Genomic DNA, 115343 nt, shown 5'->3' with positions numbered 1-115343 from the left:
TTGGCGAATATCTGGCTTATCAGTTTCCTTAAAACTAATGAAGTAGGTGCTAGCTGGTTTGCCATTTTTCCCCTGATAGGTCGGAGTGGTTATTCTTTTTCTTACCCACAAAATAAGGTAAAATATTAGGACTAGTATAGCAATGGCCAATAAACTATTCAAAATATTATTCCACATAAACATCACCTTTCTCTGACTACTTTCAGAAGCCTTTTCACATGGATTTTAGCCTTAGATTCAACAACGAGACTAACAGACTATAAGTTTTCTCCATTTGAAGCAATGACTTTCTTGTACCAATCAAAGGACAGTTTCGGCGAACGAGCGTAAGTTCCCGTACCATCATCATGCTTATCAACATAAATGAAACCATAGCGTTTACGCATTTCACCTGTTCCAGCAGAGACAAGATCAATACAGCCCCAAGGCGTGTAGCCCATGAGGTCAACACCATCTTCATCGACAGCCTTGATCATCTCCTTGATATGGGCTGTCAGATAGTCAATGCGGTAGTCATCATGCACCATACCATCTTCTGCCACTTGGTCGATAGCGCCAAAGCCATTTTCTACGATAAAGAGCGGTAGGTGATACATATCAGTAAACCAGTTGAGCGCATAGCGCAGCCCTTCTGGGTCAATTTGCCAATCCCATTCAGAGGCTTTGACATAGTTATTTTTGACCAAGTCTTCTGTTTCCAGATAGTCGTAGTGCGGATTGTTTGGCCGGTGGCTGTCAATAGCAAAGGACATGTAGTAGCTAAAGCCGATATAGTCTACTGTACCAGCCAGCAAGTCAGCCTTATCTTCTTCTGTCACATCAACTTCAATGCCTTTACGTTGCCAGTATTTAATAATGTGTTCTGGATAATAGCCATGCACGTGGACATCTGTGAAATAATAGCGTTTCTGCATAGCTTTTTGCGCCATCAGCACGTCAGATGGTTTACAAGTCGCCGGATAGATTGGGCACATGGCAATCATACAGCCGATTTGCAAATCGGGATTAATCTCGTGACCAATTTTGACCGCACGCGCAGATGCTACCAATTCATAGTGGGCAGCCTTGTACATGATGGCCTCACGGTCATCACCCTCTTTATAGACAATTCCTGAATTGGTAAAGGGTGCAAAGTCCTCTTGATAGTTGGCTTGATTATTGATTTCATTGAAGGTCATCCAGTATTTGACCTTGTCTTTGTAACGACGAAAACAAACTTCTGCAAAGCGGACAAAGAAATCAATAACCTTGCGATTAGTAAAACCACCGTATTCAGTAACAAGATGATAAGGCAATTCAAAGTGAGATAGGGTTACGACTGGTTCGATACCGTATTTGAGACATTCATCAAAAAGGTTATCGTAAAACTGCAGGCCTGCTTCATTGGGTTCAGTCTCATCTCCCTTAGGAAAGATGCGGGTCCAGGCGATGGACGTCCGGAAACACTTGAAACCCATCTCCGCAAAAAGTTTGATGTCTTCCTTGTAATGATGATAAAAGTCAATTGCTTCATGGTTAGGATAATATTTTCCCGGCAGGACTCCGTCTGTGATTTCCCGCGCCACACCATGCCGGCCTGCTGTCATGACATCAGCAACGGAAATCCCTTTACCGCCTTCCTGCCAGCCGCCTTCCAGTTGATGGGCCGCTACCGCACCGCCCCAGAGAAAATTTTCAGGTAATTTAGACATAACATTCTCCTTTTCTTATGATACTTGTCTGCCCTATTTTTAGAGCAAATATATATTCTTATATCACCTAGATTATAAGAGAAAAAATTTCAAATAGCCATACAGTTTTTTTCCGTAATTATGCGGAAAACACTTTTATTAAAAATCCTAAAAATTAAACTAAGGCAGTTAACTTTTAAAGTGTTGCTTATTTAGGATCTCAGTTCTGAAAAGTATTATTACTAATTTTTGGATTGCGCATTGAGCCACGAGAAAACATTGTCGTAAATTTGTCCATCTACTTCTGCTTTATTTCTTCCTCCGAAAGTTGAATTGCTCGGTTCAAAGCCAGATATTTCTTGGCCATTTCGGATAGTCTCTGGATCTTGCACACCTGTTACTTGATTATTGAAGTAATAAATCCATGACCAGTGACCAAGATAGTCTACACCTTTGATATCTGTTCCAGAAACTGATTCATAGTAAGAGAACCATTTATTGGTGGCTCCAGCGCCAATCAAGGCTTTATAGATGGGGAGAGAGTAGGTTTGAGGGTTGACAGTCGTATCATTAGCTGCATGGATAAACCAAATTGGAATATCTTTAATAGCATTTACTTTTTCTCTATCAAACCAAAGTTCCTCTCTTTGCACTGGAACCTCTTGTCCTGTTTGCTTATCCTTAACCTTCTTGTAGGTACCGTCTTCATTGCGCTCAAGATCATAGTAAGAGTAAGCTGTGGCACTTGGTACCAAGGCTGCAAAATAATCAGGATAATGGATAGCCATATTCATGGTCATATAACCGCCATTTGAACAACCTGAAAGATAAATGCGATTAGGATCGATATCGGGGTTTGACTTAACATACGCTTTAATAGTATCCATCAGTATTTCTGTATAGCGAGAAACACCCGCACCAGAACCGTTTGTGCCATCGCCTTCATCCATCCAATACGTAGGGGACTGAACCGCAAGAACATAGGCTCCTTTCTGCTTACCAGCGGAGAACTGCCTTTGAATATCATCACCTATCAAGGCCGTAACTTCATTACCAAGCAATTCAATACTGGTATCTGTCCCACCTTCTCCTTGACCGTTTAACCAAATAATCAAGGGATTTTTATCTTGACCTTTTAGCTTTTCAGGCTGATAAGCGGCATAATGTAAGGTAGACTTTTCTTTTTTATTTGTAAAAGAATTTTTATAAGTGCCTGTAAATTTATCTTTAACATTAAACTTATCAATTTCGGGTATTACACGATTTTTTATGGCATCAGCATTCTTAGAAAGGATACTGTCACCAATTTTGAGACCTTTAACAATGACATTATAGTGAGAAGCCCACTCATTCATAAAGGTCTCTGTGTTATAGTGAAATGGGCTAGCGACAGCGGAGAACGTTTTATCTGAGTAGTCAACATGGAGATCCAATGTAATATATTTACTCTTCTTAGTAGTCTCCTTACCCAACTTGTCAGATAAGTATACATTATCTACAGTTCGATCAACCTTAGCAGTCTGCACGGTGACCTTAGCACCATCCACTGATTTAACAGGAGTATTCAATTCAATGATTACTTTTCGCACTGCCGGCCCAAATTCATACCCTTGAATACCAATAGATAGTTTTTTAATACTTGGTTTAGTGGTATTGCTGATCGCTGAGCATCCGACAATAACCAACCCTAAGATAGTAATAATAGCTAGTTTTAAAGACCTGCGCATCTTGCACCTCCTTAATTAAATATCCTATAGTTATTATAAGAAGGACTATGTCAAATGACCATTTAGACTTTTTCCGTATCAGTAAGGAAAGCGATTTCGTTTTAATTAAACAAGCCTGCTGCAATACCAAACAATCAGTCAGATAAGACGCACAATTTCCTCAAAATTAGACACCTTTTTCGGATTTGTCCAATAATAAATCAAATTTTTTTACAGGCCAGCTCTCTAGGGACTATAATAGGACCAAAATTAAAATTGGAGGTTTTGGTCTCATGATGGATAACTTAATTGTTAAGCAACTCATAAAAAATTCATTTGATATTCCGCTGCAAGTTACCTACCCTAATGGTAAAACTGAGGTCTATAATGGTGAACATCCACGGGTCAAAATTAAATTTAATAAGAAAATCTCAGTGGCTAATCTTACCCAGAACGCTTCAATCGTTTTAGGAGAAGCTGTCATGGACGGCGATATTGAAATTGAGGGTTCTATTCAGGAATTGATTGTGTCAGCCTATCGTGCTTCTGATAGTTTTTTGAAAAATAGTAAATTTGCCCGTTTCTTACCCAAGCAATCTCATACTAAAAGTGATAGTAAATCTGATGTCCAAAGTCATTATGACATTGGGAATGACTTTTATCGTCTGTGGCTTGATAAAACAGCGACCTATTCTTGTGCTTACTTCCAACATGAAGATGATAGTTTGGAAGAAGCTCAGATCAATAAAATCCACCACATTATTAAGAAACTGAATCCGCAGCCTGGAAAAACATTATTGGATATTGGCTGTGGCTGGGGTACCCTCATGTTAACAGCCTGTGAAGAATACGGCTTGAAGGTCGCAGGCATCACACTTAGTGAAGAACAAGCTAACTATGTCAATCAGCGCATCAAGGAAAAGGGCCTAGAGGATCGAGCAAAAGTCATCCTTAAAGACTACCGCGACATCAAAGAGGGACCTTATGATTATATTACTAGCGTCGGCATGTTTGAACATGTCGGTAAAGAGAATTTAGGCCAGTATTTTGACACCATTTCTCGTTACCTTACAGAGGACGGTTTGGCACTGATTCATGGGATTACTGGCCAAGCTGGAGGAAACCATGGCAATGGCTATAATGGCTGGATTAACAAGTATATCTTTCCCGGTGGTTACATTCCTCGGCTAACTGAAAATTTGGAGCATATTTCTGATGCTGGACTTCAAGTAGCAGATATTGAATTCCTGCGTCGTCACTATCAAAAGACTCTTGAGAGGTGGACAGAGAACTTCCACAAGGCTCTGCCAGAGGTGCGGAAACTCCACGACGAGCGGTTCATCAGAATGTGGGATTTATATTTACAGGCTTGTGCCGGTTCCTTCCAAGCAGGAAATATTGATGTTGTTCAATACCTTCTATCAAAAGGAGAAACCAAGTCTACCATGCCTATGACTAGGGACTATATGTATAAATAAGCAGACAAAAAGCTGAGTCTAAGAGTTTTCCTAGACCCAGCTTTTTAATTTTAGCGCTTTTCAGACAATAATGCTTGCTTGGTTCGTGGTAATATGAAAACGAGATAACCGACAATGCCCTTTCGGCGGACTTGGTAAGGAGATTACTAGACTGAGAAAAAGTTCTGCTCCTTCGAGCTTTATCCGTTAAGTACCGGGAGGGGTGGAGCTTTTTATCTTTTATAGGTAGTCCTTATCATCTTTGCCAAGGTAGAACAATAAATTTGATAGCTAACTATACTGATTTTTATTCCACTCCCTTTTAGACATTTGTTATTTTTGTAACTGATAACTTTGCCATATACATCTTAATAACTGAACACGTCTAGGCTCTTGCGGGAAAGGATAAAATATGACTAGAAGTCCTATACTTCTTCGCCTATTTTGCCATCGAGACGTTTAACGGCTTTGTACTTTAGTTTAATTGAGCCTAGGCTAAAACCAGACGTCTTTTTTAACGCCCTTAGCACCTTAATTTAACTCTGCAATTTGATAAAGTTCAACCTCGGCAGCTGTTTCGGAGCCGAACATGCTAATCATAATTTTAGCCTTATTATTTTCGATTTCAATGACTCGGCCTTCCTGTCCCATGAAAGCTCCATCAATAATCTGTACCACATCGCCGACCTTGATATTGGTATCGATAACATCAACTGTTTGTCCCATAGATAACAGAATAGCTCGAATTTCTTCTTCTAGGAGAGGCGTTGGTTTTGAACGGTTTCCGTGAGAACCGACGAAACCAGTAACATTGGGAGTATTACGCACGACAAACCAAGCGTCATCCGTCATAACCATTTCCACAAGGACATAGCCCGGGAAACGATTCTCCTCGACTTCTTTGACCTTACCGTTTTTTTCAACGTTAACAGTTTGGGTCGGAATTTCAACACGCAGGATATTCTCCGTCATGTTGTAAGTCTGCGCTCGCTGCAAGAGATTTTCTTTAACCTTATTTTCATAACCTGAATAAGTTTGCAGGACAAACCAGCCCTTATCAAATGAATCTAGCATAATAATTTCCTTTCATAATAAAAAAGCCTTGGTAGGCCTTAATGTCCTCCTTATTATAACACAAGTTAGGATAGCCGGAAAACTTTTTCATAGGATTTTTAAAATCTCTTAAAACATGGTATACTAATGCTATCGAACTCTTTTAGGAGAATATTTTTAAGGAGACCATTTTTATGATGAATGAAAAAGAATGGGCTGAATTTTTTGAATTAGTAAACGGAAGAAAACCAGAAGCAGCTGACTATGTAAAGGCAGAAGCAGCTGGTGAGTATATTCCGGATCAGCCTAAACAGGCAGGGCAAACAGTTGATACACCTGCTGAACAGCCAACACAAATAGAGCCTGAAGGCAGTGAGCTCCAGCCAGAATCGAGTCAAGTCCAAGAAAACCAGCAACAGGAACAGCCGCCTCAACTGACTGATCAAGCACCCGTAAATAATATGACGGTTTCACAAAATAGCAATCCAGCTGTACTCAATTCTCTTGGACAACCAGTCATGCCTGCACCACAAAAGCCTAAACAGTTCCCTAACCTCTTTTATAAGGAGGGTCAAAAAGGCTGGCCAATTTGGCTTAACATCAGTATTATGGTAATTATTGCTATACTTTTGCTTACCTTGGGAATTCTAGGATTCCGAGGCCAGGAAAAGGCAGCACAAAAGAATATCGAAGGGGACTGGGAATTAGTTGAAACAGCTTACTACGATGATGGTGGTTGGGATACTTTTTCGCAGAATTCTAGGATCGTTGATAGTAAGTATAAAGAAGATACTAAAGGATTAAAGATTAATACCTTTTTGTCCAGCAAAAATGGTAACTTAGTATCCTATAACTATATAACATTCCCGCCAGCGCTACAGGATGAGTTACCAGATGATGTGTATGCCACTGCCTCTTTGGCTGACCCAGCTTTGACTTTAAATGTTAAAACCAAGGAGCATCGCATTGAGACTCGTATTGAGGATAGTAAATTCTATAACTATTATCTGGCTGATCCAGATGAACCACTCCAACTCGATGATTGGAAAGCAAAATATTTTATCAATGACAATCAACTAACCATTGTTTATTTTGAACATGGTGAACCTTACTTTAAGGAAACCTACAAATCCATGACTAAGCAAGAAGCTAAGAAAGCTAAAAACAAGGCTAAAAATGGATATGAAGCCTATCACGACCTTTTAGATGAGTACTACGGTGATGATGAGGAATACAGTGATGACAGTGACTATCGCGGCGGGGGCGAATTCCAAGCCGGATAATCCCCCCCTTCTATTATGTGTTTAAACAACGAAGATAATTTGCTTTCTCCTCGCTGATCTTCGAGGCCCTATAATTCTTGACGAGGAATTATAGGGCCTTTTTGGTGTTCAGCTTAAAACGGGGACTTAGCTTTTACCGCTATCTCCCCCTTCCAAAAGTTCCAGAGGATCTTTCGAGCTTGAAAATCGTGTGGATAGGATTCATCTTCCCTTTTTAGTTGAACCTGGTGACGATTATTACGATTTAGAAGGTAATTTTTGCCAACAGTTGGAATAAAACAACCACTGTGTCATATATAATCCAAACTTGAGATATCTTTGTTCTGACCACTTTTGCTAGTTTTTGAGTATACAAAAAGGCATCTGCAAAGCAGACACCTACAGGGAGATTCACACTATATATATCTTAGAAGGGTAGAGTCACCTGAGTAAGAAGATAGGACATTCCCCAGCGAAGAACAAAATCAAAAGCGTAGATAATTGCAGTGAAGAAAGCCGTATACTCCAAAATTGCGAAAAAGTCAATCCAGCGTTGTTTAGGAGTTGGCCAATTTGTTTGTTCTAAGATTTGAAAAATTCCAGCTAAAAATTTCACGATAATTCCCTCTCTTTTGCTAAACTGTTAGCGTGTTTCTTTGTGCAAGGTGTATTTTTGACAGTGTTTGCAATATTTATTGACCTCTAAGCGTGTCGGTTTAGGGTTACTGCTTATGCTGATTGAATAATTGCGCGAACCACATTCCGAACAGGCTAGGCTTGCTTTTTTCTGCGCCATAAGTCCTCCGTTTTAATCCCACCTATTGTAGCATGAATTAGGATTTCAATCAAGTTAATAAGTTTATCTGAGCCTAAACTATCTGATCAACTGCAGCTTAGATAAAATCAGCGACTAAATCAACAAAGAGGCTGAAACAAAAAGTCCAGCCCTTTTGAATGTATATAAAAGCATCAGACAACATAAGGGGAACAAGATCTGTTCTTACTCCTACACAGTTGGTACTTTGGCACCCACGACGTACTGTGGAGGTCCTTAACTGGAAACAACTTAGCTCTCGGGTATCCACCTTAAAATAAGAAAACAAACGCTTCGAATGATTGATTGCTTATAGATCATTTTATGTGTTATATAATTTACGAATGCTAGCTAGACTCTGGCAGATGCCTGATTCATTCCCGATTTTGCAGGCGATAGCACTAACATCATAGTGGTCTCCCTACTCTCTCGTTAATGTATCTCCATTGCGAAAAAAGATAAGATCATTTATTGGAGCCAGCCTTTGAAGGTATTCCAAGCATCCTTAGCTTTATCTACAATACCAGAATCATCGACGGCCTGACCAACCTTGTCTTTGGCATCTTCGGCCGCATCACCAATTTGATCAATAATCCCTTTAGATTCATCCGCATTGGCGCTGCTATCTTCATTATTAGCATCGTAGGTTAGATCCTGACCATCCGATAAATAGGCATTCTCTTGAGAAAATTCTGTCCCCTTGGTGTAGGGTAGAATGTAACTCGATACTTGGCTAAAGACATTGTCAGAAGTTCCATATTCATCAACAATATAATGATTTTCGTCCGTATGCTCAAAGCCCATCCACTGAGCAATGACCACATCAGGTGTATAACCGATAACCCATTCATCACTGATCAAGTTTTCGTCAAAGTTGGTTTCAGTAGTCCCTGTTTTCCCAGCCATAGTATAGCCATAGGCATTAGCACTGACAGCTGTCCCGTTGGAAAAAGTCCCCAGCATCATACTAGTCATCTTGTTGCTGACAGACTTACTAATAACGCGAGATGAAGCTTTCTTATACTCGACGACGGGCTTACCTGAGGCCGTCTCAATCTTAGTGATAAAGTGGGCTTCATTCATAACCCCACCATTAGCAAAAGTGGAGTATGCTTGAGCCATTTCTAATGGGTTAGTTGTGACACTGCCACCAAGGGCAACACCTAGGTTTTTAGGCACATTATCCATATTGAGACCAAATTTTTTACCATAATCAAAAGCCGTGCTGACTCCCATTTCGTTCAGCAGATGAACAGCTGGAATATTATAGGAATTGGCCAATGCCTGATACATAGGAACACTTTCCGTCTCAATACCGCCGTAGTTAGAAGGAGCATAACCATTATAATCCTGAACAGTATTAGGAAGCTCCTCATCAATATCATAACCTTCGGCTACAGCTGGTGAATATACAACCAGAGGCTTAATCGTTGATCCTGGACTGCGCGATGACTGAGTAGCATAGTTATAGGATCTAAAGGTGGGATCATCCGTCGAGCCGAGACGTCCAACTAGACTGCGGACACCGCCGGTCGATGGGTCGATAGCTACACTGGCAGACTGAGCTGTTGAGCCATCATAAGGTGAGGTAGGAAAATTGGCCGTTTGAGCATAGACTGTTTGCATTCCATCTTGATAGTTGGTATCCAATTCAGTGTAGATCTTATAGCCATTATTAAGAATATCTTTCTCCGATATCCCGTATTTATCAATAGCTTCGTTGACTACAGCATCAAAATAAGAGGGATAATTATACTCCTCAGCCTTGCCCGCATAGGTATCACTAAGGCGGCTGGATATATCAACGCCCCTATATGATTTTGCATCAGCTTGTGTCAAATAGCCAGCATTAACCATGTTTTGCAGGACAGTATCGCGTCGGTTGGTAGCATTATCAGCTGAATAAAGCGGATTATAAATCTCTGGGCCTTTCAACATTCCCGCCAAAGTTGCCGCTTCATCAACAGTCAAATCAGCAGCACTGGTTCCAAAATATTTCTGACTGGCATCCTCAACTCCCCATACACCATTGCCAAAGTAGGCATTGTTGAGATACATAGTTAAAATTTGGTTTTTGGAATATTTCTTATTGAGCTCTACTGCTAGGAAAAATTCCTTAGCCTTCCGCGTAACAGTCTGTTCCTGAGTCAGGTAAGCATTCTTGGCTAACTGCTGGGTAATTGTTGAGCCTCCTCCGAATTTTCCGGCAGTTAGAACAGCTAAGAAAAAGCGCTTATAATTAATACCGTGATTCTTATAGAAACTGCGATCCTCGGTTGCAATGACAGCTTTTTCTAAATCATCAGAGATAGCATCTAATTCAACATAGGTTCCCTTATTCCCCATCAGGTTACCAGCTTGCTGACCTTCTTTATCATAAATAACCGTTGAAGATTTCAAAGCATCCTGTAAGTCAGATACATTAGTTGTTTTGGCTAGATAAAAAAGATAGGCCGCTGTAAAAAGAACAAAGATACTAGCTCCAATGGCCAAAATCTTGTTAATCTGGTAGCGACGCCAAAAACGGCGAATCCAAGATTGTTTATCTGGGATGATGACCTTGAGAAAAGCGAGTTTAGGATATTTTTCAATCAGCCTGTCTAGGTGACTCTGATGGTGGCCTTGACTGCGATGGTACTCGCTTTCATGAACAGGTACTGACTCCAAGCGCTGGGTCATGCTCATTTCATCACCAGCTTGACTGTCAGACGGCTTCCTTGAAGGTTTTTCTTTATTCTTGTTTCTATTCAGCAGCTTCGTTTTCAATTGACGAGCCTGCTGTTTGATTATCTCTAAAAACTTCATAGCCCTATTATAGCAAGTTTCCTTCAAAAACCTAGAGAGAAAATGCGATTTGTGCTAAAATCAAAAGCATGAAATTCCGAATTACTCTACCGCCCTCTTTCCCCCAGACAACAGTCAAAGGATTGCTGGAGGAACACTGGTTAGTTCCCCGCAAAATACGTCACTTTCTACGGACGAAGAAGCATCTGTTTGTCAATGGAAATAGCATCAACTGGCAGAGCCCTGTTCAAGCTGGAGATTATATTGATGTGATTTTTGACCAAGACGACTACCCTAAAAAAGAAATTCCCCTAGGTCAAAAAGAGCTAGTCGACTGCTGCTATCAAGATGAACATCTGATTATCGTTAATAAACCCGAAGGAATGAAAACCCACGGCAATGCCCCTGATGAGGTGGCCTTACTCAACCATGTGTCTGCCTACGCTGGGCAAACCTGCTATGTCGTCCATCGCTTGGATAAGGAAACTAGCGGCTTGGTGCTTTTTGCTAAAAATCCTTTTGTACTACCCATTCTTAATCGATTATTAGAAGATAAAAAGATTAGTCGTCATTACTGGGCTTTGGTTCAGGGGGGATTTAGGCAAAAGAAAGTCACTTATACTGATAAGATTGGACGAGATCGACATGACCGCAGAAAGCGTATCGTTAGTCCCCAGACAGGCCAAGGGGCTATTACTCATGTCACTAAACTCAAGAGCTTTCCCAATCAGACTCTTGTTGACTGTCGGCTAGAAACTGGACGAACCCATCAAATTCGTGTCCATCTAGCCTATCACGATCATCCCCTCATTGGTGATCCACTTTATCATAGGCATCCCAAGGGGCGACTGATGCTTCACGCTTACCAGCTCAGTTTTACCCATCCCTTTACAGCAGAAATTCTGACGTTTAAAGCCAAATCAGCAAGCTTTGAACAAGGACTACACGATAGAATGAAGTAGTATCATGCTCCTTTCAAATTTCCCTAGAGAGTTTATAGTTAAAACTGTAAGAGGCTGCAAAGCCGCCGTATAGGAGAGTTAAAGCTCCTTGATTACTTGGATTCTTTTAATTTGGTAGCCTCTCCATTATTGATTATCCCTTGTAAGCTCTAATGGAAACTTCGATAGGCTAGCAGCCTGAATTATCGGAATTGGTAATGATTTTATTACTTTATTATCATAATATACATCCTATGCTAGGATATTTTGTTCCAGCACATATTTTTCATAAGATCTCTTTACAAATTTAGGAAAACAGTATATAATCATTGTATCGATAAACTAATACAAAGGAAATTACCATGAAACGAAGTGAATTAAAATCTCGAGCTAAACAAAAGCTTTCTGGCAATTGGAAATGGGCTATCGGGGTCGTTGCTATCGTTTGGCTTATTCAGATTTTTCTTCAAACGGATAGCATCCATGATATCCTAACCACAAAGGAATTGATGACTCACCATAATGGTCTTATTACTGGTATACATGTCACTTTTTATGCTTCACCTTTGGTACAAACCGGCGGCCTATTCCTTGGCTTGATTGCTGCCAGTACTATTCTAGGCTTTCTTCATTTGATTGATAATCGTAAGGACGAAAATATTCTTGCCAGCGTCTTCGCAGGATTTACAGAAGGTCGTATTTGGTCCTTTATTCTGACTTGGATTCTTCAATATATCTTCATACTACTTTGGACTTTGCTCCTCATTATCCCTGGCATCATCAAAGCTTACTCTTATGCTATGTCTATCTATATCGTTGATGATCTTAAACGACAAGGAAAAAAACTAACAGCTACCGAAGCCATCACCAGATCCAAGCATTTGATGAAGGGACACAAATGGGAACTTTTCGTCCTTGATCTCAGTTTTCTTGGTTGGTGGCTCTTAGCAACCCTAACCCTTGGAATCGGCTATCTCTGGCTCTACCCTTACATCCTAGCGACACATGCTGAGTTCTACCGGACTCTCATTGGTCAAAATCCAGCTGCTCTAACGGATTAAAAGCTACTCCCATATTGAAAAGAAAAAACGGAAGGTTCAGATGAGCCTTCCATTTTTATAAGTTAGTGAGGAATATAATTCATTCATCATAGCAAGCCAGCCTAATCTTTCAGCCAATTATGATAGCTAGAAAGCCTTTAACGTTACAGTACAAAAAAGAGACAGCTGATAACACTGTCTCTTTAGAGTTAGCAAGAAGAGTCTGGGACAAAAATCCAGATCCATTAGCATTATCCTAGATTTACCAGATCGACGCAGTGGTTGGGAGTAAGACTTGTTGGTATAGCCAACAAGTCTTACTCCCACACAGTTCATTAGGTGCTTTATCTTCAATGAACCGCTGCTGATTGGCGGTCCTTATCTTGGGGCGCTTCCCTATCTTTAGGCGACTCCTTAAACAGTCCACTGGACTGTTTAACTACCACCTAAGTGATAGCTCCAACAGTCTGGGGATAGACTGCCAAAGCCTGCCACCTAAAAACAGGAAAGTGGCAGAGCCCTGAGCCTTAAAATAAGAGAGCGAGGAAAATCAAAATCGTGATTTTACCTCGATTTACTGATTGAGTCCCACTCTCTTAACCAGCCAGCTCCTTTGCTACTTAGATAGGTTGTCTCTATTACATCATGCCACCCATCATACCTGGATCCATAGCTGGTGCTGCCGGTGCTGATGACTCTTCTGGGTGATCAGCGACAACAGCTTCAGTTGTTAGAATGAGGCTAGCAACAGAAGCTGCATTTTGCAGGGCCGAACGGCTAACTTTGACAGGATCGATGATTCCTGCTTCAACCATATCTACCCAGCTTCCATCGGCTGCATTAAAGCCTGTACCAACAGCGCTAGCTTTAAGTTTTTCGATGATAACGGAACCTTCATAGCCAGCGTTACGGGCAATTTGACGAACGGGTTCTTCAAGCGCACGCAGAACAATGTTACGGCCAGTTGCTTCATCCCCCTTCACATCAAGAGAGGCAACTTTTTCAATGACATTAACAAGGGCTGTACCACCACCGGCAACGATACCTTCTTCAACAGCAGCGCGAGTTGCATTAAGGGCATCTTCAATGCGGAGTTTCATTTCTTTTAATTCGGTTTCAGTCGCAGCACCAACCTTGATAACTGCAACACCACCAGATAATTTTGCCAACCGTTCTTGCAACTTTTCACGATCAAAGTCTGATGTTGTTGTTTCTAATTGTGATTTGATCAAGTTGACACGCTCTGTAATGGCAGAGGCTTCGCCAGCTCCTTCAACAATCACTGTTGAATCTTTGTCAATAGTGATTTTAGCAGCCTGACCAAGAGAAGCGATGCTGGCATCCTTGAGTTCCAGACCGAGGTCTTCGGTAATGACAGTACCACCAGTCAAAACAGCAATATCTTCCAACATAGCCTTGCGGCGATCACCAAAACCTGGTGCTTTAACCGCAACAACATTAAAGGTTCCGCGAATCTTATTTAGAACCAATGTAGGTAAAGCTTCTCCATCAACATCGTCTGCGATAATCAAGAGCGGGCGGCTGGTTTTAAGTACTTCTTCTAAAAGAGGAAGAACATCTTGGATATTTGAAATTTTCTTATCGGTAATCAAGATATAAGGATTATCCAGATCAGCAACCATCTTTTCATTATCGGTTACCATGTATTGAGAAAGGTAACCGCGATCAAATTGCATCCCTTCAACAACGTCCAATTCAGTTTCCATACCACGGGACTCTTCAATGGTGATGACACCGTCATTGCCAACTTTTTCCATAGCTTCTGAAATGTATTCACCAACTTTTTCAGAACGTGAAGATACAGCAGCAACTTGCGCAATAGCTTCTTTACCAGAAACTGGTTGAGCGATAGCTTTTAAGCCTTCAACAGCTGTTGCAACAGCTCTTTCGATACCGCGACGGATACCGATTGGGTTAGCTCCTGCTGTTACATTTTTAAGCCCTTCGCGAACGATGGCTTGGGTTAAAACAGTGGCTGTAGTTGTTCCGTCACCTGCAATATCATTAGTTTTTGAAGCAACTTCTGAAACTAATTTGGCCCCCATGTTTTCAAAATGGTCTTCTAGTTCGATTTCCTTAGCAATAGTTACACCGTCATTCGTAATCAAGGGTGAACCAAAGGATTTTTCCAAAACAACATTACGACCTTTAGGGCCAAGCGTTACCTTAACAGTATCTGCCAGCGCATCAACCCCGCGCACCATAGCAGAACGGGCATCGGCTGAAAATTTAATATCTTTTGCCATAATAGTTACTTTCCTACTTTCTAAAGTTTCTATTTATAAAATTATTACAGACATGGGGCAGCTAGCCGATTAGGCTAATACAGCTAAAATATCTGCTTCACGAATGATTGAGACCTTGTCATCACCGTCTTTGACGTCAAGACCAGCTCCATTTTCAACGAGTACTTTATCACCCGCAGAAACGCTTGGAGCAACGAGTTCTCCTGTCAAGGTGCGACTACCCTGACCAACGGCTACAACAGTCGCTGTTTTAGTGGCTTCATGAGAGCCGCCTGCTAAAACAAAACCACTTGCTGTCGTTTCTTCTACTTCTTCAAATTTTACAACAATACGATCACCTAATGGCTTCAACATAATAAACCTCCAATATTTTTTAGCACTCTAATATCTTGAGTGCTAATTACACTTATCATTGTATCATTTGGTCAAAAATAGTCAAGAAAAAACTCTGTCTTCCGACAAAGTTTTTGTTTTATTTTGCTTTTGCCCGAGTCATCTTTTCTTCAAAGTCATCGATAACTTTTTGGACATTAAGGCGCCCCTTGTAAATACCGTAGCCAAAGAGCAGCATTCCTAATACTCCCAAGATAATCAGGACAATACCGATAATACGAACGACGAGATATGCTGAAAGCAGATAAACTAAGATGATACCAATGCTAGCGATGAGAAACATCAGCGTAAACCAACGTCCTAGATTTTCAATCATATGCTTTTGGTAGGCAATCTCCTTCTCATAACCGGTGATAAATTCTTTTTCTGTCAGCATAAGCGCTCCATTTTTTGATTTAGTATTTTAATCCTGGATCGAAGAAGCCTGTCAGGACACCAACAAGAGCAAGAACTACTAAGAGCAGCATAACTTTAATTGGCGACATATTTTTCTTAGCCATCAACCACCAGCAGAAAACGGTAATTAAAGCTGTTAACAAGCCTGGATAAACACCATCCAACTGGTCTTGCAACACTAAGAAAGCTTTTCCAGAAGAATTCTTCAATTCAAAGGCTGTTTTAATAGGAACCCAAGTTGCAGCTACAGCACCGACAACCATACCACCAACAATAGCTACGGCTTTACGGATAGCTTGTCCTTGGGGGCCAACCAAAACTTCAACTGCCTTATCCCCAAGTTCATAACCCTTGAAGTAGGCAAAACGCATACCAAAGTAGGCTAAGAGATTCCAAACCACAATATAGAATATCGCACCGACCGGCGAACCGCCAGTTGACAAGCCAAGGGCAATCCCTAAGATAATTGGAATCAAAGTACCGACAACAAGGGAATCACCGATACCAGCAACGGGTCCCATCAAACCAGCACGTAGACCATTGATAGTTTCATCATCAACACCATCTGAACCATTCGCACGAGCTTCTTCCAAGCCAGCTGTTACCCCAACAATAAGGGAACCAAGTTGTGGTTCTGTATTGAAGAAGGCCGTATAGGTCTGCATAGAACGCGCTTTATCATCTTCATTATCGTAAAGCTCTTCAACGATTGGCAGCATAGAGGTTAGGTAACCAAAGGTCTGCATATGCTCTTGTGAGAAGCAGGTTAAGTTCCCATAATACCAATGATGGAAGGATTTAGTTAGTGTTTTCTTTGAAATTTTCTTTTGAGCCATCTTAGATATCCTCCTCATCGTCATCAAATTCTAGATTATCTGCACCAGCTACTGCTGTAGCCTTAGCGTTTTTAGCCATTTCTAGTTCATAGAACAAGACCGCAAAGATAAGGGAAATGACTGCACATGATACCAAGTTCAATCCCAATGATGCTGCAAGGGTAAATCCAACAAAGAATGGGATAAAGTCAACTGCCTTATCAACAATTTGTTTCAAAAGAATAGCAATCCCTACACATGGGAGCAAGGAACCTACCGTAAAGAGGGTCTTCATCGGAATACCGTCCAGTGGCAGTGCTTCTTTCAACGCCGTAACTGCGCTTGCTCCTAGTTTACACATAATTAGCGTCGGAATGAATGAAAAGATGATATGGGAGACCCAAGGAAGGCCCCAGTCTACTGCGTACAGTTTTTTATAATCTCTCTTTTCAACAGCTCTCCAGCCGATGTGCTGCCATACCAGGTTCATAGTAGCTGTTCCGTAGAAAAGCACGGTACCAATAGTACCTACCAAGGTTCCCATTGATTTTGCAAGATTAGCTGCATCAGCTGAATTAGCTGACAGTCCTTGTGAGTGAATAGCAACCATCGCCAAAGGAATACCAATATAAGATACCGCACGAACATCAGCTGATACAGTACCACCAGGTGTTACCAAGGCGATGTAAACAAGCTGCATAGCAACCCCACAAACGATACCTGTTTTAAGGTCTCCAAGAATCAGGCCACAGACCAGACCTCCGACTAAGGGACGACCTAAAGTGTAGTTACCAATGGTGGTACCACCTAGGCCAGGCATGGAAGACAAACAGGCAAACAAGCCAAGAATGGCTGCTTGTAACCAAGAAATTGTCATAATATTTCTCCTTTATTTAAGATACTAAGAGCGTCAGCGAGCAAAGGCAAAATAGCAGGTTCGACGAAGAGTCGCAAGACTCTAGGAGAAGCTGTCTTTTTGACACAGATCGCAGCTCGTGTTCAATTAGCAAGATACAAAGGGCATGAAGAAATCCGTATAAAAATAGGAAACGGACGCTGTGTCGTAAGGACACAAGGACGTTTATCTTTTTTACTAGGATTTTAGCCCGTGTTCAGTTAACAAGATACTAAGACGTTACGAGAAAACTGGCGACAATCGCCTTTCTCTTTATCACCAGACAAAACTGCTTATAGGCAGTTTCTACAAAGTTAGTAAGGTAGATAGGTAAGCCATCATAACGATTGCCGTAGTTTACCCAGTGTTTTAAAACCTAGACAAGCCTTCTACGTTAATAACCAAATTGTGATTTAAAGTCTGACCAGTAGCCGATAGAAACATCTGGTAGGAGCTGGAATTTCACCTTGTAACCAGCTTTCTCAATCTCTTCAATAGCATCGGCCTCTTCTTGAGTGATTGACTGGTTGTTACCAAGTTTGGCAGCACCGGGGCGATCATTAGCTGGACCGACAATAATTTCTTTAATATCATCTGGTACAAAGCCTTGATCCACCAAAATTTCCTTCATATCGATAGGATTCTTAGCGATAAGGAAGTAGCGGCTGTCAGAATCTGTTACTTTTTTAGATTTTTGCGCAAAAGCTTCTTTGGTCCAAACAAAAGTTTTCTTATCCGATGCTCCCTTGTAAGCTTGGATTAATACCTTATTATTGGCAGCTGCGTCATTTACCGCAATCAACCCATCGCATGGGTACTCTTTTGCCCAACGTGTTACAGTTTGACCGTGAATCATACGGTCATCGATACGAACAAATGAAATTGACATGTTCTTCTCTCCTCTTAAAATAAATTTAGCCTAAGGCTAGTTATAATTACAATAAAATGGTTAGCAAAATTGCTAAATATAGCATTTTTACCAGCTAGAAAGACTTGAAGTTGACCATCAAGCACTACTAACTAAATGTCATCATCGTCGTCAGCATCATCATCACCAGATACTTGGAATTGCTGAAGAGCTGTTGAAGCTTCCGATAGAATATTTTCTGCCAGAGCTTCCCCTTCCAGCATATCCTTCATGACAACAGCTGTTAGAGCGGCTGTTAAGTTCATTCCGCCAATGACCAGCGCTGTATCCAATTTTCCTTTTTCGGCCAAAACATTTAGGAATGTTGTCAGGGGACTACCGCCGACAATATCCGCTAGGACAACAAACTCATCCTGCTCATTTGTCTGAGCTTCCAAGCCTTCCTTGATTTGACTAGCAAAGTCATCAACTGACTTACCATTCTGCAGACCAAAAGCTAGAACTTGATCAATCTTATCGCCAGCAAACATGGCCAACGAGGTTTTCAATCCCTCGGCCAAGCCACCGTGACTGACTAACACCAGATACTTCATAAGACCCTCCTTTTATTGTCTTTATTTTACAAAAATTGGAAACGCTTTTACATTGTTGTTTGTCATATCATACGATTAACACTTGTCACTCGTGAAATGACATTTGTCACTTAAAAAGAAAAAGTGTTGGGAAGACAAGATTCTAAGGCGCTTGTCTTCCCAACACTTTTATTTGTAGTTTACTTACGCTGCTAATAGGCCGCAGTCCCTCATTGAGCGAGCGTTTTTAATTGGTTTTAATTATTGGAGATTAGTCTAGTTTTTGCCTACTGGTTCAGCTTATCCTGAATTGCCTGTAAATCATCGTCCAAGCTGTCCTCCGATATGGACTGAGCTATGAGGTAATCAGCCTTGTCTAATATCTCCTGGGTGGTTAAAGAGCGAGGTTCAACACGCGAGTGTGAGAGCATAGCTGTCAAATTGTCGGTAGTAAGAGCGTTACCACCGAGGCTATCCTGATTAAAAAGCTTAGTCATAGAACTGCTTGTTACCACGGATTTCTTCACAGAGGCTCCAGGAGAATTCTTCATTAGTTGGCTCTGATGTTCATTCTCAACCAAAAGTTTCATAAATTCCCAAGCTAGACTTTTATGACCGCTCTTAGATGAAATTCCAAAAAGGGAAGTCTGGAGTTGATTAGGAATTACTCTGGAGGATTTTACGGGCATGCGAACACAGGTCCACTCAAAAGAGGAATATTTGGCAACATGATAAGGGTAAGGTTTATAGGTCCGATATTCCGCCAGAGTCATGGGCATAAAGGCTACATTCCCCTTATCAAAATCTTTTGAGGTCAATTTGGTTGTTCCAGATAGCTTATCCAGCTTAGTATAATAGTCTAGTGCCGATTTGATTTGGGGATTGTTGATGGAGACTTTTTGTGAGTTGTCAGCGGCGAAAATAGACAGCCCGTAGGCTGATACTGCATCCCGCCAACTGTATTCGGTCACTCCAAATTGGTCAAGATTACCATCCCCATCACTATCCTTAGTCAACCTTTTACACAGCTGATAAAACTCTTCCAAGTCCCAACCTTCTTCAGGAATCCTGACACCCGCCTGCTTGAGTAAATCCTTGTTAATACAAAGCATCATGACATTATTTTCATAGGGCAGACCATAGCTTTTACCTCGGTATTGGCCAGCTTTGAGACTGGATTGATAAAAATCATTGGTATTGAGCTTCTTAAAATAGGGGCTGAGATTGAGAAGAGTCTGGTTTTGAGCTAAAGAACTAAAACTGCCGTCAGGAACCATAAAAATATCAGGTGTCTGTCCTAGAACAATCTTGTCTGACAGCCAGTCAGCATAATCATCCTTATCAATACCGCTTTCATAAGTCACCTCAACATTAGGGTGCTCCTTTTCAAACCTAGCAATAACATGATCCATCAAGCGAGTCCCTTCATCACTGGGGACATTCCAACTGCTATCTGTATAGAGTCCCAACTCCAAGTGAACAGTATGAAAACGGCTCCAGTAAATCAGGCTGACCACCCCTAAAAGGAGGGAAAGCAGCAGCAACATCTGCCAGTGAAGCTTCTTCCACTTATGTTTTACCATATATCTAATCCTCAAAATTTCTGGTTGTCACACCTGTTTGAACAGCCCAAATAGCCAGCTGGGTTCGGTCACGCAGGGAAAGTTTGGAGAGGATATTAGATAGATAGTTGCGAATAGTCCCTTCTGACAGATAAAGTTTTGTCGCAATTTCTTTATTGGACAAGCCAAACCCAACTTGCTGGATAATTCGCCATTCAGCTTTAGATAAATCAGCTACCTGATCATCTTCTACCTGAATACTCAAATTTGATTGGGCCATCTGCGAGAACAGCTTAAACACCTTAGTTGCAATATCTGGATTGAGCATAGATTTGCCATCGTAGACAGTAATAATTGCTTTATAAAGCTCCTGTGTTGATACTCCCTTTAAGAGGTAGCCCGAAGCACCAAACTTAAGTGCACTAAAAATAAAATCATCATCATCAAAGGTCGTCAAGATAATAATTTTAACATCTGGATACAGTTCTTTTACCCGCTGAGTACACATAACACCGTCCATTTTAGGCATGCGAATATCCATTAAGATAACATCAGGACGCTCGGAGGCAATAGCTTCTAAAACTTCAAAGCCATTGCTAGCCGTTCCAACGACATCTATATCTTCGTGGGCTGACAGAATAATTTGAAGGGAGTCGCGGATCAGCTCCTGATCATCTGCAATCATCACCTTAATCATGAATTTGTCCTTTCATTCTCGGTATAGTAATATGAGTTAAAAAGCCTTGGCTGCCATCATAAGAGATACGGCCGCCAACCATGCTGAGCCGTTCCCGCATCTGCATAAGACCATAGCCCATATTGATATGCTCGCATCCTTGGCCATCATCGTGAATGACGATACGGTAAGAGGTATCATCCTGATAACATCGAATAGTGACTATGCTGGCATGACCGTGGCGCAAAGAATTGGTGACCGACTCCTGAATAGCTCGAAAGATAATGTCCTCGGTTGTGACATCTAAGTCAACATCTCCCCAGTCGTAGACAAAATCAATCTGCAAGGAGGATAAACTTTGGTACTCCAGCAACATATTTTTGAGTGCTTCTTTCAGTGTATGACCTTCCAAAGCCCCCGGTCGAAGTTTATTAAGAGAGCGACGGACATCCTGAATACTATTGCGCACGACTAGAGACATCTTATCGACTTGTTCCTTAGCCTTATCAGGGTTCAAATCAATCAGCACCGAGACAGCGTCCATTCCCGACGAAATTCCTGTCAAAGCATGACCTAAGGTATCATGGATTTCGCGTGAAATCCGCTTGCGTTCACGATCTTCGGTAATTTTTTCCGTTAGATCTGCGTAGGCATTCAGATCCTCATTAATTTTAGCAATTTCCTGCAGTTTTTCCTGCATTTCCTGACGTTCCTTGGCACTAATAACAATGTAAAAAATAAAAGAACCGAAAAAAGCAACAAGATTAAAGGAATAGAGAAGGTTTTTGACTAGCTTAAAACCAAATTGTGTCTGTTCCGAATAAAATTCTAAGTAGGTGTCCAAAGAAGGAATCTTGATAATACTGGATAAGACATCTGGATCAGAGATGAGAAGCATAAGCGAACTCATAAACAGCACTGCTGCCCAGCTGCGCTTGCGCTGCAAAACAGTATAGTCTAAGCTAAAAAAGATATCTAAAAACACTAGCAGAAAAATACCATTATAAGAATATTGGAGAGTCTTGAAAACTGCTAGCATCACTAAAAACTCTAGCAGAATCAATCCAGCTGCTAAATTGAAATTAGCCTGCCCTTGGCGCTCTCTGAAATAGATAACCCCCACTAAGCACAGGTAGAGACCTAGAGAAAGAAAGAAGACGATACTAGGAGGTTGAGGCACTATTTCTAAGTTTTCTAACAAGGATTGGCTCAAATTGTGGGCTACAATGTATTTACTCGTCAAAAGGTAGGTCATACCAATGTTCCAAATTGCAAAAAAATTGAGTACAACAAGACTGTAGCGCGCTAATGTTATGACACGTTGACTCGTCATTATTCCCACCCCGTCAAATTATAATCAGCTATGTTGTCTTTATCCACCAGCTTTACAGGAATGGTAATCCTTTTTTTGACCTCATGTCCCTCTAAAAGCTGATAAACAGCGTCAATACTCTTATCAGCCATCTGGGTTGGAAATTGGGCTACACTGACTAAATGGCTGTCTCCTCTAGCAATCAGAGATTTAACATCGGGAGAGCCATCAACACTGTAGATCATTTTGGACTGAGAAAGTTTGAGGTTCTCCTGAGCAGCCAGTGCACCGATAGCACTGCGATCGTTGATCGCCATGATCGTGTCAATTTGAGGATTCTCCGTTAAGGCCTTGGCAGTCAGAGGCATAGCTAGCTCCGTCTGACCTTGAGCATTGGCATCTCCGACAATATGGTAATCCTTGCGGCCTGATATAGTGTCCTTAAAGCCCTGAAGCCTTTCATCTGCTGAATAGGTCCCCTCATGAGCCAGGAGGTAAATATTAGCCGATGACTGACTGACCATTAAGCGTTTGCCTAGTATGACACCGGCTTGATAGTTATCTGATACCACAGTGGTATCAGCCAAATCATCAGCTAGCTGACTGTCGACTACCACTACTTTAATACCCGAGCGTTTGGCTTGTTTTACAGCCGATAACAGTTGCTTATCATTACCATTAACAGGATTGATGATAAGCGCATCGACATCTTGTTGGACAAATTTTCTCACCTGTTCAGCCTGCTTATCGCTGCTTAATACAGGATTTCTAAGGAGCAGGACATCACCCTTTTCATCGGTTACTTTTTTTATCTGCGAATTGAGATAGCTGTAAAAACTGTTGTTCATGGTCATAAAGGTGACCCCAATCCTTTTTTGCCCCTGAACAGCTGGCTGGTACTGATAGTAGGCATAGGAAATAGCTATAATAATACAGGCTAACAGAAAGTTTCCCATAACAAACTTGCGTTTTTTCAAACCATCACCTACAGTATTTCTTCTCTTAAAACTTTAGCAATACCATCATGGTTATGATCCAATGTCACTCTGCCTATACGTTTTTGCAAAGGCTCAGGAGCATTCCCCATAACAACCCCTTGACCCACTGTCTCTAGCATTTCCAAATCATTATAATTGTCACCAAAGGCCATCGTTTCAGCTTTAGGGACTTGATAGTAGGCACAAAGAGCCGTGATTGCCTGCCCCTTATCAATACCAGCTGCCATAACTTCAATCAAATGGGGCAGAGATTTGGCAATCGATAAGCTGGGATAGGAGTTTTTAAGTTCTTGTAACACAGCATCGGTTTTTTCTGGCGGGCACATGACCAAGACCTTATGAGCTTCCTGAATATGGGTAAGTTCAGAAAGCTGGCTTGCTTGCGATTTAAGCCCGACCACAACTTCTTCGTTTTCGACTAAATCGTGTGCTTGATAAGAGGAGAACCAATCCTGATAAGAATAAATATTCCAAGCTAAGTCCTTAGCTATATTTTCAATCGTTTGAGCAATAGCAATCGCCTCTGCCATAGGAAGAGATTTGGACGCAATAGTCCTACCATCTTCAGTCTGAAGTAAAGCTCCATTGTAAGCGATCAAGGGGCTATTAACCCCAATTGCTGCCATAATAGGGCGAATAGCTTCTGGCATACGGGCCGATACTGGTACAAAATAAAGCCCCTTAGCAACACAAGCTCTGATAGCTTCCTGTGTAGCCGGCGTTACAGCATGATATTGGTTAAGTAACGTTCCATCAATATCACTGAAGATAATTTTCATGAGCTGACCTCCCATTTTGTTTTTTATCCGTTTGCATTCTTAATATCATTCCTATTATAACATTTTCTTGTTTGAGATTCTTCCTTACCAAGGCAAAAAAGGCCTGAAGCAGGAGTTTTACTTCAGACCCTGGAGTTATATGGATGTGAAAGTTGCTTGATACTCTTTGAGTATTAGGATAAGGATACGTCAGACCTAAAAGGGAAGCTCTTCTTCCTCAAGGATAAGATCCGCTAAGTCACTAGCCGTATTATTTTCACGTACGGCACGCTGAGCCCGACTTTCTAGGAGCTGGAAAGACTGGGCTAGAACCTCAGTTACATAGCGAGTTTGACCATCTTTATCGTAACGGCGTGTGCGTATCTCACCATCAAGAGACAGCAAACTGCCCTTGTTGGCGTAGGAAACCAGCGTTTCAGCTAGTTTTCCCCATAAGACGATATTGATAAAATCCGCCTGACGCTCACCGTCTTGCGACTTGAAACGTCGGTTAACAGCCAAAGTCACATGGGTAACTGATTTATCCGAGGATGTTTTAATCATCTCGGGGGCAGCAACTAAGCGGCCGATAAGAATGACTTTATTATACATCATTTCACCTCCTCACCTTATTTATTCGTAAAAGAGATGAAAAAATAATAAAAACCGAAAAAAATTTAAATACTTTTGTACATTACTCTTAATCTATATTTCCCTGATTTTCAATATCAGAAATCATATCCAACCTCACTTGATGACGTCCTCCTTCATACTCTGCCGTGAGCCATTCATCCACAATCATCTTTGCTACTTCTAATCCGACTACGCGGGAGCCAAAAGCCAAGACGTTTGTATCATTATGCTGGCGGGACAATTTAGCTGAATAAGGCTCGCTGCAAATGACACAGCGAATGCCTTTGATCTTGTTTGCCGAAATACCAATGCCAACACCAGTACCACAAATTAGGATTCCCTTATCGATCTTATTGGAAGCTACGGCTTCAGCCACAGCTTTCCCAGATTCAGGATAATGAAATCGCTCTGTACTGTCTGTCCCATAGTTGACAACTTCATAGCCGTACTTATCCTCAATATAAGCCTTAAGAGCCTGTTTATATCCTACAGCGACATGATCATTTCCAATACCAATTTTCATAACTTGTGTAATTCCTTTACTATCTCTGCGTAAGGTTTTTCCTTGCCAAATAAGGCGCTGGTGCCTAAGATGAACCCGTCGGCTCCAAGGGCACTTAATTCTTCGATAATAGCTGGACTACAAGCACCATCAATCATAATCTTATAATGGTAGTCCGACTTTAAATCAACCAGCCTTTTTATCTTTTTCTTAGTAAAATCAATAAATTTCTGGCCTGCAAATCCTGGATTAACTGTCATAACCAGCAGGTAGTCAACTAATTCTAGCATTTCACCGACTGTTTCAACACTTGTATCGGGATTTAGCGCTAGGCCAGTTAATTTTCCACTATCCTTGATATGGCTGAGTGTTTTCACTACGTAACGTTCACTTTCTGGGTGAATATAGATCAAATCTACACCTGCATCAATAAACCAATCCACTTTATTTCCAGGATTTTCAATCATTAAGTGACAGTCAATTAATTTATCGGTGTATTTTCTAATGGCTTTAATATCATTAATTCCCATGGTTATATTAGGAACAAATTCACCGTCCATAATATCACAGTGGTAGATATCCACATCAGCACGATTCAGATTTTCAACTTCTTTTTGTAAATGGCCAAAATCTGCACACATCATGCTGGGACACAATAATTTCGTCATAGCATCCTCCTCCATAAGACATTTAAGCGGTTAAACGATACGACAAAAATTAAGAAAATCGCTACAGATACAGCACAATCTCTAAAAACTTTATATCCGAAGGCAGTCTGCATTTATAAAACACAGGTTCTTGCACTCAAAGAAGATCCTATCAGACTAGGCAAGGTAATAACTTAAAGAGATCAAGCGATCCAAAAAGAAACCACTTTGGGTTACCGCCTAGGCTTCAAGTATCCCACTAACTAAAGGCAGCCGCTATAGGCAGTCTGCCTTGCTTCTTTACTAGCTCGCCCGCTAAAAATAAACAATGGCGATTTGTCTCCTGAGGTCTCAATTCTAGCATTTGATTTTCCAGAAGAAACAGATACAGAACCTTACTTATTATTAATTAATAACATTAATCAGCTGCTATCATAGAGGTAACCTTTCCAAGACTATCATCCCAGCGATCTGATATGACCGTGACATCCTTTAGATCAAAAGCCTTGACATTGGATAAATTATGAAATTTAGTGCTATCACACAGGAGATAAACTTCATCGGAATGTTCCCGTACTATCTTCTTTTTAGTTGCTTCGACAAGTGTCGGAGTTGTTACCCCAAATTTTTCATCAACACCATTAACCCCTAAAAAAGATTTACCGAAATAGATACTCCTCAGGTTCGTTTCAGTTAATGCACCACTTACTGAGGAGTTTATCGGATTAAATTGGCCTCCTAAGATAATGACTTCCGCTACAACACTGTCAGCAAGTGCGAATAAATCAGTATTGGTCGTGTAGATTGTAATCCTCTTATTTAGAATTTTTCTAAACAATACTGAGCATGTCGAGCCAGAATCGAGATAGATAACATCGCCATCGTGAATTCGTTTAGCCGCTAGGTTAGCGATTTTATCTTTTTTATCACCATGAAGCGTATTGCGCATTGTGATTGGAATCTCTCCCACAGTTGACATTAATTTAATAGCACCGCCTGATAAATATTCAATTTTATTGTTCTTTTCAAGCTCTTTTAAATCGCGCCGCAGTGTTGAGGAAGAAACGTGTGGAAATACGGATTGAATCTCATCAAATTTGACTAATTCAGTATCCTTTAACAAGCTTAATATTTTTTGTTGTCTTTCGTATGGAATCATCTTATTATCTACCTTTATTTTGGTAATAATGATACCATATTCAGAAAATTATTTCATGCAGTCGTCTAAGCTAGCTGGTCATCTCTACTTGTGAAAACAAAACCAAGAACGGCACCAACAAGAACAGAAATCCCTAGACCGATAACACCATTAATAACATTGGCATTGCTTTCGATAAATGCAGGGAAGGTTGTTACACTGCCGAACACAAAAGCGTTGGTAACAACTTTAGTCAAACCTAGATAAGCTCCGCCAGCTGCACCTGCAATAATTTGTGCCAAAAACAGTTTTTTGTTTTTTACAAGCATGCCAAATAGGGTAGGCTCAATAATTGCTGATAATGCAATGGTAATGACGCCTGTCATCGCAAAATTTTTAAGGTTTTTATTTCTTGCCTTGAGCCAAACTCCAAAGGCCGTTCCAATAACAGCAAAGTTACAGGCAAAGGTCAGAGGACAGATATAATCATAGCCGTTTTGAGAAATATTATTAATCATAATAGGGTTGACTGCCCAATGGATACCAAAGCTGACCAAGACGCTCCAGCCACCGCCAACAAGGATACCTGTCAGTACACCACTGCGTTCAATTAACCAATTAACAACATTAGCAATTCCTTCACCACTGTATACGCCAATCGGACCAATAACAATAACGGTTAAGGGCACCATAATAGCTAGAGACACCAAAGGAATCAGAACAAGCTTAAGTGTTTCTGGAATATGCTTGTCTAACCACTTATAGAGGTAAGAGTAAGCCCAAATCGCAAGTATAATAGGAACAACCGTTGAGTTGTAATTCATCAAGACAACTGGAATTCCAAAAAAACTCGTCGTAGCACCATTACCTGTCTTTCCTAGCAAGGATAAAAAATCCGGATGTAATAAAGCAGCTCCAATTAAGGCTGAAATGTAGGGACTGGCTCCGAAACGTCGTGCAGAAGAAAAGGCGAGCAAGACAGGAAGAAAGTAGAAGACTGCCATAGAGGCAGCAAACAAAATGCTGTAGGTACCGCTTTTATCACTAATCCAGCCCAATTGGACACTTAAAATAAGCAGGCCGCGTAAAATTCCTGATCCAGCTAAAGCCGGCAGTAAGGGTGCAAAAATTCCTGATATAGCAGAAAAAATCTTACTGATAATACTGCCACCTTGACCTGATGATTCTTCCAAAGAATTCTCTGTATTGCCTTTTACGAGTATCTCAAATTCGTCATAAACATGTGGTACTTCTGTACCAATCAATATCTGATACTGCCCAGCCTTATTGACAACATCCACAACACCATCTACAGCTTTAACAGCAGCATCATCTGCCTTGGATGGGTCTTTCAAGTTTAGGCGTAACCGTGTAGCACAGTGGGTCATATTAGAGATATTTTCTGGTCCGCCAATATTCTCTAGAATCCCTTTTGCAGTTGCTTTGTAATCCGCCATAGTAATCACCTCCCTAGTCTTTGGTTCCTTTTAAGAACGTTAACATTAATTTATTAGCTGCAATAGCATCATTTTTATCGATAATATTTTGGATATGGTCCATTCCGACTGTGTCAATTAACTGATCCATATAGGTAATCATAGCCACATTTCTTTCTGCCTCTTCTACTGCAGGTTCAATAACTGGGAAAGTATCAAAATAGACGACTCCCTGATAATCATGCTTTTTCAGGTAGTACAAAAGTTCCAAGGTTTTAAAGGGTGATGCTGTTCCAATCATCAGGCCGTCATCAGCAACACCATAGCCATCATTTGCATGGATACCATACAGCTGCCCCCGACTGCCAAAAATATCTGCGGCAAAAGCTGGATTTTCATGTTTCATAAGCATATGGCAGTAATCCAGAGTAACACCGATATTCTCACGATTCACTTCGCTTAGCAGCATTCCCGTTATTCCCATGCTGTCGACAAAAGCGTAAGCTCTTTCTTCATAGGGTTTATATTCAATGCTAATTTTCAAATCTGGAGCATAATCACAAATTTCTTGATAAGCCTTTACTAACTGATTCCAAACCTTGTGATAGTTGATTTGAAAGCTGTAGTCGAACCCATCAAACCCCAACCAAATAGTGATAACCTCTCCGCCTATTGCTCGGCAATAATCGGCTGCATCCTTACACAACTGGCGTGCCTTAGCTGCAACAGTAGGATCTGCGTTGCCTAGTTCACCATTAATAAAATCACCTCGAAACCTAAGCGCCAGTCCATTCAAAATAAGGTTATGCTTGTCTAAAAGTTTCTTCATTTCTTCAGACGAAATCCCCTTAGTATGCTCTGGATAATTGAGATCAACATAACCTAGACCAGCAGTTTCAAAGTCTGAAAAAGTTTTTTCCAAATTATAACCATCAATTCTCAGATAGGAATTAATCCTTGTCGCTAATTTCATATCTTTCCTCCTATTTATTAATTTCGCCTATATTTTAGCACTAAAAGAAAGCGATTTCAACATATTTTTTCATATTTTTTTATTTAGTGTCATATTTTTTTATTTATTGTCGCTAATTGAGTCATATTTTTTCTATTTAATATGTCAAATTAAAAATCTGAAAATACAAAGACCTTTAAGAAGTTCAGAGCTAAGATACTTTTTATTTTGAACATACAAATAGAGTCTGGAACAAAAGTCCAGACTCGTTAGCATTATCCTAGATTTACCAGATCGACGCAGTGGTTGGGAGTAAGACTAGTTGACTATGCCAAGAAGTCTTACCCCTGCACAGTTCATTAGGTGCTTTAGCACCAATGAACCACTGCTGATTGGTGGTCCCCCCTGTCTTTAGGCACCCCCTTAAACAGTCCACTGGACTGTTTAACGACCACGCAAGTGAAAACTCCAACAGTTTAGGGAACTGTTGGAGTGGAGGATATCCAATTCTATGAACGTTAGTTCATCTTATCTCCAACTTCCAAAGATCCCCCCGGACCAGTAGAGTTTGGCAGTCTGGGGATAGGCTGCCACCTAAAAACAAGAAAGTGGCAAAGGCCTGAGTCTTAAAATAAGAGAGCGAGGAAAATCAAAATCGTGATTTTACAACGATTTACTGATTGAGTCCCACTCCCTGAATTAAGATATAGATTACTACAATTGATTGACATTAAGCCTAGACAAAAAGACCTCGAGCTGTTTTTATATTCCAGCAATTGAGATCTCCTTTTTCAATCTAATATTTGACCTTACCCTTTCCAATGTTTCATCGGATCAAAACGCTCACCGATAGAAGCATTCTCATCCAATTCAATAATTCCACGCTTTTGCGGAGCGTTTGGCAAGGCTAATTCCCGCGGAGCGCACATCATGCCGTAGCTCTCAACACCACGGAGCTTGCCTGAGAAGATAAGGCTACCGCTTGGCATCATGGCGCCTGGAAGGGCTACGATCGTTTTAAGACCGACCGCTGCATTGGGGGCACCCGCTACGATTTGAACAGTTTGGTCAGACGCAATCTGTACTTGGCAGATGTTAAGATGGTCACTGTCCGGATGAGCTTCCATTTCCTTGATTTGCCCTACAACAAAAACTGGGCTAAGAGTCACTTCGAGAGCTGCCGTGAAGCCTTCTTTTTTCAACTCATTGTTTAAGACTTCTACATCAGTAGCTGATGGAAAAACTTGACCATTTGCATCAAGTTGAATGAGGCTAGAAGCTTCAAAAATATTCCAGGCTAGGGTCTTATTAGTTGCCGTCTCAAAGACACGCGCCACCTTTCCCTTGCGCTCAACCTCACGTTTAACATCCTTAGTGTCTTGCAAGATCACCATCAAAACATCGCCGACTTGTTCTTTATTATAGGCATAAATCATATTTCTTCTTTTCCCTCACTTGAAACTGGCTAAAAACTGATTGATTTCCTCTTTGGTTTTTCTGAGTTTATTGACTAGGCGTCCGATTTCCTGACCATTTTCAATGACAATCAAACTAGGAATCCCAAAGATTTCCCACTTTTGGGCTAGAGGCATAAAGGCATCGCGGTCTACTTGAACAAAGGTGACATGGGGATTATCGGCTTCTAGCTCATCCAAAAAAGGATAGAGAAACTGGCAATCGGGGCACCAATCCGCTGTGAATAAGAAGACAAAACGGCCGTCTTGTTCTAAATAAGCAGCTAATTCTTCGTAAGTTTCTGGTTTAAGCATTTTCTTGATCCTCGCTGTAGGAAATATGGCCGTCATCATAGATAAAATCAAGGACGCGGCCATCTTCAAAGACCAGACCGCCCGATAAACTGGCACCTTGTGTCTCATAATCCTTGATATAGAGAACCTGAATGTCCCCCATTTTACTAAAATAAGCGCGGATTTCAGCTACAATGCGGGCCTGCTTACGGTCAGCCATCTTTTGTTGCAGACCATAGCCCAGAGCTGTCAATCCAGCTAGACCTGCCAGACCCGTTGTTAGCAGTAATTTCTTATGTTTCATGCCTTTCATTTTATCATAAATAAGGGCCTTTGGCGACAGGCAGAATCGGACAAGGACAGCCATCCAACTAGCTTTATGCTAAAATAAGACTAAGAAAGTGAGGACGCAATGACAGACTTATTTACAAAAATTCAAGAAGTAACAAATCTTAAAGGTTTGGCTGGCCATGAAGGTCAAGTGAGAGACTACCTGCGTCAGGCTATCGAACCTCATGTTGATAGAATTGAAACTGACGGGCTTGGAGGACTTTTTGGGATTAAAGAAAGTACAAGCTCTGATGCTCCGCGAGTCATGGTGGCTGCCCACATGGACGAAGTCGGCTTTATGGTCAGTGACATTAAGGAAGACGGTACCCTGAGGGCTGTTGCCATAGGAGGATGGAATCCACTGGTCCTCTCCTCGCAGCGTTTTACTTTAATCACGCGCTCGGGTCAGAACCTGCCTATTATTTCGGGATCCCTTCCGCCACATTTCTTGCGAGGACAAAATGGTCAGGCCAGCCTGCCAGCAGTTGCTGATATTATCTTTGATGGGGGCTTTAGTGATAAAAGTGAGGTTTACAGCTTCGGCATTACTCCTGGTGACATTATTGTGCCAGACAGTCAAGCAATCCTGACAGCCAATCGGAAAAACGTCATCAGCAAGGCTTGGGATAATCGCTATGGAATTCTCATGGTGACTGAGCTCTTAGACAGTCTGAAAGCAAGCCAGCTGGACAATACCCTGATTGCTGGCGCCAATGTTCAAGAGGAAGTTGGCCTGCGCGGAGCCCATGTTTCAACGACCCAGTTTGACCCTGAACTCTTTTTTGCCGTTGATTGCTCACCTGCAGGCGATGTTTATGGTGATCAGGGTAAAATCGGCGATGGTACCTTGATTCGTTTTTATGACCCCGGACATATCATGCTGCGAAACATGCGTGACTTTCTCTTAACGACTGCCGAGGAGGCTGGTATTAAGTACCAGTACTATGCAGCCAAAGGCGGCACTGATGCTGGAGCTGCCCACCTGCAAAATAGCGGAGTGCCTTCAACTACCATTGGTGTTTGTGCCCGCTATATTCACTCCCACCAAACTCTCTACAATATAGACGATTTTTGCCAAGCACAGGCTTTCTTGCAAGCTATTATCAAAAAGTTGGATCGCTCAACAGTTGATCTGATCAAAAACTATTAAAGAAAGGGACTTTGCTAACGCATCTGGTGTTGGTCTACGGGCTGCGATTGGATTTATCGGCCTTGAAAAATGGCAACTGCCACCATCAAAGGCTTAGATAAAACTGACTTTGATATTATAGTAGCCGGACAGAACCCTCAAAAAACAGCCCGTCAAACTGAACAATTGGGCGTCCGAGCCTTGCCAAATCAAACAGTTCTAGTTACGGAGGCTAACTTCATCATCTTAGGAATCAAGCCTCATGGCTTGCCCACCGTTCTTGCACCCTTGGACTTTCATCAACCCATCATGTCATGGCAGCTGGAAGTAACCTAAAGCGTTTGGCCGAGTTAACCGACTCTAGCCTGCCTCTGATTCGGATTATGCCTAATATTAATGCTCAGATTTTGCAAAGTACCACGGCCATCTGCGCTAATCAGGAGGTCGATGAGCAAGTCTGGGACTTAGCTAAAACTATCACCGATAGTTTCGGATCTACATTTGAAATTGCTGAGAAGAATTTTGATACTTTCACAGCTCTGGCTGGGGTCAAGCATGGCTTGCCTAAGGATCAAGCCATGAGTATTGTTACACAAACTGTCCTAGCCAGTGTACAGAATCTTAGTCAGGGACAGCAAATTTAACTAAGACTCGCTTTGTCTATTTTAATTTTCTAGCAAAACTCCTCAGAAATATTGATTTCTGAGGAGTTTTAGTATTTCTATAAAAATCCTACCATCAGGTCAGCATCTGGTAAAGATTGGAATGAATAGGAAAATATCAATGCGATAGAGTCTAGGATTGTGCCGGTTATCAATTACATCTAGCCCGCTCAGTCGGACGTACGCCTTTCACCTTATTTCTTTAAGCCTTATTGACCTAAGGTCATCAAAATCATGATGAAGGAAGCGTAGGCATTCATAAATATGTGGATAGCGATGCTATATTCAACCCGCTTGGATTGCATCGCTACAAAACCAAAGACCAAGCCCTTACCTCCCATAGGTAATCCAACCGCCAATTTTAATTACTAACTTGACCTACCAAGGAAGGCTAATCATTTGGTACATGATTAAAACAGAAATAAAATTATTGAGGATGTGCAGGGCAATACCATACTCTAGCCGTTTATATTTAAAGGCAAAGAAGCCTATAACAGCTCCCATACCAATGTAAGCCAGTGCTGCTCCCCAAGAATCAGGAGTATGCGCCAAACCAAATGCTAGACTACCAAAGAGATAGCCAAGCCAAGGATTGCGAAAGAGCTTTTGCTGAATAAAGCCACGAAAAATTAATTCTTCAATAACTGGTGCTGTGATAGCCACCGCAATAATCATAAAGAAAGCTGGAACGTAGGACAGCATACTTTCCACAGCCTGTTGGTTAGAAGTATTGGTCTTATCTTCCAGCTGCATGATAAAACTAGCCACCTGCTCAATCCCTAGCACTAAAGCATAAGCAAGAATAAGACCAAAAACTAAGATTTTCCAGTTCAACCCTTTCTTCTTAATAAAATCCCACCTATAAAGGAGCCAAACGGCCAGGGCTAGAGCTCCTAACTCCACTAAGACAGCTAGACCAACACCAATTGGGCCAGCCGGTAAAAGATGACTGGGATCGGCTTGTCGACCATGTTTTGCTATTGTTTTAACAACAGCCGCAAAACTAATAACAAATACTCCTGCCTGCTCGGCCAGAAAGAGGCCAAGAGCAAGACCAATCCATTTGAGTTTTTCTAAAAATATTTTCATAGTATCTCCATTTTGCAGTGAGTTTTCGTCTGAGTGAATGGTTTTATGAGCAAGCATGACATAGATTAGGATACGGAAATTGATGAGTATAATGACATCAATTAGAGCAGACAGCCAAATCTTCATTAAGATCAGCAGCAACCCAGCCTTCATGTGAAGATTTCAGTAAAGACCATCATTCCAAACTAATCTAATAGCCTTGCGCAGTTTTTACATTTGCTATAACATTCTTTTCTTCCTTAAAGCTCCGTTAAAATTTTTACTTAAATTTTGTACCATGATAACATAACAAGAGTAATTCTACAAGGTCATGTTCGTAAAAAAATAAGCTCCTGAGCATTGTAGTTCAAGAACTTGAAGTTTTTTATGATTAAAGTTCACCGTTTACAAATCAGGCTAAGGCATTTCGTCATCGAAAAAGTTTCCTGTACTGATCCGCCTAGCGAGGCTCATGGCCGATCGTAAATATGGCTAAGGTATTCGGGCCAACATGGGCCGAGATGACTGGCCCCAGCGGCATCATAAGTACTTCAGAAATTGATGGACTTTCTAATAACTGTGCTTTAAGGGACTCAGCTCCTGCTTCGTCATTAGCGTAGGCAACAATAGCGGTATTGGTCTCAACATCTTGAAGCGACCGGTTGACCATTTCCTTCATCCCCTTTTTACGGCCACGCAACTTGGCTAGAGGTACTAGCTTCCCTTCAGCGTCCAACCATAGGAGGGGCTTAATATTTACGAGACTGCCAAGAAGCGCAGAACTCTTAGACAGACGGCCGCCGCGCATGAGATGGTAGAGGTCATCGACAAGAAAGTAAGTCCGGAGCCGCGGAATAATATGAGAGACTGCGGCCTTGACCTCCTCAAGGCTAGCCCCTTGGTTACGCATTTGAGCTGCAAGGATAGAAAGATAGCCTTCTCCACCGGCTGCAGCTCTCGTATCAACAATTTCAATACACGCATCTGGATAATCTTCTAAAACTAAATCACGTGCTATCAAGCTACTCTGATAAGTCCCAGAAAAAAGAGATGAGAATGCTAAATAAAGAACTGGCCGCCTCTCTTCAGCGTATTTGCGAAAAGCAGCTTCAAATTGGCCAACATTGACCTGACTAGTCGTCGGCTGACCGCCATTTTGCATAGACTCCAGTAAAACGTCACTGGTTATGCGGTCAGTACCAACGGTTGGGTAGTCCTTGCCGTCTAGGGTAATTGTTAACCCTAGAATGTCAATATCCTGCTGGTTAGCCCAGTCTTCATTTAAATCAGCTGTCGAATCTGTAATAATCTTAAACGTCATTGCCATCTCCCTAAAAGTATAACGTGAATTATTATATCAAAAAAGGGAGGCCTTGCCCACCTGAATGCGTTATAAATCGTCTAGGAGGCCTTGAAGCTGGTCCAACTGCTTTTCGTCAAAGGATCCTAGGCGGGGGGTATACAATTCAATATCTTTGGACAGCTGGTCTAGGTTTGATTTAACAACACTGACTCGCTCTTCTAATTCGCGCGCCGAAACCCGTAGGGCTCCTTGTGAGAAAATTGTCCACTGTTCATTGAGGTCACTGGTCGCGACTTCAACAAGATTAAGTCGTGTATTAAGTTCAGCAGCTGTCCGCTCAATATAGGAATCAGCTGTCTCATCTTCCTGAGTAAAAACAACGGTCAATTGATAATCATCATAGCGTTGTCGGCTGCCTGGAACATATTGGGCATCAAAAACACAGATAATTTCAATAGCTTCAAAACTGGCATAATGGCTAAGTTTACTCAGAAGGATATTTCTAGCGGCATCCAATTGGTTGGTTTTAAAGAGCTGTCGCGTCTCCTGCCAAAAGGCAATCATATTGTAGCCATCAACCATTAAAATTTTTCTTCTGACCATAGCACCTCCTTGTTAAAGTCGGTAAGCAATATTAGCAAAGTAGATAAAATAAACCAAAACAAAATTCCATGATAACTTTACCATCATCCATCAATTGATCTAATCCTTCGACTGACCTCTAATATCTGCTGACAATCTCTTTTGATCATAATTTATTTTTGATCATAATTTATTTCTGAAAACCTCATACATGAGAATGGCTGCAGCCACGCTGGCATTCAGGCTTTGGACATGGCCTGTCATAGGGATGGTAACCATCTCGTCTACCTGCTTCTTAATATTAGCAGAGATACCCCTGCCTTCATTGCCGATAATCAAGACTAGCTTGCCAGCTGTATTCCATCTGTGGGCAGGCGTTCCATCCATGTCAGTGCCAAAAACCCAAAACCCTTGCCCTTTAAGCTGATCAATAGTTTGACTGAGATTAGTCACACGAGCAACCGGAACATGTTCAGCTGCGCCCGTCGAGGTCTTGGCAACAACCGGAGTGACACCAACCGCCCGATGTTTGGGAATGATGATGCCGGTCACATTGGTTGCATCAGCTGTCCGCAGGATAGAGCCAAAATTATGAGGGTCGTTAAGTCCATCCAAGATAAGGATAAGGGGATTGTTCTGCTGATCTGCTTCTTTTAAAATATCAGCTAAGTCAGTATAGGCGAATTCAGACACACGCAGGACAAATCCTTGATGAACCGCCCCGCCTGTCATCTCATTTAAACTTTTCTTGGGCGTCCAAGAGACAGAGACCTTTTTCTCAGCTGCTAGGTCTTTAATTTTATCCACATTTTTGCCACGCAGATCATCTTGAATGTAGAGTTTATTACCAGTGTTAGCCTGCAGGCTTTCCGTTACGGTATGTACACCGTAGACAATATCCTTGTCGTCTAGTTGTTTCATCTATTTAAAAACTTTCTGTAGAACTTCTCCAACAGTTGATACACCGATAACTTCTATCGTTTTAGGAGTTGTGACATCATGGAGTGCATTTTTAGGAACGTAAACTTTGGTGAATCCAAGCTTGGCAGCCTCATTGATGCGCTGCTCAATTCGATTGACACGGCGAATTTCTCCTGTCAGACCGATTTCACCGATGAAGGCATCCTGAGCATTGGTCGGTGCTTCCTTGTAGGAGGAGGCAATGGCGACTGCCACCGCCAGATCAATGGCTGGCTCGTCCAGCTTGACCCCACCAGCTGACTTGAGATAGGCATCTTGATTTTGCAGGAGGAGACCACAGCGCTTCTCCAAAACAGCCATGATTAAACTGACCCTATTGAAATCTAAACCAGTCGTTGTCCGCTTGGCATTGCCAAAAACCGTCGGTGTGACTAAGGCTTGAACCTCAGCTAAAATCGGGCGTGTCCCTTCCATGGTGACGACAATAGCCGAGCCTGTCGCCCCGTCCAAGCGCTCTTCCAAGAAGAGCTGACTAGGGTTGAGGACCTCGACTAGGCCACCCGTCTGCATTTCAAAAATACCAATCTCATTGGTGGAGCCAAAACGGTTTTTCACCGCCCGTAAAATCCGAAAGGTATGGTGGCGCTCCCCTTCAAAATAGAGAACTGTATCGACCATATGTTCCAGCATCCGCGGACCAGCCAGAGTTCCTTCCTTGGTCACATGACCCACGATAAAGGTGGCGATATTATTGCTCTTGGCCAGCTGCATAAGCTCAGCTGTCACCTCCCGCACCTGAGAAACGGAACCTTGAACACTGGTAATTTCAGGACTCATAACCGTCTGGATAGAGTCGATAATCAGAAAATCCGGCTTCAGACGCTCGATTTCAGAGCGAATATGTTGCATATTAGTTTCAGCGTAGATGTAAAATTCATTGTCAATATGGCCTAGGCGCTCACTGCGCAGCTTGATTTGCTCGGCCGATTCTTCCCCAGAAACATAGAGTACCGTTCCCTTATTGGCCAACTGAGTCGAGACCTGCAGCAAGAGAGTTGATTTCCCGATACCGGGATCTCCACCGATAAGAACCAGACTGCCGGGCACCACACCGCCACCAAGAACTCGGTTAAACTCCCCCATACTCGTCTTGATTCTGGCATAATCAATAGAAGAGACATCTTTTAACTTGGTCGGTTTTGTTTTTTCACCTGTTAAACTGACTCTAGCGTTCTTAACTTCTGGGGCCTCAACTTCCTCCACAAAAGAGGACCAGCTGCCACAATTAGGGCAGCGTCCTAAATATTTAGGAGAGTTATAGCCACATTCCTGACAGACGAAACTTGATTTTTTCTTTGCTATGGTAGATCTCCTTTTTCTTGTACCATCTTTATTTTATATCAATTCAGATGGTTATCGCTATCATTTTGAGCACCAGATAAATCTAGTTTATCATGACAAAAGTTCACTGGCCTGTCGAACCGAAGCCCCCTGTTCGTAGACCATCAGCTTGATCACCATCAGCAATCAAGAAAGGGACAAAGACAGCTTGGACAATACGCTCACCGATTTCGAGGGTTACTGGTTGATCACCGATATTTTGCATCTGAGCAAAGATATGCCCTTCATTATTAGGGTTGTTATAGTAGTCGCCATCGATAACACCAACTGAATTGATGAGCACTAAGCCCTTTTTACGCGGATTAGAAGAGCGATCATAAAGATAAAGGACTTCTCTCGGCTGCATATAGGCCTTGACCCCTGTGGGCACTAAAGCAATAGCACCAGCCGGAATTTCTACTGTCTCCGCTACTTTTAAATCATAACCAGCTGCATGGGCTGTCGCTCGCTTGGGCAGTAATTTTTCATCAGTATATTGGCTGATAAGTTCAAAGCCACGAATTTTTGACATGGTTCACCTCGTATAATTGCTAGCACTTATTATACTATATTCGCAATAGAAAATAAAAACCTAGCTACTTCATCGCTTCAAGCCTCCTTATATCACGGGCTGACAGCGGTTAAAAGCAAGTTTTCTATTTGCGCTTAACCTCTCTTTTTCCCTTATTTTATGATATAATGAGAGCGATATTATGATATGGAGACCTATTATGACAAAACAAAAAGTCGCTGTTTTAGGGCCGGGGTCATGGGGGACTGCCCTCGCTCAGGTTCTTAATGACAACGGGCATGAGGTCCGCATTTGGGGCAATATCCCAGAACAGATTGATGAAATTAATACCAAACATATGAACACCCTCTACTTCAAAGATATAGTCTTGGATGAAAGAATTAAAGCCTACAAAGACTTAAAAGAGGCTTTAGAGGCTGTTGATGCTATTCTCTTTGTGGTACCGACTAAGGTTACCCGCCTAGTAGCAATACAAGTCGCTGAACTGCTGGATCACAAGGTGGTTATCATGCATGCTTCCAAGGGACTTGAGCCAGGCACGCACGAACGTTTGTCTACGATTCTGGAAGAGGAAATCCCACCAGAACTGCGCAGTGAAATTGTCGTCGTATCTGGTCCCAGTCATGCGGAAGAAACAATCGTTCGCGATCTGACTCTTATTACGGCAGCCTCAAAAGATCTCAATGCTGCTAGATATGTACAGGAGATTTTCAGCAATCGCTACTTCCGTCTCTATACCAATCAGGATGTGGTCGGGGTTGAAACTGCCGGAGCTTTAAAAAATATTATTGCAGTCGGGGCCGGAGCCCTACACGGTATGGGATATGGCGACAACGCCAAAGCTGCTGTCATTACACGCGGACTGGCTGAAATCACGCGCTTGGGTGTCAAGATGGGAGCCAATCCACTGACCTACAGCGGCTTATCTGGTGTCGGTGACCTCATCGTCACGGGAACTTCTGTCCATTCACGCAATTGGCGAGCTGGGGACGCTCTTGGGCGCGGTGAAAAATTAGAAGATGTCGAGCGAAATATGGGAATGGTAATTGAAGGGATTTCAACTACTAAGGTTGCCTATGAATTGTCCCAGCAGTTGGGCGTTTATATGCCTATCACTGCAGCTATTTACAAGGCTATCTACGAGGGGGCAAATATTAAGGAATCCATCCTTAACATGATGTCCAATGAACTCCGCTCAGAAAATGAGTGGCAGGAAGACAACATTAAATAGTAAAGAGTATCTAAGAAGGAAACAAAAAAGATGACTAAAGTTAGAAAAGCTGTTATCCCAGCTGCAGGCTTGGGAACTCGTTTTTTGCCAGCTACAAAAGCTCTGGCTAAAGAAATGCTGCCAATTGTCGATAAGCCAACAATTCAATTCATTGTTGAGGAAGCCTTGAAATCTGGAATTGAGGAGATTTTAGTCGTAACCGGTAAAGCTAAACGGTCAATTGAGGATCACTTTGATTCCAATTTTGAGCTAGAATACAATCTGGAACAAAAGGGCAAAACTGATTTGCTTAAATTAGTCAATGATACTACAGCAATCAACCTCCACTTTATCCGTCAGAGCCATCCGCGCGGACTAGGGGATGCTGTGCTTCAAGCCAAGGCTTTTGTCGGTAATGAGCCCTTCGTCGTCATGCTGGGCGATGATCTCATGGATATTACAGATGATAAGGCAGTTCCTCTAACGAAACAGCTTATCGACGATTATCAAGAAACTCATGCCTCCACTATTGCAGTTATGCCAGTTCCCCATGATGAAGTATCTGCCTACGGTGTGATTGCTCCACAAGGACAAGGAGAAGCAGGTCTCTATTCGGTAGAAACCTTTGTCGAAAAACCAGAGCCGGATGAAGCTCCAAGTGATTTAGCTATTATCGGACGCTACTTACTGACACCAGAAATTTTCAGCATTCTAGAAACCCAAGAGCCTGGTGCAGGCAATGAGGTTCAGCTGACCGATGCTATCGATACCTTGAATAAAACTCAGCGTGTCTTTGCGCGTGAGTTTAGGGGTAACCGCTATGATGTGGGAGATAAGTTTGGTTTTATGAAGACCTCTATTGATTATGCCTTACAGCATCCACAAGTTAAAGAGGATCTGAAAGATTACATCATTAAACTGGGTAAAGAGTTAGATGGGAAGCAAGCAAAGTGACATCTATAGTGGTCTGGCTCCCTAGGAATAAAACCTAGGGGGCTTTTTATACTCTTTTTAATTGCATCCTCTAGTAATGTTTCAGTTATATTTCTGTTAATTTCTTAAAAATCCATTGTTTTATTAAAAAAGAACTTGTATAATAATTTCGTAAACGCTAACATTTTATTGGGAGAGAGCTTTATGAAAAAAATCACTTACATATTAGTAGCTTTATTGGCTATTATCGCCTTTAATGCTTTTAGCAATGATTCAACTTCAACTAGTCACTCAGCAAAGTACTCCACAACCTCAAAAAGTTCTTCTGAAAAGGAAAACTTTTCATCAACTGCTATAGCAGCGCAAGAGCAGCCGTCATCAATCCAAGAGAGTTCCTCCAGTGTGCAGTCAGAACCAGCACAAGAAGACCCTAAAATATTAGATGAAGAACAACCAAACCAAGAGCAAGATAGAATAGTCTATGTGGCTCGCGATGGGACAGCTGATGTCTACTGGTACTCAATGGATAATATGCCTGCCAACACGAACCAAAGTCGAGTTGTTCAAATGGAAGAAAGCGACGCTATTGCAGCAGGAAAACGACATACGATGAAAGAATATTAATTATCTCCAAAAATAGCTCCATCTTAACGAATGGGGCTACTTTTAGTCTCTGATAGCATCCTCTATTTGTTAAAGAGTTGGCATTCCCTACTTCAAAGAAAATCAGAAACAGACAGGAGGCCAAAGTGCAGTAATACTTTGTCCGATAGACTGGTGTCACTGACGTATAGTTTTGGTTTCCAAAGTGAGGCCGTAAATTAAAATTATAGTTTAACAAGGTAGGACAAAAGATCAGTGTAATCAACTTTTGCGAAGTCACTGACATCAAATTCAACTACCTGACCGAGTTCAAAATGGTTATAGTCTCTTTTGTTGAGGATATCTCGGAATTCATCTTTTGTAATGTGGTTATCCGCTAATTCGCGCTGAAGTAACTCATCACCATAGTGATAGTGAGTCATGATATGACTTAGGTGTCTGCTGTAGTCTCGGTCACGCTGAAAGCGGCGTTCCCACAGAAGGTCAAAATCGGCAACCAGTCTTACAGTAAGGATATTGTAACCGTATTTAGCGGCCAAGTCAGCTAGGAGGGGCTTTTGCTTATCAGAAAATGGATAGTCGCTAAGGATTATTTTTTGGCCAACCATCATATAAGCACCGATCGCCTGATAAAAAGACTGCCAAACGATTTGTTCCAACTGTGCCTTCTCTTCTAAGTTATTAAAACCGACACTGTCAGCAATAGTTTCTTTTAATTCATCAGGTGTAATTTTGTATAATTGAGGTTGGATGTCCAAGATCTTCTTGACCAAATAGGTTTTACCTGTAGCAGGGGGACCTGCAATTAATATCAGGAATTTATTCATGACGATTTCCTCAGTTTAAAGGGCTATCAGCATTCATAAATAACAGAAGCTTGTGCTTTACAATTTCCTTGACCTTTTCATTACAAGGAATGATATTATGACGCAGCGATTTATTGACCTCTGTCGCTTCAAAATAATCCTTGGCTGTCTGTGTCCAGTTAACAAGCAATTCTGTACCGACATTAAATTTACGGATCCCATTATTAATGAGCTCAGCGTAATCTTCCTCTTTGACACCCGTACCGCCATGGATAACAAGCGGAACCTCAACAGATTCGTGAATTTTTTGAAGCAGGGGAACTTTTACATTTGTTTTTGATTTGAACTGGCCATGATTGGTCCCGATCCCTACGGCCAAAGCATCTACTCCTGTCTCAGCCACAAATTTTATGGCATCGCTAGGTCTGGTATATTCTTTGTCGTCTTCAGAAACAGAGATACCTTCTTCGGTTCCTCCGATTGTTCCCAATTCTCCTTCTACAGAGACACCCCTGGCATGGGCATAGTCAACAATGGCCTTAGTTTTTGCGATATTCTCTTTAAAGGGAAGATTTGAACCATCAAACATAACACTGGAATAGCCAGCTGCTATCGCATCTTGAATAGCTTTAAAATCTCGTGCATGATCCAGATGTAAGGCCACGTCTACCGGATTATTAGCTGCTAATTGCTTACAAACAGCGACTATGACATCATAGCCGATGTATTTGGCTGTATCTACGCTAGTTTGGATGACAATAGGCAGGCCAGTTTCTTTAGCGGCTCTGATCATTTCAGGTAGCATTTCCAAGTTATGCATATTAAATGCACCTACAGTCATATTTAATTTATCAGCATAGTCTGTCAACTCTTTTAACGTTTTATACATTTTTAATCCTCCTTAGCTGTTAGGGTTACTTTCTTGGCAATATTACGCATTTCGTCCATTTTACCCATATAATATTCAATTAATTCATCATCGTGGGCCATAGCAGCTTCTTTTCGCCTTTGGTTATAGAGCGACATGAGTTTTTTATAGCCTTCCCCTATTGTCAGCTTAATGGATAAGCTTTTTTCCAAGTGAGCAATAGCCTCATCTTTCTTGGAAACTTTATCATAGAGCAGCCCCAGTTTTTCAAAATAGTCAGCATCGTCCAAATGTTGTTCTTGGTCTGCTAATAGCTGATTAATCTCCTTATTAAATTTTTCTAGCTCTTCTTCTGAATACTGAATCTTCGTACTTTCGGTAGTTTTTTGACTTTTTTTAAACAGTTTAAACATCGTATAATCACCTCTTCAACCCAGCTCCTTTAATGTCAGATAGGGGCGTTAAAACATTTTGAAAATCGGACTTAATAGCCAGTAGTACAAGAGAGCTGCTGTAACCGTATCAACATCGGTAGCTGTCGCATTCACAAAACCAAGGGAGCTAAATGCTGTAACTAGCAGGGCAGGCAAAAGAGTGATGAAGAAGCCGTGGGCAATTCCCCCAATGATAGCTCCCCTGCGGCCACCTACAGCATTTCCGAATATACCTGCTGTACCGCCGGCAAAAAAGTTTGTTAGCATTCCGGGAAGAATCATGGCGAGACCAAATATCGGAAGCACAAACATGGCTATGACGGTACCAATCGTTGTTGTGATAAAACCAAGAATAACAGCATTTGGCGAATAGGGGAAGAAAACCGGACAGTCCAAAGCGGGAATAGCGTCTGGCACTAACTTCATCGCAATACCGCGGAAGGCCGGTACTATTTCACCAAGAAGAAGGCGAACACCAGCAAGAAGGACATACACACCGACAACAAACTGAATAGACTGCAGAAATGCGTACATCAGATAATTTTGATTACCTGTGTCAACAGCTCCTGCTCCTGCAAAGGCCGCCGTAATCAGATACAAGGGAACCATAACCACCATGACAGACAGATAAGTATCTTGTAAAAACTCAAAAGATTTAGGCATTTCAATATCTTCGATGGATTTTTTCTGGTCACCACGTTCGCCAAATAACTTAGCAACTCCTGCTTCAAATAAATAGCCAATGGTACAAAAGTGTCCAAGTGCGATATCATCATTTCCCGTAACCTTGCGGATAATCGGCTGAGCAAGAGCAGGCATAGCAACTGTAAAAATACCACCCACGACTCCGCCTATAAGGATGAGAAGAAAACCACGCAAGCCGGAAAAATAGCCAAAGACCGTTGTCATGGTTGCCATCCAAAGCAGGGCCTGCCCAGTTAAAAAGATATAATTCCATTTAGTAAAACGAGCAATTAAAACATTAACAACAAATATGGCAAGGAAAGTTAAGGCAATCTCTCTACCCAAGCCTAAATCATTCATGGCTTGACCGTTGATCGCTTCGATTGAAGGAACGATCCCATGTGTATGAAATCCGGCCTGAAAAATCTTCCCAAAATAAGTCAAACTGGAAACAATAATATTGGAACCAGCGCTCAATACTTGAAAACCTAGGAGAGTCTTTAAGGTTCCTGAGATAATTTGCCCTACTGATTTTTTCTGCAGAATCAGGCCGAGCATGGCGATTAAGGCGATGGTAATTGAGGCCTGAGTCAAAATATTATTGATGATAAAATTAATAATCCCCATAATTATTTCCTCCATTTAGACGAGTCATTACATAAAATGACGTTCTTTAAGCACAGGCAGTAGTTTCTCCTCTATTTCTTGACTGGACACGATATTTTTTAAAAAGATAATCGCTGTCTTTTCTTTATCAATTGAAAACTGGGCGAATTGCTTTTCAAAATTTTGAGCCGTAATAATAATATCCGGTCCGACTGATGCTGCTGTTGAAATATCTACATGATCCAGTTTAGCGTCAATACCATACTTATTCAGAACATCTTCTGCTGCCATTTGAGCAGCAAAACTGGAACCTAAACCAGCTCCACAAACAAATAAAATATTTAAATTCTTAGCCATCTTATTTTTCCTCCTCACTTCTTTCTTTAAATAAGATTTCCTTAACAGTTTCTAGGTCTGCCGCCCTTGTTAGAGCCTTAAGGTCATCCTCTTTCCTGATTAGATTGACCAGACTCTTCATAACATTCAAATGCGTATAAGAATCCGTAGCAGATAGGCAAAATATGACATGTACCGGATCATTAAACTCGTGGCCAAAAACAACCGGCTTTTCAAATACGGAAAGACTCAAGCCTAATTTTTGAGCCCCATCTTCTGGTCTAGCATGAGCTAAGGCAAGATGGGGGCCAATCACAATATAGGGGCCATACTGCTCAACACTGTCTATCATTGCCTGTATATAGTTATATGTGATGAACTCCTTGCTCAACAGCGGCTTAGCCACTCTTTCAATGGCTTCTTGCCAGGTAAATGTTTCTTTTTCAAATGAAATATTATCATCAGATAATACATCTTGAATCATAGGCTGCACCTCCCTCTTATTAATGTTTAGCTTATTATGATTGAATAACTCTTCGAGACAAGCATAAAGCTCTTTACTCACCTCTCCTAAATGCCTTTCAATTAATCGTAATAAGTTCTGAAACATTTCTGTGTAGTCACTCTTGACAGATATTAATCGTCGGTATTGACTATTATTCTCCAGAAAATTATGAACGAGTAACTTGGTTTCATCATTAAAGATAGAATCGAGTATAATCGTTGGTTTGACTCTATAGTCAAGTTCCACTGTCGAAAAAACTAAATCTACATCAAACCTCTCAACTAAATCGATTTCTCGGCTGCTTAAGACCGCCAATACTTCAACATTGAAGTATTCCTTCAGATTTTCTGCTAGCAGCCGTCCCGTAGCAAGACCGTGATTGCAAATAACGACTGCTCTGTACCAATATTTATTATCCTGATTAAGCTCACTTAAAGCAGTTGAAAAATGTATTGTTAGGAAGGCTATCTCATCATCTGTAATACTTCCGCCAAATTTATATTCTGCATTTTTTAGAAATTCTTCAACGACATGATAGACGAGACCGTAGGTTTGTTTTATTTTTTCCTTCAGAGGATTCGTGAGCTGTAGACCTCCCTTGATACGCTCTACCATACCTACCATATGAGTATATAGAGCCTCTTGAAGCTGAAATTCCTTCTTATTAAAGGGAATCCCTGTCCCGTCTTCAACAAATTGAATAAATTGCAGGGTCAATAACTGCAGGTCCAGCCAGTTGAAGGGGCGGTAGTCATCTTCTCTTTTTAGGGTATTGAGGAGAAAATAAATGTATTTTTTCTCCTCTGCATTAACATCAGGATATAAGTGAGCCGATACCACATTAATATAATTTTGAATGCGGTCTGTTTTTTCTATTTCAGAATCTCTTTGTTTATCGGTATCCGAAATATACTTTCCTTGTTTCATTCGCTCAAGCCATATATAAGCCAGCAGATTAAAATTCGTTCGGTAATGGCTGACTTCCACTTTTGATATAAAGCGACTGTAACTATCATCTAAGTACTGTAACTGAGACTGGTTGATATATTTAAAAACGATATCCTTTTTGTCACTATCGACTTCCAATAAGGCTGAGCTTAATATCGAAAAAAGCATTGTTCTGATAAACTGCTCTTTAGCTTGAAACTGTAGACCCTTCTTAGGAATGCTCACAACTTTGACATGGTAGTGGGCCAAATTTTTTCGAACCTGCCGGATATCTTCATCAATTGAAGATTTTGAAATCTGGTAGGTCTCCTCCTTCTTGGTCAAAAAGACGGGGCTTGTTCCAAAGCCAATATCTAAAATTAAATCAAGCACTCTCTCCTCTCGCCTTAAATACTTAAATGATGAACAGTCCTCCTTATTAAATTCTTTTAGCTGTTGGATTTCATCTCTTGTTAAATTTAGCATCACTCCTTTGGATCGGATGGTTTTCACCGAGGGTAACCGGCACTGTATCAACGATTCATCAATTGCGGCAAGGTCGTTGCGAATCGTTCTCTCGCTGACCTCAAATTCATTTGAAAGATACTTTATGGTCAGCGGTATCTGCGAATTTAGCAATCGATTTAAGACGGCACGAGCTCTTTCCTTCATCGTTCTTTCCCCCATCTACTTAGATTATAAAGCGCTTTCATCATATTAAAAAGTAGATCTTTTTTCAAAAAAAATTTGCAAAAACCTCTACACAAAAACCCCCTCCTGCCTTGAATAGATTATTCAAGGCAGGAGGGGGCAGCCGTTTCGTCAATATTAAATTACCTATCTTAAACAGCTGTCCAAACTAATCCCAAAATTGCACTAGCGTTCCTGATGACAACTGAGGCAAACTATCTCCTTCAACGTGAAGCGTTCCTGGCAAGGTTTTCTCTTTGGAACCATCAAAGGAGATCGTGATATGGCCTAAATTTTTGAGATTCGTCTCAACTACATCTCCAACTGCAGTAATACGATACTCTTGCGCATCAATTAAAACTTTCCCGTCACTCTTTAGGCTACCAGTAAGATTCTTATTATCAATTGTAAAGCAGAATTCTGCTAAGTCTGCCGGCGCTCCTTGGCCAAATAATATCAGCATATTGGCATCTTCTACCATGCTTTGGGCTTCTGGACCAACTGCCATCACTCTTGTTTCAAAAATTTTTGACATAGCTTCTCACTTTCTAATCACTTGATTATATATAATAATTTCCTCTATTGATCCACATTTATTCATCACTGCTGCTATCAATAAAGCCCAATACTGGCTACCCAGGCAACGATAACGCGAGGGACGCCGTTAAGAAAGCGTGAATAGAGAACGGAAGGCACGCCGACCTCAACAGTTTCCGCTTCTGCTTCCGCTAAACCTAAACCAACAGGGATAAAGTCACAGCCATTTTGAGTATTGATCGCAAATAGGGCTGGCAGAGCCATCTGGGGAGGAATATTTCCTTTACCGATCTCGGTACCAATCAGAGCACCAACTAATTGGGAAATGACAGCACCAGGCCCTAAGAGCGGAGATAAGAAAGGCAAAGAACATATAAAGCCGAGAAGGATTAATCCCCAAATATTCCCAGCCAAGGGGCTAAGGACATGGGACAGCCAATTACCAACGCCTGTTCCATTAATGATACCAATAATCAAGGAAACAAAGGCCATGAAGGGAAGGATGGTATTTAGCATCGTTTGAATGGCATCACGCGCAGCCTGATTGAAAATGGCAACGACTCTACCAGCTCCCATACCAATACGGGCAATAAAACTAGATTCAGCACGCTGTTCCGTAATCTTCTTGCTGGTATCATAACTGGTTCTTTCCTCTTCGACTACTTCCGAAGCTGCTTCTGTCACAGATTCATCTGCTTCAACAGGTGAAATTTGCTCCAACCCGACAGCAGAAACATAAATATCCTCTGTGATATATTGAGCCAGAGGGCCTGATTTCCCTGTTGCGACAATATTGATCGTTTTAATACCTTTTTTAGGATAGATACCGCAACGAAGAGTCCCGCCGCAGTCAACAATAGCTAAAGCCACTTCTTCATCTGGGATGGACGTTTGAAAGCCGTTAACAGCTTCCATGCCTGTAAGTTCTGCAATTTTATCAACAATTTCAGGCTTTTCACCGCCACCAGTAATATAGAGAAATTTATGCTTTGCATCGGTAGGTGTAATCACCAATGGTCCGCCGAAACCACCATTACCTTTTACGACTTTAATACTTCTATAGGCCATTTTTCTACCTCTTTTTCTACTTATTTGACAATTCAACTTTCTTACTCAAGGTGACTCCTTGCTGCTTAGATACATAGGCTGTTGTAAAGTCAGTCACCCAGCCGCCGATGAAATTCATGAGGAGGCCCACTAACAAGTAGCGGATCGCTAGAGGGATTGTACTTAGCCCTAGTGCTTCAATTCCTGAGGCTACCCCCAGCCATACGAATAATTCACTAGGATTAATATGGGGGAATACCCCGTTTGACGTGTGACAGAACTGCATCTGTGCTGCTATGTAACTGGGTTTATAATATTCAGGAACAAAGCGTCCCATACTTATGGCCATCGGATTCCCTAACATAAAAGCAGCAAAGAAGGGGAGGATGAGATAGCGTGTCACTGGGTTCTTAGCAGATAATTCTCCCAGTTTATTCATACGTTCTTCACCAACTAAGGCAATAAGGGCATTCATGGCAATCAACAGCATGAGGACTTTGGGAACGATTCCTGTCAACCATCCGACGAAATTTTCACCGCCTAGTTGGAATAGGTTCATGAAGCCTTCAATTAATTTTGTAACATTATTCATGGTTTTTAACTCCTTTATTTTTTCTTAAACTGTAATTTTAGCCACTGAGGCAATAGCTTCAGCTGTGTCGCCGCATCGACTAGAGGAGGTGCCTTAGGAAGATCTTTATAGGTGCCGGCTTCTGTTCTTAAGAAGACTTCGCGAGCATCCTCAATGGCGATACGCAACAGCTTATTTTCTTTACGTACCAGCGGATTATAGTAATCAAAATAATGAATATCCTGTCCCAGATAATCTGGCATATCTTTAAAATATGCGGCTATGGTCACTCCTTGCATTTTCTTAGCATCAAGAACCTTGCCATAACTATCAATAGCAAACATCACAATTGTTCCTGATTTTAGTTTCCCCGATCGGCGGCCAATAGCTACACGGCCTTTTTGGCGCAGAGTGCTATATACCTGATTAAAATGTTTGATTTGCTTTAGTCCTAACAGGATCTGCAGGACATAAGCAGACACAATGACTATTCCCAGTAAAAGTATTGAATCCATTAAAATACCCCTTTGCTTTTGGTTAAGGTAATAAAATCTGACTCCGTTTTTACATGTCGTAAAGCCTCCTTGAGACTATCATTATTGGCAATTCTGAAAATATCATCATAGAGTTCTAATAATTCTGTTTCTGTTCGCTTATCCAGTTTTTGCGGGATAGCTACAAGAAAAATAAATTCCAGTTCAGTGGTCTGTGTTGGTAGGGTATCTTGCAGAACTCCTAACATTAAGATTGGCTTGCCTGATAGACGATTGGTGGTATGAGGAAAGGCAATACCATTGCCAAAGATCGTCGTTCCTTGCCTATCACGCTCTAAGACACGTTGACCGAAACCCTCATCAACCAAGTCAACATCTCTCAAGAGGGCTACCATATCAATCAAGCAGTCTCTGTAAGACTTAGCTTGTCTCAAACGCATAAATTTAAGGACAGCCGTCTCTAAATCTTTCTGATGGTAGGTCTTAATCTTTTGCCAAACATCGCGAAGCCAATGGTCGTCAAAAAGATTGGTTAATTGAATAACAGGAGACTTTAAGTTCCCATATTTTAGCGGAACGGTTGTAAAGATAGCAAAGTAATTATCATCGGCTTCTGGTCTAAAATTTTCTTCAGAATATTGAGTAATTTCTACATCATTGCCGAGAACATTCTTTAATTGGCGTGCTATCATTGCAGCTGTTCCCAGACCTGTTGTACAGACTACTGCAACTTTGCGGCTGGATCTTTCTTGTATTTGATTAGGATCACGAAGGACACTTTCAAAATAAAGGGCTAAATAGCTGATTTCTGAGATATCTACTGGGTAGGCAAATATTTCCTTCAGCAGACTAGCAGCAACTTCAGCCATTTTAAAAGCAAGAGGAAACTTATTTTGAATTTCACCGTGAAAAATATCGCTAGCTGGCACATGAAAGATCAAACGATTGAGTAAGAATTTCAGATGGGTATAAATATCAGTAAGCAACTTTTCATCATTAAAATCAACATCCAGAGTTCCTCTAACACGCGCAACCATATCTTGATAGAGAGCTATGATTTGAGCGTTTTCAATTGTACAATACTCCAAGCCCGCTATAGACTGAATATTCAAAGGAAAGCTTAGGAAATCCTGTTCGTACTGTCCGAGAGAGATTTTATAAGTCATTTCAAGGTGATAAACTAGCTCATCCATAATCTGCGAACCTTTCAATTCGTTGATGTAGTAAGGAATTGGTTGAGTTAGGAACTCTCCTCGCCTAAGACGGGCAATCGTGATCGCGACCACCTTAGTTAGGAGATCTTGAATTTTTCTCGGTAGTTGAAATTTTTGACAGAGTTCCTGTAAGAAAAAGTCAGTCTCATTTTTCAACGTTTCTGAACTGAAATAAGCATAAACATGATGGCTGTAAAACAGCCGTAAGTTTAGCTCATCACCAAAGACTTCTAAGCCTCTGTTTGGACGTCCTGAAATTTCAATTTGGTAGTCTTGGGTCAGCTCTTTAACCTGCTTTAAATCCTTGTTAATGGTTGTGCGGCTGACGCCTATTTCTTCAGCTAAATCATCAATCAAAAGAGGCTTAGTACTCTGTAATAAGCGTTTGATGAGATAAGAAGCCCGCCTGCCGGAGGAGTTGAAATCGCTCTCCATACGTAAACTGCCAGATAAAATATCCTCCAACCTAGCATAATCAGCTACTTCCAAGAATAGACTATCATCTCTTTGTACTACCTGAACATCTGCACCTAGAATATCGTTCAGTTGCTCAATACTGCTTCTTAACGTTTTAGTGCTGATGCCTAGGTTTTTTCGCACCTCTTCAACCGTAACTTGGTGCTGTGAAACCAAGAGATTTAAAATACGGTACCATCGATTAACTAGCGCCACCCTTAAACCTCACTTTTAATTATTATCCGCGAGTTTTTCCTCCAGCCACGTTAATCGTAACGCCTGTAATGTAACTCGAACGCTTGGAAATCAGATAAGCTACAAGATCAGCAACTTCGCTTAAGTGACCGCTGCGACCAAGAGGAGTCGTACTTGTAGAAGCGTAGCCCGCACGAATTTGTTCAACTGTTTTTCCCCTAGTATAGCCCAAGGCCTCTTCATAGGCAAGTGTTCTCAGTCCTGTAGCTTCCATGATACCAGGTGCTACTCCGACAACACGAACGCCGTGTTTCCCAAGTTCCTTAGCCCAAGAACGTGTGTAGCTGTAGACGGCTGCCTTTGTAGCAGCGTAAGCACTCTGTCCTTCAGAGCCCTCGAGACCTGCCTCCGAAGCCATATTTATAATAACACCATCTCCTTTATTGACTAAGAGGCGTCCAACAGCCTGACTGACAAGATAGAGTCCCTTTTGATTAATCATAGTAATCTTTTCAAAAGTTTTATCATCAAGTTCATATTGTCCATGAGGATCTTTGGGATCAACCAAGAGGCGGGGAATATTAATACCAGCGTTATTGACAAGGGCATCTATGGTGCCAAAACGTTCAACAGTCGCTGCCACGGCTGCTTCAACCTGTTCACGTGAGGTCACATCCACTTTTTGAAATAAAAAATTATCGTGCTTTTTATTCTTATCTGTAATGTCAAAATTGACAGTATTAACACCGAGTTCTAGCAACTCATCTACAATAGCTTCCCCAATCCCTGATGAAGCACCTGTCACAATCACCGTTTTGCCTGTAATGTTTAACCAATCTGCCATTTTCTTAACTCCTTTAACTAGGTATAAGAACTGAGACTCTGACTAAGAAATTCGAGACAGCAGTAGCGCTTACTCCTACTTATTTCAGGCTCAACTCCCATCCATTTATTTTTTAACAACTCAATTATAAAACGCTTTCAAGATAGAATTAAGACACACTTTTTCCAGAAATTAAGAAATTTTGTGCACTAATATGATGCTTTTCATCAGATTAGATTTTTTACAGCATAGCGACTAGGTTCGGTTATAGTTACTAAAGCCAACAGCTCAGGCAATTAAAACACTGGTTTTCTAGTTTACCGCCTAACGTGTTGTACTCAACTTAACCATTAACACAGCTATTTCTCATGAAAAATGAGCAGCTGATTGCTATATCTCAAACAAAAAACCCCTAGGGTCGGATAGAAACTCCGACCCTAGGGGTGATGAGACATTAATACAGGCTCTCAGTTCTTTTAAAAAGCTTGATGTTCTTTATAGGCGCGCATTCAGTTCAGCACTCAGGTCTTCAAAACCTGGTTTACCCAGCAGGGCAAACATATTTTTCTTATAGGCTTCAACACCAGGTTGGTCAAAAGGATTCACACCATTGAGATAACCTGAAATAGCAATAGCAATTTCAAAGAAATAAATCGTATAGCCAAGTGTAAACTCATTTTGTTCAGGGATTGTCAGATAGGTATTTGGAACCCCACCGTCTGTATGAGCCAGCAAGACACCATCTGTTGCTTTCTTATTGACAAAATCAACATCTTTACCTTGAAGATAGCCGAGTCCATCAAGGTCTGCCTCTTCATTTGGAATAGTGATATTTTTACGTGGTTTATCAACACGGATAACGGTTTCGAATAGATTGCGATAGCCTTCTTGGATGAATTGACCAAGTGAATGAAGGTCTGTCGAGAAGTTAGCCGATGTCGGGTAAATTCCTTTTTGGTCCTTGCCTTCTGACTCACCAGCTAGCTGCTTCCACCATTCGCTAAAGTATTGCAGGGAAGGTTCGTAATTCGCAAGAACCTCTGTCACATAGCCTTTTCTATAAAGAATATTACGGATAGCTGCGTATTGGTAAGCCTGATTTTCAGCAAGGTTATCTGAAGAATATGCTTTGCGTGCTGCGTTAGCACCTTCCATCAATTGGGTGATATCTGCACCGCTTGCAGCAATGGGAAGCAGACCAACTGGTGTCAAGACGGTGAAACGTCCACCTACGCTATCTGGGACAACAAAAGTTTCCCAACCATTGGCATCGGCTTCAACCTTGACAGCTCCTTTTACTCGGTCGGTCGTAGCGTAGATACGCTTGTTGGCTTCATCTTGACCATATTTTTTAATCAAAAGTTCCTTGAAGACACGAAAGGCAATCGCTGGCTCTGTAGTTGTTCCTGATTTAGAAATAACATTGACCGAAAAATCCTTGTCAGCTACATAGTCCACAAGGTCTGCCAGATAGTTGGAGGAAATAGAGTTACCGGCATAGAGGATTTGTGGATTTTTTCGCTCTTGAGCCGTTTGCAGATTGACAAAAGAATTATTCAAAAAATCAATTGCTGCACGGGCACCAAGGTAAGAACCGCCGATACCGATTACAATGAGGACATCGCTGTCGGATTGGATTTTTTCTGCTGCTTTTTGAATACGGGCAAATTCTTCTCTGTCATAATCTTCAGGCAGGGTGAGCCAGCCAGTCATTTCAGCGCCTGGACCAGTACCATTGCGCAAAGCAGCATCTGCTGCCGTAACCTGCATTTGCAAGTAATCTAATTCATGCGGTTCAATGAACTTATTTAAAACCTTTGAATAATCAAATTGAATATGAGTCATGATTTTACTCCCTTTTAAATCAATATACCTTACTAGTTTACTCTTTTCTACCCCAATTTTCAATCTTTTTCGCTAAAAATCAAGGGCTGGGGCAGGGTGGCAAGGAGATAAAACTCACTAAGCAGAATGTCAATGGCTTGAAAAATCACTTTTCTGCTCCTAACCGTCATACATGCCACCGTCCCCATAGCTTTGTGCAACATAAAAAAGAGCACACATCCTGCATCGCTTAGGGCTGCTGGATTCCTCCCCTGACCCACTTCACGCGAAGATGTCGCTCCAGACGTTATTATATCATAATTTGATATAACTGCAAATGATTTTATCCTTCTCATTGCAGGCATTATTACTTCATTTTTTCATCGCTAGGCTGAAGTCCCTCTTTAATTTTTTTACCGCGTCGCTGACGAAAAAAACTCTGCATAATCTGAGCACAGTCAGCTTCCAAGATTCCAGATTCTACCTGAACACGATGATTGAGGCGCTCATCAGCCAGAATATTGTAAAGACTCCCAGCTGCACCAAATTTTTGATTGGCCGCACCATAGATAACCCGAGGAATACGAGCCAGTCCAATAGCACCGCTGCACATGACGCAAGGTTCAATTGTTACAAAGAGAGTACTCTCCAGCAAGCGCCAGTTCTTTTCTGTTTGATTGGCCTGATTGATTGCCATAATTTCAGCATGCATCACTGCTTGATTGCATTCTTCACGCGCATTGTGACCGCGGCCAATGATCCTGCCATCTTTAACAATAACACAGCCGATAGGTATTTCCTCTTTAGCTAGAGATTGCTGAGCCTCCTTTAGCGCTTCTGCCATGAAAAGCTCTTTTTGAGCTTGTGTTAAATCGATCATTGCAGGGCTCCTAAGTCCCAAGTTTTATGCGGATGAGCTAGCTCAACTGGCACAGAAGCTGCATAGTTCTGTGTCTGCTCTTGCAAAACAATCAAATGGCGCGAAGCATCAATACCTTCTGGCGGCAGAGGAGGCACATGAGTCAAGACAAGCTGCCTTACTCCTGCTTCCAGAGCAATTTGTCCTGCTTCCTTAGATGTCAGGTGAGCCATATGATTTTCGTTACCTTCATAAAGGTAAACATCGGCTAAGAAGAGATCAGCGTCCTTAGCAAAAGCAGCTAAAGCATCAAAATAGCCGGTATCACCTGTAAATACAAGAACCTGACCAGTCTCACGCTCTTTTATACGAAAGGCATAACAAGGTACTGGGTGCACTGTCTTAATAAAGGTAATATCAAATGGACCAACCTCCTGAACACCATTGACATCATAGGCTATTCCTTGGGATACACCATTTAGAGATAACTTACTAAACTCATAGCTATCTTCATTATGTCCATAGATCGGTAAAACCTTTGGCTCCCAAAGATGCTTAGGATAGAGCTGAAAATAATGACGGAGCACACCCAGATCTGCGACATGATCGGGATGATAATGGCTGATAAGAACAGCATCTAAATCCAGAGGGCTGATTTCCTTTTCCAATTCGGTTACGGCACGGCTGCCACAATCCATTAGAAGCTGGAAACCATCGTGACCTGTAAGTAGATAGGAGGTCGTTCCACCATCTTGATAGGGGTAAGCTCCCCAACAACCAAGTGTTGTTAATTTCATACAATCACCTTCTTTACATTCGTAGGTCTATTATAACAAATAAAGGTGCTTTCAGCAGTTAGTTCATGTAACTGTTCTCATTAGGGAAGCTTTGCAATAAATGTATTATCATTCTATTACTAGTAATATTATCTATCTGAAAAATATTTGTCCCTCTGTTAAACAAATATCTGTGTTTCAAAAATACTAGTAGTAAATTCTAAAACTACTAAGTACTTTTAGCCTTTCTCATGATAAATCAAGAAATAGTATTTTTAATAAACAAAATGGCAGAAAATTAGATATTGATTATTTGGAATCAGCTCTTCTAACTTCCTCCCTTACACAGTTCAGTCTAGTGGTAAACTCCTCAAGAATCCCTAACTTCCCTTGAGAACTTTTAGAACGATTTTCGCTTGATAAAGCGCGTACTGACAAATGTTTGAAGATGTTTGCTAGGATTATTAATTAAACTAAGAAGTTGCTGCAGTGCTGTCCTTGCTAAAAGATCTTTAGAGACATTAATTGTTGAAAGTTCTGGGGTAACAATACTACTTTCACGAATATTGTCAAAACCAATTATAGAGATGTCTTCTGGAACCCGTATTCCCAATTGAGTTAATGTTTTTATAAGACTAATTGCAATATAATCATTTTCACAAAAAATAGCTGTTGGTGAGTGCTCTTTGTGAAAATCACTATATTGAAAATTGGTATCATTACTAATTTTTATAGGTGAGAACACAAAATAGTTATCGGAAGATATCTTTAGATTCCCTTCAGTGATTGCATCTAAAAAACCTCGTTTACGCTCATCAAAATTATTAATACGAATTTTGGACTCAGCGTAGCCTATGTATCGGTGACCCGCCTTTAAAATTTGCTTACCAGCTTCATATCCTCCTTGATAGTTATTAATACCGATAAAACTAATATCTAATTTAGGATCATAAGTATCAATGACTACTAACGGGATTTTAGACTGAGATAATTGTTCTAAATAATCATGATCAAGGTTAGTTCCTAGGACCATCGCACCATCAGCTTGTTTTGTATCTGCCAAATGATTGATTGTTTGCACTATATTTCGAGTTTTGACGTTGGTAATAACAAAAGAAATATGTTCGTAACTCCTAACTTCTGATAAAAGTGAAGTTATTAATTCATCAAAAAATGGTTGGGCTTGATAATCACTCGTGATGATTGTTTCACTTTGATAAGCTAAAAAATGTATAACTCGTTTAACTTGTTGTTTCTCATTCTTTTTTAACCTTTTTTTCTGTTTTAGAGGAATGTATCCCCCTTCTTTAGCGATATCAAGTACCTTTTGGCGTGTTTTTTCACTAACACCAGATTTACCATTTAAGGCTAGTGATACAGCTCCTTTTGAGAGTCCAGCTAATTTTGCAATATCTTCAATCTTCATAGAGTTCTCCTATCTCTGGTATTCTATCATAAAGAACTAAAAAAATGCATAGTTTAGTTGAAATTTGTGGAAAAATTGATTTTTTAATAAAAAATATTGATTATTTTAGCTAAAAATACTAAACTATTGATAAAAAGATATCGCTTTCAATAAACTGTTTTAGTTTATAAGAATAGGAGGACTTATGAATACGCGTCAATTGGAAAAGAAGGCTTTGGAAATCCGCAAAGATTTTCTCAAGCTCATCTATGATGGCGGAACTGGACATACTGGTTCTGACCTGTCCTGTGCCGACATATTAGTGGCACTTTATTATCAAATCATGAAGATTGATCCAAGAGCTCCCAAAGCAGATGATCGAGACCGTTATATCCAAAGTAAAGGTCACGCGGTTGAAGTGCTTTGGGCAGTTTTGGCAGACAGAGGCTTTTTTCCAAAAGAAGACCTTAAAAGATTCTCCCAATATGGCTCTAAACTGCTAGGCCATCCTAACAATAAGGTGTCTGGTGTCGAAATGAATACCGGCTCTCTGGGACATGGACTGCCTGTTTCTGTCGGCAGCGCTCTGGCGGCTAAGTTAGATGGTAAAGACTACCGTACCTTTGTACTCATGGGAGACGGTGAACAAGCAGAAGGTTCTGTCTGGGAAGGCGCAATGGCAGCAGCTCATTACAAGTTGGATAACCTTGTGGCTGTTTTGGATCGCAACCGGCTGCAGATCACCGGCTCAACCGAAGATGTCATGCATCTGGATTCCTTGCATGATAAATGGAAAGCCTTTGGCTGGCATGTTATTGACGTCGCTGATGGCAATGATATGGTTCAATTGGTTGCGGCTTTAGAGGCTGAACCTGTCAAAAACAAACCAACTATAATTATTGCCAATACCCTAAAAGGGAAAGGGGTTAAAAGAGCAGAAGGTAAGGCTAATTGGCACCATCACGTTTTGACGGATGAAGAGTACCAAGAGGCTATCGCTGATTTAAATAAAGAATTGGAGGCTTACGCAGATGTCAAATAAAATTGCAAACCGCGCTGTCATGTGCGAGGTGTTAATGAAAGCGGCAGAAGAAGATAAAGACCTCTTGGTTTTGACCAGCGATTCACGCGGCTCAGCTTCTCTTGTTAATTTTGCTAATGCTTTTCCAAATCAAATCGTGGAAACAGGGATTGCCGAGCAAAATCTTGTCGGTATTTCAGCAGGTCTAGCACTGAACGGCAAACGTCCTTTTGTTGCTTCTCCAGCTTGTTTCCTCAGCATGCGCAGCATTGAACAAATCAAGGTTGATGTGGCTTATTCCAATAAAAATGTCAAGCTGGTTGGTATCAGCGGGGGAGTCAGCTACGGCGCACTTGGGTCTAGTCACCATTCCTTACAGGATATTGCGGTGACACGTGCCATTCCCAACCTAGAGATTATTATTCCAGCTGACCGTCACGAAACCAAGGCTGTTTTTGAATATCTGGTCAAATCAGATAAACCAGCTTATATTCGCTTAGGACGCAATCCTGTTGAGGATAGTTTTACAGAAGACAATGTACATTTTGAAATTGGTAAAGCTTCTGTGATGAGGGAAGGAAAAGATGTCACCATCGCAGCTGTTGGTGAAACAGTCCGTGTGGCTCTTGATACTGCCCAGGCACTTGAAGAAGAGGGTGTTTCAGCCCGCGTTCTGAATTTTGCCAGCCTCAAGCCTTTTGATGAAGAAGCGGTCAGAAAAGCTGTCGCCCAAACCAAGGGTATTGTTTCAGTTGAAGAACACAGCGTTAATGGCGGGCTGGGTTCTGCTGTGGCAGCAGTTGTGGCACAAGAAGGTGGCTACCTTCATATAATGGGTATTCCAGATGAAACGGTTGTTACAGGAACGACTAAAGAGGTCTTTGACCACTATGGTATCTCAGTTGAAGGGATTTCAAAAGAAGTTAAAAAGCTCTTGGCTAAATAAATAGCAAGAGTCAACTAATCATTAAAAAGGACATTCAGAAAGGAAAGGTTGCCTCATGATAGGCAGTCGCGGTTATTAAATATGGATAAGATTAAACTTGGTTTTGCACCAACACGTCGTAACCTTTTCAGTGCAGATGCAGCTATCGAATATGCTAATTACACACGTGAAAAATTAGATGCTTGGGGTATCGACTACGTTGATATTAAAGATATCAATGCAGATGGCTTGATTTACGATGATGCCAGTGTTGAAGCTGCTGCTGCAAAATTTAAAGCGGAAGCTATTGACGGTCTCTTTATTGCCAATGAAAACTTCGGAACAGAATATGCGGTTGCCCGCTTGGCTAAAAAACTCCATGTGCCTGTTCTTGTTTGGGGACCTAAGGATGAAATCCCTGCTGAAGATGGCTCGCGCCTTCGTGATAGCCAATGCGGTCTCTTTGCCATTGGGAAGGTACTCCGCCGTTTCAAAGTGCCATTTACTTATGTTAAAAACTCTGACCTTGATGATCCAGCTTTTGAGCGTGGGGTCAAAGATTTTGTCAAAGTTTGCAATGTGGTCAAGACCTTTAAGAACACACGTATTTTGCAAGTTGGTCCACGTCCGTTTGACTTCTGGACAGTTATCTGCAATGAAGGCGAATTGCTGGAACGCTTCAATATCTCACTCTCACCAATTCCTTTGCGTGAGTTAGTAGATGAAATCAATCGTGTCAAAGCAGAGGAAGCCGACAAGGTTAAAACTGTTGAAGACTGGTTCCACGCAAACACTGATGTTCAAGTTACTGCAGAAGCCCTTAATATGGTTGCCGCACTCAAGGTGGCACTTGAAGACCTATGCCACAAGTACGGCTGTAATTCAGGGGTTATCCAATGCTGGACTGCCTTGCAGGAAGAAATTGGTATTTTGCCTTACGCCTCACTGTCATTACTTCAAGAAGAAGGTATCCCGTTTGTTTGTGAAACAGATGTGCACGGTGTCATTTCAGAACTCTTGATTGAAGCAGCTTCATTGGGCGAAAAACGTGCCATCTTTGCTGACGTTAACTGCCGCCACCCAGAAAATCCAAATGGAGAATTGCTTCAACACTTGGGTGTCTTTGCTTACCAAACGGCTGAAACAAAACCAATTTTGCCACCAAGCCACTTCGTCTTTGACTATCCGGGCTCTGTTGGCTTCCGTGCTAAGAAGACTGATTATACCTTCTGCCGCTTTGATGGTGATAACGGGGAATATTCACTCCTGATGGGGAATGCAAAAGGGATTGATGGTCCTTACAACCAAGGAACTTACTTCTATGTTGAATTTGATAATCTAAATCGTTTGGAATCTAAATTGGTCTATGGCCCTTATATTCACCACGTTGCTGGTGTTCAAGAAGATGTTGTACCAATTCTCTATGAAGCTTGTAAATATCTTGATGTGAAGGCTGATTTCTACGATCCAATCGAAGATGAGGTCAAAGCCTATCTAGCTGGTGATGACGCCACACATTTCCGCCCAAATCGAGGTTAAGCTTATGGTCTATGTAATTGGAATTGACCAAAGCACTCAAGGGACGAAAGTTTTGCTTTTTGATGAGTTTGGTCAGATTGTTACCAAGAAAAGTCTCTTGCACGAACAAAAAGTCACAGCTGAGGGCTGGGTGTCACATGATCCTATGGAAATCTATGCTAATGTGTTGTCGCTGGTTGACCAAGTCACGGCAAATATCAATCGGCAAGAGCTTGTGGCTCTTGGGATTACCAACCAGCGCGAAACAGCTCTGGCCTGGCATAAAGAAAGTGGTCAGCCGATTGCAGATGCCATTGTTTGGCAATGTGCGCGAGCTAAAGAAATTACAGACCAGATGAATCTTTCTCAGGCTTCTATGGTCAAACGCAAAACAGGTTTACCCCTGTCTCCTTATTTTTCAGCCGCAAAATTTGCTTGGTTACTGCAGCATTATCAAGGGGATTCTGAGCAAATTGCCTGTGGAACCATGGATGCTTGGCTAATCTATAAATTGACAGACGGTAAATCCTTTAAAACGGATGTCTCTAATGCCAGCCGTACACAGTTGATGAATCTGGAAAAGCGGACTTGGGACAGAGAACTCTGTGACCTCTTTGAGGTGCCAGTGGCCAGTCTGCCTCAAATTGAGGCCTCCGATGCTCATTTTGGGGAAACAGACTTTGATGGTTTGCTGCCTCATCCGATTCCGATTCATGCTGTCATGGGAGATTCCCATGCTGCTCTATTTGCCCATAAGGGCTTTGAAGCAGGGGATATCAAGGCAACCTACGGAACAGGATCTTCTATCATGATGAACATTGGTAGGGAGGTATCCATTATGCCTGAAAACTTAGCAGTATCAATTGGTTGGCAGTCTCAAGGCAAATGCCACTATGTTCTTGAAGGAAATATCAACTATTCAGGAGCTGTCATTACCTGGCTTAAAGACAGTCTCAATCTTTTTTCAGAGATGGCAGAACTGGACCGTCTGGTGGCGGCAGCTAATCCATTAGATAAGACTTATTTAGTACCAGCTTTTTCGGGATTAGGAGCCCCTTATTTTAGAGATGATGCTTCAGCTGCCTTTGTTGGGATGACACGTACCAGCGGTCGAGCAGAATTAGTCAAAGCTGGACTGGAGAGTATCGCTTATCAAATCAATGCAGTTCTCAGTGCCATGAAATCAGTGTCTAAACTGGAAATCAAGCGTATCAGTGTTGATGGCGGCCCAACTAAAAATGCTTATCTGATGCAATTTCAAAGTAATCTAGCCAACGCGGATGTAGATATTGCCGCTATTGAAGAAGCTTCCTGCACCGGTGTTGCTTATCTAGCAGGGATGTCCTGCGGTGCATATTCCGAAGACATTCTCAACCAGCTTAGCAGCCACCGTATTTCACCCGAAGAATCCTTCAGCCAAATTCGTCTAGACAAGCTGGCAGGCTGGGATAAGGCCGTGCAAAATCTTCTTTAAAGTTTTTATATAATACCACCACCTCAACTTAGAATTATTAAAAAGAATAAAAACTTTTTAATAAGAATTTATCATCAAAACAATAAAGTTGCTAAGTATATTGATATAAGGAGTGAGAAATACAAAAATGAAATATTTTGAGAAAACTTTAGACAATAAGGGGTCTTTGGCCAAGTTTTATTTACAAGAAGCTAGTGAGGAAATTGACCCACACCGCCTATTTCCAACGATTATTATTTGTCCGGGAGGTGCATATTTCTGGACATCTTTTAGAGAGGACGAAGCAGTCGCTTTACGTTTCTTAGCAGAAGGGTTTCATGTAGTAGTGGTACACTACGCTACAGAAGGCTTACAAAATCTAGCTTCAGATAGTTTGGAGGATTTACCAAAATCACCAGTTAGTGCTTTTCCAACACCTGTAGTTGCTTTAGCAAAGGCAGTAAGCATCCTTAAAGAAAATTCAAAAACCTACCAAGTTAATACTGATTATGTCGTAGTCGGTGGATTTTCTGCCGGCGGTAATGTAGCTGCCCAGTTAGGAGTATACTGGAATAAGAAATGGTTGCAACAATTAGTTGGCAAAGATTGTGAGTTAATTCGGCCTACTCATTTAATGCTAGCTTATACAGCTTTTGAGATTAACTCGAGTAGTGAGATTGGCGAATTCGACAAAGTCGCTTATGCAGCAACAGGGCAATTTTATCCAAGCCCAGATTTACTAGATAAGCTTAATCCTATAAAAAATATTAGTTCTCAAACGCCACCAAGTTTTGTTTGGCATACGATGGAAGATACTTTAGTTCCAGCCAGCAATGCCCTAGCTTATTGTCAGGAATTATCTAAAGTTGATGTCCCTTATGAGCTACACATTTTCAATAAAGGGAAACATGGTCTTGTCCTAGGTGACTTGCGTACTGGTGTCAAAGCCAGTAACCAGAACGCCCAAGTTTATAAGTGGGTGGATTTATTTTTGGAATGGCTTGCTCCTATCAAGACGACACGTGCAGGTTTTTACAATCCAATTAAAAATAAGTAGGTCCCATTTATCTGGGGCTTTATTTATTTTTCCGATATCGAGCTGGAGTTACTCCATATGTTTTTTTAAACAAGGCATAATAATGATTAAGATTGGAAAATCCAACCTCAAAAGAAATATCTCTAATTGATTCTTTACTATGAAGAAGAAGGGGCAAACTTGCTTCCAGTCGCTTATTCTGTAAAAGTGTTTTAAAAGTTTGACCCGTACTTTCTTTAACAAGAGTACTGAAATAACTACTATTATATCCAAAATGATGAGCACATTTTTCCAAACTTGTCTCCAGATAGTTAGTGTTAATGTATGAAAGAATTTCTAAGGCAAGCTGTTGTCTACGGGAATCGCTAGCTGTTCCGTTACTTTCTACTGAAAAAGAACGAATTAACTCTAACAAGATGAGTTGCAAAATATGGTTTTTATAGTCAGAGTCTAATAATTTTGGCTCATAAACTTCACAAAGTAATTGCTGAAAAAGTAATTTAATATTTTGGGCATTTTTACTTCGAAAAAGGATATATTGATTGTGATTTTGACTATCTGAGATAGCTTGAAAGAGGAAACTTGTCAATGCTGTTTGTTTTTGAAGATGATTAAAGAAATGTTCTTTGAAAAAACGCTGCTCAATATTAATACTAATAATAATATCGTTGTAGCCTGCGCTAGCTACTTCATGTGACGCTTGAGTGTCAATAAGAATAAGGTCCCCCTCATCTAAGATAATTTCCTTGTTATTAACATATTGGATACTTTCACCATGATAAACAAAGTTGAGCTCAATGACATCCGTTATATGGTTTGGAACAGGTGTAAAACGACTTTGTTTACGAATGTAATAATTTTTGCTACTTCCATCCTTAACCATATCTTTCAAGGAAAACTGGAAAACTTTTTTATTTCCAACAAGAATAGCGTTGTCATAACTGTTATAGTAATCATTATCATTCTCTTGATGAAAATAGCGTTGCTCACTCTCAGTAAGTTGAAAAAGTCTATTTTCAAGTTCCCAAAAATCCATAACTACTCCTAAAAAAATGATATTATTCCTGTTAAGAAATGGTATGTCTATTATATCATGAAAGCGTTATAATTGTTAATATAAATAGGATAGAAGTATTAATAATATTATAATAAAATGATATAAATAGGGGATATTTTATGCTATCGGTTGCAAAAGATAGACGACATTTTGTAAATGGTGAGAGCGAAGAATTTTATTTAGCTGATACTTGCTGGTCAGCTTTTACTAATATAAATGAGAATGATTGGGAATACTATTTAGATTATCGTAAATCACAAGGTTTTAATGTCATTCAGGTTAATATGCTACAACAATGGGATGCTAGTCAATCTCGTTTACAAATTAAACCATTTAAAGTTAATCCAGATGGCACCTTTGATTTTCATAACTATAATGAGGATTATTTTAAAAGGGCTTATCGAATGGTTAAAAGTGCTACACAAAAAGGAATGACTATTGCATTAGTTTTACTTTGGGTCAATTATCTTCCTGACACTTGGGCAAGTAAGATGCCCACTAAACAATTAGGGATTTTCCCAAAAGAGATGGTGTTATCCTATGTTGATAAAGTAATGGAACTCTATGATGAATTCCATCCAATCTATGTGATTAGCGGAGATACAGATTTTCCTAATAAAGAGGTAGTTGAAAGCTACTATAATAAAGCTTTAGATAGAGTTAAGCAAAATAATCCTGAGGCTTTAACTACACTGCATATCAGAGGACGAGAAGCAGATTTGCCTTCGGCTTTAAAGAATAATCCTAATTTAGATTTTTATATGTTTCAATCCGGCCATAATAGTGAGTTTCAAGCTATGCCTTATCAATTAGCTGAGACATTCTATAATATGACTCCCAAGCGACCACTGCTAAATTCAGAGCCTTGTTATGAAATGATGGGATATAGTCGTAAAGTATACGGCCGCTTTTCGAGAGAAGATGTTCGAAAAGCGGCATGGCAAAGTGTATTATCTGGTGCTAGCAGTGGAATAACTTATGGTGCTCATGGAATCTGGTCATGGCATGATAGCCAGTTGGAATTTGATTCTACAATTGGGGAAGCGTTTGAGACTCCTTATGATTGGCACGATGCCCTGCATTTCAAAGGAGCATGGGATTATGCTTTCTTACGAAATTTCATAGAAAAACAACAATTATTTGATATTGTTCCAGCACAGTTTTTGTTAAAAAATCCAACAGAAGAAATCCGAATTTCCCAAAATGATAACTACTTAATTCTTTATATTCCTTCCAATATCACGATCAATTTAATTGGTGATTTTAGAAGTGATGAAATAGATTATCTGGATTTAGAAAGCAATAGGAGAATGAGAACCTCCGCTAGATATGATTCAGACAACAACCAAACTCAGATTCCAATGCATCGCTTTACAAAAGATGCTTTGCTTATTATAAAAAAATAATTTAAGGAGAAAAACTATGACATACGAACAATTAGTCAAGGACATTCTTGTTGCTGTGGGTGGCAAGGAAAATATTGTACGTGCAACACACTGTGCAACAAGACTTCGTTTAGTTTTAAGCGATGAAAAAGCTGTCGATAAAAATAAGGTTGACAATCTAGATCAAGTTGCCGGCTCTGTTTTCTCAGGAGGGCAATATCAGATTATTATTGGGACTAATGTTACTGATGTGCATAAGGAATTCTTAGCAGCGATGGGGACACCGGAAGTAAATGAAGAGGTCTCAGAAGAGAAGGAAACCAACCTCTTTAATCGTTTCTTTAAGAGTTTAGTTGGTATCATGACGCCAACATTTGGCGTTATGGGAGCTGCTGGTATTATGAAAGGTTTGCTGGCACTAGCTCTTGCTTTTGGTTGGTTAAAAGAAACAGATGGCGCTTATCAAATTTGGTACTCTGTTGCCCAAGCATTCTTTTACTATTTACCAATTTGGGTGGGGTATAACGCCAGTAAGACATTTGGTGGTAGTCCTTTTATCGGTGCCATGCTTGCAGCTGGATTAGTGTATCCGGATATTGTAGCCGCTTACAATGATAAGACAACGATGACCTTCTTCGGTATCCCAATTGTCTTGGTTAATTATACCCAGTCACTATTTCCAGCTATGCTGACTTCATGGTTTGCTGCAAAATTAGAAAACTTCTTCAAAAGGATTATGCCTGAAGTTTTAAAACTTATGTTTGTACCTTTCTTTACATTAGCAATTACAGCTCCAATTATATTCTTGGTGATTGGGCCAGTTATGACATGGGTGTCTGATTCTTTGGCATCAATAGTTATGGCAATTTATAGCTTTAGTCCATTGCTCTTTGGTATCATTGGGGGAGCATTCTGGCAAGTCATCGTTGTCTTTGGTTTACACTACGCTTTCATCCCAGTTTTAATTAACAATATTACTAATTTAGGGCAAGATCCCATTAATGCAGTCTTTCAAGTTACTGTCTTTGCCCTAGCTGGTTCTGCCATTGGATATGCACTTAAGACAAAAAATCAAAAACAAAAAACTATGGGATTTTCAGTAGGTTTGACAGGTTTACTTGGTATTACAGAGCCTATTATCTATTCCATTGCATTACCAATTCGTCGACAATTCCTTTACGCTTGGGTTAGCGGTGCTATTGCAGGTCTTATTCAAGCATTTAATAGTGCGCTTATTTATAATTTCGGTAATGGTGGCGTTATGGCAATTCCTCTTTTTATCGCACCAAACGGTAATTTATCTAGCATGTATTCCTTTATCATAGCAGCAATAGTCGCTTTCTTTGGACCAATTGTTCTTAACTTGATTTTTGGTACCGGTGAAACAAAACAAAAATAAATAATCCACTCCTGCTCTAATTTGTACTTAAGAGCAGGAGTTTCCAGTTTTAAAAGGAGGACAATTATGACAGTAAGCAATCATTTATACCCATTTTTTTGGCAACATGGCGAAGAAAAAGACATTTTAGTCGACTACGTTGATAAAATCTATCAGTCAGGGATGCAGGCACTTTGTGTAGAATCGCGTCCTCATCCAGATTTTTTAGGTGAAATGTGGTGGCGAGATTTAAATATTATCTTAAAAGAATGCCAAAAACGAAATATGAAAGTTTGGATTCTGGACGACTCCCATTTCCCAACCGGCTTTGCAAATGGGAGAATTAAAGAAGATTATCCTGAATATTTAAAACAGTATCTGACAATGAGGCGTTTTGATATTGTTGGACCAATGGCAGGCGCTCGGATTGATGCCTCACAACTTAAAGGTCGCCCTTGGGAGAAGGAACAAACTGAGATTATTGATGTTATTGGTGTTTTTATGGCTGAGCGTTGTGCAAGCTATGTTCAAAATGGTGATCCTATAAAAATAGACACGATGGTTGAAATCACAGATTACTTTAGAGGTGATACTATCTATCTTGATATACCCGCCGGACACTGGAGTGTCTTTGTAATTTTTACAACGCATACTGGAGGAGAAGAAGCAACAAAAGATTATCTCAATCCGCTTGTTGCTGAAGCGACTCAGGTTTTGGTAGAAGAAGTATATGAAAAGCACTTATCGCATGTTGGTTCTTATTTCGGCAATACCATTACAGCTTTCTTTTCAGATGAACCCCGCTTCGGAAATGCCAAAGGAGCAGATTCAGGAATTGGAAAAGCAAATATGGTTCTTCCATGGCGGCCAAAATTTGAAGAAGAATTGCCTTTCGATAAATCTTACCTACCATTACTATGGGTACCTGATATAAATGAAACAGAGCGTGAAATACGTTATGCTTATATGGATCTTATAACAAGAGAATATAATCGTAACTTTGTTAATATATTGGCCAACTGGTGCTCTGAACACGGAATTTATTATTTAGGACATAATATTGAAGATAATGGCGCTCATGCACGACTCGGATATGGTACAGGGCACTTTTTTAGAGGACAAGAAGCTCAACATTTTTCAGGAATTGATGTTATTGGGGGGCAAGTTGTTCCAGGCATGAATTATCATCATGACGCTTTCCAGACAGGAGGGAGTGATGGTCAGTTTTATCATTATGCTTTAGCTAAGCTCGGATCCTCAGCAGCCGATCTGTATCCACACAAGCATGGTCGGTCTATGTGTGAAGCATTTGGTGCTTATGGTTGGAATGAGGGTCTAAAAACTATGAAGTGGATCGCTGACCATTTAATTGTTCGAGGGATTAATCACATCGTTCCACATGCTTTTAGTCCAAAAGAATTTCCTGATTGGGATTGTCCTCCTCATTTTTACGCTCAAGGTAATAATCCACAATATCGCTACATGCCCAACTTTTCTAATTACGTAAATCGATTAATGACACTCTTCAGTAACGGTCAACACAAAGCCCCAGTAGCCCTTTTCTACCCAGCAGAATTTGAATGGGTCGGTAACTACATGCCGATAGAAATACCTGCTCGCGTCTTGACTCAAACTCAAATTGACTTTGACATTGTTAGTAACGATTTATTGAAATCAGCGCATTTAAAAAATAATAAATTATTGATAAATCAGCACGAGTTTGACGTCTTGGTTGTACCCTATGCGCAATATATCCCTAATGATGTGATGGCTACTTTCAACAAACTCCTTCTTTCGGGCATAAAGATTGTTCTTATTGATAGTCTTCCCCAAAATTACAGCAATTTTGCCATGTCTCCAAATGTTTGCTCACTTGACGAATTGCCGATATCACTAGCAGACAGTGCTGAGATCTATTTAGAAGAACCTTGCTCTGATCTAGTTTATTATCATTATCAAAAGGATGGTAAAGACTTTTGGATGTTTTTCAATGAAAATACCTCAAAAACAGTAGATGTGACAATTCATTTTAAGTTGTATGCAGAGGTGATAGTTGCTTACGATGCTTATGATAATAACTATTTTAGGGTAGAAAATAATCACTTAACCTTGGAACCTTATCAAACAATAGTTTGGATTTTCAACGATGAGCACATAGCTAAGAAAAGTAATTTTAAAGTAGATCAACGAAGTATTATCACAAATAAATGGGAAGTAGAGTTTGCAGATCCTATCAGTTATCCTAATTTTATACCAGTTACTAAATTAACCAAATTAACGCCACTTAATCAGATAAAGGGATATGATAGGAAAAGTGGAACTGTCGCCTATACAACTAGAATAAACTTAGATGATAGCCATAACATAAAAGCAATAGACTTAGGAGGGGCTTACGAAATTGCTGAAGTTTTTGTAAACGGTAAAACAGCAGGAGTTAAAATTGCTCCTCCATATTACTTTGATGTTGCTAGACTTTTGTATAGTGGGGAAAATGAGTTACGTATTGAAGTGACTAATACTTTGGGGACAGAGTTCAGAGGGGGGCTTAATCAATATCTGCTTATAGAACCATGTGGAATAACAACCCCAATAACTTTAATTAAATAGTAATAATCAAATCTATCGTCTCATACTCATAACACATAAGCCATTCTCTTATAAAATAATGATAGCTCATAAAATTTCTCCAGATAAAGTATATTGGTCAAATCTATTTTATTGGAAATTTTGTGAGTTTTATATTGTACTTATACTGTAAATTTTAGACACTCAAAAAGCTCTATAATATCCAGAGTGTGTATTTATCCACTGCAGATGATATTACAGAGCTCAAATATTGTAGGTACAACGTCATCGTGTATACGCATGTTTTTTTCTGTGAGGGAGGACAAAGCCATCGTGAAAGTTCGTCCTGCCCTCTGGAAATCTATCTATTTTGATTCTTTTGCCAAGATATCAAGAGTTTCCAGAAGATTTTCAGCATGGACTTCGATCGTATCTCCGGTTGCTTTTATTTTAACTTCGACTACACCTTCAGCAGCCTTTTTACCGACAGTCACACGGATTGGCAGACCTATGAGATCACTATCTGAGAATTTAGAACCGACGCGCTCATTACGATCATCTGTTAAAACTTCGTAACCTGCCGTGGTCAATTGACGCTCGATTGCCTGAGTCAGATTTTGGGCGTCATCATCTTTAGTATTGACGGTAATGAGATGGACATCAAATGGTGCCAACTCTTTAGGGAAGTTAATTCCCCAAGCAAAGCGATAGGCTCCTTTTGGAGTCTTATTGATAAAAAGACGCGCATGCTGTTCAATCACAGCCGACAGAATACGACTGACTCCTATGCCGTAGCTGCCCATGATTATCGGAACGGAGCGGCCATTCTCATCCAGGATATTAGCCCCCATGCTTTCTGAATAACGTATCCCAAGTTTAAAGATATGTCCAATTTCTATACCTCGGGCAAATTGAAGCTTACCTTGTCCGTCAGGAGAGACCTCCCCTTCTTGAACCTCACGAATATCAACATACTCACTTGGGGTAAAGTCACGCCCAGGGTTAACACCAACCAAGTGATAACCATCTTGGTTAGCGCCAGCGACAGCATTAGCTAGACCTTCCACCTTACGGTCAGCAATAATGGTAACTTCTTCTGGTAAGCCAACAGGTCCTAAAGAGCCAAAGCTAGCACCAAAAAGCTTTTGTGCTTCTTCCTCACTAGCTGCTTCTAAGAAGGCAGCTCTCAGATGATTCTTAAGTTTGACATCATTGACCTGATCGTTGCCGACTAAAAGGGCGACAACCGGTTTCTCATCGGCTATGAAAAGCAAGGTCTTAATCGTTTGCTTCTCCTCCACTTGCAGGAAGGCAGCTACTTCATCAATTGTCTTACAGTTTGGCGTCTCAACCTTACGCATCTCCTCTTGAGCCACTACAGCTGTACTAGGCTTGTACTGGCTGGTAGCCATCTCTAAGTTCGCTGCATAGGCAGACTCGCTCGAGTAAACAATCGTATCCTCACCGGACACTAGCCATTTGTTGAGTTCCTCCTTAATTTCTGCTAGAACATCCTCTGGAATTTCTTCAATAGAGCTGATGGATTTATCCAGAACCAACCAGTGGCTAAGGTCAGTACGGTCTGGTGTTACAGCCATGAATTCCTGACTATCTTTTCCTCCCATAGCACCACCATCACCGATAATTCCTTTGAAATCAAGCCCTGCACGCTTAAATATAGCTTCGTAGGCCTTGCGATAATCTTCATAGGTCCTATCTAAACTATCATAGTCGGCATGAAAGCTATAGCCGTCTTTCATAATAAATTCGCGAGTGCGCAGGAGCCCATTGCGAGGACGTTTTTCATCACGATATTTTGGCTGAATCTGGTAGAGATTCATGGGCAGCTGTTTGTAGGATTTAATAGTATCACGCACAACGGATGTGAAGGTTTCCTCATGGGTCGGTCCCAAGATAAAATCTGCTTGGTCACGGTTTTTCAGCTTATAAAGATCCTCCCCATACGTTTCATAACGGCCTGATTCCCGCCAAAGATCAGCAGTCAGGAGGGCCGGAGCCAGCATTTCTACAGCACCAATCTTATCAAATTCCTGACGCATAATGCCCTTGAATTTTTCTATCACACGATTGGCCAAGGGAAGATAAGAATAGACACCTGATGTTACCTGACGAACATAGCCAGCACGCACCATCAAAGCGTGGCTGATGACTTGAGCATCACTGGGCATTTCACGCAGGGTTGGAATCAGCATTTGAGATTGTTTCATGGTTAATTGTTCGGCCTCAGTAAGTCAGCGGCTGAGGCCTTCCTTTCACATATAATTTTTTTATTTAGATCAAGACGCATTTTCTTAGAAGAAGGCCCGCATAATATCATTCCAGGTTACAGCAATCATAAGTACAAGCATAATTGCCACACCTACTAAGGTGATATAGGTTTCAGTTTCCTGTTTCAAAGGTTTGCGGCGCAAAGCCTCAATGATATTGATAAGAATCTTACCACCATCCAAGGCAGGAATCGGAAAGAGGTTGACAACACCCAAATTCATGGATAACATCCCCATTAGGTAGAAGACAGTGACAAATCCTGACTGAGCGGCCTGACCGACAGCCTGATACATAGCTACTGGGCCACCTAACTTATTGAGGCTAAAATGAAGAACGAGATTACCGAGGGCTTTGATAAGAGCCGTCATAGCTAATAGAGCCTGTTGGAAGCCGCCTGTCAGCTTATCCCAAAACCCTGTTTTCAAAGATTGTTGTACGCCAATCAGATAGCTATCGCCGACCTTTTTGGGTTTAACCTTGATGGTTTTAGTCTGATTATCACGATTCTGAATCTTTAGAGTAATCTTACTATCTTTTTTGAAATGCTTAGTAGAAGCTGTTACAGCCTTTGTTAGATCATCCCAGTTATCAACCTTACGACCAGCAATCTCTAGCACCTTATCACCGCTTTTAATACCAGCCTGCTGGGCAGCGCCGCCATCAGCCACACGGACTGTATTGGTATCGGGGTTGGGTACACCGCCTTGGATAAAAGCCAGCAGAATAAAGACAATTGTCCCTAAAATAAAGTTGTTCATGGGACCTGCAAAATTTGTTATCATTCGCCCCCAGACACTGGCATTTTGATACTGCACATCTAGAGGAGCAATCCGTAATTCCGTGCCGTCTTCTTCGACAATCGTCGCATCGTGATCAACTGAGTAAGTTTGGGACTCATCTAATGTAAGTCCTGTGATTGTCAGTTTATCTTCTAAATCATAACTAGTCACATTCATAGGCAGACTGTTATTATCCAACTGCTTATCTGACAGGTTGATACGGGTAACCTTCCCCCGCTCGTTTAGGCTCAGACTAACTGGTGTGCCAGTCTTAATCTCAGTTGCATCATCCCCCCAGCCAGCCATGCGGACATAGCCGCCTAAAGGAAGCATTCGGACGGTATAGACAGTGCCATCCTCACCCGTGTGGGCAAAAATTTTCGGTCCCATACCAACGGCGAATTCTCGTACTAAAATACCCGATTTCTTAGCAAAATAGAAGTGCCCAAATTCATGAACAACAACGATAATTCCAAAAACTATGATGAAGACAATAATATTTAGCAGCATTTCATACCCTCATATTAAAACAAAAAGTGTTTCCCATATTGAGCATACAGAAAACAGGTCTAAAAGACAGCGGCAGATTGATTATTCCACCCTATTAGGGTAAAGCAGACAACCTAGATCAGGACGATTGCCTGTACTCAAAAAGCCCAAAGAGAAGCAAATGTAAGCAAAACAACAAAACCAGAGCTGTATAAAACACAGCAGATTAGAATATAGGATACTCATTTGCTTTTTCAAGGAGGCATTAGAATAATCCAAAGAAGTGCATGATTGGAAAAACAAAAATCATACTATCAAACCGGTCTAAAATACCACCGTGTCCAGGTATTAATTTCCCAGAGTCTTTCACACCAAAGTGACGTTTAATAGCACTTTCGACTAAATCTCCAAACTGAGCAAAGATACTAAACACAACAACCAGAATCATGGTCACAAGGAAAGATCTTGGGCTGTAAATAGACTTGTCAGTCAGCATAAAAATCAAAGAAACAATTAAAGCTGACAGGATTCCGCCCAGACTTCCCTCAATGGTTTTATTTGGAGAAATCTTAGGCATAAGCTTGTTTTGACCGAATTGGCGGCCAATCATATAGGCACCGATGTCCGTTGCCCAAACAATAAAGATGGCAAAGAGTACCTTAGTGACACTGTCAAGACGAGCCGTAATTAAATTTTGAAATCCAAAACCAATGTAGACAGCTGAAGCAATTGGAAAGACAGCATCATCAAATGAATAGGCATCACTATTAAGAACAGTACCCGCTAAAATCATAAAGCTGATAAGGCCAAAGCAGGTCCAACTGGCGTCCAAGGGCAGAAAAAGCAAATAATTCCCAATCGGTACAGTCAGGACGAAAGCTGCCAGCATAGCCAAGACCCCCTCAAAAGAAAAGATTTCTAATCTCTTCATCTTGAAGAGCTCTGACATGGCTATCATGGCTAAAAATCCGACAAATAGCTGAAATGGGAGGTTCCCGATAGCCAGAAAGGCTAGAAAAATAGCTCCAGCAATCCCTCCGTAAATCACACGTTCACGCATACTTAACTCCTCTATAGACCGCCGAAACGCCTTTTACGGCGGTTAAATTCTGCAATAGCCAAAACCAGTTGTTCCTCATCAAAGTCAGGCCAAAGCACACTGGGGAAATAAAACTCACTGTAGGCTGCCTGCCAGATTAGAAAATTACTCAGGCGTAATTCACCACTCGTCCGAATAATTAAATCGGGATCCCGATAGAGAAAGGGCAGACTATTGGTCATCAAGTGACGAGATATCAGGTCTTCATTGATATCATCAAGAGTCAGTTTATTTTCCGACACTTTTTGAGAAATAGCTTTGACAGCCCCAGCGATATCAGCACGTCCCCCATAGTTAAGGGCAAAATTCAAGATTAGGCCTGAGTTATGCTGTGTTTTCTCAACAGCCCTCTGCATAGCATCAGATGTAGCCACTGGGAGCTTGCTCGTATCGCCAATAACCTGGATGCGGACATTATTAGCATGAAGCTCTGGAACATAAGTGTCGAAAAATTCAACTGGCAGGTTCATAATGAAATTGACCTCATCATCCGGACGGGACCAGTTTTCTGTTGAAAAGGCATAGACCGTTAAGACCTTGACACCTAAGTCCGAGGCCTTAACAGTCACCTTTTGCAGGGCATCCATGCCAGCCTTGTGCCCCATAACGCGCGGCTGCAGGCGTTTCTTGGCCCAACGGCCATTTCCATCCATGACAATTCCAATATGCTTGGGGATCTTTTCAAGGCTTGCTGCCTCTTCTTTTTTCTTAAATTTAAATATAGCCATACTCCTTAGAATTTTACCATAAATTAAGTAAGTTTGCACCTGTGGCTACTAGGAAAGCAAACAAAAAAGGGATGAACAACATCGTCATCCCTTACTAGGTTACAACTGATTTATAAATCTCAGCCCTCTTCAATGGCCGTCTCTGTCTCATCGGTTGTATCAGCCTGCCTGCTTTCTTCCTGTTCGACTGCGGCTGTATTATCTGTTGCTGCATTTTGTGCTGGTGAGGAAATCACTTTAAAAATGCTGCGTTCAGCAAAAGTCAAATAAACACCATCAGCATCCAGAACTATGCGCTGATTTTCCTCATCTACTTCGTCCACTTCGGCAATTAAGCCGCCGATCGTTTCAACCACAGCACCTTTAACTAGGTTATTTTTCATGTTTTCACGCTCTTGTTTTTGGCGTTTTTGATTACGTGATGAAAAAAGCATCATTCCTGCTAAAATGATTAAGAGAATAATAATTGAACTGTATTGCATATTAGGGTCCTCCAAATGTTTCAGTACTGTTAACTATACCAGATTTTGCAAAGGCAAGCAAGAAAATATGATATGAGTATTATTAAGTAACACTGCAACAAGCTGAGAATACTCTCTGACAACTTCATTTATGCTATAATAGGGGCACTATGGATAAATTAATTAAAACAATAGCCAGTTCAGGCTCATTTCGCGCTTATGTACTGGATAGCACTGAAACAGTACGCACTGCCCAAAAAAAACACCACACCCTATCGTCATCAACAGTCGCTTTGGGGCGTACCTTAATTGCCAATCAGATTTTAGCTGCTAATCAAAAAGGAAGCGCAAAAGTTACCGTCAAGGTCATCGGTAACAGCTCTTTTGGTCATATTATTTCAGTCGCTGATACAGAAGGACAGGTCAAGGGATATATTCAAAATCCAGGTGTTGATATTAAAAAGACTGCAACCGGCGAGGTCTTAGTCGGCCCTTTTATGGGACAGGGACAGTTTATATCTATTATTGATTATGGAACAGGACACCCCTATACATCAGCTACCCCTTTGATATCTGGTGAAATTGGTGAAGATTTCGCCTACTATTTGACCGAAAGTGAACAAACTCCGTCTGCTGTGGGACTCAATGTTCTTTTGGATCAGGATGACAAGGTTGAGGTCGCCGGTGGCTTTATGCTGCAGGTTCTGCCTGATGCGAAGGAAGAAGAGATTGTGCGTTTTGAAAAACGTATTCAAAATATGCCCGCTATTTCCAGCCTTTTAGAAAGAGACAACCCTACTCAGGCTCTGATTGAGGCAATTTATGGCGAAGATGATTATAAAGTTCTTTCCGAAGAGAAGCTAAGCTTCATCTGTGACTGCAGCCGTCAACGTTTTGAGGCGGCTTTGGGAACCCTGCCCAAAGAAGAATTGCAGGCAATGAAAGACGAAGATCAAGGTGCAGAAATCACCTGCCAATTTTGTGGAACCATCTATCAATTTACTCAAACTGACTTGGAGGACATTATCAATGACAAAGCTTAATTCATCATTTATGATTGGAAATGTTGAAATCCCCCACCGTACTGTTTTAGCGCCTATGGCTGGAGTAACTAACTCTGCCTTTCGAACCATCGCTAAAGAGTTTGGGGCTGGCTTGGTTGTCATGGAGATGGTCTCAGACCGGGGTATCCTCTATAATAACGAAAAAACCTTGCACATGCTTCATATTGACGAAGGCGAGCACCCAGTCTCTATCCAACTCTTTGGTAATGATGGTGAGAGCTTGGCTCAGGCGGCAGAATTTATCCAAAAAAATACCAAGGCCGATCTTGTCGACATCAACATGGGATGCCCTGTCAACAAAGTTGTCAAGAATGAGGCTGGAGCTATGTGGTTGAAGGATCCCGATAAGATTTACAAGGTTATCAAGACTGTAAAGTCTGTCCTTGACCTTCCCTTAACTGTCAAAATGCGGACGGGATGGTCGGATAACACTCTGGCGGTCGAAAACGCTCTAGCTGCCGAAGCAGCCGGAGTATCCGCTTTGGCTATGCACGGTCGTACGCGTGAACAAATGTATACTGGCAGCTGTGACTATGACACACTGGCACGTGTCGCTAAGGCCATTAAAACCATTCCTTTCATCGGAAATGGTGATATCAAGACAGTGGAAGACGCCCGTTTTATGCTTGAAGAAATAGGAACTGATGCTGTCATGATTGGCCGAGGGGCCCTAAACAATCCTTACCTTTTTACACAAATCAACCATTTCTTTGAAAGCGGAGAAATCCTAGCAGATTTAACCTTTGCTGAAAAGTTAGACATCGCCTTTGAGCACTTGACACGGTTAGTTACGCTTAAAGGAGAAGATATCGCCGTACGTGAATTCCGTGGTCTGGCACCTTACTACCTCAGAGGAACATCGGGTGCTGCTAAAATCCGCGGAGCTGTTGCTCGCGCCAACAGTTTAGCACAAGTCAAAGAAATCTTTGAAGCCATTCCAAACTGAGTGGCTCCTAATGCTGCCCCCCGCACAAGGAGAATTTATGAAGCAATCACTGCCCCTAGCTTTGACTGGGTTATTACTGGGAATGACCGCTTTAGTTAACTTAATCGGGAAATTTGTCAGCCAGCCAATCGCCCAAATGCTATTAATTCTTACAGTCATTCTATGGTTGATTTTAACAGGTTATCTCATCAGCCATCAAGAGGATTGCCGAAAGCAGTTAACAGACCTCCTGCCAGCATCAACCTTTCCAACCTACTTTATGGCTATGATGCTGTCCCCCTTAGTTCTACCTTTGCCTAAACTAGCTCTGACGCTGATTTGGACTGCGGGGCTTATCGGGCATCTAAGCTTTCTGCTCCTTTTTACAAAGTTGGCCTTGACTAAACCTAGCTGGAAAACACTTTATCCTGGTTGGTTTGTCATCTATGTAGGACCAGCTGCTGCTTCTATTTCAGCAAGAGTCATTGACCAAACAAACATTGGGTGGGCTATTTTTTACCTGACCTCTCTAGCCTATGTTATCTTAATGCTGCTTCTACTTTATCGCTTAGTCAAGTGGCCGCTGCTCCCTGCGCAGATTCCCAATGCTGCTATTATGGCGGCCCCCAGCTCCCTCTTACTTCTGGCTTTGCTTCAGCTTTCTCCAAGTTACTCTGGTATCATGGTAAGCTGGTTTCTTATTTTGTCGCAGGGATTTTATTGGGGGACGGTAATTTTTCTAGCCAAACAGATCAAAACTTGGTTTGTTCCGACTTTTTCTGCCTTTACCTTTCCTAGCGTCAGCACAGCGACTGCCCTAGTTCTCAGCCTTATGCGTCTTAAATTAAATGATGGTTGGCTGTTGAGGCTGAGCCAGTTTGAAATTTTATTAGCCACAGTTGTTGTTGCCTATGTTGCTATCGGCTACCTTATCTATTTTAATTCTAAAAAGGCATCTTAGGTTTAAAATCTAAGATGCCTTTTTCTTTTCTGTCTGTCGTACTGTGGCCATTCTGATTTAGGCAACAGTAAACTTTAACTTACCATTGTGGCTGCCGATTTTTAGTGTTGCCCCTGTTTCAAGCTCACCTGAGAGCAGCAATTCTGACAATCTATCTTCTACTTGCGTTTGAATGCTGCGACGCAGAGGACGGGCCCCCATTTCAGGATCATAACCATGCTCAGCTAGAATTTTAAGAGCTGCTGGCTGTACCTTGAGAGTCATCCCTTTATCAGCCAAGGCTTGCTCCAAAGGTTGCATCATCAATTTGACAACTTGCCGGATATCTTCAGGTGTTAAGCTATGGAAGACAATTTTTTCATCGATCCGATTGATGAATTCTGGTCGATAGTTTTTCTTGAGTTCTTCCATGATGCGTGACTGCATAGCATCATAATCTTGACTGAGCGCTTTAGCACCAAAACCAACTGTCTTATCATCACGCAAGGCCGTTGCCCCCAAATTACTGGTCATGATGATTATGGTGTTGGAAAAATCAACCTTGCGTCCCCGGCTATCGGTCAAGACCCCATCATCCAAGACCTGCAGCAAAACGTTGAAAATATCTGGATGGGCCTTTTCAACTTCATCAAAAAGGAGGACAGAATAAGGCTTTTGGCGAACCTTTTCTGTTAGTTCTCCACCCTCGTCGTAGCCAACGTAACCTGGAGGGGCGCCATTGAGGCGACTGGCCGCAAATTTCTCCATATATTCAGACATATCAAAGCGAATAAGAGCAGATTCATCATCAAAAAGGAGTTCTGCTAGAGCCTTAGCCAGCTCGGTCTTTCCGACCCCCGTTGGCCCAAGAAACATAAAGGAACCGATCGGACGTCTGCCTGTACGGATACCTGATTGATTGCGACGAATAGCACGTGCTACGGCAGACACAGCGTCGTTTTGACCAATCACTCGCTTATGCAGCTCCTTTTCCAAACTGAGGTAGCGTTTATTGTCCGCCTGAGTCATCTTTTCAACAGGGATACCCGAGAGCTTGCTGAGGGTACGCATAATATCATCATCTGTGATAGGACTTGGTTCAGGCTTGTCAGCAACCTCTGCATCTTGCTCAAGAAGTCTACCGACAGAACGAAAATCACCAGCCAGCAAGGCTTGATCAGCAGGTGTTAGAAACTCAGGTGCTGATTTTTTTACCGTATTTTGGACCCCAGCGCTGGTTTCATCTAAAAGATCAATAGCTGAATCAGGTAGATTCTTGCTAGTTAAGTAACGGTGGGCAGCCTTGACAGCCGTTAAAGCGGCTTGGTCAGAAATTGTAACATTATGGTAGTTCTCGTAACTACCTTTCAATCCTAGAATAATCTGGTAAGCCTCATCTACTGTTGGTTCCTCGATTAAAACTTTAGCAAAACGGCGAGAAAGAGCGGCATCCTTTTCGATATGTTTGGAGTACTCCTCTTGGGTTGTTGCTCCAATCATATGCAGACTACCACGCGCTAAGGCCGGTTTCAAGATATTAGCAGCATCTAAGGTACTGTCAATACCACTGCCAGAACCCATAATGGTGTGAACCTCATCAACAAAGAGAATGATATGGCCATCAGCTTCTACTTCAGCAATAATTTGGTTCATGCGCTCCTCGAAATCACCGCGAAAACGGGTCCCAGCTACTACTGACATCATATCCAGTTCCAAGACACGGAAATCAGCCAGCTCATAAGGAACCTCTCCTTCCACAATGCGCTGAGCCAGTCCGTAAGCCAGAGCCGTCTTTCCGACACCAGCATCACCGACTAAAACCGGATTGTTTTTAGTTTTACGGCTGAGAATCTGAAGCATACGGGTCACTTCTTCGTCTCGACCAATAACCTTTTCCAGCTGGCCGCTTTCAGATAAGGCGGTTAAGTCACGAGTGAAATCTGCCAGCTCTCCGGGACTAGCTTGGGGAGCCATCATATTATTAAAATTGCCGCTGCCACTTTTCTTAGGTTTGGTCAGCTCAAAAATAGCCTTGATATCATCTTTGGTAAGACCGGCATAGCGTTCCAGGACCTTACGTAAATCAATTAAGCGGAGCTGGGCATCGCCTTCATCCTGTGTCAAAAAACCAGCCTGTTCTAAAATACGCAGGGCCATATTATCACGCGTCAGCAAGAGAGACATCAAAACGTGCTCGCTGCCAATTTCATCAGCTTTCACGGCTTGAGCAATCTGACCGGCATAGTCTAAAACACGCCTCAAGCCCAGTGAAGCAGTTAGAATATGCTGGGTATTAACAGTTCGCAGGGGCTTACGACGCATGATCAGAGTAGCAGCGTCCTCATATTCATCTAAATCAATCTTATCAGCAAAATCTGCCAAAGTCAGACGGGCGACTGTTTCATCAATATCGGCCATAGCCAACAAAATATGCCATGTTTCCAAATATTGACTCTGAAAACGAGCCGCTTGATCCTGGGCACGCCCAAATATCTCTCGCATTTTCAGGGAATAATCAGTCATAAGGATTTCCTTTTCTATCTAATCGTTGAATAATCTTTTTGAGCATACGAGCACGAATGTGCGGTGCATTGTCACCTAAAACAGCATCTGAAGATGAAGCTAGAATGATGTTGCCTTCACGTTCACTGATTATATCTTGGTCATAGAGCTGCTGAATGAGATCATCAAAAACCTGTCCACTAATACTCTCACCAATAGAATTAGCCAATGCCCCGAGGAGATGGTGCTTATCAGAGAAAGCTACCTTAGCGATACGGATGTAACCGCCCCCACCACGTTTGCTCTCAACAACATAGCCCCTGCTTTCCGTGAAGCGGGTCTTGATTACGTAATTGATTTGGCTGGGTACAACATCAAATGAATCTGCTAAGTGCGAGCGCTTAAGCTCCGCAATTCCCGACTGAGCTAGGATCTTTTTGATGTACTCTTCAATACTATCTGAAGTATTTTTTATAGGCATAGACTACCCTTCCTATCTTTGACTAACTTTGACTATTATACCTCAAAAAGACAATTTTGGAAAGTTAAAAGCATGCAATGATAAGAAATCTCAAGTGATTGGGAAAACAAAAAACGAGTCTGGGACAAAAGGCCAGACTCATTAGTATTATCCTAGATTTACCGGATCGACGCAGTGGTTGGGAGTAAGACTCATTTTTACAATGCAGACGCACTATCAATCAATATTTTTTAAACGCTCAACATCACGTGCAATCATGAGCTCTTCATCAGTCGGAATAACTAGAACTTTGACTTTTGATTTTGGAGATGAGATATCACCAACATAGCCAAAAACATTTTTCTCAGGATCAAGCTCCATACCGAACCAACTCAAACCAGCAATAATATCTTGGCGCATACCGATGGCATTTTCACCCATACCAGCCGTAAAGACTAATGCATCGGCTCCATTGAGAACGGCAAAATATTGTCCGATAAATTTTTTCAATCGATCAATAAAGATATTGTAGGCTAAGACAGTATTTTTATCCTGAGCCTGAATACCAGCTTCAATGTCACGCATATCACTAGAGTTTTCTGATACCCCAGCCAAACCCGACTGCTTATTTAGCATACTGACTACATCAGCAGCATCCTTTAAGTCTGGATCTTGAGCAATCAGATAGGGGATGATAGCCGGATCAATATCACCTGAGCGCGTTCCCATCATAGGACCAGCCAAAGGAGTGAAGCCCATCGAAGTATCAACTGACTCGCCATGGTAATTCGCCGTTATGGATACACCATTACCAATATGGGCTGTTATCAATTTAAGTTCTTTCAAGGGACGCCCCAAAAGCTTAGCCGCCTCCTGAGCAACATACTTGTGACTGGTACCATGGGCGCCATATTTGCGTACCTTGTAATCGCGATAATATTTCTGCGGAATAGGATAGAGGTAGGCATATTTAGGCATAGTTGTATGGAAGGAAGTATCAAAAACAACAACACTAGTAATATCTGGCAGGATTTCCTTAAAAGCACGAATACCAGCCGCTGCTCCAGGATTATGAAGCGGTGCTAAAAGTGCTAATTCCTCTACCTGCTCAATAACCTTTTCATCCACTAGAGCAGATTCTTTAAAGTACTCACCACCAGCAACAACACGATGCCCAACTCCGGTAATTTCAGCAAAATCAGCAATGATACCATGTTTGGTTAGATCTTCTAGCAAGATACGGACGGCAACCGTGTGATTTGGAATATCAAGCGTTTGTGACTCCGATTTGCCATCGTATTTAACAGTTGAAATAGAATCTTCTAAACCGATGCGCTCAATTAGTCCTTTAGCTAGAACTTTTTCATCAGGCATCTGATAAAGCTGCCATTTAAGGCTCGAACTCCCAGCGTTAATTGCGATTGTTTTTGACATAAGTTACCTCCCATAAAATGTAATCGCTTTCTAAAACAGCAACCTCATTATAACAGATTTTTTTACGGAAGAATATAATCAGCTGACCATTTTTTGAAGTTTTCCATGAATTCCAGCAAATTTTCACGATCTTGTATATCAGTCAGAGGATAGACAAAAGTCTCAGGGACTTGCGCAGCCTGCTTCTGTAAGACAAAGATAGATTTAGCATTATTAGGACTACCAAAAAGTTGATCTGGCAAGGTGATAACTGAAACAAGATTCGCATAGCCCTTTAGCCACTCCTTAAGCGGATCACTCTGGGGACTTGTCAAAAGATTAACCGGGGCTAAAAAAATAGCAAACCCAGTCTTCTTTAAATACTTCAAAGACTGTTCCATCAAAAGGTGATGAGCATAGGTATGTTCATGTTTAACTGCCACCTGATATCGGCTAGCAATGGCATCATCTGGATAGTAACCAACTGGTAAATCACTGATAATGATGTCGCTCTCCTTTAGGAGTTGCGGACGTACCGCATCCTCTTGAACAAAACCAATATCTGAACCAATAACATCCGCAATACTAGCTGATAAGTCAATCAACAAATCATCAACTTCCAAACCCATATAATCCAGCTGTTTACTGCTATTATTGATAAGAGTATGGGCAAGATTACCTGTTCCACTGCCGATTTCTAATAGGTCAAGCTTATCAGCAGATACTAAATTTTCCAATAAAAAGAGCAGGACAAAGCCGATCGTATCAGGTGTAAACTGATGATTAGCCTGCAGCGGTTCAGTCTGAGCTGCCTTGATAAAGATAAACTGATAGGCTCGACGCCATTCCTCAGCTGATAAATCTAACTGACGCAGTCTAGCGATATTAGCCAGTATAGTTTGGTCTTGACTGTCGCTATCACCACTTAAATAGATAGCATTATGCTCAATCAAAGCGTCATAAATATTAGTTTTCAACTGGTTTTCCAACAGTTGTACATTTTCTAAAATCAGCTCGTAGGCTGCCTCTATTTTCTCAAAATTCATAGTTCTATCATAACAAAATTAAGACAAAATGGAAAACCTAGAAACACGTGGCCGAAGATAAACAGCTGGTCTCCAGCTCTAATGCACAAGAATAGACTCAGCACTTCATACAAATTTTTATCTGGTCCGCCCTTTAATTGTTATCCAAACCACGAAAAGAGAGCCTGAGCTTCTTGAAATTCTAATCGCTAAATTTACAGTGCCAAACAAGATAGAACCTAATTGCTCTACCTCGCTACAGATTGTTTTCCATCTGTACTGCTGCTTGAATGACTGCTATCGCTTGACTTTCCCTTTTCTTCCAAACTCGAAGGTTTACTCTTATCCTCATTACTGGTATTTGAATCATCAGAACTTTTCCGAGGGAAATCATAAGTGTAGCGACCGCCATCAGACAGCTCAACCGTTACTCTAAGAAACTGATCACCTTGCTGGTAAATCGCTTTTCCTTGATTAAAAGAGTACTGGCCTGATGAGTCGGAGGCTTCTTTAGCGATCATTTGAGCCATCAAATAAGCCTGAGCATTACTTTCTAAGGCTTGATTTTGCCTTTGATTAGCGACCAAACGTTCCAGATAAAACTGTAGCAATAGGACAAAAATGGCAGCCATTAGTAAAGCATAGATGAGAACCCCTGCTTCAACCTGTTTCCTTAAATGCATAAACAAAGGTCCTTTCTAAGCCTGATTCAAATAAAACCCTGATTGTCACCGTTTGTCCAGACCGACTGATATGACTGCTTTTTAAACCATAGAGCATCGGCTGAAAACCGCGACCATCGGCATTTGTCTTGCGAAAATCATCAGAGCGGGACTTACCAAAAGCTAAAGATTGCTGGCCCTTGCTCACATAAAGCTTATTGCCGGAAACATCATCTAACTTAGTCGCAGATAATTCCGAACGCAGCTGTTGACAAAACAGCAGCCAATCTTCTTCGTCGTTTTTACTGATATAAGCAACATTGCTGGTCAAAACCTGCGTTAATCCCTGATATACCATAACACTGCCGGCAATAACCAAAAGAGCTACCAAACATTCCAGCAGGGTAAACGCTTTTGATTTAGTTTTTAGCCACATATAAAACCTCCTCATCACCCTCATAGACTCTTATAGCATGCGAATCTTGCTGCACACTGACCCTAACACCATTCAAAGTCATGCTGTCCTCGTCTGTTTGAACGGCCATTTGGGCAACATTAAGCACTTCCTGACGATGAAGGCTAGCAGCAAGTTCCTCACGATTACGATTAATCTCCCCTAACACTAGAGTCACGATGGTAACGAGAACTGCCAAGGCGATAAGACTTTCTAAAAGTATGTAAGCATTAATACTCTGTTTTTTTATAACGACCACTCCCTATATAAAGTTGATAAGTCACCGTCTCTTCACTGCTAGAGAAGCTCAGCTTTTCCAGAGAAGAGTTGCCCCCAGCAGGAGAAAACTCCAAGCTGTAGTTCTGGTTAGGATGAACACTAGCAGGAATTGCTAAACTGGATACTCCATTGGTTACCTTTCCATCAGAAATACTCAATGTCATCTCCCTTTGCTGGGCATTGCTGAGTTTCTGAGTGTCTTGATAGAGATGCTCAAAGGATAGAAAAAACAATTTTTCTTGAACATCCGTAAAGATGTGCTGCACGCCTCCTGTAAAGCTTAGTAGCAAAAAGCTTGTGATAAATAAAACAAGTAAACTTTCTAATAGTGTAAAAGCTTTAATTCGGTACGTTGCGATTTTCCTTATGTTTCTTGTAATAGTCATTATAAGAGTCCGCCTGTTTCTGTGTAATATCCCCTTCAGATACAAGTTTCGAGACGGTCGCATTATCTGCATGATTAAGTTCATACAGCTCCGCCTGACTTTCTACTACTTTGACAATAGCTGCTCCACCGGTATCTTTGACATTATCTTTTTGTTTGGCTAAGTTCGGGACAAACAGCAAAAGCAAAACACTAATAATAAGAAGAACCACTAACATTTCAATAAGAGTAAAGGCCTTAACTTTTTGGGAAACTAAACGTTTCCATAATGTTTTCATCATAATTGAACCTCCATGTTTTGATACATAGGTAGCAACATAGCTGCATAAATCATCACAATAACTAGAGCAACCAGAATAAAGACAAGGGGTTGAATCATTTGAGTTGCTCGGTTTACTCTGCCAAAAAAGGTCTCCCAGGTTTCTTGGGCATAAACTTCTAGCTCACTACCTAATTTAGATTTGACTTGACCGTATTCAATAATCAGACTGAGTTCAGGCAAAAAGAAAGGGTAGTCTAAGACTTTATTATGAAATTCTTGACCCGCCAGTAAGGCTACCTCCATATCGCGTCCAATCTCCTGAAAAAGCTGGGATTTTTGATCTTGCATTAACTGAACAATCTGGCTCATTTCCACCCCTTGACCGATAAGATTGCCCCATTCTCTGGCATAATAAGCCGTTAAATACAGTTGCAAAAACCGCCCTAAAAAGGGAAATCTTACCAACTTTGAATACCAGACAATCTTAATTGAACGCTTTTTCAGCCATAATATCACCAAAATTAGAAGGCTCACTGCCAAAACACTGCCTAGAAAAAACACGGGCAAGTTGTTAATAATGCTTGTTGCTAGGTTTCCTCCTTCTAATTGAGGTAGAAGATAATTACGCAGTCCCAACATAATCAATACCAAGAAGAGCAGCAAAATAACAGGATAAGTCGCAACCTCAATCAACTTTTTTCTAACGGTCATTAGATTGGCTAAATAGTTTTCGATTTTAATCAGACTACCTTGGGTATTGCCATGGATCTCAGCCAAGGAAAGTTGGGTAACCACATCATCTGAGAACCCTAAACCTGCCATCATCACAGCTAAATTTTCCCCAGACAGCATACTAGATCGCATCTGCTGAGTATAAGCGCTGGACAAAAGTTGACTGCGTTCCAGAAAGTCAACAATTTCTGTCAGAGTAAATCCAGACTCCAATAAATTGTTAAAAAGCTGAATGACTTTACGCTGACGGTTAATCTTTAATTTTTTCGGCTGCTGCCTGTTCTTCAGTGATATGTCCTGCTGCAAGAAGCTGGTCAATTTTACTATTCCAGCTTTCAGCCGAGTATGTTTGGAAATTTTCTGTGGCAAAATCAATCACCCCTCCTCCTCTAATCAAGCGCTGATAGGCAATGCCTGCCAAGCTGTTATCTAGCTCTTGGGGAGCTACCCCAAGTTCCAAAAGTCTGGCATAAACACCGGGAATACTCTTTGCATGAACAGTCGAAAAAACCGTAATACCTGTCAGGCTGGCTCGAATAACAGCCTGCGCTGTCTGGCTGTCGCGGATTTCACCGATGATGAGTACATCCGGACGATGGCGTAAAGATAGCTTAATTAAATTATCATAAGTCATATCAATACTCGGGTTAAGCTGCAACTGAAGCATGTCCTCCTGTTTAATTTCCACCGGATCTTCAATGGTAATAATCTGCTTGTCAGCATATTTCTGAGCAACTAATTCATACATCAGCGTTGTCTTACCTGAACCGACAGGCCCCGAAAAAAGATAGAGCCCTCGACCGATAATTCGCGGTAACAACTCTTTTAGGCCATCGAACCAAAAATGTAGCTGACGACGTTGATCAAAAAGTAGACGAACCACCATACTTTCATGTCCCTGATAATCACCAACTGTCGATAAACGTAGAGCTGCCCTTTCTCCATCTATAAATTCGTAATCGCAAGATCCCAGTTGACTGCGTCGCTTTTCGCCAACATTCATACCAGCAACAAATTTAAAATGACTCACTAAACCAGACATTGTTTCTGTTGGGTAAGTATCAATAAAGCGTCTTTCATCACCAACCCTCATGTAAACCTTATAAGTGTCTCCTCTGGGAATAATATAAATATCTTGAGCTTCCCATTCAACAGCCTGCTTAATCAGCTGCCGCCCTAAAATTTGAACCATAGCCCAACCTCCTCTTACCTATCTATTCGTAAAACAAAAAGAAAGTGAAAGAAACACTGATTGGACTAGACAATTGCACAGGGAGTGGGATTGACATGCTCCAGTGGCCTTGGGCAGTCTGGAGTTAGACTGCCAAAATCTGCCTCCTTAAAATCGGAATCGCCATTTCATGACGTTTTACCAATTGAGTCTCACTCTCATTGACTACGACGGAGACCAGCGGCACTATTTTGTGACTTTCTCCAGTTCTTAACGTGATAGTCTATTAAATAGGAATGCTAAGGGGCAATTTCCAAGTCCTCATAAGGATAAGTGACCAATCAGACTGCTGTTCTAAAACTAAATGCCTATAATATACTAGGATTTCTGGTCTATAGGGTTATGGACTTACTGCTGTTCCGATTTGTTATACAAAAAATATAACAATTGCTAAATTTTATATTTTACCTTGATTTAATTTTCGGTGTTTGTTAAACTTTAAATAAAGTAATTGCTTAATTTTAAATTTAGTCATTCTTAAAGGAGCAGCTATGAAAACGATTCTCTCTAACAAACTATACCTTACTATGCTTGCTAGTGATCTCCTATCCAACTTTGGAGATATCCTGTATTACCTAGCCCTGATGAACTACGTTCTCCTCTTGCCAGATGCCAATTTTGCCCTCTCCCTCATAGGTCTGTCAGAGATTATTCCTATTTTTTCACAGCTAGTCTTGGGCTATGTAGCTGACCGCACGCCTAATAAGGTCAAAACCATCATTGCTACTCAGGTCTTCCGTGCGCTACTCTATCTGATCGTAGGCTTCAGCATGGCCTTCAGTCCAGCCCTTTGGATTGTGATGGTGGCCATTGTGGTCAACCTCTTTTCTGACTTAGCTGGACAATATGAAAATGGCCTCTATGCGCCAGTCAGCCTGCGCGTAGTATCAAATGAGGACCGCGAAGCAGCGATGGGCTTTAGTCAGGCCTTAAAGACCACTTGCCAAATGGTTTTTAATGGGGCTGGTGCGGTGTTGATTTCCTTCATGCATCATAGTCAATTGGCCCTTGTTAATGCAGGCACCTTTGCTTTGACAGCGGTCATCATGCTCATGGTCCGTCCAAAACTCAATAAACTTCTTGCAGCTAATCCTATCCAAACGACTCATCAATCCCAAGAACAGGTCAACTTTATCAAAGATTTCAAGGCCTCCATTAAGTTGGTCATCGAGGAGATGTTTAAAATCCCTGAGGTTAAGGTGAATATGATTATCATACCTGCCATCAACGGTATAGCAGGTACCCTATCCTTGCTCTTGGTTTTGATGATGAACGATGATAAAAACTTTGTGATTTTTAATTCAGCAACTACCCTAGCAGCTGTTACTATTGCTCTAGCACTGGGTAGTATTCTAGGCAATATCCTTGTAATGTCAGTCTTTAAAGAGGTCAATTTGATGACTATTACCCGTCTAGCTACCATGCTTTTAGTTCCGTTGTACGTAGGCTTCTTACTTCATAATGCTTATCTTATGCTCTGTACCCTCTTTGCTGAAGGGATAGTATCTGGGGCAGTCAATCCCAAGTTTAATGCCATAATTTTCAACAGCCTGCCAGAGGATAAATTAGCCTTGATAACTAGCGGGATGAGCACCTATTTTATGGCAGGGATCGCCTTTTTCCAACTCTTAATGTCAGGACTTGTCCTAGTTCTCAGTGCTGATCAGATCTCCTGGCTCTTCCTCTTGCTTTCCTTAGGTCTTGTGGCTTATGCCTTAGGGATGAAAACTGGCCGCCTATCTCACTAACTCTTAAAAAAAGAAATTATAGTAGCAATTAGAAAGGACTTGGCAGATGAAACAATCGCACACATTCATTGAAGAATATGTCCAAATCAATGGCAGTAATCATTACCTTCTCCATTACAGATCTGAACCAGAGAATCCGGTCTTTATTTTTATCCTTGGGAGCCTGGGACTCCCAAAAAAGTCCCTTTGCCTATCATGAGGAGCGAAATTATACGATTGTCTACTACGACCAGAGGGGGGCAGGAAGGTCCCACCACAAGGATAGTAAGACCAAGATTAGCTTAGATTTGCTCAAAGCAGATCTAAAGGGGTTAATCGCCTATCTGAAGCGAGTCTACCAGAAGGATAAGATTGGCCTTATCGGACATTCCTTTGGTAGCATCTTAGGTAGCCTTTTTGTCCTAGATCATCCTCAGGATATCTTATGTTATATCGGTTGTGCCCAGTCTATCAATTTTGTAGAAGGAGAAAGGCTAATTCATGCTAAATTGAGGCAAAAGATTGAAAAATCTGGTAATCTTAGGGATAGAAAAAGACTAGAGAAAATCGGAGCTTATCCTAGCCTGCCTCTGGACGAAAAACAGATACTGAGGGTCAGGCAACTCAGCGGGAAATACAGCTCCTATTCAAGGAAAGCAAGTGACAATAGTTTTTTTGCCTTGCTTAAGCTGCTTTTCAAGTCACCTATTATTAAAGGCTTAGGCTTAAAAGACCTTTTGAGTTTTGTGACAGGCCTATTTTCTTCCACGACCAGAGACTTGATACGATCTCTGGAATACTTTGACCTATATCAGCTTGGGAGCACCTACCAGATGCCGATTTATTATGTTCTTGGTAATCAGGATTGGGACGCTACACCTTTTGAGTTAGCGGTGGCCTATTTTGAACAGACCAAGGCGCCTGATAAGAAACTTTACCTCTTGGATGCTGGACATTCGATGATGCATGACAATCCTGAGGGCTACAGACAGGCGATTTGTGAGATTGCCGAGTCTCTGAAAAAGTCCCAAGCCCCATTTTAATACCAGTCGCTTATCCTAGTTTGCGAGAAAACCTAGATGATGGCCGAGTTACTAGGACGTATGGTTGATTAAACTATCAGAAAGAAAGAGACTATGAACTACCAATACCACAAACACCGCAGTCTTATCATGGACCAATTGTATTTCCCTAGTTTATTGGACAGTGACATATTTAACCATTTGGAGGATTTGACAACTGCGCAAAAGGAGCAAGTCAAGGATGTCATGGCTTTGCTGATGCAGTTTCAGCAACTACTGGAACCGTTTGAAGGACGTATCAACCGTTATTTCGTGATGAAAGAAGTAATCCCCTTTTCGGACTACCTTTATCGTCACCTCTTGGAAGAAGGGCAGGACCCTCAGGATATAGCTGAGGCCCTTCTGGCCTTCCAAAACTTATCAGATGAAAGCATTCAGAAGCTCTTTCTGACCTTTCTGGAGGTCAAGGTAGAAGCGGACGCCTTGCCCCAAGATGCCCTTCTTGAGGTCTTGGAAAATAGGGAAATTTCGGATGAGGGGCGTTGGCGCTTGCTCTGGGCCTATCACCATCCTAGGGCTCTAATCGATGGTCTGGTTGCTCTTTACAAGGACATCATCCCCCTCTATCAACCCTTTCAGAAACAGTACGAGGAGGAGCGGGACCGATTTGCCCAAGACCTAGATCTAGAAAAACTCTTTGAGGGATCAGGGGTTATTGATTTTAAAGAGTCTCTTGAAAACCTCCAAAGAGAGACCTGTGAGATCTTTGTCATGTCACCTTGGCACATGTTTATTATCCTTACCTTTGATGAGCAAAAACCTGACAAACCGATATATTCTTACATTTATCCCAGAGTTGGCCTGCTTGTAGAAACTGAGCGGCACCTATCTGATGAGAATATGGCCTTGACCCTTAGAACTCTAGGGGACGAAAATCGCTATCGGGTTCTCCTAGAGTTGCTCAAGGGTGATTTGAAGAGTAAAGAAATTGCTGAGAAATTGGGTATCACCGCAGCTAATGTTTCCTTCCATACGCAAAAACTAATCAATGCCCAGTTGCTCCTGATTAAAGCAGATAAAAAGGGAACAACCAAGTATAGACTTAACAAGGCGACGATGAAACTTCTTTTGGAACGCTTGAAAGAAGATTTTGGCCTCTAATTGTGAGAAACCAAATAAACCACCCGTCAAACGGGTGGTTTGAACAAGGGCCATAAGCCCAAAATACCAGCCAGCGCCTAAAGACGCTGGCTTTCACTTTGTTCAAGCCTCATTGCTCTTGACTCGTCACCAGCCTCTTAAAGAGGCATTCGTATTACTTGCTACTATCCTAAAGGGATCTTCGCATTCTTTCACACTCAAGAATCAAGGGCTATGTCATGGTTTTTTTGTTCCTAAATATACTTCTTTATGGTGGCTTCATTAAGTCCAACTGTACTGACATAGTAGCCTTCTGCCCAAAAATGGCGATTCCCAAATTTATATTTGAGATTGGCGTGTTTGTCAAACATCATCAGAGAACTCTTACCTTTTAAATACCCCATGAAACTTGAAACGCTAATTCTAGGCGGAATACTGACTAACATATGAACATGATCAGGCATTAAATGCCCTTCAATAATCTCAACACCCTTATAGCGACATAATCGGTGAAATATCTCACCTAAACTGTTGCGATATTGATGATTACTTTTCGTCTATACTTGGGAATGAACACAATGTGGTATTACACATCCACTTTGTGTGCGATAAACTATGTGCCATATTTTTCTCTTTTCGCTTTACAATTGGCTCGAACACCTCTATTGTAACGCGTTTGGAGTTTTTTTGGTATAACCGTTGCGCACTCGCATAGCGGGTGGTTTATTTGCCTCCCCATCCGCTACGCTATAAACACCTTGATATCACGTTTCTGTTTGCAGAGCCAGGATTTCGCTATTCCTTCCTTTCTCCGCTTCCTTACGATAGTTAGGCTTGGGAGTCGCTATGGGGTTCACCGATAGCGGGTGACCACGGAGGACTTACACCTCAGATGTGCGACATGCCCATCATACTCAAAAAGAGAAGACCAATCTGGGCTTCTCTAGATGTTCGTTATAAGTCGCCCACTACAGTTGACAAAGAGCCTATCGTTTCTATAAAGCAATCTTAACTGGACAACTAGGCGGAATAGGGTTATCATTACTGCGATTATATCCTGGGCGATACCAATCCTTGGGGATAGCTTCCCAATCCTTTAACAGAGCCAATGAATAATACTGCTGTAAAAATTCAGCACACTCTTCGCACCAGCGCTGATCCTGACTATTCCAAAAAGCTGTCATAACACTGCTTTTACTATTGAAACTAGGGTAGCGCTCGAAAAGTGCAAACCACTCTTGCTTATAACATTTGAGGGCATCGTAGTAACTGTCAAACTCTTGCACCTCAACAACATCATCTTTCCATCCTTCAAGGAACCACCAAGGCTCCATATCCCCGTACATTTTAATTATCTGATACATAGTCCTTTTCCTAACTTATCAAGTATTATATAGGAAAAATTTAATAATTTAAAAAATTTTGCTTGGAAATATCAAAATAATGTTTTAGAACAACTGCTCACCTCAGCATCTTCCTTCAAAAATTAAGATGTGAAGAAGAGATGAGAGAGGCCAACACTGCTACACAAGGGTTACTTTACCTGAGAGTGGAAAAGAAATGTGTTCTTTTTTTCTGCCTCAGCCTATTTCTGATAAGCTTCTGCTTCTTCTTTTGTAGCATAAACAAAATGATTAGGCGTGATTTCATACATCTGACGCGGCTGTCCATCTTCTTTCGCACTAGGATTATAAACTTGCGGTACACGCATCCGTTCCTTTTCCGGATCAGGCTCAGGGATGGCTGACAAAAGAGACTGAGTATAAGGGTGGATAGGGTTATTGTAGACCTCATCAGCTGGACCAACCTCCAAAAGCTTGCCCCAGTGCATCACGCCGATACGATCAGAGATATACTTAACCATTGATAGATCGTGGGCAATGAAGAGATAGGTGAGACCGTGATCGTGCTGTAGAGTTTGCATAAGATTAACAACCTGCGCCTGAATGGAAACATCTAAAGCTGATATAGGCTCATCAGCTACAATAAACTTAGGATTAACGGCTAAAGCCCGAGCAATCCCAATCCGCTGACGCTGCCCACCAGAAAATTCATGCGGGTAGCGTGATAAGTGATCTTTACTCAGACCAACTAGTTCAATCAGCTCCTCTACCCTAGTCTGGCGCTCCTCTTTAGTAGTCGTTAGTCTATGTATATCAAGGCCTTCTGCAATAATATCGCGAATGGTCATCCGACTATTCAGACTGGCTTGGGGATCCTGAAAAATCATCTGAGTATCCTTACGAAAATCATGCAGTTCCTTTCCTCTTAGCGTGCTGACGGGCTGCCCCCTAAACGCAATAGTACCGCTGTCAATATCGTAAAGTTTAAGGATAGAGCGACCAATAGTCGTCTTTCCCGAGCCGGATTCTCCTACCAGACCAAAAACTTCGCCTTCATAAATATCAAAGCTGACATCATTGATAGCCTTGACTTGATTGGATTTACCCTTGTTAAAGATAAGAGAAACATTTTTGACTTCTACCAATTTTTTCATTTCTTGAGTCATTTTCGTCTCCCTTCTAAAGCCTGCCAGTGTCTCCAACGCTTTTGAATAAATTCAGGTGGCGTAACCGATGGTGCCCTTTCATCCAAAAGCCAACTTGCAGCAAAATGCGTATCGGATACTTGAAACATGGGCGGCTCTACCTCATGATCGATATCAAGGGCGAAAACATTGCGCGAAGCAAAGGCATCCCCCTTGGGAGGATTAAGTAAATCAGGCGGAGTCCCCGGAATCGCTTGCAAACTGCCAGATTCTGTACCGATAGTTGGCATTGAACCCAATAATCCCCAAGTATAAGGGTGCTGCGGATGATAGAAGACCTCATCCACCGTGCCATACTCGACAATTTTACCAGCATACATCACAGCCACCCGATCGGCCATACCAGCTACAACCCCTAAATCATGGGTGATAAAGATGATAGAGCTTTGTGTTTGTTTCTGAATGTCCTTCATCAGATTCAGAATTTGTGCTTGAATGGTGACATCAAGAGCTGTTGTTGGTTCATCAGCAATGAGAATTTCAGGATTAGCAGCTAAGGCAATAGCAATAACTGCCCGCTGACGCATACCTCCAGACCACTGATGTGGATAATCATTGGCATGATCACGTGCATTCGGAATACCGACTTTCTCCATCAAATCGACAGCCTGCTCAAAGGCCTCATCATACTCTAAATCCTCATCATGAATTAGCCTAGGTTCAGCAATTTGCTTCCAGATTTTCATGGTAGGATCAAGGCTGGTCATAGGATCTTGGAAAATCATAGCAATATCATTACCACGGATGCCAACCCAATCTTTTTCACTTAAATCGTTGAGATTGACTCCCTTAAATTGAATGTCCCCACTAATTTCAGCATTTTTGGCAGATAAGCCCATAAGGGTACGAGTCGTTACAGATTTACCAGAACCGGATTCCCCCACAATCGCAAGGGTTTCCCCTTTATAAAGCTCAAAATTAACATCCCGAATAGCCTTAACATCCCCAGCATAGGTATGAAAATGAACATGGAGATTCTTCACGCTTAAAATTTTTTCTTTTGTCATGAGTTTCCCCCTATTCTTCCGTATTTGACTTAGGGTCAAGGGCATCCCGCAAGCCATCTCCTAAAAGGATAAAAGCAAGGGAGATAAGAACCAAAGCCATAGCTGGAATAACCAACTGATAAGGATAATATTGTAAGTATTCTTGGGCGTCGGTAATCAAAGAACCTAGGGAAGCCGTCGGCGGTTTTACACCTAAATTGATAGCTGATAAGACTGCCTCATACATGATGGCGCTAGGTACTGTCATCATAATCTGAACAATAATAATACCAGAAATATTAGGCAAAATATGCTTAAAAGCAATACGCAGACTGCTTTCACCCAAGGTCCGTGACGCTAGAACAAAGTCTCTTTCCTTATAAGACAAAGTCATATTACGAACTTGACGAGCCATAGCTGTCCAACCCACAATAGCGATCGAGATAATAATAGCTGTCACTCCATTCCCCAAGAGCAAGCCTAGCATAGTCACAATAACCAGATTGGGAATCGAAGAAATTACCTCAATAATCCGCTGCATAATCGTATCAGTTCGACCGCCGACAAAACCAGAAATCAAACCATAACTGACACCAATCAAAAGATCAATCAAAGTGGCAACAATAGCAATCAAGAGGGAAATTCTGACCCCCACAATGACCCGTTTAGCAACACTACGTCCCAAATTATCTGTTCCAAGGATAAACTTCCTACCTCTAGGTACCTTTTGTTCCTTATATACATCTATCTTTTTAGCCACACCAGAATACTTGATAGTGCCGTTCCAAAAGGGTAGCTGCTCACTGATTTTGGGAGGGAGATTGCGGTAAGTTGTCACCTTGTCACTGTTAAAATTATTAGCATCTTCCCGACTGACAAAGACTGTTGAAATCAGAGCCAAGGCCATCATCGCAACCAAAAACCAAAGAGCCACAAAGGCTAATTTATTCTTTTTTAAACGCCGCCAAGCGTCCTGTATAAACGAGAGACTAGGCTTCTGAATTTTTTCCTGCGAGTCTCTACTGCCGACCCCCACCAATTTAAATGTTTTTGTATCTTCCATAAGTCTTCTCCCTTACTGCAAACGCACACGAGGATCGACAATACTGATGATAATATCAGTTACCAGAATAGCTACCATCAGCATCAAAGCGTAAACAATAGTCGTTCCCATAATAACAGGATAGTCCTTAGTCGGAATCGAGCTAACAAACTGCTGACCAATACCAGGAATAGAAAATATCTGCTCAATTAGAGCCGAGCCCGTCAAAATATTGGCTGCCAATGGCCCAATCAAGGTTAAAACCGGAATCATAGAATTGCGATAGGCGTGTTGTCCAGTTACTTCCGATGCTGTTAGTCCCTTGGCACGTGCCAATTGGATGTAATCGGTATTGAGCGTTTCAATCACCTCGCTGCGAAAGAAACGCGTTACCTGCGCAAAGACAGGAGTAGCTAGAGCAAGAGTCGGTAAAATAGACTGACCAAAGCTTCCCCAGCCAACCAAGGGCAATAAATTCCACTTAAACCCCAGATAATCCAGCAAGAGTAGGCCGATAATAAAAGATGGCACCGAAATACCAAGGGTAGATAAGATACTTAGCACACCATCAACCCAGTTGTTTTTATTGCGAGCAGAAACAGCCCCAACAAACAATCCTGCGATGATACCAACTACTAGAGCCTGAACACCCAGCTGGGCTGAAACGGCTAAACGCTGACTAATCAAGGTAGAAACCGACTGATTGACAGAAGCATAACTTGTTCCTAAATCACCATGCAGAATGTTCCACAAGTAAGTGAGGTACTGCTGCCACACTGGTTTATCCAATCCATACTGTTTATTCATCAAGGCAATCATCTCATCGGTCAACTTGGGATTATTATAAGGTGTCCCTGGCAAAATCTGCATCAGAAAAAATGAAAGGGTAACCACCACCCAGAGGGTAACCACTAAAATCACAAGACGTTTTAATAAATATTTCACCATAATTATCGTTTCCTTTACAGCTGGGAGACTGCGAAAAATGAACTTTCCCAATTTTTTAGCCTAGCTTCTAAGAGCCAGCACCAAATTACTCTATTTTCAAATGTTAAGGCTGTTTCACTGAAGGCACAGTAACCAACAAGACTCCAAAGGAAAAAGTTGATTGGATAAAAATTCTTTTAGGCGTTAGCCTTCAGAGTCACCGTGAAAGCCAGCACGGTTTTCTGACTCTGCCTTGCCTAGCATGACTACTCCTTATAAGCATAAGTGAAGTCGGTGTAAAGTCCTGTTGCATTGCGCACCAAACCCTTTAATTTAGGGTTTTGGAGAGCCCTGTTTGAGCGGAAGTAAATAGGATTGTAAAGTGCCTCATCGTACAACGCTTTCTCAGCCGCCTTATAGTCATCGGCAATCGCAGATGGATCAAGAGCATCTGTTGTCAGGGCCTTTTGATAAGCAGCATCATAAGTTGGACTGGAGAATTTACCATAGTTATAGGCCGAATCAGTAGTAAACAGACCATAGAAAGTGGAGCCTTCTGGATAGTCGCCTCCCCATAGAACTAGAGCCACCTCAAAATTTTGTTTTTTCGTATCGTCAAGACGCTGTTTAAAGGGCACAAATTTTTCCTCAACAGTCAGACCGGGCAAGGCCTTCTCCCAAATTTCCTTGGTATAATCAACCGTAGCTTTAGCAACAGGCTGATCTGAATCAGCTGTTATTGTTAACGTCAAGGACGTCAGACCTTCTTCAGTCAATCCCTCTTTAAAGAGCTGAGCAGCTCTCTTCGGATCGTAAGTGTAACCCGGTGCAACATAGTCTGTTAAATCCTTACCATTGGATAATTTTTGCATATCGGCTGGCACAAAAGCCCTTGCTGGTGCTGAACCTGTATCAATAGCCGCCTTAACAATGCCAGGACGATTGGTTGCTAAATTGAGGGCCTGGCGGATTTTTGTATTCGTCAAGCTAGGTATTTTTCCTGTTTGATTATAAACCATATAGGTAGTTGTCGCCTCTGGTACCTTAATCACATCTTTACGGTACTTATTAGCATTGTACATGGCAGAGGTTGCAGAAATATTAGCCCAGTCTATATCACCCTGTTTGTACATTTGTACAGCTGTATCAGGTTTCTTGATGGTTTGCACATTAACAACCTGAGTCTTGACATGCCTAGCATCCCAATAATACTTATTTTTAACTAGCTTATAGCTGCCGTTGGTCCCATTCCAATCGATGACTTTATAGGGACCAGAGTACATGGCATATTTAGCATTCGTCCCATACTTATCGCCAGATTTCTTGACAAAGGCTTCCTTTTGAGGAATGAAATTTGAAAAAGACAAAAGATTTTTAAACTGCGGTGCCGGACGAGATAAGGTAAAAATGACCTTATTGCCTTCCGCCCGAACCCCCAAATCAGACACAGGCTTCTTACCGGCAATAATCTCTTCAGCATTTAACAGATGCCCGTCGACAGTCAGGTTAGAATATTCTGACGCTGTTTTAGGATCCACCATTCGCTGCCAAGAATAAACAATATCCTTGGCAGTCAAAACACTGCCATCTGACCACTTGAGATGGTCGCGCAAGGTTGCAGTATAGATCTTTCCATCTTTAGAAACATCAACTTTTTTAGCCAAATCTGGTTTTAGATTACCTTTCTTATCAACCCTCAACAGATTGCTGCCTGAATTTCCAATCGCCATGGCCGAAAACTGGTCTGTGTTCTTGGAAGCATCAAGAGTGATCATCTCAGTCGGTGTATACCAGTTAATGTCGTTCTCAGTATTAGACTTTTGAGTAAAATGGTAATGCACAGCACCAACTCCGGCACAAATTAAGCCAGCTAGGACAAACCACTTAGCATTTTTACGAAGTTTTTTTCGAAATTTTCGTTTAATTATTACCATAAGAGTCTTTCTAATTCTATCAAGCAGAAAAATCTGAGTCCTTACCTTATCTTGCCCAAAAATAGGGGAAACTCAATCATAAGAGAGTATTCCAGATCCTTTAAAGGGTTATAACGCCAACAATTATAGCAGTTTATTAAGAGAAAGTAAATATTGTGTTTCTGTTTCTTATCAGCTTCAATATTTCAATAGCTTGACGGTATGAAATACCTTTAGTAAAACGGTCTGTCCTTTCAAAACTCTTTTGATAGGACTCCCAAAATTTTATCTGATGATAAAAGCCATGCAAGAGTGATAGTTCATCTAATCGCTAGTATCAATTAATAGAAAAAGTAAAAAAGTTGCACTTATTATTGCAATTCATCCCATAGAAAAAGAGTCTGAGATAAAAATTCAGACTCTCTAGCATATTCTAGTTTTACCAGATTGACGCAGTGGTTAGGAGTAGGACTTGCTGGCTATGCCAAGAAGCCCTACTCCTGCACAGTTCATTAGGTGCTTTAGCACCAATGAACCACTCCGCCAAGAGCTTATTCAAAAACAGGAAGATTGGATGAGCTTTTGCCCAGCCTCCTACTGCTTGAGTCCCACTTCTCTGGGTACTGCTTATCATCATTCAGCTGCAAGTTGGTAATAAGCTTTCTGGTGTCATAGGCTTAGTTTTGATTCACTCCCAAAAGCTGAATCAGTTAAACTATCGATCCTACTCTTTATTCGACGACAGAAACTTCCGACTCTGTTTGGTCTACCGTATCTTCAATAATTTCGACTTCATTGACCGCCTGAGGCTCAATATTACGATAACGGGCCATCCCTGTACCAGCTGGAATAATCTTACCAATGATAACATTTTCCTTAAGACCAAGAAGATGATCCTTTTTACCACGAATAGCAGCATCGGTGAGCACACGAGTAGTTTCTTGGAAGGAAGCGGCAGACAAGAATGAGTTAGTTTCAAGCGATGCCTTAGTAATTCCCATCAGAACTGGACGGCTGGTTGCAGGAATACCGCCGGAGATGACAATATCTCTATTAGCATCAGTGAAATCTGCAATATCCATCAAAGTTCCTGGCAGCAGATCCGTATCACCTGGATCCATAACCCGCACCTTACGAAGCATTTGGCGAACCATAACCTCGATGTGCTTATCTCCGATTTCTACCCCTTGGCTGCGGTAAACCTTTTGTACCTCAGCCAAAAGATAAGTCTCAACAGAAAGTGTATCACGCACTTCTAGGAGATGTTTAGGTTGGATAGAACCTTCAGTAAGGGCATCCCCGCGGGAAATTTCATCACCAATTTCAACTTTCATACGAGCTGTGAATGGTACTACATATTCGTCCTTACCGGTCTTACCTTCTACATAGACCTTCTTGGTACGGGTAGCAGCATCTTCCTCAATATCAGTGACGCGACCCTTAACTTCAGTGATAACAGCTTCACCTTTAGGATTGCGAGCTTCAAAGATTTCTTGGATACGTGGCAAACCTTGAGTAATATCGGTATTAGATGCAACACCACCGGTGTGGAAGGTACGCATAGTCAGCTGGGTCCCAGGTTCACCGATAGATTGAGCGGCAACCGTACCAACAGCTTCACCGACTTCCACCGCATCGCCTGTTGCTAAGTTGATACCATAGCAATGACGGCAAACTCCGTGGCGTGTGTTACATGTGAAGACTGAACGGATTGTTACTTCTTCAACACCAGCCTGAGTGATCTCTGCAGCCATGTTTTCTGTAATCAAAGTATCCGGCTTAACAATAATGGCACCAGTTTCAGGATGCTTAACTGATTTCTTGGTATAACGGCCAATTAAGCGTTCTTCCAAGGTTTCAGTCACTTCCTTACCATCAGTGATGGCTGTGATCGTCAAGCCACGATCTGTTCCACAGTCATCCTCACGGATAATAACATCTTGAGCCACATCAACCAAACGGCGAGTCAGATAACCTGAGTCAGCTGTTTTAAGAGCTGTATCGGTCATACCCTTACGAGCACCGTGGGTTGAGAAGAACATTTCCAGAACTGAGAGTCCTTCACGGAAATTAGACAAGATAGGCAATTCCATAATCTGTCCATTTGGAGCTGCCATCAACCCACGCATACCAGCCAATTGAGAGAAATTAGAAATGTTACCACGCGCTCCCGAGTCCATCATCATAACGATTGGATTCTTAGGATCCTGATTGGCAATCAAGGCAGCTTCCAATTCTTCCTTAGCTTCACGCCAAGTATTAGTAACAGCTGTATAGCGATCATCATCCGTCATTAAACCGCGACGGAAAGCCTTATTGATCTGTTCAACCTTGCTGTGGGCAGCCGCAATAATTTCCTGCTTATTATTTATAACAGGGATATCAGCAATACCGACCGTCAATCCAGACAGGGTTGAGTGATAGTAACCAAGGTCTTTCAAACGGTCAAGAAAGGCTGAAGTCTCTGTTGTCCGCAAACGTTTGAAAGTCTCAGCGATAATATTACCTAAGTGTTTTTTCTTGAAAGGTTCGTTGAGCTCAAGGGCTTCGATAGCCGGTTTGATATCAGCTCCCAATTCCAAGAAGTATTTATCTGGTGTTCTGTCTGTCAAGTTAGCATTGGTTGGTTCTTGCAGATAAGGAAGCTCTGCTGGCATGATGTCATTAAAGAGAATCTTACCGACAGTAGTGACCATGACCTTGTGTTTTTGATTTTCGGTCCAAGGTTTTTCTGGCATGCTATCCGTTGCAATCCCTACGCGCGTATGAAGATGCGCATATCCATTGCGGTAAGCCATGATCGCTTCATCCCTATCCTTAAAGACCATACCTTCGCCTTCACGACCAGCATCTTCCATCGTCAAGTAATAATTACCTAGCACCATATCTTGGGATGGAGTTACGACTGGCTTACCATCTTTAGGGTTCAAGATGTGTTCAGCTGCCAGCATCAAGAGACGTGCTTCAGCCTGTGCTTCCTCTGATAGGGGTACATGGATAGCCATTTGGTCCCCATCAAAGTCGGCATTGTAGGCTTCACAGGCCAACGGGTGAAGGCGCAATGCTTTACCGTCAATAAGCACAGGTTCAAAGGCTTGGATACCAAGGCGGTGAAGAGTAGGTGCCCGGTTAAGAAGAACAGGGTGTTCTTTAATGACTTCTTCCAAAATATCCCAAATGCGCTCATCTCCACGCTCGACCATACGTTTAGCGGCCTTGACATTACCAGCGTACTCACGATTAACGATTTCACGCATAACAAAAGGCTTAAAGAGCTCAATTGCCATTTCACGTGGCACACCACACTGGTACATCTTGAGGGTTGGCCCCACAGCGATAACTGAACGACCAGAGAAATCGACACGCTTACCAAGCAGGTTTTGACGGAAGCGGCCCTGCTTACCTTTAAGCATATGACTGAGAGATTTCAATGGACGGCTACCTGGCCCAGTAATTGGACGTCCTCGGCGGCCATTATCGATAAGAGCATCAACGGCTTCCTGAAGCATCCGTTTTTCATTTTGAACAATGATACCAGGTGCATTCAATTCAAGTAGACGAGCCAAACGATTGTTACGGTTGATAACACGGCGATAAAGATCATTTAAGTCAGAAGCTGCAAAACGGCCGCCATCCAGCTGTACCATCGGCCGTAAATCCGGTGGGATAACCGGCAGAATGTTAAGCACCATCCACTCTGGCTTATTACCAGATTTATAAAAAGCATCCAAGACATCCAAACGGCGGATAGCCTTGATACGTTTTTGACCAGAAGCTGTCTTTAATTCTTCCTTGAGTTCAGCAATTTCAGCCTCTAAATCTACCTGTTTCAAAAGGTCTTGGACGGCCTCAGCCCCCATTTTAGCGACGAATGAACCGTAACCATATTCTTGCAGTTTTTCGCGATATTCGCGTTCGGTCAAGATAGATTTGGGTTCCAGCGGTGTATCCTTGGGATCGATAACCACATAGGCCGCGAAATAGATGACTTCTTCCAAAGCACGCGGGCTCATGTCAAGGGTTAAACCCATGCGTGATGGAATCCCTTTGAAGTACCAGATGTGTGACACAGGAGCTTTTAACTCAATGTGTCCCATGCGTTCACGACGAACTTTGGCGCGGGTCACCTCAACTCCGCAGCGGTCACAGACAATACCTTTATAACGGATACGCTTGTATTTACCACAGGCACACTCCCAGTCTTTAGTTGGTCCGAAGATAACTTCATCAAAGAGACCTTCACGTTCTGGTTTGAGCGTGCGGTAGTTGATAGTTTCAGGTTTCTTAACCTCACCGTAAGACCAAGAACGGACCTTACTAGGCGAAGCTAAAGTGATTTGCATACTTTTAAAACGATTTACGTCAACCACTAGTATTACCTTTCTATTGCAAGTAATGTCAACAGTCTTTTAGATGCTGACACGATGAGTTTAAGACAACTAGTCCCAAACTCCCAATTATTTTATGCTTTAATGAATAAGCAGTAGCTGAATTAGCCTTTTAATTAACTGCTCTTTGCCCCTGCTCAATCCTGATTAGCTTCCTGCGCCTCAGCAGTCTCTTGGGCCTCTTGAGCTGCACGAGCTGCTTCGGCTGCTTGTCTTTGACGAGCTTTTTCTAAGTCATCAACGTGCATCACATCGTCATCCTCACCTTCATCAAGATCACGAAGTTCAACTTCTTGGTTATCCTCATCCAAGACACGCATATCCAGACCAAGCGATTGTAATTCCTTGACCAAGACACGGAAGGACTCTGGAACTCCTGGTTTTGGAATAGGTTTGCCCTTGGTAATTGCTTCATAGGCTTTCAAACGACCTGTAACATCATCTGACTTGTAAGTCAAGATTTCTTGAAGGACATTTGATGCACCATAAGCTTCAAGGGCCCAAACTTCCATCTCTCCGAAACGTTGTCCACCAAACTGAGCTTTACCTCCAAGTGGCTGCTGCGTAACAAGTGAATAAGGACCAGTAGAACGAGCATGAAGTTTATCATCGACCATATGGTGAAGCTTGATCATGTACATGACACCAACAGAAACGCGGTTGTCAAACGGCTCACCTGTACGGCCGTCATAGAGAACTGTCTTGGCATCACTAGCCATACCAGCTTCTTCCACAGTTTCCCAGAGATCCTCAGAAGATGCTCCGTCAAAGACTGGTGTCGCAATGTGGATCCCCAAGTTGCGAGCTGCCATACCAAGGTGGAGCTCCATGACTTGTCCGATATTCATACGTGATGGTACCCCGAGCGGGTTCAGCATGATATCAACCGGAGTTCCATCTGGAAGATAGGGCATATCTTCAACAGGAACGATGCGCGAAACGACACCCTTGTTCCCGTGACGGCCAGCCATCTTATCTCCAACCTTAATCTTACGTTTTTGGGCGATGTAAACACGAACCAGCATATTAACACCTGATTGCAGCTCATCACCATTTGCACGTGTAAAGATCTTGACATCACGCACGATGCCATCACCACCGTGCGGCACACGAAGTGATGTATCACGCACTTCGCGTGATTTATCACCAAAGATAGCGTGGAGGAGTCGTTCCTCAGCCGAAAGGTCTTTTTCCCCCTTAGGTGTTACCTTACCAACCAAGATGTCGCCTTCTTTAACCTCGGCACCGATGCGGATAATCCCCATTTCATCGAGATCCTTAAGAGCATCTTCGCCGACGTTCGGAATCTCACGGGTAATCTCTTCAGGGCCTAATTTTGTATCACGTGTTTCTGACTCGAACTCTTCCAAGTGAACAGACGTATAAACATCTTCTTTGACTAGGCGTTCAGACATGATGACGGCATCCTCGAAGTTGTAACCTTCCCATGTCATGTAAGCAACAATAGGATTACGTCCGAGAGCCATTTCTCCTTTTTCCATAGAAGGACCATCTGCAATGAAGTCCCCTTTTTCAACTTGGTCACCAACCTTAACCAAGGTACGTTGGTTATAAGCTGTACCAGAGTTTGAACGACGGAATTTGGTAATATGGTAAACATCAAGTGAACCATCTTCGCGGCGCACTTCAACTTTCTCAGCATCCGAGAAGGTGACGCGGCCGTCATGCTTAGCTACCACAGCAGCACCTGAGTCATGGGCTGCTTGATACTCCATCCCTGTACCAACAAATGGTGCCTTAGGATCAATCAATGGCACAGCCTGACGCTGCATGTTAGCCCCCATAAGGGCACGGTTGGAGTCATCGTTTTCCAAGAATGGAATACATGCTGTCGCAACCGCAACGACCTGTTTAGGAGATACATCGACAAAATCGACAGAGCTTGCAGGGAACTCTTGGTTGTTACCTTGATGACGACCCATAACAATTTCTTGCGCAAAGCTACCATCTTCATTAAGTTTTGAATTGGCCTGAGCAACAGTATATTCATCTTCTTCATCCGCAGTCAGCCAGACAATCTCATTAGTGACCTTACCAGTTGCGCGATCAACCTTACGATAGGGCGTTTGGATGAATCCATACTTGTTCAGATGTCCGTATGAAGACAAGTTATTGATCAAACCAATATTTGGTCCTTCAGGAGTTTCAATCGGACACATACGACCGTAGTGGGTGTAGTGCACGTCACGCACTTCATATCCAGCACGGTCACGGGTTAAACCACCAGGTCCCAAGGCTGACAAACGACGTTTGTGAGACAGCTCTGACAATGGATTGTGTTGATCCATAAATTGAGATAGCTGAGATGATCCAAAGAACTCTTTAACCGCTGCTGTCACAGGACGAATATTGATGATTTGTTGCGGTGTCAGAACGTCGTTATCTTGAACGGACATACGTTCACGCACATTACGTTCCATACGAGTCAAACCAATACGGAACTGGTTAGCCAAAAGTTCACCTACCGCACGGATACGACGATTACCCAAGTGGTCAATATCATCTACCTTACCTAGCCCCTCAGCCAAGTTGAGGAAGTAAGACATTTCCGCCAAAATATCTGCCGGCGTAAGGGCACGGACCTTGTCGTCTGGATTGGCATTCCCAACAATTGTCACAACACGGTCAGCATCAATCGGTGATACGACCTTAAACTTTTGCAAGACAACAGGTTCTGTCACTACCGCATAATCATTTGGTGTGTACATGAAGCTATTCAAGCCCTTATCGATTTGTTCTGAGATTGAATTAATGACATCACGTGTCATTTCAGTACCAGCTTCAACAAGAATTTCACCCGTTTCATTATCTACCAAATTTTCGGCAAGGACTTGATTCAGGAGACGTGTTTTAACACTGAGTTTCTTATTGATCTTGTAACGACCAACAGCTGCCAGATCATAACGACGCGGATCGAAGAAACGGGCCATCAACAGACTACGCGAGCTGTCAGCAGTTTTTGGCTCTCCTGGGCGCAAGCGCTCGTATATTTCTTTGAGAGCTTCATCTGTACGCGCATCTGCTGGATTCTTATGGATATCCTTTTCAATAGTATTGCGAACCAATTCGCTGTCACCAAAAATATCAAGAATTTCATCATCACCTGAAAAACCAAGGGCACGCACTAAAGTCGTAAATGGAATCTTACGCGTACGATCAATACGAGTGTAGGCAATATCTTTCGAATCTGTTTCCAACTCCAACCAAGCGCCGCGGTTGGGGATAACCGTTGAACCATAGCCAACTTTGCCATTCTTATCAACTTTGTCGTTAAAGTAAACTCCCGGAGAACGTACCAATTGCGATACGATAATGCGTTCACCACCATTGATAATAAAGGTACCCATTTCCGTCATAATTGGAAAATCACCAAAGAAAACTTCCTGAGTTTTGATTTCACCGGTTTCCTTATTGATCAAACGAAAAGTCACAAAGATCGGTGCTGAGTAAGACGCATCGTGAATACGCGCTTCTTCAAGCGAATACTTAGGTTCTTTCAGCTCATAACCTACAAATTCCAGTTCCATGGTATCTGTGAAGTTAGAGATTGGAAGTACATCCTCAAATACTTCTTTCAAACCATTGTCCAAAAACTCTTGGAATGAATCCGTTTGGATTTCAATCAAATTGGGTAAATCAAGAACTTCCTTGATTCTAGAAAAACTGCGACGGGTGCGGTGTTTCCCGTACTGAACGTCATGTCCTGCCACGTTTCTATCTCCTTTATAGTAAGATACAAAGACCATTCGTCTGTTGGAGCAAGGTTAGCCTCATCAGCAAACAGAACTTAGGTCGAGGTCGATTAACAGTTTATTTGTCTCGGTACACCTTTTGCACCCGTAATTTTTAGAATTTTTATTTTTTTATTACAAATACAAAAATCCCTGAAATTAGGCACAAAAAGAGCAGCTAAATCTGACTGAAAAAGTTTGATTTAACTGCTGTATCTCTTGATTGGACAATATTTCAACCAAGTAAGACGACAAATAGTTGCTTATATTATAACCTATTTTGTACCATTAAGCAAGTTTATTGCTGCCCTGTTACTGTCTTCCAAGCTGCCTCATCATCACTGTCACTACCACCGACCATGAAGCTGTATGTTGTATCACCAGCGCCATTCTTAGCCCAATTACTAGTAGTTGTTTCACCAGATAAATTGATGCTGTTACCATTATGAGAGACCGTTGCCGGTTTCAAACCTGTTGACTTAAGCACTGTCGATTTAATAACATTGGAAGCCAGTGAGAATTTCTGTCCACCTCCAAAAACAGAAGAATCAGCAGCATCAATAGCATTGACTAAATTCGCCATATATTGTGCATTATTTTCATAGCCCGTATTAGAACTCATTGAGGCGTTATTATCATAACCCGCCCAGCCACCTAAGGTAACCGTTGGGGTAGATAACATGAGCCAAACGTCACTGTAATTATCGGTTGTTCCAGTTTTACCAATCCAGTCAATATTGGAAGCCAGTCCCGCATTTATTGATGTTAGATGGTCTTTAAATTTAGTTGTTTTGCCCGATGCAATTGGTCCCTTAAGCAAATCAGTCATAATACTAGCCGCTTCCTTACCATAAACAGGAATAGGATTCTCGGCATGCTCATAGATCTTTCGACCCTTATTATCAGTAATGGACTGAACCATATAACCTTTTTGATATATACCCTCATTAGCTAAGGTTTGATAAGCATTGGTCTGTTGCAGGACCGTTGTCTCAATACCTCCACCCAATGGCAAGCTTTCAATATCGTAATGATCAATCTGATACCCCATTTTAGTCATATAAGCTTCAACGTCAACACCTTGTTCTTGTAACATGCGATAGGTCCAGTAGGCTGGAATATTCCAAGAAGTATCTAGAGCTTCCTGAAGACTAACAGCCCCAGTCCCCTCATCATTGCCATGCATGATCTTTGTTCCACCCGAAAAAGTCGCTGGATAATTAGACAAGATAGAGGCTGACCCCAGCATCCCCTGATCAAGAGCAATGCCATAAGCAATAATAGGCTTGATACTAGAACCAGGAGAACGCTTTGTGTCTAGCGCATGGTTATTTTGATTAACCTTATAATCGCGGCCACCAACAAAACCGAGAATCCCTCCAGTTTTATTATCCATCAAAACATTACCAACGTCTACTCTGCTGCTGTTGCCAGCATCCAATTGGCCTCCGGAATTTTGTGCGGATTCTTGCATAGCTTTATAGATATTTTCATTGATAGTTGTTGTAACCCTGTACCCTCCTGTCTGTAAAGCTTCTAAAGCCAATTGTTGATAATTGGCCACAGTTTCATCATTCTTCAAGTCAAATTGAGAAACTTCATCCCGCTTAATCAGATAGTCATACATATGCTGTTGAGCTTCCTCCATAACCGCATAGTAGAGATAATCATGACTAACACTACTGGATTCTTCAGAAGCTATGAAATCTTGTTGAATATTGTATTGTCTATGGCAGCGATAATCTCTTTTGCTCAAATAACCTGCTCGATACATATTATAGAGGACCGCTTGCTGACGTTTCAGGCCATAAGCCAAACTTTCCTGATCTTTTAAACGTCCATCTGCAGCATAGGGAGAGTAAGTAATCGGACTTTGGGGCAATCCCGCGATATAAGCTGCCTGCGGAACTGTTAATGCCTTTGACGATACTCCAAAAATCCCCTTAGCAGCCTCTTCTACACCGGCAATATTCTCCCCCTTATTATTACGACCAAAAGGGGATACATTTAAATAAGAGGTTAGGATTGTATCTTTTGTCATATAGCGTTCCAAGGCTAATGAATAAATAATTTCGCGTGCTTTACGTTTAAAAGTAGGGTCATCACCAACTACTTGCTGTTTGACCAACTGCTGAGTTAAGGTAGAACCGCCACTATTAGAACCAACGCCTAACACCGAGGAAACGAGAGCACGAAATACCGCTTTTGGGACAACACCGTGATGAGATTTGAAATTTTCATCCTCAGTTGCAATAACTGCCTGTTTGATATTACTACCGATATCTTCCCCCTTTACAGGGCTGCGCTGCAAGTCTGTATCCACTTCCGCAATATCGTGTCCATTAGCATAGGCCAAAGTGGACACTAGACTAATCGAACGCACCTGCATGACAAGGGTCGCTCGATCAGGAACTTTAACGCTATCAATTTGGCTGGCTAGATAACCTACACCTAATCCAGAAACAAGCATAAAAACAAGCAAAACGACAATGTAAAAGAAATCCGATACCATCTTTAAACTGCTGAGCACAACAGAAACTCTATCTGCCCCTGACAGTTCGAATTCCGAATCAGAATCACTATTTTTCTGCCCTTTGCCCAGCTTATTCTTGGATTTTAAATGTTTTGGAGTCCCTGATGCCGACCTTTTAAAAAAGGCAACTAAATCTTGCCAAAGCTTCTTGAAGAATTCAACCATAATCTACCTCTAAGCCATTATACCAAAACCAAGGTCAACTTGCATGAGCTTCAGAGTTTTTGGTATAATGAGCCTTAGTACTATAAATCACTGGAGAGATACTATGACAATTTTTGATGAATTAAAAGAACGCGGTTTAATTTTTCAGACCACCGACGAAGACAGTTTAAAAAAGGCTCTTGAAGAGGGGACAGTTTCTTATTACACTGGTTACGATCCAACAGCTGACAGCCTGCATTTGGGGCATTTAGTGGCTATTTTAACATCCCGTCGCCTACAACTAGCTGGTCATAAACCGTATGCTTTAGTCGGCGGAGCGACAGGATTGATTGGCGATCCTTCCTTTAAGGACGCTGAACGAAATCTACAAACGAAAGAAACCGTTCAAGGATGGGTTAAAAAGATTCAAAACCAGTTATCTCGTTTTCTTGATTTTGATAATGGCGATAACAAGGCCGTTATGGTCAACAACTATGATTGGTTTGGTTCTATCAGTTTCATCGATTTCCTGCGCGACGTTGGAAAATATTTCACCGTCAATACCATGATGAGTAAGGAATCTGTAAAAAAACGAATCGAAACCGGTATCTCTTACACAGAGTTTGCTTATCAAATCATGCAAGGTTATGATTTCTATGAGCTAAACCAAAAATACAATGTCACTTTGCAAATTGGCGGGTCTGACCAATGGGGGAATATGACTGCCGGTACCGAACTCATTCGTCGTAAAGCTGACAAGACCGCCCATGTCATCACTGTTCCGCTCATTACTGATTCCACTGGTAAAAAATTCGGAAAATCAGAGGGCAATGCTGTTTGGCTAGACGCTGACAAAACATCTCCTTATGAAATGTACCAATTCTGGCTTAATGTCATGGATGACGATGCTGTACGTTTTTTGAAAATTTTCACCTTCCTATCTTTGGATGAAATCGCCGAAATCGAAAAACAATTTGATGCTGCCCGCCATGAACGTTTAGCACAAAAAATCCTTGCACGTGAAGTGGTCACACTTGTTCACGGCCAGGAAGCCTATCAAGAAGCTCTAAAAATTACCGAACAACTTTTTGCAGGTAATATCAAAAATCTATCTGCAATTGAGCTAAAACAAGGGTTGAGCAACGTCCCTAACTATGCTATCCAAAAAAGCGACAGCCTTAATATTGTTGACATTCTTGTAACTGCTCAAATAGTTAACTCTAAACGCCAAGCTCGCGAAGATGTGCAAAATGGCGCTATTTATATTAATGGTGAGCGTATTCAAGACCTCGATTATACTCTATCTGCGGCAGATAAGATTGATAACGAATTAACAGTCATTCGTCGTGGTAAGAAAAAATACTTTGTATTAACTTATTAAGTAAGCTAAGGAAGAGGGGGATAATAAAAATTAGTAGACGAGGTCTTAATTTCCTTGCCTCACCCCTACACAGTTGATTAAGATTTGAGATCGACAAAGTTAACGGCCTATAGTTCCCCCCTTTAACAGTCAAAAGGAACTGTCAAAAGTTTACGCTAAAAACAAGAAATAAAATTCCTAATCAGCAACCAAGCCATTAGTCTTCGCATATTGAGCTTAGGACACCCTTTATACGAAGTACAAAAAGCCTCTTATAGGGTAAACTAAGAGCTGACAAAACTTGTTCCCTGTTTGATGTTAAGATAAGTTATTCATCGGTTAATAAAGTGTCTCTTTTATACACGAAAATCCCTTCAGAGCAAAGGGATTTTTCTTATATTTTTGTTAGGTAAGAAGCTAGAAACTCAGGATTTAAGTATGCTTCCTTGTGTGCAAGCACACAGCGTCACCTTCTTAAAATCTCATATTTTACGGTCTTAGTATCTTAGCTTTTATGACCAATGACATAGGTGAGGGTTGAGGCTTGGGCTGCAGAGAAGGTGCGGTAAGAAACGACTCCTAAACCAAGGGCGTTGGATTCTGAGATAAGAATGGACCCATCAGCTTTAACTTCTTCGACAATAGCGACATGGCCATAGCTAGGATCAGCACCGGCTTGTCCTGGCGCAAAGGATACCGCATAACCAACTTTGGGCGTATGAACCACTTCATAGCCGGCTTTATGCTGCCAATCACCGCCATTGCCCATATAAGCATCGTAGTTGTAACCCAGTTCTTTGGCACGGTTATAAACATACCATGTACATTGCCCCCAAGGGTAAGAAGCTGCTATATAGCTGTCTGTACTCATTGGATGCGAAATCTGATAACCACTAGGGACAGCCATGGCACTAGTACCATTTAAGTGCTTAAGATCCTCTGGGATAGGCGGTGTGCCACCATGCTGGTCAATCCAAGTATCAATATCTTGCATGATTTGCGCCCGGCGCTTGCCCGTTCCCGAGGTATCGGTGAAATAAACGCCCCCATCTGCAATAGGGTTAAGCTGACCCATGGCATTCTTCTTGGCCTTATCGTCCTGAATCTTAAAGGTCCAATTTTTATTTTGAATGATGGTCTCAGCTGTCATTTTAGTAATGGCCTTATCATCAGAAAAGTTAGCCGCATTATCAGGATTGGCATCAAAAGCGCCATAGCCAAACATGTTGGAGCCTTGAATAGTAGCGACACCAGCTGTTCCCAGCGAGCTCTCTGCCATGGCAATAGCGATAATCGCGCGCACATCTAGGCCACTGTCATTTTGCCATTGCAGCAAAAGTCTACCATTAATCCGATCGTGATTGTAGGAAACTCCCAGAGAATTCAAATAACCATCTAACTGTTCAGCCGTAATCCCGTAGCGATGGGACAGAAGATTGTGGGTATAGGCAGAGTCGCCTGACCAGTGTTCTACGTAGGCCGTATAACTTGGCGGTGTTGTCGGCGTATTATCAACAGGGCCAAACCAACGATCAGCTTGACTTGGCTGCCTTGTGTTACTAGCTGAGTTTGACGGAAGCTTGAGATCTACTTGAAAAGAATTTAGAATGACTTGCTTTTTACTTTCAGCTGAATTTTTGCCTAAGTTAGTTTTAGGCTCTTCCTTGGTGGGAATATCGTTTTCCTTAGAACCTGAAGTATGGGCCTTCGCCTCCTCTTCACCGGTTGGTGAAGCAGAACCTTCAGTTTTAGGCTGATCATCAGATGCATCTGAGCTAGGTTCAGTCGTCGAACTGCTTTGAGAGCTTTGCGGACTCGAAGAAGCTTGAGACTGACCCTGATCAGTGCCCGTCTCTTGGCTAGAACTAGCCTCAGAACTTGATGAGGACTGTTCCTCCTTAGCATCTAAATCATCAGGGATCCCATTTTTGTTGGCATCCTCTTCGTCATCGGGAACACCGTTGTGGTTCTTGTCTTCCTCATGGTCGGGAATACCATTATGATCATTGTCTTCTTGGGATTTGGAAGACTCTTGAGTCTGTTGTGAAGGAGCCTCGCTGGATGGTAAAAGGCCGTCATTTGTTTGTGCTAGAGCTAAGCTCGGTGCTAAATAAGAACCTGAAAAGGTCACCAGCATAGCCAAGGATAGCCATTTGGGGAGTTTCATAAGTGATTATCACTTTCCTTTCTTTATAGGATACTAAGGGCGTCAAGAAAAAATAAGAGAGTAAAACTGTGTCCTTGAAGACAAGCGAAGTAATCTTTTTCTTGAAGCTTTTAGTAGGAGTGGGCACTCCTGTAATAAAATACTAAGTCTGTAAGAAGAGCTGCGCTTTTAAAAAGCGACTCTTTTCACTGGTATATAAACGATTTTATGCCATTGGGCAGTCTTTTGTCAATTGATTGGACTCAAAGTTACTATATTTCTGGTTCTTGGTTCTTTTAAAACGAAGGTCCACCCATATAGAAACTTGGAACACAGGCGAACTGTTTTATATCTGAAAGCTTTGATTAACTGCTTTATCTGGCGGCTATCCGTCCGTCCAAAAATTAATATCTGATAATTTTAATTTCTTGATTGTTTTCTGTAATCAGGATATGATCACCTTTTGTAATTTCTTGATAAATCAAAAGTTGAGATAGCTTATCCTCAATCAGACGGGCAATCCCTCGTTTGATTGGACGAGCACTGTTGATAGGATCAAAAACATGCCTTTGCAATATAAACTGCAACTTTTTCGTCAAAGTCAGCTTCAATTACTTGTTGTGCTAGTATAATTTGTTCCCGCTGCAGCAATAGTCGCGTGATCTCTAAAATATTATCATCATCCAAGGGCCTAAAAACAACTGTTTCATCAATACGATTTAAGAACTCTGGTTGGAAATAATCTTTAACAGCCGATTGAACATTCTCATGAATATACTGATAGTCTCGAGCTGCCAACTCTGTAAAACCAATTCTTTAATTTCATTTTGTCAGCGATTCTTTGTATTTTTTCGACTTTGGACCATACCACTCTTCAATAGAATAACCCGATAATTTACGATAGTCTTCTAAATATTTTTTGAGATAATAGCCTTCGATACTTTCACTTACTAATGACAGGGTAAAATAAATCGCTAAAAGGAATAGCAGCGGCATAAAAGCTAATCCTAACATCCTAGTGAAATCATTATCCTTAGCCTGCCCTGGCAAGAACCAGCGAATAATAAGCTTAAATTGTCAAATTAAGTTGGACAGTTTCACCTGACTCAGAAAAACATGATAAGGTGTTTGATAATTTAGAGATTTTCTAGGAATCTTGTTTCTCCTATCAGCTATAGCTGATAAAATGGTTT

General features: G+C 41.6%; 103 protein-coding genes, 1 other RNA gene and 5 pseudogenes (1 of these 109 running past the window's edge). 25 read left to right on the top strand and 84 right to left on the bottom strand.

The genetic code is table 11. The annotated features are described in order from the left end of the window. The 3 genes from AC4HAL_RS02355 to AC4HAL_RS02345 form a co-directional block, all read right to left on the bottom strand. Positions 1–177, bottom strand: the 5' portion of a protein-coding gene (locus AC4HAL_RS02355) for a hypothetical protein (RefSeq protein ID WP_491092803.1). It extends 159 nt beyond the left edge of the window; the window shows 177 of its 336 coding nt (coding positions 1–177); its start codon is at positions 175–177; its stop codon lies off the left edge, out of view. 80 nt (positions 178–257) lie between these two features. Continuing rightward, positions 258–1691, bottom strand: coding sequence for a 6-phospho-beta-glucosidase (locus AC4HAL_RS02350; protein WP_491092802.1), 1434 nt, complete (start codon positions 1689–1691; stop codon positions 258–260). A 221-nt stretch (positions 1692–1912) separates the two neighbouring features. Beyond that, positions 1913–3397, bottom strand: coding sequence for a prolyl oligopeptidase family serine peptidase (locus AC4HAL_RS02345; protein WP_491092801.1), 1485 nt, complete (start codon positions 3395–3397; stop codon positions 1913–1915). 272 nt (positions 3398–3669) lie between these two features. On the opposite strand from AC4HAL_RS02345, the gene AC4HAL_RS02340 reads away from it, so the two are divergent. Next, a complete protein-coding gene (locus AC4HAL_RS02340) occupies positions 3670–4854 on the top strand; it encodes a class I SAM-dependent methyltransferase (RefSeq protein ID WP_491092800.1) in 1185 nt (394 codons plus the stop codon). A gap of 510 nt (positions 4855–5364) precedes the next feature. Here AC4HAL_RS02340 and nusG read toward each other — a convergent pair. Continuing rightward, on the bottom strand, positions 5365–5907 hold the full coding sequence (gene nusG, locus AC4HAL_RS02335; protein WP_447452959.1) for a transcription termination/antitermination protein NusG: 543 nt from the start codon (positions 5905–5907) through the stop codon (positions 5365–5367). Between the two features lie 173 nt (positions 5908–6080). Here nusG and AC4HAL_RS02330 point away from each other — a divergent pair, with 173 nt between their 5' ends. Beyond that, on the top strand, positions 6081–7169 hold the full coding sequence (locus AC4HAL_RS02330) for a hypothetical protein (protein WP_491092799.1): 1089 nt from the start codon (positions 6081–6083) through the stop codon (positions 7167–7169). 406 nt (positions 7170–7575) lie between these two features. Here AC4HAL_RS02330 and secE read toward each other — a convergent pair whose 3' ends face one another. The 3 genes from secE to pbp2a form a co-directional block, all read right to left on the bottom strand. Beyond that, complete coding sequence (gene secE, locus AC4HAL_RS02325; protein WP_447452961.1) at positions 7576–7764, bottom strand: preprotein translocase subunit SecE; 189 nt, start codon at positions 7762–7764, stop codon at positions 7576–7578. Positions 7765–7791: 27 nt separating this feature from the next. Further along, positions 7792–7944, bottom strand: a complete 153-nt coding sequence (gene rpmG / locus AC4HAL_RS02320) for a 50S ribosomal protein L33 (RefSeq protein ID WP_447452962.1) — start codon at positions 7942–7944, stop codon at positions 7792–7794. Positions 7945–8430: 486 nt separating this feature from the next. After that, the gene (gene pbp2a / locus AC4HAL_RS02315) at positions 8431–10767 is read right to left on the bottom strand and encodes a penicillin-binding protein PBP2A (RefSeq protein WP_491092798.1); all 2337 of its coding nucleotides are present in this window, start codon (positions 10765–10767) and stop codon (positions 8431–8433) included. Between the two features lie 68 nt (positions 10768–10835). On the opposite strand from pbp2a, the gene AC4HAL_RS02310 reads away from it, so the two are divergent. Both AC4HAL_RS02310 and AC4HAL_RS02305 read left to right on the top strand, forming a co-directional pair. Continuing rightward, positions 10836–11708, top strand: a complete 873-nt coding sequence (locus AC4HAL_RS02310; protein WP_491092797.1) for an RluA family pseudouridine synthase — start codon at positions 10836–10838, stop codon at positions 11706–11708. Between the two features lie 341 nt (positions 11709–12049). Next, positions 12050–12748 carry a DUF975 family protein gene (locus tag AC4HAL_RS02305; RefSeq protein WP_491092796.1) on the top strand — a complete coding sequence of 233 codons (699 nt, stop codon included), beginning with the start codon at positions 12050–12052 and terminating at the stop codon, positions 12746–12748. Between the two features lie 617 nt (positions 12749–13365). Here AC4HAL_RS02305 and groL read toward each other — a convergent pair. The 21 genes from groL to AC4HAL_RS02200 all read right to left on the bottom strand — a co-directional run bounded on the left by groL (position 13366) and on the right by AC4HAL_RS02200 (position 31599). Beyond that, entirely contained in the window at positions 13366–14994 is a 1629-nt protein-coding gene (gene groL / locus AC4HAL_RS02300; RefSeq protein WP_491092795.1) for a chaperonin GroEL, read from the bottom strand. A gap of 69 nt (positions 14995–15063) precedes the next feature. Then, the gene (gene groES / locus AC4HAL_RS02295; RefSeq protein ID WP_447452458.1) at positions 15064–15348 is read right to left on the bottom strand and encodes a co-chaperone GroES; all 285 of its coding nucleotides are present in this window, start codon (positions 15346–15348) and stop codon (positions 15064–15066) included. A 118-nt stretch (positions 15349–15466) separates the two neighbouring features. Next, a complete protein-coding gene (locus AC4HAL_RS02290; RefSeq protein WP_447452459.1) occupies positions 15467–15763 on the bottom strand; it encodes a DUF202 domain-containing protein in 297 nt (98 codons plus the stop codon). 19 nt (positions 15764–15782) lie between these two features. Further along, the gene (locus AC4HAL_RS02285; RefSeq protein ID WP_491092794.1) at positions 15783–16619 is read right to left on the bottom strand and encodes a PTS system mannose/fructose/sorbose family transporter subunit IID; all 837 of its coding nucleotides are present in this window, start codon (positions 16617–16619) and stop codon (positions 15783–15785) included. A gap of 1 nt (position 16620) precedes the next feature. After that, the gene (locus tag AC4HAL_RS02280; RefSeq protein WP_447452461.1) at positions 16621–17475 is read right to left on the bottom strand and encodes a PTS mannose/fructose/sorbose/N-acetylgalactosamine transporter subunit IIC; all 855 of its coding nucleotides are present in this window, start codon (positions 17473–17475) and stop codon (positions 16621–16623) included. Positions 17476–17887: 412 nt separating this feature from the next. Next, entirely contained in the window at positions 17888–18382 is a 495-nt protein-coding gene (locus AC4HAL_RS02275) for a PTS sugar transporter subunit IIB (RefSeq protein WP_491092793.1), read from the bottom strand. A 131-nt stretch (positions 18383–18513) separates the two neighbouring features. Beyond that, positions 18514–18954: a PTS sugar transporter subunit IIA gene (locus AC4HAL_RS02270; RefSeq protein ID WP_491092792.1), complete on the bottom strand. Its 441-nt coding sequence runs from the start codon at positions 18952–18954 to the stop codon at positions 18514–18516. Between the two features lie 266 nt (positions 18955–19220). Beyond that, the gene (locus AC4HAL_RS02265) at positions 19221–20516 is read right to left on the bottom strand and encodes an ABC transporter substrate-binding protein (RefSeq protein ID WP_491092791.1); all 1296 of its coding nucleotides are present in this window, start codon (positions 20514–20516) and stop codon (positions 19221–19223) included. Positions 20517–20520: 4 nt separating this feature from the next. Further along, positions 20521–21192, bottom strand: a complete 672-nt coding sequence (locus AC4HAL_RS02260) for a response regulator (RefSeq protein ID WP_447452465.1) — start codon at positions 21190–21192, stop codon at positions 20521–20523. Further along, complete coding sequence (locus AC4HAL_RS02255) at positions 21185–22504, bottom strand: sensor histidine kinase (protein ID WP_491092790.1); 1320 nt, start codon at positions 22502–22504, stop codon at positions 21185–21187. The genes AC4HAL_RS02260 and AC4HAL_RS02255 overlap by 8 nt, the downstream gene beginning before the upstream one ends. Beyond that, positions 22504–23460, bottom strand: a complete 957-nt coding sequence (locus AC4HAL_RS02250; RefSeq protein ID WP_491092789.1) for a substrate-binding domain-containing protein — start codon at positions 23458–23460, stop codon at positions 22504–22506. Before AC4HAL_RS02250 ends, AC4HAL_RS02255 begins: the two co-directional genes overlap by 1 nt. An 8-nt stretch (positions 23461–23468) precedes the next feature. Further along, complete coding sequence (locus AC4HAL_RS02245) at positions 23469–24260, bottom strand: Cof-type HAD-IIB family hydrolase (RefSeq protein WP_491092788.1); 792 nt, start codon at positions 24258–24260, stop codon at positions 23469–23471. A 195-nt stretch (positions 24261–24455) separates the two neighbouring features. After that, complete coding sequence (locus AC4HAL_RS02240; RefSeq protein ID WP_491092836.1) at positions 24456–24851, bottom strand: single-stranded DNA-binding protein; 396 nt, start codon at positions 24849–24851, stop codon at positions 24456–24458. 88 nt (positions 24852–24939) lie between these two features. Next, a complete protein-coding gene (rpiB, locus tag AC4HAL_RS02235) occupies positions 24940–25395 on the bottom strand; it encodes a ribose 5-phosphate isomerase B (protein WP_491092787.1) in 456 nt (151 codons plus the stop codon). Continuing rightward, a complete protein-coding gene (locus tag AC4HAL_RS02230; protein ID WP_491092786.1) occupies positions 25392–26042 on the bottom strand; it encodes a ribulose-phosphate 3-epimerase in 651 nt (216 codons plus the stop codon). The genes rpiB and AC4HAL_RS02230 overlap by 4 nt, the downstream gene beginning before the upstream one ends. A gap of 397 nt (positions 26043–26439) precedes the next feature. Then, on the bottom strand, positions 26440–27180 hold the full coding sequence (locus tag AC4HAL_RS02225) for a DeoR/GlpR family DNA-binding transcription regulator (protein ID WP_447452471.1): 741 nt from the start codon (positions 27178–27180) through the stop codon (positions 26440–26442). A 65-nt stretch (positions 27181–27245) separates the two neighbouring features. Beyond that, positions 27246–28616, bottom strand: a complete 1371-nt coding sequence (locus AC4HAL_RS02220; RefSeq protein ID WP_491092785.1) for a PTS transporter subunit EIIC — start codon at positions 28614–28616, stop codon at positions 27246–27248. A gap of 13 nt (positions 28617–28629) precedes the next feature. Further along, entirely contained in the window at positions 28630–29568 is a 939-nt protein-coding gene (locus AC4HAL_RS02215; RefSeq protein WP_491092784.1) for a sugar phosphate isomerase/epimerase family protein, read from the bottom strand. Positions 29569–30356: 788 nt separating this feature from the next. Then, entirely contained in the window at positions 30357–30983 is a 627-nt protein-coding gene (ytpR, locus tag AC4HAL_RS02210) for a YtpR family tRNA-binding protein (protein ID WP_491092783.1), read from the bottom strand. Positions 30984–30998: 15 nt separating this feature from the next. Then, positions 30999–31316, bottom strand: coding sequence for a thioredoxin family protein (locus AC4HAL_RS02205; RefSeq protein WP_491092782.1), 318 nt, complete (start codon positions 31314–31316; stop codon positions 30999–31001). Next, positions 31309–31599, bottom strand: a complete 291-nt coding sequence (locus tag AC4HAL_RS02200) for a DUF4651 domain-containing protein (RefSeq protein ID WP_491092781.1) — start codon at positions 31597–31599, stop codon at positions 31309–31311. Before AC4HAL_RS02200 ends, AC4HAL_RS02205 begins: the two co-directional genes overlap by 8 nt. Positions 31600–31707: 108 nt before the next feature. Between AC4HAL_RS02200 and pepA the strand changes: the two genes are divergently transcribed. The 3 genes and pseudogenes from pepA to AC4HAL_RS02185 form a co-directional block, all read left to right on the top strand. Beyond that, positions 31708–32775 carry a glutamyl aminopeptidase gene (pepA, locus tag AC4HAL_RS02195; RefSeq protein WP_491092780.1) on the top strand — a complete coding sequence of 356 codons (1068 nt, stop codon included), beginning with the start codon at positions 31708–31710 and terminating at the stop codon, positions 32773–32775. Positions 32776–32844: 69 nt separating this feature from the next. Beyond that, positions 32845–32985, top strand: a pseudogene (locus AC4HAL_RS02190) (pyrroline-5-carboxylate reductase); the annotation flags it as partial. A 45-nt stretch (positions 32986–33030) separates the two neighbouring features. Next, a pseudogene (locus tag AC4HAL_RS02185) lies at positions 33031–33389 on the top strand (pyrroline-5-carboxylate reductase family protein); the annotation flags it as partial. Between the two features lie 236 nt (positions 33390–33625). Here AC4HAL_RS02185 and AC4HAL_RS02180 read toward each other — a convergent pair. The 7 genes and pseudogenes from AC4HAL_RS02180 to AC4HAL_RS02150 all read right to left on the bottom strand — a co-directional run. Beyond that, a pseudogene (locus AC4HAL_RS02180) lies at positions 33626–33776 on the bottom strand (CPBP family intramembrane glutamate endopeptidase); the annotation flags it as partial. Between the two features lie 18 nt (positions 33777–33794). Further along, positions 33795–34658 (bottom strand): CPBP family intramembrane glutamic endopeptidase, encoded by an 864-nt coding sequence (locus tag AC4HAL_RS02175; RefSeq protein ID WP_491092779.1) that lies wholly within the window; start codon positions 34656–34658, stop codon positions 33795–33797. Between the two features lie 286 nt (positions 34659–34944). Beyond that, entirely contained in the window at positions 34945–35805 is an 861-nt protein-coding gene (locus AC4HAL_RS02170) for a DegV family protein (RefSeq protein ID WP_491092778.1), read from the bottom strand. Between the two features lie 69 nt (positions 35806–35874). Then, on the bottom strand, positions 35875–36390 hold the full coding sequence (locus tag AC4HAL_RS02165; RefSeq protein ID WP_491092777.1) for an NYN domain-containing protein: 516 nt from the start codon (positions 36388–36390) through the stop codon (positions 35875–35877). Between the two features lie 162 nt (positions 36391–36552). Continuing rightward, the gene (gene rlmB, locus AC4HAL_RS02160) at positions 36553–37290 is read right to left on the bottom strand and encodes a 23S rRNA (guanosine(2251)-2'-O)-methyltransferase RlmB (protein ID WP_491092776.1); all 738 of its coding nucleotides are present in this window, start codon (positions 37288–37290) and stop codon (positions 36553–36555) included. Then, positions 37291–38652 carry a DNA repair protein RadA gene (gene radA / locus AC4HAL_RS02155; RefSeq protein WP_447452541.1) on the bottom strand — a complete coding sequence of 454 codons (1362 nt, stop codon included), beginning with the start codon at positions 38650–38652 and terminating at the stop codon, positions 37291–37293. A 103-nt stretch (positions 38653–38755) separates the two neighbouring features. After that, positions 38756–39202 (bottom strand): dUTP diphosphatase, encoded by a 447-nt coding sequence (locus AC4HAL_RS02150; RefSeq protein WP_491092775.1) that lies wholly within the window; start codon positions 39200–39202, stop codon positions 38756–38758. A gap of 199 nt (positions 39203–39401) precedes the next feature. Here AC4HAL_RS02150 and AC4HAL_RS02145 point away from each other — a divergent pair, with 199 nt between their 5' ends. From AC4HAL_RS02145 to AC4HAL_RS02135, 3 genes are all read left to right on the top strand, one after another. Continuing rightward, on the top strand, positions 39402–40433 hold the full coding sequence (locus AC4HAL_RS02145) for an NAD(P)H-dependent glycerol-3-phosphate dehydrogenase (RefSeq protein ID WP_491092774.1): 1032 nt from the start codon (positions 39402–39404) through the stop codon (positions 40431–40433). 30 nt (positions 40434–40463) lie between these two features. After that, positions 40464–41366 (top strand): UTP--glucose-1-phosphate uridylyltransferase GalU, encoded by a 903-nt coding sequence (galU, locus tag AC4HAL_RS02140; protein ID WP_447452484.1) that lies wholly within the window; start codon positions 40464–40466, stop codon positions 41364–41366. 183 nt (positions 41367–41549) lie between these two features. Then, positions 41550–41969: a hypothetical protein gene (locus tag AC4HAL_RS02135; protein ID WP_491092773.1), complete on the top strand. Its 420-nt coding sequence runs from the start codon at positions 41550–41552 to the stop codon at positions 41967–41969. 203 nt (positions 41970–42172) lie between these two features. Here the strand turns inward: AC4HAL_RS02135 and AC4HAL_RS02130 are convergent, their stop codons facing one another. The 17 genes from AC4HAL_RS02130 to AC4HAL_RS02050 all read right to left on the bottom strand — a co-directional run bounded on the left by AC4HAL_RS02130 (position 42173) and on the right by AC4HAL_RS02050 (position 58026). Continuing rightward, on the bottom strand, positions 42173–42775 hold the full coding sequence (locus tag AC4HAL_RS02130; protein ID WP_491092772.1) for a P-loop nucleotide/nucleoside kinase family protein: 603 nt from the start codon (positions 42773–42775) through the stop codon (positions 42173–42175). Between the two features lie 10 nt (positions 42776–42785). Next, positions 42786–43643, bottom strand: coding sequence for a class II fructose-bisphosphate aldolase (locus AC4HAL_RS02125; RefSeq protein WP_491092771.1), 858 nt, complete (start codon positions 43641–43643; stop codon positions 42786–42788). 2 nt (positions 43644–43645) lie between these two features. Beyond that, positions 43646–44035: a tetratricopeptide repeat protein gene (locus tag AC4HAL_RS02120; protein WP_491092770.1), complete on the bottom strand. Its 390-nt coding sequence runs from the start codon at positions 44033–44035 to the stop codon at positions 43646–43648. A 48-nt stretch (positions 44036–44083) separates the two neighbouring features. Next, positions 44084–45367 carry a PTS sugar transporter subunit IIC gene (locus tag AC4HAL_RS02115; RefSeq protein WP_447452488.1) on the bottom strand — a complete coding sequence of 428 codons (1284 nt, stop codon included), beginning with the start codon at positions 45365–45367 and terminating at the stop codon, positions 44084–44086. 27 nt (positions 45368–45394) lie between these two features. Then, positions 45395–45703: a PTS sugar transporter subunit IIB gene (locus AC4HAL_RS02110; RefSeq protein WP_447452489.1), complete on the bottom strand. Its 309-nt coding sequence runs from the start codon at positions 45701–45703 to the stop codon at positions 45395–45397. 1 nt (position 45704) lies between these two features. Next, complete coding sequence (locus AC4HAL_RS02105; protein WP_491092769.1) at positions 45705–47786, bottom strand: BglG family transcription antiterminator; 2082 nt, start codon at positions 47784–47786, stop codon at positions 45705–45707. A gap of 187 nt (positions 47787–47973) precedes the next feature. Next, positions 47974–48339, bottom strand: a complete 366-nt coding sequence (locus tag AC4HAL_RS02100) for a PTS glucitol/sorbitol transporter subunit IIA (RefSeq protein WP_491092768.1) — start codon at positions 48337–48339, stop codon at positions 47974–47976. Between the two features lie 77 nt (positions 48340–48416). Further along, positions 48417–49409 (bottom strand): PTS glucitol/sorbitol transporter subunit IIB, encoded by a 993-nt coding sequence (srlE, locus tag AC4HAL_RS02095; RefSeq protein ID WP_491092767.1) that lies wholly within the window; start codon positions 49407–49409, stop codon positions 48417–48419. Between the two features lie 16 nt (positions 49410–49425). Continuing rightward, complete coding sequence (srlA, locus tag AC4HAL_RS02090) at positions 49426–49980, bottom strand: PTS glucitol/sorbitol transporter subunit IIC (protein WP_491092766.1); 555 nt, start codon at positions 49978–49980, stop codon at positions 49426–49428. Between the two features lie 14 nt (positions 49981–49994). Further along, the gene (locus AC4HAL_RS02085; protein WP_491092765.1) at positions 49995–50474 is read right to left on the bottom strand and encodes a transcriptional regulator GutM; all 480 of its coding nucleotides are present in this window, start codon (positions 50472–50474) and stop codon (positions 49995–49997) included. Next, on the bottom strand, positions 50474–52339 hold the full coding sequence (locus AC4HAL_RS02080) for a BglG family transcription antiterminator (RefSeq protein ID WP_491092764.1): 1866 nt from the start codon (positions 52337–52339) through the stop codon (positions 50474–50476). Before AC4HAL_RS02080 ends, AC4HAL_RS02085 begins: the two co-directional genes overlap by 1 nt. A gap of 22 nt (positions 52340–52361) precedes the next feature. Further along, positions 52362–53162, bottom strand: a complete 801-nt coding sequence (locus tag AC4HAL_RS02075) for an SDR family oxidoreductase (RefSeq protein ID WP_491092763.1) — start codon at positions 53160–53162, stop codon at positions 52362–52364. A gap of 474 nt (positions 53163–53636) precedes the next feature. Next, positions 53637–54986, bottom strand: coding sequence for a glucose-6-phosphate isomerase (locus AC4HAL_RS02070; protein WP_447452497.1), 1350 nt, complete (start codon positions 54984–54986; stop codon positions 53637–53639). Positions 54987–55178: 192 nt separating this feature from the next. Then, positions 55179–55277: signal recognition particle sRNA small type (gene ffs, locus AC4HAL_RS02065), an RNA gene on the bottom strand. Positions 55278–55332: 55 nt separating this feature from the next. Beyond that, a complete protein-coding gene (gene tadA / locus AC4HAL_RS02060) occupies positions 55333–55845 on the bottom strand; it encodes a tRNA adenosine(34) deaminase TadA (RefSeq protein WP_491092762.1) in 513 nt (170 codons plus the stop codon). Beyond that, positions 55842–56621: an MBL fold metallo-hydrolase gene (locus tag AC4HAL_RS02055; protein ID WP_491092761.1), complete on the bottom strand. Its 780-nt coding sequence runs from the start codon at positions 56619–56621 to the stop codon at positions 55842–55844. Before AC4HAL_RS02055 ends, tadA begins: the two co-directional genes overlap by 4 nt. A 379-nt stretch (positions 56622–57000) precedes the next feature. After that, positions 57001–58026: a LacI family DNA-binding transcriptional regulator gene (locus tag AC4HAL_RS02050; RefSeq protein ID WP_491092760.1), complete on the bottom strand. Its 1026-nt coding sequence runs from the start codon at positions 58024–58026 to the stop codon at positions 57001–57003. A 184-nt stretch (positions 58027–58210) separates the two neighbouring features. Here AC4HAL_RS02050 and AC4HAL_RS02045 point away from each other — a divergent pair, with 184 nt between their 5' ends. The 5 genes from AC4HAL_RS02045 to AC4HAL_RS02025 all read left to right on the top strand — a co-directional run bounded on the left by AC4HAL_RS02045 (position 58211) and on the right by AC4HAL_RS02025 (position 63979). Next, positions 58211–59047 (top strand): transketolase, encoded by an 837-nt coding sequence (locus AC4HAL_RS02045; protein ID WP_491092759.1) that lies wholly within the window; start codon positions 58211–58213, stop codon positions 59045–59047. Further along, positions 59037–59972 carry a transketolase family protein gene (locus AC4HAL_RS02040; RefSeq protein WP_491092758.1) on the top strand — a complete coding sequence of 312 codons (936 nt, stop codon included), beginning with the start codon at positions 59037–59039 and terminating at the stop codon, positions 59970–59972. Before AC4HAL_RS02045 ends, AC4HAL_RS02040 begins: the two co-directional genes overlap by 11 nt. Before the next feature lie 81 nt (positions 59973–60053). Then, positions 60054–61490 (top strand): L-fucose/L-arabinose isomerase family protein, encoded by a 1437-nt coding sequence (locus AC4HAL_RS02035; protein WP_491092757.1) that lies wholly within the window; start codon positions 60054–60056, stop codon positions 61488–61490. A 4-nt stretch (positions 61491–61494) separates the two neighbouring features. Then, positions 61495–62943 (top strand): FGGY-family carbohydrate kinase, encoded by a 1449-nt coding sequence (locus tag AC4HAL_RS02030; RefSeq protein WP_491092756.1) that lies wholly within the window; start codon positions 61495–61497, stop codon positions 62941–62943. 127 nt (positions 62944–63070) lie between these two features. Beyond that, positions 63071–63979, top strand: coding sequence for an alpha/beta hydrolase (locus AC4HAL_RS02025; RefSeq protein WP_491092755.1), 909 nt, complete (start codon positions 63071–63073; stop codon positions 63977–63979). Between the two features lie 19 nt (positions 63980–63998). On the opposite strand, the gene AC4HAL_RS02020 is transcribed toward AC4HAL_RS02025, so the two are convergent. After that, positions 63999–64994 (bottom strand): AraC family transcriptional regulator, encoded by a 996-nt coding sequence (locus AC4HAL_RS02020; RefSeq protein ID WP_491092753.1) that lies wholly within the window; start codon positions 64992–64994, stop codon positions 63999–64001. Positions 64995–65134: 140 nt separating this feature from the next. On the opposite strand from AC4HAL_RS02020, the gene AC4HAL_RS02015 reads away from it, so the two are divergent. The 3 genes from AC4HAL_RS02015 to AC4HAL_RS02005 all read left to right on the top strand — a co-directional run bounded on the left by AC4HAL_RS02015 (position 65135) and on the right by AC4HAL_RS02005 (position 70385). Continuing rightward, entirely contained in the window at positions 65135–66421 is a 1287-nt protein-coding gene (locus AC4HAL_RS02015) for a glycoside hydrolase family 140 protein (RefSeq protein ID WP_491092751.1), read from the top strand. Positions 66422–66437: 16 nt separating this feature from the next. Beyond that, complete coding sequence (locus AC4HAL_RS02010; RefSeq protein ID WP_491092750.1) at positions 66438–67799, top strand: PTS transporter subunit EIIC; 1362 nt, start codon at positions 66438–66440, stop codon at positions 67797–67799. A gap of 66 nt (positions 67800–67865) precedes the next feature. Further along, complete coding sequence (locus AC4HAL_RS02005) at positions 67866–70385, top strand: glycosylhydrolase-like jelly roll fold domain-containing protein (RefSeq protein ID WP_491092748.1); 2520 nt, start codon at positions 67866–67868, stop codon at positions 70383–70385. A gap of 323 nt (positions 70386–70708) precedes the next feature. Here the strand turns inward: AC4HAL_RS02005 and AC4HAL_RS02000 are convergent, their stop codons facing one another. The 5 genes from AC4HAL_RS02000 to yajC all read right to left on the bottom strand — a co-directional run bounded on the left by AC4HAL_RS02000 (position 70709) and on the right by yajC (position 76209). Then, positions 70709–72571 (bottom strand): proline--tRNA ligase, encoded by a 1863-nt coding sequence (locus AC4HAL_RS02000; RefSeq protein WP_491092746.1) that lies wholly within the window; start codon positions 72569–72571, stop codon positions 70709–70711. 84 nt (positions 72572–72655) lie between these two features. After that, positions 72656–73921 carry an RIP metalloprotease RseP gene (gene rseP, locus AC4HAL_RS01995; RefSeq protein ID WP_491092744.1) on the bottom strand — a complete coding sequence of 422 codons (1266 nt, stop codon included), beginning with the start codon at positions 73919–73921 and terminating at the stop codon, positions 72656–72658. A gap of 244 nt (positions 73922–74165) precedes the next feature. Beyond that, a complete protein-coding gene (locus tag AC4HAL_RS01990; protein WP_491092743.1) occupies positions 74166–74960 on the bottom strand; it encodes a phosphatidate cytidylyltransferase in 795 nt (264 codons plus the stop codon). An 11-nt stretch (positions 74961–74971) separates the two neighbouring features. Then, entirely contained in the window at positions 74972–75727 is a 756-nt protein-coding gene (gene uppS / locus AC4HAL_RS01985; protein ID WP_491092742.1) for an undecaprenyl pyrophosphate synthase, read from the bottom strand. Positions 75728–75846: 119 nt separating this feature from the next. Next, positions 75847–76209 (bottom strand): preprotein translocase subunit YajC, encoded by a 363-nt coding sequence (yajC, locus tag AC4HAL_RS01980; protein WP_491092741.1) that lies wholly within the window; start codon positions 76207–76209, stop codon positions 75847–75849. Positions 76210–76358: 149 nt separating this feature from the next. Here yajC and hslO point away from each other — a divergent pair, with 149 nt between their 5' ends. Genes hslO through AC4HAL_RS01965 form a run of 3 tightly spaced genes read left to right on the top strand, consistent with a single transcriptional unit; the run spans position 76359 to position 79138 of the window. After that, positions 76359–77231, top strand: coding sequence for an Hsp33 family molecular chaperone HslO (hslO, locus tag AC4HAL_RS01975; protein WP_491092739.1), 873 nt, complete (start codon positions 76359–76361; stop codon positions 77229–77231). Then, positions 77218–78198 (top strand): tRNA dihydrouridine synthase DusB, encoded by a 981-nt coding sequence (gene dusB, locus AC4HAL_RS01970; protein WP_491092737.1) that lies wholly within the window; start codon positions 77218–77220, stop codon positions 78196–78198. Before hslO ends, dusB begins: the two co-directional genes overlap by 14 nt. 37 nt (positions 78199–78235) lie before the next feature. Next, the gene (locus tag AC4HAL_RS01965) at positions 78236–79138 is read left to right on the top strand and encodes an SLAC1 family transporter (RefSeq protein WP_491092736.1); all 903 of its coding nucleotides are present in this window, start codon (positions 78236–78238) and stop codon (positions 79136–79138) included. Positions 79139–79195: 57 nt separating this feature from the next. On the opposite strand, the gene AC4HAL_RS01960 is transcribed toward AC4HAL_RS01965, so the two are convergent. From AC4HAL_RS01960 to comGA, 11 genes are all read right to left on the bottom strand, one after another. Further along, the gene (locus AC4HAL_RS01960; protein ID WP_491092735.1) at positions 79196–81640 is read right to left on the bottom strand and encodes an ATP-dependent Clp protease ATP-binding subunit; all 2445 of its coding nucleotides are present in this window, start codon (positions 81638–81640) and stop codon (positions 79196–79198) included. Next, positions 81633–82100, bottom strand: coding sequence for a CtsR family transcriptional regulator (locus AC4HAL_RS01955; RefSeq protein WP_491092734.1), 468 nt, complete (start codon positions 82098–82100; stop codon positions 81633–81635). The genes AC4HAL_RS01960 and AC4HAL_RS01955 overlap by 8 nt, the downstream gene beginning before the upstream one ends. Before the next feature lie 216 nt (positions 82101–82316). After that, positions 82317–83513, bottom strand: a complete 1197-nt coding sequence (locus tag AC4HAL_RS01950) for an acetate kinase (protein WP_491092733.1) — start codon at positions 83511–83513, stop codon at positions 82317–82319. A 62-nt stretch (positions 83514–83575) separates the two neighbouring features. After that, complete coding sequence (locus AC4HAL_RS01945) at positions 83576–84538, bottom strand: class I SAM-dependent methyltransferase (RefSeq protein WP_491092732.1); 963 nt, start codon at positions 84536–84538, stop codon at positions 83576–83578. Between the two features lie 227 nt (positions 84539–84765). After that, positions 84766–85200 (bottom strand): competence type IV pilus minor pilin ComGG, encoded by a 435-nt coding sequence (comGG, locus tag AC4HAL_RS01940; protein WP_447452512.1) that lies wholly within the window; start codon positions 85198–85200, stop codon positions 84766–84768. Continuing rightward, entirely contained in the window at positions 85178–85615 is a 438-nt protein-coding gene (comGF, locus tag AC4HAL_RS01935) for a competence type IV pilus minor pilin ComGF (protein ID WP_491092731.1), read from the bottom strand. The genes comGG and comGF overlap by 23 nt, the downstream gene beginning before the upstream one ends. Beyond that, positions 85599–85892: a competence type IV pilus minor pilin ComGE gene (gene comGE / locus AC4HAL_RS01930; protein ID WP_491092730.1), complete on the bottom strand. Its 294-nt coding sequence runs from the start codon at positions 85890–85892 to the stop codon at positions 85599–85601. The genes comGF and comGE overlap by 17 nt, the downstream gene beginning before the upstream one ends. Continuing rightward, positions 85864–86298, bottom strand: a complete 435-nt coding sequence (gene comGD / locus AC4HAL_RS01925) for a competence type IV pilus minor pilin ComGD (RefSeq protein WP_491092729.1) — start codon at positions 86296–86298, stop codon at positions 85864–85866. The genes comGE and comGD overlap by 29 nt, the downstream gene beginning before the upstream one ends. Then, positions 86252–86578: a competence type IV pilus major pilin ComGC gene (comGC, locus tag AC4HAL_RS01920; protein ID WP_491092728.1), complete on the bottom strand. Its 327-nt coding sequence runs from the start codon at positions 86576–86578 to the stop codon at positions 86252–86254. The genes comGD and comGC overlap by 47 nt, the downstream gene beginning before the upstream one ends. Further along, positions 86575–87660 carry a competence type IV pilus assembly protein ComGB gene (comGB, locus tag AC4HAL_RS01915; protein WP_491092727.1) on the bottom strand — a complete coding sequence of 362 codons (1086 nt, stop codon included), beginning with the start codon at positions 87658–87660 and terminating at the stop codon, positions 86575–86577. Before comGB ends, comGC begins: the two co-directional genes overlap by 4 nt. Beyond that, positions 87542–88483, bottom strand: coding sequence for a competence type IV pilus ATPase ComGA (comGA, locus tag AC4HAL_RS01910; RefSeq protein ID WP_491092725.1), 942 nt, complete (start codon positions 88481–88483; stop codon positions 87542–87544). Before comGA ends, comGB begins: the two co-directional genes overlap by 119 nt. Positions 88484–89013: 530 nt before the next feature. On the opposite strand from comGA, the gene AC4HAL_RS01905 reads away from it, so the two are divergent. The 3 genes from AC4HAL_RS01905 to AC4HAL_RS01895 all read left to right on the top strand — a co-directional run bounded on the left by AC4HAL_RS01905 (position 89014) and on the right by AC4HAL_RS01895 (position 92432). Continuing rightward, on the top strand, positions 89014–90270 hold the full coding sequence (locus tag AC4HAL_RS01905; protein WP_491092723.1) for an MFS transporter: 1257 nt from the start codon (positions 89014–89016) through the stop codon (positions 90268–90270). Positions 90271–90359: 89 nt separating this feature from the next. After that, positions 90360–91292 carry an alpha/beta fold hydrolase gene (locus tag AC4HAL_RS01900; RefSeq protein ID WP_491092722.1) on the top strand — a complete coding sequence of 311 codons (933 nt, stop codon included), beginning with the start codon at positions 90360–90362 and terminating at the stop codon, positions 91290–91292. A 93-nt stretch (positions 91293–91385) separates the two neighbouring features. Beyond that, a complete protein-coding gene (locus tag AC4HAL_RS01895; RefSeq protein ID WP_491092721.1) occupies positions 91386–92432 on the top strand; it encodes an ArsR/SmtB family transcription factor in 1047 nt (348 codons plus the stop codon). Positions 92433–92558: 126 nt separating this feature from the next. Here the strand turns inward: AC4HAL_RS01895 and tnpA are convergent. From tnpA to pbp1b, 10 genes and pseudogenes are all read right to left on the bottom strand, one after another. After that, positions 92559–93035 (bottom strand): annotated as a pseudogene (gene tnpA, locus AC4HAL_RS01890) (IS200/IS605 family transposase). Between the two features lie 371 nt (positions 93036–93406). Further along, a complete protein-coding gene (locus AC4HAL_RS01885; protein WP_491092720.1) occupies positions 93407–93775 on the bottom strand; it encodes a DUF1033 family protein in 369 nt (122 codons plus the stop codon). 221 nt (positions 93776–93996) lie between these two features. Continuing rightward, the gene (locus AC4HAL_RS01880) at positions 93997–94920 is read right to left on the bottom strand and encodes an ABC transporter ATP-binding protein (RefSeq protein ID WP_491092719.1); all 924 of its coding nucleotides are present in this window, start codon (positions 94918–94920) and stop codon (positions 93997–93999) included. Then, positions 94917–95966 (bottom strand): ABC transporter ATP-binding protein, encoded by a 1050-nt coding sequence (locus AC4HAL_RS01875; protein ID WP_491092717.1) that lies wholly within the window; start codon positions 95964–95966, stop codon positions 94917–94919. The genes AC4HAL_RS01880 and AC4HAL_RS01875 overlap by 4 nt, the downstream gene beginning before the upstream one ends. Before the next feature lie 10 nt (positions 95967–95976). Next, the gene (locus AC4HAL_RS01870; RefSeq protein WP_491092716.1) at positions 95977–97008 is read right to left on the bottom strand and encodes an ABC transporter permease; all 1032 of its coding nucleotides are present in this window, start codon (positions 97006–97008) and stop codon (positions 95977–95979) included. Positions 97009–97020: 12 nt separating this feature from the next. Beyond that, complete coding sequence (locus AC4HAL_RS01865; protein ID WP_491092714.1) at positions 97021–97935, bottom strand: ABC transporter permease; 915 nt, start codon at positions 97933–97935, stop codon at positions 97021–97023. 245 nt (positions 97936–98180) lie between these two features. Beyond that, positions 98181–99848 (bottom strand): peptide ABC transporter substrate-binding protein, encoded by a 1668-nt coding sequence (locus tag AC4HAL_RS01860; RefSeq protein ID WP_491092712.1) that lies wholly within the window; start codon positions 99846–99848, stop codon positions 98181–98183. Between the two features lie 710 nt (positions 99849–100558). Further along, positions 100559–104197 carry a DNA-directed RNA polymerase subunit beta' gene (gene rpoC / locus AC4HAL_RS01855; protein ID WP_491092711.1) on the bottom strand — a complete coding sequence of 1213 codons (3639 nt, stop codon included), beginning with the start codon at positions 104195–104197 and terminating at the stop codon, positions 100559–100561. A gap of 155 nt (positions 104198–104352) precedes the next feature. Then, entirely contained in the window at positions 104353–107946 is a 3594-nt protein-coding gene (gene rpoB, locus AC4HAL_RS01850) for a DNA-directed RNA polymerase subunit beta (protein WP_491092710.1), read from the bottom strand. A gap of 319 nt (positions 107947–108265) precedes the next feature. Next, entirely contained in the window at positions 108266–110665 is a 2400-nt protein-coding gene (gene pbp1b / locus AC4HAL_RS01845; protein ID WP_491092709.1) for a penicillin-binding protein PBP1B, read from the bottom strand. A gap of 103 nt (positions 110666–110768) precedes the next feature. Between pbp1b and tyrS the strand changes: the two genes are divergently transcribed. Next, a complete protein-coding gene (gene tyrS / locus AC4HAL_RS01840) occupies positions 110769–112025 on the top strand; it encodes a tyrosine--tRNA ligase (RefSeq protein ID WP_491092708.1) in 1257 nt (418 codons plus the stop codon). Positions 112026–112509: 484 nt separating this feature from the next. Here the strand turns inward: tyrS and AC4HAL_RS01835 are convergent, their stop codons facing one another. From AC4HAL_RS01835 to AC4HAL_RS01815, 5 genes and pseudogenes are all read right to left on the bottom strand, one after another. After that, a complete protein-coding gene (locus AC4HAL_RS01835) occupies positions 112510–114171 on the bottom strand; it encodes a CHAP domain-containing protein (RefSeq protein ID WP_491092707.1) in 1662 nt (553 codons plus the stop codon). Between the two features lie 383 nt (positions 114172–114554). Then, positions 114555–114725 (bottom strand): ClpB D2-like domain containing protein, encoded by a 171-nt coding sequence (locus AC4HAL_RS01830; protein WP_491092706.1) that lies wholly within the window; start codon positions 114723–114725, stop codon positions 114555–114557. Continuing rightward, positions 114706–114948 carry a hypothetical protein gene (locus tag AC4HAL_RS01825; protein WP_491092705.1) on the bottom strand — a complete coding sequence of 81 codons (243 nt, stop codon included), beginning with the start codon at positions 114946–114948 and terminating at the stop codon, positions 114706–114708. Before AC4HAL_RS01825 ends, AC4HAL_RS01830 begins: the two co-directional genes overlap by 20 nt. Positions 114949–114972: 24 nt before the next feature. Then, the gene (locus AC4HAL_RS01820) at positions 114973–115164 is read right to left on the bottom strand and encodes a hypothetical protein (RefSeq protein WP_491092703.1); all 192 of its coding nucleotides are present in this window, start codon (positions 115162–115164) and stop codon (positions 114973–114975) included. A 63-nt stretch (positions 115165–115227) separates the two neighbouring features. Beyond that, positions 115228–115343 (bottom strand): annotated as a pseudogene (locus AC4HAL_RS01815) (IS30 family transposase); the annotation flags it as partial.

It is taken from the genome of Streptococcus sp. ELY_125 (assembly GCF_058314535.1).
Note: the sequence above shows the minus strand (reverse complement) of the source record. Positions and strands in the feature narration are given on the sequence as shown.

Bases quoted from the DNA above. Each gene is read 5' to 3' on its own strand.
- AC4HAL_RS01895 (WP_491092721.1), top strand. From the start codon at position 91,386: ATGAACTACCAATACCACAAACACCGCAGTCTTATCATGGACCAATTG.
- AC4HAL_RS02125 (WP_491092771.1), bottom strand. From the start codon at position 43,643: ATGTATAAAACGTTAAAAGAGTTGACAGACTATGCTGATAAATTAAAT.
- galU (WP_447452484.1), top strand. From the start codon at position 40,464: ATGACTAAAGTTAGAAAAGCTGTTATCCCAGCTGCAGGCTTGGGAACT.
- AC4HAL_RS01960 (WP_491092735.1), bottom strand. From the start codon at position 81,640: ATGACTGATTATTCCCTGAAAATGCGAGAGATATTTGGGCGTGCCCAG.
- AC4HAL_RS02200 (WP_491092781.1), bottom strand. From the start codon at position 31,599: ATGAAACATAAGAAATTACTGCTAACAACGGGTCTGGCAGGTCTAGCT.
- AC4HAL_RS01835 (WP_491092707.1), bottom strand. From the start codon at position 114,171: ATGAAACTCCCCAAATGGCTATCCTTGGCTATGCTGGTGACCTTTTCA.
- AC4HAL_RS02115 (WP_447452488.1), bottom strand. From the start codon at position 45,367: ATGGGGATTATTAATTTTATCATCAATAATATTTTGACTCAGGCCTCA.
- AC4HAL_RS02175 (WP_491092779.1), bottom strand. From the start codon at position 34,658: ATGAAGGCTGGGTTGCTGCTGATCTTAATGAAGATTTGGCTGTCTGCT.
- AC4HAL_RS02120 (WP_491092770.1), bottom strand. From the start codon at position 44,035: ATGTTTAAACTGTTTAAAAAAAGTCAAAAAACTACCGAAAGTACGAAG.
- AC4HAL_RS02020 (WP_491092753.1), bottom strand. From the start codon at position 64,994: ATGGATTTTTGGGAACTTGAAAATAGACTTTTTCAACTTACTGAGAGT.
- tadA (WP_491092762.1), bottom strand. From the start codon at position 55,845: ATGATCGATTTAACACAAGCTCAAAAAGAGCTTTTCATGGCAGAAGCG.
- AC4HAL_RS02275 (WP_491092793.1), bottom strand. From the start codon at position 18,382: ATGTCAATTTCATTTGTTCGTATCGATGACCGTATGATTCACGGTCAA.
- AC4HAL_RS02045 (WP_491092759.1), top strand. From the start codon at position 58,211: ATGAATACGCGTCAATTGGAAAAGAAGGCTTTGGAAATCCGCAAAGAT.
- rseP (WP_491092744.1), bottom strand. From the start codon at position 73,921: ATGCTGCTAAATATTATTGTCTTCATCATAGTTTTTGGAATTATCGTT.
- AC4HAL_RS01865 (WP_491092714.1), bottom strand. From the start codon at position 97,935: ATGGTGAAATATTTATTAAAACGTCTTGTGATTTTAGTGGTTACCCTC.
- AC4HAL_RS02010 (WP_491092750.1), top strand. From the start codon at position 66,438: ATGACATACGAACAATTAGTCAAGGACATTCTTGTTGCTGTGGGTGGC.
- AC4HAL_RS02100 (WP_491092768.1), bottom strand. From the start codon at position 48,339: ATGTCAAAAATTTTTGAAACAAGAGTGATGGCAGTTGGTCCAGAAGCC.
- AC4HAL_RS01860 (WP_491092712.1), bottom strand. From the start codon at position 99,848: ATGGTAATAATTAAACGAAAATTTCGAAAAAAACTTCGTAAAAATGCT.
- AC4HAL_RS02220 (WP_491092785.1), bottom strand. From the start codon at position 28,616: ATGGCGGATTACAAAGCAACTGCAAAAGGGATTCTAGAGAATATTGGC.
- rlmB (WP_491092776.1), bottom strand. From the start codon at position 37,290: ATGAAACAACTAGACGACAAGGATATTGTCTACGGTGTACATACCGTA.
- AC4HAL_RS02280 (WP_447452461.1), bottom strand. From the start codon at position 17,475: ATGACAATTTCTTGGTTACAAGCAGCCATTCTTGGCTTGTTTGCCTGT.
- AC4HAL_RS01885 (WP_491092720.1), bottom strand. From the start codon at position 93,775: ATGTATCAGATAATTAAAATGTACGGGGATATGGAGCCTTGGTGGTTC.
- AC4HAL_RS02015 (WP_491092751.1), top strand. From the start codon at position 65,135: ATGCTATCGGTTGCAAAAGATAGACGACATTTTGTAAATGGTGAGAGC.
- AC4HAL_RS02000 (WP_491092746.1), bottom strand. From the start codon at position 72,571: ATGAAACAATCTCAAATGCTGATTCCAACCCTGCGTGAAATGCCCAGT.
- AC4HAL_RS01945 (WP_491092732.1), bottom strand. From the start codon at position 84,538: ATGAATTTTGAGAAAATAGAGGCAGCCTACGAGCTGATTTTAGAAAAT.
- AC4HAL_RS02070 (WP_447452497.1), bottom strand. From the start codon at position 54,986: ATGACTCATATTCAATTTGATTATTCAAAGGTTTTAAATAAGTTCATT.
- AC4HAL_RS02345 (WP_491092801.1), bottom strand. From the start codon at position 3,397: ATGCGCAGGTCTTTAAAACTAGCTATTATTACTATCTTAGGGTTGGTT.
- AC4HAL_RS02170 (WP_491092778.1), bottom strand. From the start codon at position 35,805: ATGACGTTTAAGATTATTACAGATTCGACAGCTGATTTAAATGAAGAC.
- AC4HAL_RS01955 (WP_491092734.1), bottom strand. From the start codon at position 82,100: ATGCCTATAAAAAATACTTCAGATAGTATTGAAGAGTACATCAAAAAG.
- AC4HAL_RS02085 (WP_491092765.1), bottom strand. From the start codon at position 50,474: ATGGATTCAATACTTTTACTGGGAATAGTCATTGTGTCTGCTTATGTC.
- yajC (WP_491092741.1), bottom strand. From the start codon at position 76,209: ATGCAATACAGTTCAATTATTATTCTCTTAATCATTTTAGCAGGAATG.
- tyrS (WP_491092708.1), top strand. From the start codon at position 110,769: ATGACAATTTTTGATGAATTAAAAGAACGCGGTTTAATTTTTCAGACC.
- comGF (WP_491092731.1), bottom strand. From the start codon at position 85,615: ATGTGGCTAAAAACTAAATCAAAAGCGTTTACCCTGCTGGAATGTTTG.
- AC4HAL_RS02265 (WP_491092791.1), bottom strand. From the start codon at position 20,516: ATGGTAAAACATAAGTGGAAGAAGCTTCACTGGCAGATGTTGCTGCTG.
- AC4HAL_RS02150 (WP_491092775.1), bottom strand. From the start codon at position 39,202: ATGTCAAAAATTCGTGGCTTTGAACTTATCAGCCAATATACTGATGAA.
- AC4HAL_RS02030 (WP_491092756.1), top strand. From the start codon at position 61,495: ATGGTCTATGTAATTGGAATTGACCAAAGCACTCAAGGGACGAAAGTT.
- pepA (WP_491092780.1), top strand. From the start codon at position 31,708: ATGACAGACTTATTTACAAAAATTCAAGAAGTAACAAATCTTAAAGGT.
- nusG (WP_447452959.1), bottom strand. From the start codon at position 5,907: ATGCTAGATTCATTTGATAAGGGCTGGTTTGTCCTGCAAACTTATTCA.
- AC4HAL_RS02005 (WP_491092748.1), top strand. From the start codon at position 67,866: ATGACAGTAAGCAATCATTTATACCCATTTTTTTGGCAACATGGCGAA.
- comGA (WP_491092725.1), bottom strand. From the start codon at position 88,483: ATGGTTCAAATTTTAGGGCGGCAGCTGATTAAGCAGGCTGTTGAATGG.
- AC4HAL_RS02310 (WP_491092797.1), top strand. From the start codon at position 10,836: ATGAAATTCCGAATTACTCTACCGCCCTCTTTCCCCCAGACAACAGTC.
- AC4HAL_RS02145 (WP_491092774.1), top strand. From the start codon at position 39,402: ATGACAAAACAAAAAGTCGCTGTTTTAGGGCCGGGGTCATGGGGGACT.
- groL (WP_491092795.1), bottom strand. From the start codon at position 14,994: ATGGCAAAAGATATTAAATTTTCAGCCGATGCCCGTTCTGCTATGGTG.
- AC4HAL_RS02285 (WP_491092794.1), bottom strand. From the start codon at position 16,619: ATGGCTCAAAAGAAAATTTCAAAGAAAACACTAACTAAATCCTTCCAT.
- AC4HAL_RS01900 (WP_491092722.1), top strand. From the start codon at position 90,360: ATGGCAGTAATCATTACCTTCTCCATTACAGATCTGAACCAGAGAATC.
- AC4HAL_RS02135 (WP_491092773.1), top strand. From the start codon at position 41,550: ATGAAAAAAATCACTTACATATTAGTAGCTTTATTGGCTATTATCGCC.
- AC4HAL_RS02055 (WP_491092761.1), bottom strand. From the start codon at position 56,621: ATGAAATTAACAACACTTGGTTGTTGGGGAGCTTACCCCTATCAAGAT.
- AC4HAL_RS02035 (WP_491092757.1), top strand. From the start codon at position 60,054: ATGGATAAGATTAAACTTGGTTTTGCACCAACACGTCGTAACCTTTTC.
- AC4HAL_RS02240 (WP_491092836.1), bottom strand. From the start codon at position 24,851: ATGTATAATAAAGTCATTCTTATCGGCCGCTTAGTTGCTGCCCCCGAG.
- AC4HAL_RS02270 (WP_491092792.1), bottom strand. From the start codon at position 18,954: ATGAAGTATCTGGTGTTAGTCAGTCACGGTGGCTTGGCCGAGGGATTG.
- AC4HAL_RS02165 (WP_491092777.1), bottom strand. From the start codon at position 36,390: ATGGTCAGAAGAAAAATTTTAATGGTTGATGGCTACAATATGATTGCC.
- AC4HAL_RS02225 (WP_447452471.1), bottom strand. From the start codon at position 27,180: ATGATTCCATACGAAAGACAACAAAAAATATTAAGCTTGTTAAAGGAT.
- AC4HAL_RS02025 (WP_491092755.1), top strand. From the start codon at position 63,071: ATGAAATATTTTGAGAAAACTTTAGACAATAAGGGGTCTTTGGCCAAG.
- AC4HAL_RS02130 (WP_491092772.1), bottom strand. From the start codon at position 42,775: ATGAATAAATTCCTGATATTAATTGCAGGTCCCCCTGCTACAGGTAAA.
- AC4HAL_RS01820 (WP_491092703.1), bottom strand. From the start codon at position 115,164: ATGTTAGGATTAGCTTTTATGCCGCTGCTATTCCTTTTAGCGATTTAT.
- AC4HAL_RS02340 (WP_491092800.1), top strand. From the start codon at position 3,670: ATGATGGATAACTTAATTGTTAAGCAACTCATAAAAAATTCATTTGAT.
- AC4HAL_RS02330 (WP_491092799.1), top strand. From the start codon at position 6,081: ATGATGAATGAAAAAGAATGGGCTGAATTTTTTGAATTAGTAAACGGA.
- pbp1b (WP_491092709.1), bottom strand. From the start codon at position 110,665: ATGGTTGAATTCTTCAAGAAGCTTTGGCAAGATTTAGTTGCCTTTTTT.
- rpmG (WP_447452962.1), bottom strand. From the start codon at position 7,944: ATGGCGCAGAAAAAAGCAAGCCTAGCCTGTTCGGAATGTGGTTCGCGC.
- AC4HAL_RS02040 (WP_491092758.1), top strand. From the start codon at position 59,037: ATGTCAAATAAAATTGCAAACCGCGCTGTCATGTGCGAGGTGTTAATG.
- AC4HAL_RS02050 (WP_491092760.1), bottom strand. From the start codon at position 58,026: ATGAAGATTGAAGATATTGCAAAATTAGCTGGACTCTCAAAAGGAGCT.
- ytpR (WP_491092783.1), bottom strand. From the start codon at position 30,983: ATGATTTATGCCTATAATAAAGAACAAGTCGGCGATGTTTTGATGGTG.
- srlE (WP_491092767.1), bottom strand. From the start codon at position 49,409: ATGGCCTATAGAAGTATTAAAGTCGTAAAAGGTAATGGTGGTTTCGGC.
- AC4HAL_RS02305 (WP_491092796.1), top strand. From the start codon at position 12,050: ATGAAACGAAGTGAATTAAAATCTCGAGCTAAACAAAAGCTTTCTGGC.
- AC4HAL_RS01870 (WP_491092716.1), bottom strand. From the start codon at position 97,008: ATGGAAGATACAAAAACATTTAAATTGGTGGGGGTCGGCAGTAGAGAC.
- pbp2a (WP_491092798.1), bottom strand. From the start codon at position 10,767: ATGAAGTTTTTAGAGATAATCAAACAGCAGGCTCGTCAATTGAAAACG.
- AC4HAL_RS02290 (WP_447452459.1), bottom strand. From the start codon at position 15,763: ATGCTGACAGAAAAAGAATTTATCACCGGTTATGAGAAGGAGATTGCC.
- AC4HAL_RS01905 (WP_491092723.1), top strand. From the start codon at position 89,014: ATGAAAACGATTCTCTCTAACAAACTATACCTTACTATGCTTGCTAGT.
- srlA (WP_491092766.1), bottom strand. From the start codon at position 49,980: ATGAATAATGTTACAAAATTAATTGAAGGCTTCATGAACCTATTCCAA.
- AC4HAL_RS01950 (WP_491092733.1), bottom strand. From the start codon at position 83,513: ATGTCAAAAACAATCGCAATTAACGCTGGGAGTTCGAGCCTTAAATGG.
- AC4HAL_RS01880 (WP_491092719.1), bottom strand. From the start codon at position 94,920: ATGACTCAAGAAATGAAAAAATTGGTAGAAGTCAAAAATGTTTCTCTT.
- AC4HAL_RS02110 (WP_447452489.1), bottom strand. From the start codon at position 45,703: ATGGCTAAGAATTTAAATATTTTATTTGTTTGTGGAGCTGGTTTAGGT.
- groES (WP_447452458.1), bottom strand. From the start codon at position 15,348: ATGTTGAAGCCATTAGGTGATCGTATTGTTGTAAAATTTGAAGAAGTA.
- AC4HAL_RS02215 (WP_491092784.1), bottom strand. From the start codon at position 29,568: ATGAAATTAGCGACAAGGATTAATTCCTATCTGAGAATTGATGGTTAT.
- dusB (WP_491092737.1), top strand. From the start codon at position 77,218: ATGACAAAGCTTAATTCATCATTTATGATTGGAAATGTTGAAATCCCC.
- comGD (WP_491092729.1), bottom strand. From the start codon at position 86,298: ATGACTATTACAAGAAACATAAGGAAAATCGCAACGTACCGAATTAAA.
- AC4HAL_RS02075 (WP_491092763.1), bottom strand. From the start codon at position 53,162: ATGGCAGATTGGTTAAACATTACAGGCAAAACGGTGATTGTGACAGGT.
- AC4HAL_RS01875 (WP_491092717.1), bottom strand. From the start codon at position 95,966: ATGACAAAAGAAAAAATTTTAAGCGTGAAGAATCTCCATGTTCATTTT.
- AC4HAL_RS02230 (WP_491092786.1), bottom strand. From the start codon at position 26,042: ATGACGAAATTATTGTGTCCCAGCATGATGTGTGCAGATTTTGGCCAT.
- AC4HAL_RS02255 (WP_491092790.1), bottom strand. From the start codon at position 22,504: ATGACGAGTCAACGTGTCATAACATTAGCGCGCTACAGTCTTGTTGTA.
- AC4HAL_RS02205 (WP_491092782.1), bottom strand. From the start codon at position 31,316: ATGCTTAAACCAGAAACTTACGAAGAATTAGCTGCTTATTTAGAACAA.
- uppS (WP_491092742.1), bottom strand. From the start codon at position 75,727: ATGGCTATATTTAAATTTAAGAAAAAAGAAGAGGCAGCAAGCCTTGAA.
- rpiB (WP_491092787.1), bottom strand. From the start codon at position 25,395: ATGAAAATTGGTATTGGAAATGATCATGTCGCTGTAGGATATAAACAG.
- AC4HAL_RS01965 (WP_491092736.1), top strand. From the start codon at position 78,236: ATGAAGCAATCACTGCCCCTAGCTTTGACTGGGTTATTACTGGGAATG.
- AC4HAL_RS02260 (WP_447452465.1), bottom strand. From the start codon at position 21,192: ATGATTAAGGTGATGATTGCAGATGATCAGGAGCTGATCCGCGACTCC.
- comGG (WP_447452512.1), bottom strand. From the start codon at position 85,200: ATGCATTTAAGGAAACAGGTTGAAGCAGGGGTTCTCATCTATGCTTTA.
- AC4HAL_RS01990 (WP_491092743.1), bottom strand. From the start codon at position 74,960: ATGCGTGAACGTGTGATTTACGGAGGGATTGCTGGAGCTATTTTTCTA.
- AC4HAL_RS02350 (WP_491092802.1), bottom strand. From the start codon at position 1,691: ATGTCTAAATTACCTGAAAATTTTCTCTGGGGCGGTGCGGTAGCGGCC.
- AC4HAL_RS02245 (WP_491092788.1), bottom strand. From the start codon at position 24,260: ATGAAAATTATCTTCAGTGATATTGATGGAACGTTACTTAACCAATAT.
- comGC (WP_491092728.1), bottom strand. From the start codon at position 86,578: ATGATGAAAACATTATGGAAACGTTTAGTTTCCCAAAAAGTTAAGGCC.
- hslO (WP_491092739.1), top strand. From the start codon at position 76,359: ATGGATAAATTAATTAAAACAATAGCCAGTTCAGGCTCATTTCGCGCT.
- AC4HAL_RS02105 (WP_491092769.1), bottom strand. From the start codon at position 47,786: ATGAAGGAAAGAGCTCGTGCCGTCTTAAATCGATTGCTAAATTCGCAG.